At 46.3% G+C, this 115,343-nt stretch carries 121 protein-coding genes, 1 tRNA gene and 1 pseudogene (2 of these 123 only partly in view); 34 read left to right on the forward strand and 89 right to left on the reverse strand.

Annotated elements, in window-relative coordinates; translation table 11 throughout:
* The 3 genes from thiH to RBK99_RS02785 form a co-directional block, all read left to right on the forward strand.
* Positions 1-657, forward strand: the 3' portion of a protein-coding gene (gene thiH, locus RBK99_RS02775) for a 2-iminoacetate synthase ThiH (RefSeq protein WP_317503113.1). The gene continues 486 nt to the left of window position 1, outside the view; 657 of the gene's 1,143 nt are visible here — the last part of the coding sequence; the start codon falls outside the window, past its left edge; its stop codon occupies positions 655-657.
* A 118-nt stretch (positions 658-775) separates the two neighbouring features.
* Positions 776-1,057: an autorepressor SdpR family transcription factor gene (locus RBK99_RS02780; RefSeq protein ID WP_317503114.1), complete on the forward strand. Its 282-nt coding sequence runs from the start codon at positions 776-778 to the stop codon at positions 1,055-1,057.
* Positions 1,047-1,709, forward strand: coding sequence for an SdpI family protein (locus RBK99_RS02785; protein WP_317503115.1), 663 nt, complete (start codon positions 1,047-1,049; stop codon positions 1,707-1,709). Before RBK99_RS02780 ends, RBK99_RS02785 begins: the two co-directional genes overlap by 11 nt.
* Before the next feature lie 35 nt (positions 1,710-1,744).
* On the opposite strand, the gene RBK99_RS02790 is transcribed toward RBK99_RS02785, so the two are convergent.
* From RBK99_RS02790 to pyrG, 3 genes are read right to left on the reverse strand one after another with little or no spacing between them, the layout of a single operon-like run.
* Positions 1,745-2,422 (reverse strand): hypothetical protein, encoded by a 678-nt coding sequence (locus RBK99_RS02790; RefSeq protein WP_317503116.1) that lies wholly within the window; start codon positions 2,420-2,422, stop codon positions 1,745-1,747.
* Positions 2,376-3,668, reverse strand: coding sequence for a phosphopyruvate hydratase (gene eno, locus RBK99_RS02795; protein WP_317503117.1), 1,293 nt, complete (start codon positions 3,666-3,668; stop codon positions 2,376-2,378). Before eno ends, RBK99_RS02790 begins: the two co-directional genes overlap by 47 nt.
* Positions 3,669-3,707: 39 nt before the next feature.
* Positions 3,708-5,345 carry a CTP synthase gene (gene pyrG / locus RBK99_RS02800; protein ID WP_317503118.1) on the reverse strand — a complete coding sequence of 546 codons (1,638 nt, stop codon included), beginning with the start codon at positions 5,343-5,345 and terminating at the stop codon, positions 3,708-3,710.
* A gap of 173 nt (positions 5,346-5,518) precedes the next feature.
* Between pyrG and RBK99_RS02805 the strand changes: the two genes are divergently transcribed.
* The gene (locus tag RBK99_RS02805; RefSeq protein WP_317503119.1) at positions 5,519-6,166 is read left to right on the forward strand and encodes a cation efflux transmembrane domain-containing protein; all 648 of its coding nucleotides are present in this window, start codon (positions 5,519-5,521) and stop codon (positions 6,164-6,166) included.
* On the opposite strand, the gene RBK99_RS02810 is transcribed toward RBK99_RS02805, so the two are convergent.
* From RBK99_RS02810 to rpoE, 41 genes and pseudogenes are all read right to left on the reverse strand, one after another.
* Positions 6,163-6,387, reverse strand: a complete 225-nt coding sequence (locus RBK99_RS02810; protein ID WP_317503120.1) for a helix-turn-helix transcriptional regulator — start codon at positions 6,385-6,387, stop codon at positions 6,163-6,165. The genes RBK99_RS02805 and RBK99_RS02810 overlap by 4 nt on opposite strands.
* Positions 6,387-6,809: a hypothetical protein gene (locus tag RBK99_RS02815; protein ID WP_317503121.1), complete on the reverse strand. Its 423-nt coding sequence runs from the start codon at positions 6,807-6,809 to the stop codon at positions 6,387-6,389. The genes RBK99_RS02810 and RBK99_RS02815 overlap by 1 nt, the downstream gene beginning before the upstream one ends.
* A 196-nt stretch (positions 6,810-7,005) precedes the next feature.
* Complete coding sequence (locus RBK99_RS02820) at positions 7,006-7,227, reverse strand: hypothetical protein (protein ID WP_317503122.1); 222 nt, start codon at positions 7,225-7,227, stop codon at positions 7,006-7,008.
* 111 nt (positions 7,228-7,338) lie between these two features.
* A complete protein-coding gene (locus RBK99_RS02825) occupies positions 7,339-7,713 on the reverse strand; it encodes a DUF6404 family protein (RefSeq protein ID WP_317503123.1) in 375 nt (124 codons plus the stop codon).
* Between the two features lie 23 nt (positions 7,714-7,736).
* Positions 7,737-8,189 carry an RDD family protein gene (locus RBK99_RS02830; RefSeq protein ID WP_317503124.1) on the reverse strand — a complete coding sequence of 151 codons (453 nt, stop codon included), beginning with the start codon at positions 8,187-8,189 and terminating at the stop codon, positions 7,737-7,739.
* A gap of 147 nt (positions 8,190-8,336) precedes the next feature.
* Positions 8,337-11,468 carry an efflux RND transporter permease subunit gene (locus RBK99_RS02835; RefSeq protein ID WP_317503125.1) on the reverse strand — a complete coding sequence of 1,044 codons (3,132 nt, stop codon included), beginning with the start codon at positions 11,466-11,468 and terminating at the stop codon, positions 8,337-8,339.
* A 10-nt stretch (positions 11,469-11,478) separates the two neighbouring features.
* The gene (locus tag RBK99_RS02840; protein ID WP_317503126.1) at positions 11,479-12,390 is read right to left on the reverse strand and encodes an efflux RND transporter periplasmic adaptor subunit; all 912 of its coding nucleotides are present in this window, start codon (positions 12,388-12,390) and stop codon (positions 11,479-11,481) included.
* Entirely contained in the window at positions 12,387-13,634 is a 1,248-nt protein-coding gene (locus tag RBK99_RS02845) for a TolC family protein (RefSeq protein ID WP_317503127.1), read from the reverse strand. Before RBK99_RS02845 ends, RBK99_RS02840 begins: the two co-directional genes overlap by 4 nt.
* Positions 13,635-13,683: 49 nt before the next feature.
* Positions 13,684-14,010, reverse strand: coding sequence for a hypothetical protein (locus RBK99_RS02850; RefSeq protein ID WP_317503128.1), 327 nt, complete (start codon positions 14,008-14,010; stop codon positions 13,684-13,686).
* A gap of 79 nt (positions 14,011-14,089) precedes the next feature.
* Positions 14,090-16,324, reverse strand: a complete 2,235-nt coding sequence (locus tag RBK99_RS02855; protein ID WP_317503129.1) for a CehA/McbA family metallohydrolase — start codon at positions 16,322-16,324, stop codon at positions 14,090-14,092.
* Between the two features lie 178 nt (positions 16,325-16,502).
* A complete protein-coding gene (locus tag RBK99_RS02860; RefSeq protein ID WP_317503130.1) occupies positions 16,503-16,736 on the reverse strand; it encodes a hypothetical protein in 234 nt (77 codons plus the stop codon).
* A gap of 40 nt (positions 16,737-16,776) precedes the next feature.
* Complete coding sequence (locus RBK99_RS02865; protein ID WP_317503131.1) at positions 16,777-17,541, reverse strand: M90 family metallopeptidase; 765 nt, start codon at positions 17,539-17,541, stop codon at positions 16,777-16,779.
* Positions 17,534-17,692: a hypothetical protein gene (locus tag RBK99_RS02870; protein WP_317503132.1), complete on the reverse strand. Its 159-nt coding sequence runs from the start codon at positions 17,690-17,692 to the stop codon at positions 17,534-17,536. The genes RBK99_RS02865 and RBK99_RS02870 overlap by 8 nt, the downstream gene beginning before the upstream one ends.
* The gene (locus RBK99_RS02875) at positions 17,689-18,213 is read right to left on the reverse strand and encodes a hypothetical protein (RefSeq protein WP_317503133.1); all 525 of its coding nucleotides are present in this window, start codon (positions 18,211-18,213) and stop codon (positions 17,689-17,691) included. Before RBK99_RS02875 ends, RBK99_RS02870 begins: the two co-directional genes overlap by 4 nt.
* 87 nt (positions 18,214-18,300) lie before the next feature.
* The gene (locus tag RBK99_RS02880; RefSeq protein WP_317503134.1) at positions 18,301-18,735 is read right to left on the reverse strand and encodes an energy transducer TonB; all 435 of its coding nucleotides are present in this window, start codon (positions 18,733-18,735) and stop codon (positions 18,301-18,303) included.
* A gap of 140 nt (positions 18,736-18,875) precedes the next feature.
* A pseudogene (locus RBK99_RS02885) lies at positions 18,876-19,101 on the reverse strand (DUF2238 domain-containing protein); the annotation flags it as partial.
* Positions 19,102-19,192: 91 nt separating this feature from the next.
* Positions 19,193-19,699: a GNAT family N-acetyltransferase gene (locus RBK99_RS02890; protein ID WP_317503135.1), complete on the reverse strand. Its 507-nt coding sequence runs from the start codon at positions 19,697-19,699 to the stop codon at positions 19,193-19,195.
* A complete protein-coding gene (locus RBK99_RS02895; RefSeq protein WP_317503136.1) occupies positions 19,696-20,058 on the reverse strand; it encodes a DUF488 domain-containing protein in 363 nt (120 codons plus the stop codon). The genes RBK99_RS02890 and RBK99_RS02895 overlap by 4 nt, the downstream gene beginning before the upstream one ends.
* Before the next feature lie 54 nt (positions 20,059-20,112).
* Positions 20,113-20,481, reverse strand: coding sequence for a SpoIIAA family protein (locus RBK99_RS02900; protein WP_317503137.1), 369 nt, complete (start codon positions 20,479-20,481; stop codon positions 20,113-20,115).
* Positions 20,482-20,531: 50 nt separating this feature from the next.
* Complete coding sequence (locus RBK99_RS02905; protein WP_317503138.1) at positions 20,532-21,026, reverse strand: gamma-glutamylcyclotransferase family protein; 495 nt, start codon at positions 21,024-21,026, stop codon at positions 20,532-20,534.
* 187 nt (positions 21,027-21,213) lie between these two features.
* A complete protein-coding gene (locus RBK99_RS02910) occupies positions 21,214-21,678 on the reverse strand; it encodes an energy transducer TonB (protein WP_317503139.1) in 465 nt (154 codons plus the stop codon).
* Positions 21,679-21,864: 186 nt separating this feature from the next.
* Positions 21,865-22,479, reverse strand: coding sequence for a hypothetical protein (locus RBK99_RS02915; protein ID WP_317503140.1), 615 nt, complete (start codon positions 22,477-22,479; stop codon positions 21,865-21,867).
* 208 nt (positions 22,480-22,687) lie between these two features.
* Positions 22,688-23,365 (reverse strand): hypothetical protein, encoded by a 678-nt coding sequence (locus RBK99_RS02920; protein ID WP_317503141.1) that lies wholly within the window; start codon positions 23,363-23,365, stop codon positions 22,688-22,690.
* Between the two features lie 395 nt (positions 23,366-23,760).
* On the reverse strand, positions 23,761-24,093 hold the full coding sequence (locus RBK99_RS02925) for a hypothetical protein (protein ID WP_317503142.1): 333 nt from the start codon (positions 24,091-24,093) through the stop codon (positions 23,761-23,763).
* A gap of 160 nt (positions 24,094-24,253) precedes the next feature.
* Positions 24,254-24,847: an HAD-IB family hydrolase gene (locus RBK99_RS02930; protein ID WP_317503143.1), complete on the reverse strand. Its 594-nt coding sequence runs from the start codon at positions 24,845-24,847 to the stop codon at positions 24,254-24,256.
* 12 nt (positions 24,848-24,859) lie between these two features.
* The gene (locus tag RBK99_RS02935; RefSeq protein ID WP_317503144.1) at positions 24,860-25,375 is read right to left on the reverse strand and encodes a hypothetical protein; all 516 of its coding nucleotides are present in this window, start codon (positions 25,373-25,375) and stop codon (positions 24,860-24,862) included.
* A gap of 307 nt (positions 25,376-25,682) precedes the next feature.
* Positions 25,683-26,078 carry a hypothetical protein gene (locus tag RBK99_RS02940; RefSeq protein WP_317503145.1) on the reverse strand — a complete coding sequence of 132 codons (396 nt, stop codon included), beginning with the start codon at positions 26,076-26,078 and terminating at the stop codon, positions 25,683-25,685.
* Positions 26,079-26,087: 9 nt separating this feature from the next.
* A complete protein-coding gene (gene mazG, locus RBK99_RS02945; protein WP_411161962.1) occupies positions 26,088-26,861 on the reverse strand; it encodes a nucleoside triphosphate pyrophosphohydrolase in 774 nt (257 codons plus the stop codon).
* A gap of 41 nt (positions 26,862-26,902) precedes the next feature.
* On the reverse strand, positions 26,903-29,092 hold the full coding sequence (gene relA / locus RBK99_RS02950) for a GTP diphosphokinase (protein WP_317503146.1): 2,190 nt from the start codon (positions 29,090-29,092) through the stop codon (positions 26,903-26,905).
* Positions 29,093-29,095: 3 nt separating this feature from the next.
* Complete coding sequence (gene rlmD / locus RBK99_RS02955) at positions 29,096-30,436, reverse strand: 23S rRNA (uracil(1939)-C(5))-methyltransferase RlmD (protein WP_317503147.1); 1,341 nt, start codon at positions 30,434-30,436, stop codon at positions 29,096-29,098.
* A gap of 16 nt (positions 30,437-30,452) precedes the next feature.
* Entirely contained in the window at positions 30,453-30,845 is a 393-nt protein-coding gene (gene acpS, locus RBK99_RS02960; RefSeq protein ID WP_317503148.1) for a holo-ACP synthase, read from the reverse strand.
* Positions 30,845-31,573, reverse strand: coding sequence for a pyridoxine 5'-phosphate synthase (gene pdxJ / locus RBK99_RS02965; RefSeq protein WP_317503149.1), 729 nt, complete (start codon positions 31,571-31,573; stop codon positions 30,845-30,847). Before pdxJ ends, acpS begins: the two co-directional genes overlap by 1 nt.
* A complete protein-coding gene (recO, locus tag RBK99_RS02970; protein ID WP_317503150.1) occupies positions 31,573-32,301 on the reverse strand; it encodes a DNA repair protein RecO in 729 nt (242 codons plus the stop codon). Before recO ends, pdxJ begins: the two co-directional genes overlap by 1 nt.
* Before the next feature lie 3 nt (positions 32,302-32,304).
* The gene (gene era, locus RBK99_RS02975) at positions 32,305-33,222 is read right to left on the reverse strand and encodes a GTPase Era (RefSeq protein WP_317503151.1); all 918 of its coding nucleotides are present in this window, start codon (positions 33,220-33,222) and stop codon (positions 32,305-32,307) included.
* Positions 33,219-33,908 carry a ribonuclease III gene (gene rnc, locus RBK99_RS02980; protein WP_317503152.1) on the reverse strand — a complete coding sequence of 230 codons (690 nt, stop codon included), beginning with the start codon at positions 33,906-33,908 and terminating at the stop codon, positions 33,219-33,221. Before rnc ends, era begins: the two co-directional genes overlap by 4 nt.
* Entirely contained in the window at positions 33,905-34,825 is a 921-nt protein-coding gene (gene lepB / locus RBK99_RS02985) for a signal peptidase I (RefSeq protein WP_317503153.1), read from the reverse strand. Before lepB ends, rnc begins: the two co-directional genes overlap by 4 nt.
* Positions 34,826-34,828: 3 nt before the next feature.
* Positions 34,829-36,640 (reverse strand): translation elongation factor 4, encoded by a 1,812-nt coding sequence (gene lepA, locus RBK99_RS02990; RefSeq protein WP_317503154.1) that lies wholly within the window; start codon positions 36,638-36,640, stop codon positions 34,829-34,831.
* Between the two features lie 103 nt (positions 36,641-36,743).
* The gene (locus RBK99_RS02995) at positions 36,744-37,187 is read right to left on the reverse strand and encodes a SoxR reducing system RseC family protein (protein ID WP_317503155.1); all 444 of its coding nucleotides are present in this window, start codon (positions 37,185-37,187) and stop codon (positions 36,744-36,746) included.
* Positions 37,187-38,152 carry a MucB/RseB C-terminal domain-containing protein gene (locus RBK99_RS03000; protein ID WP_317503156.1) on the reverse strand — a complete coding sequence of 322 codons (966 nt, stop codon included), beginning with the start codon at positions 38,150-38,152 and terminating at the stop codon, positions 37,187-37,189. Before RBK99_RS03000 ends, RBK99_RS02995 begins: the two co-directional genes overlap by 1 nt.
* A 4-nt stretch (positions 38,153-38,156) precedes the next feature.
* Positions 38,157-38,744, reverse strand: coding sequence for a sigma-E factor negative regulatory protein (locus tag RBK99_RS03005; protein ID WP_317503157.1), 588 nt, complete (start codon positions 38,742-38,744; stop codon positions 38,157-38,159).
* Between the two features lie 17 nt (positions 38,745-38,761).
* Positions 38,762-39,340, reverse strand: coding sequence for an RNA polymerase sigma factor RpoE (gene rpoE / locus RBK99_RS03010; RefSeq protein WP_317503158.1), 579 nt, complete (start codon positions 39,338-39,340; stop codon positions 38,762-38,764).
* Between the two features lie 145 nt (positions 39,341-39,485).
* Between rpoE and nadB the strand changes: the two genes are divergently transcribed.
* Positions 39,486-41,087: an L-aspartate oxidase gene (gene nadB / locus RBK99_RS03015; RefSeq protein ID WP_317503159.1), complete on the forward strand. Its 1,602-nt coding sequence runs from the start codon at positions 39,486-39,488 to the stop codon at positions 41,085-41,087.
* On the opposite strand, the gene RBK99_RS03020 is transcribed toward nadB, so the two are convergent.
* Together RBK99_RS03020 and RBK99_RS03025 are read right to left on the reverse strand one after the other, a co-directional pair.
* Positions 41,084-41,353, reverse strand: coding sequence for a hypothetical protein (locus tag RBK99_RS03020; protein WP_317503160.1), 270 nt, complete (start codon positions 41,351-41,353; stop codon positions 41,084-41,086). The two genes, nadB and RBK99_RS03020, sit on opposite strands and share 4 nt — an antisense overlap.
* Positions 41,350-41,622, reverse strand: coding sequence for an FAD assembly factor SdhE (locus RBK99_RS03025; protein ID WP_317503161.1), 273 nt, complete (start codon positions 41,620-41,622; stop codon positions 41,350-41,352). Before RBK99_RS03025 ends, RBK99_RS03020 begins: the two co-directional genes overlap by 4 nt.
* 80 nt (positions 41,623-41,702) lie before the next feature.
* Here RBK99_RS03025 and ygfZ point away from each other — a divergent pair, with 80 nt between their 5' ends.
* Positions 41,703-42,596: a CAF17-like 4Fe-4S cluster assembly/insertion protein YgfZ gene (gene ygfZ / locus RBK99_RS03030; RefSeq protein ID WP_317503162.1), complete on the forward strand. Its 894-nt coding sequence runs from the start codon at positions 41,703-41,705 to the stop codon at positions 42,594-42,596.
* A 4-nt stretch (positions 42,597-42,600) separates the two neighbouring features.
* Positions 42,601-43,083 carry an FKBP-type peptidyl-prolyl cis-trans isomerase gene (locus tag RBK99_RS03035; RefSeq protein WP_126781832.1) on the forward strand — a complete coding sequence of 161 codons (483 nt, stop codon included), beginning with the start codon at positions 42,601-42,603 and terminating at the stop codon, positions 43,081-43,083.
* 71 nt (positions 43,084-43,154) lie between these two features.
* On the opposite strand, the gene RBK99_RS03040 is transcribed toward RBK99_RS03035, so the two are convergent.
* From RBK99_RS03040 to RBK99_RS03070, 7 genes are all read right to left on the reverse strand, one after another.
* Positions 43,155-43,637 (reverse strand): methylated-DNA--[protein]-cysteine S-methyltransferase, encoded by a 483-nt coding sequence (locus RBK99_RS03040; protein ID WP_317503163.1) that lies wholly within the window; start codon positions 43,635-43,637, stop codon positions 43,155-43,157.
* 106 nt (positions 43,638-43,743) lie between these two features.
* Positions 43,744-45,255 (reverse strand): lysine--tRNA ligase, encoded by a 1,512-nt coding sequence (lysS, locus tag RBK99_RS03045; protein WP_317503164.1) that lies wholly within the window; start codon positions 45,253-45,255, stop codon positions 43,744-43,746.
* A 36-nt stretch (positions 45,256-45,291) separates the two neighbouring features.
* Positions 45,292-46,390 (reverse strand): peptide chain release factor 2 gene (gene prfB / locus RBK99_RS03050; protein ID WP_317503165.1). Its coding sequence is split into 2 segments (ribosomal slippage): positions 45,292-46,314 and positions 46,316-46,390, totalling 1,098 coding nucleotides; the frame shifts between segments, so codons are not numbered across the junction.
* 39 nt (positions 46,391-46,429) lie between these two features.
* Positions 46,430-48,142, reverse strand: a complete 1,713-nt coding sequence (gene recJ, locus RBK99_RS03055; protein ID WP_317503166.1) for a single-stranded-DNA-specific exonuclease RecJ — start codon at positions 48,140-48,142, stop codon at positions 46,430-46,432.
* Between the two features lie 3 nt (positions 48,143-48,145).
* Complete coding sequence (locus tag RBK99_RS03060) at positions 48,146-48,877, reverse strand: thioredoxin fold domain-containing protein (protein ID WP_317503167.1); 732 nt, start codon at positions 48,875-48,877, stop codon at positions 48,146-48,148.
* Positions 48,878-48,932: 55 nt separating this feature from the next.
* A complete protein-coding gene (gene xerD / locus RBK99_RS03065) occupies positions 48,933-49,835 on the reverse strand; it encodes a site-specific tyrosine recombinase XerD (RefSeq protein ID WP_317503168.1) in 903 nt (300 codons plus the stop codon).
* 87 nt (positions 49,836-49,922) lie between these two features.
* On the reverse strand, positions 49,923-50,393 hold the full coding sequence (locus tag RBK99_RS03070; RefSeq protein WP_317503169.1) for a VC2046/SO_2500 family protein: 471 nt from the start codon (positions 50,391-50,393) through the stop codon (positions 49,923-49,925).
* 111 nt (positions 50,394-50,504) lie between these two features.
* Here RBK99_RS03070 and RBK99_RS03075 point away from each other — a divergent pair.
* Positions 50,505-50,589, forward strand: a tRNA-Tyr gene (locus tag RBK99_RS03075).
* Positions 50,590-50,640: 51 nt separating this feature from the next.
* On the opposite strand, the gene RBK99_RS03080 is transcribed toward RBK99_RS03075, so the two are convergent.
* Positions 50,641-51,609: an NAD(P)H-quinone oxidoreductase gene (locus RBK99_RS03080; protein WP_317503170.1), complete on the reverse strand. Its 969-nt coding sequence runs from the start codon at positions 51,607-51,609 to the stop codon at positions 50,641-50,643.
* Between the two features lie 85 nt (positions 51,610-51,694).
* Between RBK99_RS03080 and RBK99_RS03085 the strand changes: the two genes are divergently transcribed.
* Complete coding sequence (locus tag RBK99_RS03085) at positions 51,695-53,338, forward strand: response regulator (RefSeq protein ID WP_317503171.1); 1,644 nt, start codon at positions 51,695-51,697, stop codon at positions 53,336-53,338.
* Here RBK99_RS03085 and RBK99_RS03090 read toward each other — a convergent pair.
* The 16 genes from RBK99_RS03090 to rpsB all read right to left on the reverse strand — a co-directional run bounded on the left by RBK99_RS03090 (position 53,335) and on the right by rpsB (position 69,040).
* Complete coding sequence (locus RBK99_RS03090; protein ID WP_317503172.1) at positions 53,335-54,171, reverse strand: pirin family protein; 837 nt, start codon at positions 54,169-54,171, stop codon at positions 53,335-53,337. The two genes, RBK99_RS03085 and RBK99_RS03090, sit on opposite strands and share 4 nt — an antisense overlap.
* Entirely contained in the window at positions 54,168-55,121 is a 954-nt protein-coding gene (locus RBK99_RS03095) for a glutathione S-transferase family protein (protein ID WP_317503173.1), read from the reverse strand. Before RBK99_RS03095 ends, RBK99_RS03090 begins: the two co-directional genes overlap by 4 nt.
* A 95-nt stretch (positions 55,122-55,216) precedes the next feature.
* Entirely contained in the window at positions 55,217-56,356 is a 1,140-nt protein-coding gene (lpxB, locus tag RBK99_RS03100) for a lipid-A-disaccharide synthase (RefSeq protein WP_317503174.1), read from the reverse strand.
* Entirely contained in the window at positions 56,356-57,123 is a 768-nt protein-coding gene (gene lpxA / locus RBK99_RS03105) for an acyl-ACP--UDP-N-acetylglucosamine O-acyltransferase (RefSeq protein ID WP_317503175.1), read from the reverse strand. The genes lpxB and lpxA overlap by 1 nt, the downstream gene beginning before the upstream one ends.
* Entirely contained in the window at positions 57,124-57,579 is a 456-nt protein-coding gene (gene fabZ / locus RBK99_RS03110; protein WP_317503176.1) for a 3-hydroxyacyl-ACP dehydratase FabZ, read from the reverse strand.
* A gap of 14 nt (positions 57,580-57,593) precedes the next feature.
* A complete protein-coding gene (gene lpxD, locus RBK99_RS03115; protein ID WP_317503177.1) occupies positions 57,594-58,619 on the reverse strand; it encodes a UDP-3-O-(3-hydroxymyristoyl)glucosamine N-acyltransferase in 1,026 nt (341 codons plus the stop codon).
* Between the two features lie 3 nt (positions 58,620-58,622).
* The gene (locus RBK99_RS03120) at positions 58,623-59,138 is read right to left on the reverse strand and encodes an OmpH family outer membrane protein (RefSeq protein ID WP_317503178.1); all 516 of its coding nucleotides are present in this window, start codon (positions 59,136-59,138) and stop codon (positions 58,623-58,625) included.
* Positions 59,139-59,184: 46 nt separating this feature from the next.
* Complete coding sequence (gene bamA, locus RBK99_RS03125; RefSeq protein WP_317503179.1) at positions 59,185-61,686, reverse strand: outer membrane protein assembly factor BamA; 2,502 nt, start codon at positions 61,684-61,686, stop codon at positions 59,185-59,187.
* 31 nt (positions 61,687-61,717) lie between these two features.
* Entirely contained in the window at positions 61,718-63,073 is a 1,356-nt protein-coding gene (gene rseP / locus RBK99_RS03130; protein ID WP_317503180.1) for a sigma E protease regulator RseP, read from the reverse strand.
* Positions 63,070-64,263: a 1-deoxy-D-xylulose-5-phosphate reductoisomerase gene (ispC, locus tag RBK99_RS03135; RefSeq protein WP_317503181.1), complete on the reverse strand. Its 1,194-nt coding sequence runs from the start codon at positions 64,261-64,263 to the stop codon at positions 63,070-63,072. The genes rseP and ispC overlap by 4 nt, the downstream gene beginning before the upstream one ends.
* Before the next feature lie 4 nt (positions 64,264-64,267).
* Positions 64,268-65,131 (reverse strand): phosphatidate cytidylyltransferase, encoded by an 864-nt coding sequence (locus tag RBK99_RS03140; protein WP_317503182.1) that lies wholly within the window; start codon positions 65,129-65,131, stop codon positions 64,268-64,270.
* A gap of 3 nt (positions 65,132-65,134) precedes the next feature.
* Positions 65,135-65,908 (reverse strand): polyprenyl diphosphate synthase, encoded by a 774-nt coding sequence (uppS, locus tag RBK99_RS03145; RefSeq protein WP_317503183.1) that lies wholly within the window; start codon positions 65,906-65,908, stop codon positions 65,135-65,137.
* A gap of 82 nt (positions 65,909-65,990) precedes the next feature.
* Entirely contained in the window at positions 65,991-66,548 is a 558-nt protein-coding gene (gene frr / locus RBK99_RS03150; RefSeq protein WP_317503184.1) for a ribosome recycling factor, read from the reverse strand.
* A gap of 31 nt (positions 66,549-66,579) precedes the next feature.
* Positions 66,580-67,314, reverse strand: a complete 735-nt coding sequence (gene pyrH, locus RBK99_RS03155) for a UMP kinase (protein ID WP_317503360.1) — start codon at positions 67,312-67,314, stop codon at positions 66,580-66,582.
* Between the two features lie 103 nt (positions 67,315-67,417).
* Positions 67,418-68,296, reverse strand: coding sequence for a translation elongation factor Ts (gene tsf / locus RBK99_RS03160; protein ID WP_317503185.1), 879 nt, complete (start codon positions 68,294-68,296; stop codon positions 67,418-67,420).
* 15 nt (positions 68,297-68,311) lie between these two features.
* Positions 68,312-69,040, reverse strand: coding sequence for a 30S ribosomal protein S2 (gene rpsB / locus RBK99_RS03165; RefSeq protein ID WP_317503186.1), 729 nt, complete (start codon positions 69,038-69,040; stop codon positions 68,312-68,314).
* A gap of 286 nt (positions 69,041-69,326) precedes the next feature.
* On the opposite strand from rpsB, the gene map reads away from it, so the two are divergent.
* From map to dapD, 3 genes are read left to right on the forward strand one after another with little or no spacing between them, the layout of a single operon-like run.
* Complete coding sequence (gene map, locus RBK99_RS03170) at positions 69,327-70,115, forward strand: type I methionyl aminopeptidase (protein ID WP_317503187.1); 789 nt, start codon at positions 69,327-69,329, stop codon at positions 70,113-70,115.
* A gap of 18 nt (positions 70,116-70,133) precedes the next feature.
* Positions 70,134-72,773: a [protein-PII] uridylyltransferase gene (gene glnD / locus RBK99_RS03175; RefSeq protein ID WP_317503188.1), complete on the forward strand. Its 2,640-nt coding sequence runs from the start codon at positions 70,134-70,136 to the stop codon at positions 72,771-72,773.
* Positions 72,774-72,782: 9 nt separating this feature from the next.
* Positions 72,783-73,607, forward strand: coding sequence for a 2,3,4,5-tetrahydropyridine-2,6-dicarboxylate N-succinyltransferase (gene dapD / locus RBK99_RS03180; RefSeq protein ID WP_317503189.1), 825 nt, complete (start codon positions 72,783-72,785; stop codon positions 73,605-73,607).
* A 3-nt stretch (positions 73,608-73,610) separates the two neighbouring features.
* Here dapD and truC read toward each other — a convergent pair whose 3' ends face one another.
* Complete coding sequence (gene truC / locus RBK99_RS03185; RefSeq protein ID WP_317503190.1) at positions 73,611-74,321, reverse strand: tRNA pseudouridine(65) synthase TruC; 711 nt, start codon at positions 74,319-74,321, stop codon at positions 73,611-73,613.
* Positions 74,322-74,323: 2 nt separating this feature from the next.
* Entirely contained in the window at positions 74,324-74,668 is a 345-nt protein-coding gene (locus RBK99_RS03190) for a YqcC family protein (RefSeq protein WP_317503191.1), read from the reverse strand.
* A 93-nt stretch (positions 74,669-74,761) separates the two neighbouring features.
* On the opposite strand from RBK99_RS03190, the gene RBK99_RS03195 reads away from it, so the two are divergent.
* Together RBK99_RS03195 and RBK99_RS03200 are read left to right on the forward strand one after the other, a co-directional pair.
* Entirely contained in the window at positions 74,762-75,793 is a 1,032-nt protein-coding gene (locus RBK99_RS03195) for a DUF3549 family protein (protein WP_317503192.1), read from the forward strand.
* Entirely contained in the window at positions 75,793-76,104 is a 312-nt protein-coding gene (locus RBK99_RS03200) for a DUF3301 domain-containing protein (RefSeq protein WP_317503193.1), read from the forward strand. The genes RBK99_RS03195 and RBK99_RS03200 overlap by 1 nt, the downstream gene beginning before the upstream one ends.
* Here RBK99_RS03200 and RBK99_RS03205 read toward each other — a convergent pair.
* From RBK99_RS03205 to RBK99_RS03220, 4 genes are all read right to left on the reverse strand, one after another.
* Positions 76,075-76,389, reverse strand: a complete 315-nt coding sequence (locus tag RBK99_RS03205; RefSeq protein WP_317503194.1) for an Mpo1-like protein — start codon at positions 76,387-76,389, stop codon at positions 76,075-76,077. The genes RBK99_RS03200 and RBK99_RS03205 overlap by 30 nt on opposite strands.
* Positions 76,386-77,075, reverse strand: coding sequence for a GNAT family N-acetyltransferase (locus RBK99_RS03210; protein ID WP_317503195.1), 690 nt, complete (start codon positions 77,073-77,075; stop codon positions 76,386-76,388). The genes RBK99_RS03205 and RBK99_RS03210 overlap by 4 nt, the downstream gene beginning before the upstream one ends.
* 33 nt (positions 77,076-77,108) lie before the next feature.
* Positions 77,109-77,489 carry a DUF3192 domain-containing protein gene (locus RBK99_RS03215; protein ID WP_317503196.1) on the reverse strand — a complete coding sequence of 127 codons (381 nt, stop codon included), beginning with the start codon at positions 77,487-77,489 and terminating at the stop codon, positions 77,109-77,111.
* 141 nt (positions 77,490-77,630) lie between these two features.
* Positions 77,631-78,179 carry a SecY-interacting protein Syd gene (locus RBK99_RS03220; RefSeq protein ID WP_317503197.1) on the reverse strand — a complete coding sequence of 183 codons (549 nt, stop codon included), beginning with the start codon at positions 78,177-78,179 and terminating at the stop codon, positions 77,631-77,633.
* 59 nt (positions 78,180-78,238) lie between these two features.
* Here RBK99_RS03220 and queF point away from each other — a divergent pair, with 59 nt between their 5' ends.
* A complete protein-coding gene (gene queF, locus RBK99_RS03225; RefSeq protein ID WP_317503198.1) occupies positions 78,239-79,063 on the forward strand; it encodes an NADPH-dependent 7-cyano-7-deazaguanine reductase QueF in 825 nt (274 codons plus the stop codon).
* 4 nt (positions 79,064-79,067) lie between these two features.
* On the opposite strand, the gene RBK99_RS03230 is transcribed toward queF, so the two are convergent.
* Positions 79,068-80,855 (reverse strand): M61 family metallopeptidase, encoded by a 1,788-nt coding sequence (locus RBK99_RS03230; RefSeq protein ID WP_317503199.1) that lies wholly within the window; start codon positions 80,853-80,855, stop codon positions 79,068-79,070.
* A 151-nt stretch (positions 80,856-81,006) separates the two neighbouring features.
* Between RBK99_RS03230 and RBK99_RS03235 the strand changes: the two genes are divergently transcribed.
* From RBK99_RS03235 to RBK99_RS03255, 5 genes are all read left to right on the forward strand, one after another.
* A complete protein-coding gene (locus RBK99_RS03235; protein ID WP_317503200.1) occupies positions 81,007-82,530 on the forward strand; it encodes a sensor domain-containing diguanylate cyclase in 1,524 nt (507 codons plus the stop codon).
* Positions 82,531-82,606: 76 nt separating this feature from the next.
* Positions 82,607-83,962 carry a nucleotide 5'-monophosphate nucleosidase PpnN gene (gene ppnN / locus RBK99_RS03240; RefSeq protein ID WP_317503201.1) on the forward strand — a complete coding sequence of 452 codons (1,356 nt, stop codon included), beginning with the start codon at positions 82,607-82,609 and terminating at the stop codon, positions 83,960-83,962.
* A 7-nt stretch (positions 83,963-83,969) separates the two neighbouring features.
* Complete coding sequence (locus tag RBK99_RS03245) at positions 83,970-84,356, forward strand: DUF3192 domain-containing protein (protein WP_317503202.1); 387 nt, start codon at positions 83,970-83,972, stop codon at positions 84,354-84,356.
* Entirely contained in the window at positions 84,353-85,879 is a 1,527-nt protein-coding gene (locus RBK99_RS03250; protein WP_317503203.1) for a hypothetical protein, read from the forward strand. Before RBK99_RS03245 ends, RBK99_RS03250 begins: the two co-directional genes overlap by 4 nt.
* 106 nt (positions 85,880-85,985) lie before the next feature.
* A complete protein-coding gene (locus tag RBK99_RS03255) occupies positions 85,986-86,990 on the forward strand; it encodes an isocitrate dehydrogenase (RefSeq protein WP_317503204.1) in 1,005 nt (334 codons plus the stop codon).
* 52 nt (positions 86,991-87,042) lie between these two features.
* Here the strand turns inward: RBK99_RS03255 and rlmM are convergent, their stop codons facing one another.
* From rlmM to RBK99_RS03300, 9 genes are all read right to left on the reverse strand, one after another.
* Entirely contained in the window at positions 87,043-88,152 is a 1,110-nt protein-coding gene (gene rlmM, locus RBK99_RS03260; RefSeq protein ID WP_317503205.1) for a 23S rRNA (cytidine(2498)-2'-O)-methyltransferase RlmM, read from the reverse strand.
* On the reverse strand, positions 88,152-88,532 hold the full coding sequence (locus tag RBK99_RS03265) for a DUF423 domain-containing protein (protein WP_317503206.1): 381 nt from the start codon (positions 88,530-88,532) through the stop codon (positions 88,152-88,154). Before RBK99_RS03265 ends, rlmM begins: the two co-directional genes overlap by 1 nt.
* Positions 88,529-89,152, reverse strand: a complete 624-nt coding sequence (locus RBK99_RS03270; RefSeq protein ID WP_317503207.1) for an alpha/beta family hydrolase — start codon at positions 89,150-89,152, stop codon at positions 88,529-88,531. Before RBK99_RS03270 ends, RBK99_RS03265 begins: the two co-directional genes overlap by 4 nt.
* On the reverse strand, positions 89,152-90,051 hold the full coding sequence (locus RBK99_RS03275; RefSeq protein ID WP_317503208.1) for a transcriptional regulator GcvA: 900 nt from the start codon (positions 90,049-90,051) through the stop codon (positions 89,152-89,154). Before RBK99_RS03275 ends, RBK99_RS03270 begins: the two co-directional genes overlap by 1 nt.
* 97 nt (positions 90,052-90,148) lie before the next feature.
* Positions 90,149-90,913 (reverse strand): SDR family oxidoreductase, encoded by a 765-nt coding sequence (locus RBK99_RS03280; protein WP_317503209.1) that lies wholly within the window; start codon positions 90,911-90,913, stop codon positions 90,149-90,151.
* Positions 90,914-90,933: 20 nt separating this feature from the next.
* Positions 90,934-91,830: a 3-hydroxyisobutyrate dehydrogenase gene (gene mmsB / locus RBK99_RS03285; protein WP_317503210.1), complete on the reverse strand. Its 897-nt coding sequence runs from the start codon at positions 91,828-91,830 to the stop codon at positions 90,934-90,936.
* A 27-nt stretch (positions 91,831-91,857) separates the two neighbouring features.
* Complete coding sequence (locus RBK99_RS03290; protein WP_317503211.1) at positions 91,858-92,979, reverse strand: enoyl-CoA hydratase/isomerase family protein; 1,122 nt, start codon at positions 92,977-92,979, stop codon at positions 91,858-91,860.
* A 9-nt stretch (positions 92,980-92,988) separates the two neighbouring features.
* Complete coding sequence (locus RBK99_RS03295; RefSeq protein WP_317503212.1) at positions 92,989-94,146, reverse strand: acyl-CoA dehydrogenase family protein; 1,158 nt, start codon at positions 94,144-94,146, stop codon at positions 92,989-92,991.
* A 12-nt stretch (positions 94,147-94,158) separates the two neighbouring features.
* Positions 94,159-95,658: a CoA-acylating methylmalonate-semialdehyde dehydrogenase gene (locus RBK99_RS03300; RefSeq protein WP_317503213.1), complete on the reverse strand. Its 1,500-nt coding sequence runs from the start codon at positions 95,656-95,658 to the stop codon at positions 94,159-94,161.
* A gap of 69 nt (positions 95,659-95,727) precedes the next feature.
* Between RBK99_RS03300 and RBK99_RS03305 the strand changes: the two genes are divergently transcribed.
* Positions 95,728-96,606 (forward strand): EamA family transporter, encoded by an 879-nt coding sequence (locus RBK99_RS03305; RefSeq protein WP_317503214.1) that lies wholly within the window; start codon positions 95,728-95,730, stop codon positions 96,604-96,606.
* Between the two features lie 9 nt (positions 96,607-96,615).
* On the opposite strand, the gene RBK99_RS03310 is transcribed toward RBK99_RS03305, so the two are convergent.
* The gene (locus RBK99_RS03310; protein WP_317503215.1) at positions 96,616-97,797 is read right to left on the reverse strand and encodes an acetyl-CoA C-acyltransferase; all 1,182 of its coding nucleotides are present in this window, start codon (positions 97,795-97,797) and stop codon (positions 96,616-96,618) included.
* A gap of 78 nt (positions 97,798-97,875) precedes the next feature.
* Between RBK99_RS03310 and RBK99_RS03315 the strand changes: the two genes are divergently transcribed.
* From RBK99_RS03315 to RBK99_RS03365, 11 genes are all read left to right on the forward strand, one after another.
* Complete coding sequence (locus RBK99_RS03315; protein ID WP_317503216.1) at positions 97,876-98,295, forward strand: MerR family transcriptional regulator; 420 nt, start codon at positions 97,876-97,878, stop codon at positions 98,293-98,295.
* The gene (locus RBK99_RS03320; RefSeq protein ID WP_317503217.1) at positions 98,292-99,461 is read left to right on the forward strand and encodes an isovaleryl-CoA dehydrogenase; all 1,170 of its coding nucleotides are present in this window, start codon (positions 98,292-98,294) and stop codon (positions 99,459-99,461) included. The genes RBK99_RS03315 and RBK99_RS03320 overlap by 4 nt, the downstream gene beginning before the upstream one ends.
* Positions 99,462-99,476: 15 nt before the next feature.
* Positions 99,477-101,084: a carboxyl transferase domain-containing protein gene (locus RBK99_RS03325; protein WP_317503218.1), complete on the forward strand. Its 1,608-nt coding sequence runs from the start codon at positions 99,477-99,479 to the stop codon at positions 101,082-101,084.
* A gap of 16 nt (positions 101,085-101,100) precedes the next feature.
* Positions 101,101-101,886: an enoyl-CoA hydratase-related protein gene (locus tag RBK99_RS03330; protein WP_317503219.1), complete on the forward strand. Its 786-nt coding sequence runs from the start codon at positions 101,101-101,103 to the stop codon at positions 101,884-101,886.
* Between the two features lie 14 nt (positions 101,887-101,900).
* The gene (locus tag RBK99_RS03335; RefSeq protein ID WP_317503220.1) at positions 101,901-103,871 is read left to right on the forward strand and encodes an acetyl/propionyl/methylcrotonyl-CoA carboxylase subunit alpha; all 1,971 of its coding nucleotides are present in this window, start codon (positions 101,901-101,903) and stop codon (positions 103,869-103,871) included.
* 2 nt (positions 103,872-103,873) lie between these two features.
* Positions 103,874-104,779 (forward strand): hydroxymethylglutaryl-CoA lyase, encoded by a 906-nt coding sequence (locus RBK99_RS03340; protein ID WP_317503221.1) that lies wholly within the window; start codon positions 103,874-103,876, stop codon positions 104,777-104,779.
* Between the two features lies 1 nt (position 104,780).
* On the forward strand, positions 104,781-106,724 hold the full coding sequence (locus RBK99_RS03345) for an acetoacetate--CoA ligase (RefSeq protein ID WP_317503222.1): 1,944 nt from the start codon (positions 104,781-104,783) through the stop codon (positions 106,722-106,724).
* 3 nt (positions 106,725-106,727) lie between these two features.
* Positions 106,728-108,944: a putative bifunctional diguanylate cyclase/phosphodiesterase gene (locus RBK99_RS03350; RefSeq protein WP_317503223.1), complete on the forward strand. Its 2,217-nt coding sequence runs from the start codon at positions 106,728-106,730 to the stop codon at positions 108,942-108,944.
* 17 nt (positions 108,945-108,961) lie between these two features.
* Positions 108,962-110,611, forward strand: coding sequence for an electron transfer flavoprotein-ubiquinone oxidoreductase (locus RBK99_RS03355; protein ID WP_317503224.1), 1,650 nt, complete (start codon positions 108,962-108,964; stop codon positions 110,609-110,611).
* Positions 110,612-110,874: 263 nt separating this feature from the next.
* Positions 110,875-111,291 (forward strand): H-NS family histone-like protein, encoded by a 417-nt coding sequence (locus RBK99_RS03360; RefSeq protein ID WP_317503225.1) that lies wholly within the window; start codon positions 110,875-110,877, stop codon positions 111,289-111,291.
* A 113-nt stretch (positions 111,292-111,404) separates the two neighbouring features.
* On the forward strand, positions 111,405-111,773 hold the full coding sequence (locus tag RBK99_RS03365) for a hypothetical protein (RefSeq protein ID WP_317503226.1): 369 nt from the start codon (positions 111,405-111,407) through the stop codon (positions 111,771-111,773).
* Here the strand turns inward: RBK99_RS03365 and RBK99_RS03370 are convergent.
* The gene (locus RBK99_RS03370) at positions 111,770-112,414 is read right to left on the reverse strand and encodes a toast rack family protein (protein ID WP_317503227.1); all 645 of its coding nucleotides are present in this window, start codon (positions 112,412-112,414) and stop codon (positions 111,770-111,772) included. The two genes, RBK99_RS03365 and RBK99_RS03370, sit on opposite strands and share 4 nt — an antisense overlap.
* Positions 112,415-112,622: 208 nt before the next feature.
* Here RBK99_RS03370 and tsaA point away from each other — a divergent pair, with 208 nt between their 5' ends.
* Positions 112,623-113,330 (forward strand): tRNA (N6-threonylcarbamoyladenosine(37)-N6)-methyltransferase TrmO, encoded by a 708-nt coding sequence (tsaA, locus tag RBK99_RS03375; protein WP_317503228.1) that lies wholly within the window; start codon positions 112,623-112,625, stop codon positions 113,328-113,330.
* 78 nt (positions 113,331-113,408) lie between these two features.
* Complete coding sequence (locus RBK99_RS03380) at positions 113,409-115,112, forward strand: proline--tRNA ligase (RefSeq protein ID WP_317503229.1); 1,704 nt, start codon at positions 113,409-113,411, stop codon at positions 115,110-115,112.
* A gap of 84 nt (positions 115,113-115,196) precedes the next feature.
* Here the strand turns inward: RBK99_RS03380 and gpt are convergent, their stop codons facing one another.
* On the reverse strand, positions 115,197-115,343 hold the end of the coding sequence (gpt, locus tag RBK99_RS03385; protein WP_317503230.1) for a xanthine phosphoribosyltransferase. It continues 339 nt past the right edge of the window; 147 of the gene's 486 nt are visible here — the last part of the coding sequence; the start codon falls outside the window, past its right edge; the stop codon is at positions 115,197-115,199.

Raw genomic sequence — 115,343 nt, forward strand, 5'->3', positions numbered from 1 at the left:
ACCCAGGAGTACGCTGAACTTCGTCAGTTAGGTCTGGACGCCGTAATGGTGTATCAAGAAACTTATCAGGCCGCCACTTACGCTAAACATCACTTAAAAGGAAAAAAACGCGACTTCCGTTGGCGGCTTGAAACCCCAGACCGTCTGGGTGAATGCGGAATCGATAAAATTGGGCTTGGTTCGCTGATTGGACTGGAAGATTGGCGCATCGACAGCACTTTCACTGCCATTCATCTGGATTATCTGAAGCGGCGATACTGGCGCAGTCGCTATTCGCTTTCTTTTCCACGATTGCGCCCGTGTGCCGGTGGCGTGGATGACATACAAAACATGCCGGACAAGCAATTGGTCCAGTTAATTTTCGCGTATCGGCTGCGGTTCCCAGATGTTGAACTGAGCCTTTCAACCCGAGAGCAGCAAACACTGCGTGACGGCCTTTTCCGTTTGGGTGTAACGTCGGTCAGTGCTGAATCAAAAACGCAGCCTGGCGGTTACGCTAGTGAGCAACAGGAGCTGGAGCAGTTTTCTATAGATGATGACCGATCGGTCAATGAAGTAGCGCAGGCAATAAGAGCGAAAGGATTACAGCCGGTATGGCAGGACTGGCTTAACGAGCTATCCGCAACGCCACCTGGAACTTTTTCCAGTCCAGAATAGCTACCAACAACTGCTATTGCCGATATTACTGACCTCCTGCGGGTATACCGCGAATTGATAACTTGCCAGATTTAGATAGTTAGACTATTGTCTAACTATCTAAATAAAGAGAGTGACCATGCAACAACAATCTGTATTTAAATCACTATCTGATCCCACGCGGCGCAAGATACTGCAACTACTCAAGCAGCGTTCAATGTCAGCCGGTGAGATCGCGGCTCATTTTGACATGAGCAAAGCGTCACTATCGCATCACTTTAACTTACTCAAGCAGGCCGATTTGGTGCGTACTGAACGACAAGGACAGCATATTATTTATTCACTTAACATGACAGTATTTGAGGACGTCGCCGCGCTCATGTTTCAGCTTTTCTCGGGGAATACAAAAAATGAAAAATAATCAACAATCAGCGAAAATACCAGCTAAATATCGTTGGATCACGGCCCTAATGATTGTTTTTATCAGTACTGTTGGGTTGTGGTTCTATCCTGAATTACCAGAAAAAATCCCTACACATTGGAATTTCCAGGGAAAAGTCGACGGCTGGATAAATAAGCCTTGGGGTGTATTCCTGATGCCCCTTGTGATGCTGGCGACTTGGCTGCTCATGGAGGTATTATCATTTATTTCACCGAAGGGTTACAAACTCAATGACTTCATCGGCGTTGTTGGCTTACTTATGGTTATTATCGTCGGCTTCCTTCTTGTCGTCGGTATAGCACAACTTGCATTTGCACTGGGATACCCGGTAGATTTCGCCGAAGTTATAACGGCAGCGGTGGGTCTATTACTGATCTTTACTGGCAACTACCTTGGAAAGGTCAAAAAGAACTTTTTTATTGGCATTAGAACCCCCTGGACGATTGCAAATGAGGAAGTGTGGAACCGCACTCATAGACTGGCAGGTTGGCTCTTTGTTATTGCCGGTGTCACCATTTGCATTGGCGCTTTGTTCGGGGCCGGAGTGCAACTGATGTTGCCGGTAATCTTAGTCGCAGCACTGATACCAGCGGCGTATTCATTATGGCTGTACAAAAAGTTAGAGGGTTAATCCTCAAGCTCTTAGTGCGGCAAATTCAGTCGTGATTAACGCGCAATGGATAACGCCACCTGAAACTTTTTCCAGTCCAGAGTAGCCACCAGTAACAACTCGCGTAGCGTCAGAGTGCGTGGGTTGATTCGACCTTTGTGGTTCCATTGGTGTCCACAACTGGCCGCGGTCATAATGCGCTTATTGGGTTTTAACAGAGTATCCTGTTTGTGTTCGCCCTGCCCGGTAAAATCAAACCAGCCACGGTAATTCAGATGCAGACGTTGTTTATCATGATCAACGCGATCGATACTGTCGAGCATAATGGTGGTAAATTCGGGGGTGTGATAACGAACAGGAACTACCAGACCCAAAGCCGCATGTTTCGTAAACCATTGGTTCTGACCATCGGGTGATATGCCACCAGAAGGAACTTTTGTTGGCTGAGGTGCCTGCCAGCTGGCGTTTTGCACGTCTAGCTTTAATGGCGAATGATGCACGGCATTGAGACAACCGTGCGCTGCATGACGAATATAGTGCGGGAGACTGGCTAAACGGCGTTGCAAAGCCGCAACGGGCATATCATTCACTTGTGCTAGTTGCGGCAGCTCACGTTCATACAGCGCTGAGCACAGCTCGGCGAAATCGCCCTGCTGTGCCAGCGGCTGAAAAATGTCTGCCTGTTGATTAGCCAGCGTTGACTTCCTGTCGTCCGCGGTAAGGCGCTTGGCCATTCAAATCGCCCTCTATACGCAATAATTGGTTGTACTTAGCAACCCGGTCAGAACGACACAATGAACCGGTTTTAATCTGACCCGCTGCAGTGCCTACTGCCAAATCTGCAATAGTCGCGTCTTCAGTTTCACCCGAACGGTGAGAAATAACCGCCGAATAACCCGCTTCACGCGCCATTGCAATAGCTGCTAAGGTTTCTGTCAGGCTACCAATCTGATTAAATTTAATCAAAATTGAATTGGCAATCGACTTATCGATACCTTCTTTTAGAATACGCGTATTGGTTACAAACAGGTCATCACCGACCAACTGTACTTTGCTGCCCAGCTTTTCGGTTAAAACTTTCCAGCCATCCCAGTCGCTTTCGTCAAGGCCGTCTTCAATAGAAATAATTGGATAACGATCGCAAAGCTCTGCCAGGTAGTCAGCGAACTCTTCTGCCGTGAATGATTTACCTTCACCTGACAATTCATATTTGCCGTCCCGGTAGAATTCAGACGCAGCACAATCCAAGGCCAAAGTGATATCACTGCCCATTTTGTAGCCCGCATTTTCAACGGCTTCCACAATCACTTGCAGTGCTTCTTCGTTAGACGCCAGGTTTGGTGCAAAACCACCTTCGTCACCAACAGCTGTACTTAAACCACGCTTCTGCAGAACCTTTTTCAGTGCATGGAAGACTTCAGCCCCCATACGCAGGCCTTCTTTGAAGCTTTCGGCGCCAACCGGCTGAATCATGAACTCCTGAATATCAACGTTGTTATCCGCATGTTCGCCGCCGTTTAAGATGTTCATCATCGGCAGTGGCATGCTGTATTTGCCGCTGCTGTTGTTCAGGTTGGCAATGTGCTCATATAGCTCAATACCCTTGCTCAAAGCCGCCGCTTTAGCCACCGCCAGAGACACGGCAAGAATAGCGTTAGCACCCAGCTTTTCTTTGTTATCGGTACCATCCAACTTCAACATAATGTTGTCGACGGCATCCTGGTTAACCGCATCAATACCGCTTAATGCCTCGGCAATAGCACCATTAATGTTTGCAACCGCTGTTTCAACGCCTTTACCCAAATAGCGAGATTTATCGCCGTCACGCAGTTCTAATGCTTCACGTGAACCGGTGGATGCGCCACTGGGGGCTGCCGCACGGCCCATGTGGCCAGACTCTAGATAAACGTCCGCTTCAACCGTCGGGTTTCCGCGAGAATCCATAATTTCGCGACCAACAACTTTAACAATATTACTCATGCTTCAATCCTGTTTACTATGTGATCATCAGCCAGGCTATTAGCCCAAACGCTTTTTATGAAATTCGCCTGCAGCTTCAATAAAGCCTTTAAATAACGGATGTCCGTCACGCGGGGTTGAGGTAAATTCCGGATGAAACTGAACTGCCACAAACCAAGGATGCTTAGGGTTTTCCAGAATCTCAACCAGCTGCTTGTCGTGCGAGTAACCGGTAATTTTCAGCCCCGCTTTTTCCAGCGCTTCAACGTAATGGTTGTTCACTTCGTAACGATGGCGGTGACGCTCTTCAATCACCTCTTTGCCATACATTTTCAGTGCTTTAGAGCCCTTTTCTAAATGGCACTCTTGTGAACCCAGGCGCATAGTACCGCCAAGGTCAGAATGTTTATCGCGCAGCTCTTTCTGACCACTGGCATCCATCCACTCGGTGATAAGGCCCACCACCGGATCACTGCAGTTTTCATCAAATTCAGTACTGTTCGCGCCACTTAAGCCAGCCACATTACGGGCAAATTCAATCATGGCCACTTGCATACCTAAACAAATGCCCAAGTAGGGAATATTGTTTTCACGTGCGTATTTCGCGGCAATCAGCTTACCTTCAATACCGCGATCACCAAAACCACCCGGAACCAGAATCGCATCCACGTCTTCCAGCTTCGATGTGCCTTTGGTTTCTAAATCCTGCGAATCAATGTAGCGGATATTCACCGTTAAACGATTTTTCAAACCGGCATGGGCTAGTGCTTCGTTAACTGATTTGTAAGCATCTGGCAGTTCCACATACTTACCGACAAAACCAACGGTCACTTCACCATTCGGATTCGACTCCTGATACAGCACTTCTTCCCACTCGTGCAGGTCGGCTTCAGGACAATCCAGACGGAAACGTTTAGTGACAATGTCGTCCAGGCTCTGTGCTTTTAACATCGACGGAATTTTGTAAATACTGTCAACGTCACGCAAGCCAATAACCGCACGTTCTTCTACGTTGGTAAACAAAGCAATTTTTGAACGCTCTGTTGCCGGTAATGAACGGTCTGAACGACACACTAATACGTCAGGCTGGATACCAATAGAACGCAGCTCTTTCACTGAGTGCTGTGTCGGTTTGGTTTTCACTTCACCCGCAGCACCCAAGAATGGCACCAGGGTTAAATGCATAAACAGGGTGTGGTCACGGCCAATTTCTGTACCTAGCTGGCGAATTGCCTCAAGGAAAGGTTGTGACTCGATGTCACCCACCGTGCCGCCAATTTCAATAATAGCGATATCGAAGCCTTTACTACCTTCAATAACACGACGTTTTATTTCGTTGGTAATGTGCGGAATGACCTGGATGGTCGCCCCTAAAAACTCACCTTTACGCTCACGGCGGATAATGTCTTCGTAGACACGCCCGGTAGTAAAGTTGTTACTACTAGTCATACGGGTGCGGATAAAACGCTCGTAATGGCCAAGGTCAAGGTCGGTCTCAGCCCCGTCTACGGTGACGAAAACTTCACCATGCTGAGTTGGGCTCATGGTACCCGGATCTACGTTAATGTAGGGATCCAGCTTCATGATAGTAACGTTAAGGCCCCGTGCTTCAAGAATTGCCGCCAAGGAGGCTGCAGCAATGCCTTTCCCCAGCGAGGATACAACACCGCCGGTTACGAAAATATAGTTTGTCGCCATGTGATACCTAGTTGGTCAGGTCAAATTTGGGATTGCATTCAGACGGGAAAGTAGTATACCGAAAGACGCCCATAACAACAAATAAAAAGCGTGCAACCGAGTCTTCATCAGAGCACTTTTGGTAATATCGGTGTTAGTATGACGCCAGCCAAAACCAATTCCGGAGTTACTTAATGTCATCTTGCTGTGGTAGTTCTTGTGACAGTGCAGCGCAAGCACAAATGGATAAAGCACAAAAACGACTGTTGTGGACAGTATTGGTTCTTAACGGAGTGATGTTCTTTGTTGAATTTATTGCAGGCTGGATCGCCGAATCGAGTGGCCTGATTGCCGACTCGCTCGACATGCTGGCTGATACTCTCGTGTATGCCGTAAGCCTTTATGCGGTGGGCAAAGCAATACATTACAAAGCCAACGCTGCTATTTTTAACGGCACACTACAAAGCGTACTGGCGTTGGCTGTACTGGCAGACGTATTGCAACGGTTGATCTTTGGCAGCCAACCCAACGCGAATATGATGCTTTGGGTTGCCCTGTTAGCCCTTGCCGTTAACGTTTTATGTTTCGCTCTGCTGTACAGTTCGCGTAATGGCGACATTAATATTCGCGCCAGCTGGATATGCTCCCGCAATGATATGCTGATGAACAGCGGCGTGATTATCTCTGCCCTGCTGGTTGCTCAGCTTGATATGGCCTGGCCAGACTTAGTCATCGCAACCGCCATAGCTTTAATTGTGTTGCGTTCGGCAATCCGCATTATTCGCGACGCTAAAGCGGTGAAAGCCGGCGAAAAAACCGATATTTCCGGGTGTTGCGGCTAATTGTCCGCATCATCCCAAACAAACACCTCTTCAATACCAATATTAAACTGACGAGCAATGCGAAACGCGGTTTCCAGCGTGGGCGAATACCTCCGTTGCTCTATTGCAGCGACGGTTTGTCGGGTGACTCCGACAGCCTCGCCCAGCTCCGACTGAGTCATTCCATTATGTTGCTCACGCAGATCACGTACACAATTCGCTATGGGTAACAGTTTAGCCATCAACTTAGTACTCTATGATAAAAATAAATTTGTAAAAAATATTCAGCTAACTGTGCAACGATCAAACTGCCAAAAACAGTGTAAAACAATAAACTTCCATTATAAGTCAACAAGAAAAGAAAAAGTGCCAGAACTGTTCCTGATGCCAAAATAGAGCTTGAAATAGCTCCTGCTTTTTCAAAGATTCTGCGTTCCCGCTCATCAATACGTTTACTCGCATCTTTTATAGAGGTAATCGCAAGAATAATTTGCCCAAGCACTGTAAGCACAACCAAAAAAATAGTGTAAACAATTAAAACAGGAAGAGTTGGCGGTGCAATCCCTCCTTCCGGAGACATGTAAACAATGGCGCCAAAATAGAAAAGACTGGAAACTAATAAAACAAGCGCCATTAACCAGGCAGATTTTTCATGAAATGGCATGTGCGTAATCTCAATGTTAATTATATTTAACATTAAAATTATGCCTAAAATATCAGCATGTCAAATATTTTTAACATCAATATCTTCAAGCCTGTTATTTAGAACACTACAGTCAGCCAAATGATGGCTACCGGTTTATCACTGCGTCAAAACGCTCTCTTATTTGTCGGAGAGTCACTGGAGTTTCTTCATCAATTTAGTCAGGCTTTTCTACTAAAACGCTGAAAGATTTATTACCAATACTAACGCTTGCTTCTTGTCCGAGTTTAGTTACGACGGAAGGCGCTATATGTTCGTCTCCTACTTCATAGCGAGAGCTTATTTCTACCATATTTTCATTAACCTGGCTTATCAAAACACCAAATTCAAAGGTGTTCTCAACAGAGACTGAAGCGTTTCTATCTGCTTCAACAATCATTGTTGGTTCGCCAATAAGCTCTCCATCATTGTATAACTTTAGCGAAACTAGATACTCAGCATTTACTGATGAAGCAAAGACGAGTAAAAATAATAACCCGATAATTTTTTTTCATATTTCATGCTCATTTTCAGTTGTCATTAAATTTTCCCACTTAGGAAGATTATTTTTCCGTGCACTGATACGGTAATAAAGAGCCATAGAAAGACCGAATAATCCACCTGCCAGCAACGAACCCAAAACAGCAATCAGGACCGGCATTCCCGTAGTTCTCCACGCGAGGAGCCACATCACTACCCCCCAGAAAAAACCAAAAAAAACACCGAAACTCAGAGTATTTCGCAGAAAGCTATTATAATGCGGTGGCTTAGCTTCTTTCCTTAACCACCACATAAAAAGTAAGAGCGGTGGTTGATAGTTTGATTGCCAAATTTTAGAGCGTGCAAGCTCATCAAGCGCAGCGCGTTTTCTTTCTTCAAAAGACATGTAGAAAAGCATCCTTATCGTTTTTATTCTGATCGAAATTCGAAAGGCCCTTTTGATTCGCTTCGCACGACAACCGTACCCGCTAAGATATCGTGCCAACCCTGCTTTTTGTCGCTAAAACCTATCCAGAAGAAGCCTAAGAAAACCGGGAGGGTAGATAGGATATAAGCAAAGTAGCGGCCGATGGCTTTGCCTACACTAATACTGTCGCCAGTGGTTTCATCGACGACTCTAAGTTTCAATAGCATTTTGCCCGGCGTGCCTAAAAACTTAACCCAAAAGAAGATCGTCAATACAAGCGGCAGAATATAATTCAGCAGAACATCCCAAAAGCCGTAAATCAGCTTTTCACCTTCCCAATACTGGTGACCATAGATGAATCCGGCAGGTATTGAAAAAAGAATAACCATAATGAGCACATCAATTAGCATTGCTAAAAAACGAATTCTAAACCCCGCGTATTTTGCATATTCCATTGTTTGCCCTTATCTTCCGTGAAACTGTCTTTTTATTGAATTTACATGTTGTAACTATGTTAATTAAATTAACTCTACTTGTTAAGTAAAAGACAAAAAAAGCACACCGTTTTAAGGGCGTGCTTTTCACGCAGTTAATCACTGAGATTAATTTTGCGGTTTTCTGAGCCTATTAACTAAATAGTACAACGCAGGTAGAACAACTAAAGTCAGTAAAGTTGAAGAAACAATACCACCAATAACCACCGTTGCCAGTGGTCGCTGGACTTCTGCCCCGGTACCAGTATTAAATGCCATTGGCACAAAACCTAAACTGGCAACCAGAGCGGTCATTAACACCGGTCGGAGGCGCTGCTGCGCTCCTTCAAATACCGCGTCTTTCAGCGGCAGACCGTCATCAATCAACTGGCGAATAAAAGAGAGCATGACAACACCGTTCAGTACCGCAACTCCGGATAGCGCAATAAAACCAACCGCGGCTGATATCGATAACGGCATATCACGAAGCGCCAGCGCAAAAATCCCTCCGGTTAATGCCAGTGGCACGCCGGTGAAAATCACTAACGCACTGGTTAAGGAATTAAAGGCGCTGTAAAGCAGTCCTAAAATTAGCAATAATGCCAGAGGTACAACAAGGCTCAATCGCTGAGAAGCAGACTGCAACTGCTCAAAAGTACCGCCATAGTCAATCCAGTAACCAGCCGGTAAAGCCAGATCGCTATTCAGGCGTTGCTCAACAGCGGCAACAAAGGATCCTAAGTCTCTGTCCCTGACGTTAGCACTGACAATGACATTACGCTTACCGCTTTCGCGGTTAATTTGATTGGGACCGTTAGACAGCTTCAGCTCAGCCACTTCCCCAAGGGGTACATAGCGTAATTCAGGATTTATCGAATCCGACACATCCATAGGTAACTGTTTAAGAGCCTCAATGCTTTGTCGCCAGCTGCCATCCAGACGTACAACCAACTTAAAGCGTTTATCACCCTCGTAAATAACGCCCGACTGCACACCACTAATTGCCGATTTCAACGTTTGTTGCACATCGGCAACGGTAAGCCCCAGCAACGCCAGGTGATCCCGTTTGGGTATAACCGATAAGGTCGGTAAACCGGTCATTTGTTCAACGCGCACATCGGCAGCGCCAGGCACGGCCCTCATCAAACGAGCGGCGGAATCACCGAGTTGTTTTAACTGCTCCAGGTCGTCACCATAAATACGCACCCCGAGATCGGCGCGTACCCCGGCAATAAGCTCGTTAAAACGCATTTCTATCGGCTGGGTAAACTCATACTTATTACCAGGCAGCTCCTGAACAGCAGCCCGTATTTCATCAATCAACTGTTCTTTTGGCTTATCGGGATTAGGCCAGTTCTCCTTTTCTTTCAGCATAATAAAGGTATCCGCGACACTTGGTGGCATTGGATCAGTTGCCACGTCCGGTGTACCGATTTTAGAGAACACACGTTCCACCTCTGCAAACTCAGACACCACAGCTTCGACATCTTTTTGCATATCGACGGATTGTTGTAGCCCGGTTCCCGGTATGCGCAACGCGTGCATGGCGATATCACCTTCATCTAACTGGGGCAGAAACTCAGTTCCCATACGACTGGCCTGAAACAGCGATACCGCAAATAAGCCAAAACCAATCGCTATCACCATCACAGGTAACTTCAGGGAGCTGCGTAAAACAGGCTGATAGGCTTTACGAGCCGCGCGCATAATACGATTCTCACCATGTTTAATATTGCCTCGAACGAAAATAGCCACAGCCGCCGGCACAAAGGTTACCGAGAAGATTAAAGCCCCCAGTAATGCCGCTACGACAGTAAATGCCATAGGATGGAACATTTTTCCTTCCACACCACTCAGCGCAAAAATGGGTAAATACACCAGCATAATGATCAACACACCGAACACTGCCGGATTAAACACTTCGCGGGTGCTGTTCATTACCTCAATCAGTCGTTCTTGCGTTGTCAGTACCCGACCTAGTCGTTGCTGAGCATTGCCCAGGCGCCGCAATGCATTCTCAACGACAATCACCGCACCATCGACAATAATGCCAAAATCAATTGCACCAAGACTCATCAAGTTTCCGGACACCTTATTAGTCACCATACCGGTTACCGCAAACAACATACTCAATGGAATAACGCAGGCAGTGATAAGAGCCGCACGTACATTGCCTAGGAGAATGAACAACACAACAATAACCAGAACCGCCCCTTCGAACAGGTTTTTCTCTACCGTATCAATGGTTTTATCCACTAATGAGGTACGATTATAGATAGGCTCTGCCACTACTCCGTCGGGTAAACTGTGCTGAACCTGCTTGAGCTTTTCTGCGACTTTTTGTGCGACCACGCGGCTATTTTCACCAATCAGCATCATCGCCGTACCAAGCACCACTTCCTCTTCATTAGAGGTCGCTGCGCCGGTACGAAGTTGCTCACCAAACTTCACGGTTGCAACATCCTCGACCCGAACCGGGGCATCATCGCGTTTGGCGATAACAACATTACCTATTTCATCCAGAGACTTTAACTGCCCGGGGGAACGAATTAGCCACTGTTCACCATTTTTCTCAATATAGCCTGCACCAGCATTGCGGTTATTAAGTTCAAGCGCTTTCAATAGCTCTTGTAGAGTAATTTTATACGCCAGCATGCGACCCGGATCAGGGGCTACCTGGTACTGTTTCTCGTAGCCACCAACACTGTTAATTTCCGTAACGCCCGGAACTTTCACCAGTTGAGGCTTAATAATCCAGTCCTGAATAGTTCTCAGGCTCTGTGGCGTATAAGGATTACCCTCAGCGTCTGTGGCATTCGGCTTAGCTTTCACCACATAGTTAAAAATCTCCCCTAACCCTGAGGCAATAGGACCCATAGAAGGCTCAATACCTTGTGGTAACTCGCCTCGCACTTGCTGAAGACGTTCGCTGATTTGTTGACGCGCCCAGTAAATGTCTGTGCCTTCTTCAAACACAACCGTTACCTGGGACAAGCCATAACGCGAAATTGAGCGGGTATAATCCAGCTTAGGCAGACCCGCCATTGCAGTTTCCACCGGGTAGGTAATTCGCTGCTCCGTTTCCAGCGGCGAATAGCCCGGTGCTTCAGAGTTAATTTGTACCTGAACATTGGTAATATCGGGTACCGCATCAATGGGCAGCTTTAATGTGCTGTACACACCGGCCGCAGCAATCAATAACGTTGCCGCAACCACTAGCCACCGACGCTCAACCGCAAAGCGAATGAGTGCATCAATCATAGTTTTACTCCTAGTGGCTGTGGCCAGCGCCCTGTTTGAGAATGTCGGCTTTAATCAGGTAACTGTTGCCAATCACGTAATCTGCCCCCGAATCAAGACCTGAAATGACTTCTACGTAGTCACCATCTGTGCGTCCTTGCTGTATCTCCTGCGACTCAAAGCGATTGCCATTGCGCACAAACACCACCGTCTTGCCACGCAGAGTCTGTATTGCCTCCGACTTAACCGCAGTATCGGCAGTAAAAGTATCTGTTACGACATCTGCCTTTACATGCATTCCCGGACGCCAGTGCCCCGATTCATTAGAAAGCTCTACCCGGGCTCGAGCAATATGACCACCTGTCATTTGTGGAGCAATATAAGAAACGATACCGCGTACTGTTTTATGATGATGCAGATCGTAAACTTTCGCAGTTTGTCCCTCTTGCATTGCTTCCACGTTTTCAGGAAATGCAGATAATTCAACCCAGACAGAGGCAGGGTTAATAATCTCAAACATCGGTTGTGGACCAGTCAGCTCGCCAACATGAATAAAGCGCTCTGAAACTTCTCCGTTAATGGGGCTAACCACCTTAAATTCAGTGCCGGTGCTGACGTTTTCAACGACAGCGAGGACTTCCCCTTTTTCGACCATGTCACCAATATTCACCTTTAGCTGACGAACCAGACCTTTGTACTTTGCCGAAACATTGGCGATGTTATTGTTATCGGGGGCTATTACACCAAATATCGTTTGGGTTACGGATATATTCTGTGAACCGACCGTCCCCATGGTTAAATCGGCATTTTCAATGGCTTGGTCACTCAGCTCAGTGTACGACTTTGCATGATCATCGTGACCTTCTTCAGACGTCTCTGCTGCATGTGTGTAAAAGCAACCCGCCGAAAACACGACCGCGATAATAAATTGAAGTAGTTTCACAGATCTTCTCCTAAAAATGCTTGTCCTGTCAGACGCTCTAACTGCACGATGTCGCTATAAATTGCGTGCTGCCTGGAAATTTTTTGATACTCAAGTTCAGCCAGTTCACTTTGCGCGTCCAGTACCTGTAATAGAGAATTCGTACCGCGCACGTAGCCCTGATTGACTTGAACAACCAACTGCTGCGCCAATGGCAGTAGAGAGTTCGTCACTTTATGCAAGTAGTTTTGGTGAGTTTGCAAAGCATTCACCAGAGCCAGTGTCAGCGAGCGTAACTGCGCTCGTACCAGCTTCTGTTGCAGTAGATTCGATTGATGCCGGATACGGCGCTCTTTAATAAAACCCATATTCGGGTTCTGCAGTTGCAGAGGCATAGAGGCTTCAACAATAAAACCTGTTTCGTTAAATTGATTGTTGTAACGCACACCGACTCCCAGCGTTAAATCGGAAGTTGAGTCAGCTTCAAGCGCTTTTACTTTCGCCTGCAATAAACGCTCAGAGTCCAGTAAGCGTAAATACTCAGGTGCCCGGTTAACCGCATTCAGAGCCTGCGCTTGGCTGGGTAACTGCAACGGGAAATGAAAATCGCCAGAAACTGACTTAAACTGAGTCCCACCTGCCCACATGGCACTAAGCCGGGCTCGGGCTTGAGCCAGCTTCCCCATGAGCTCTGCAGAACTGGCTTTTTGTCGCTCAAGTTGCAACTTAATACGGGTCACTTCGGACTTTGGTACGGCTCCGGCTTCTTCACGTTCCCGCGCGGTTCTCAGTAAACTTTCGGTGCGGCTTAGCTGTTGCTCGCTTAATTCAACAAATTGTTGCAGTTTTAAAGCTTGATAGAAGTACTGCGTCGTTTGCGCCAGCACATCAATGCGCTGGTATTCATATTCCGCCTGCCGCGCTTTTTCTTCTACCGTAGCCGCTTGAATTCGACGTTGTCGTTTATTACCCAGTTCCAGGATCTGAGAGAACGACAAGGTCATTTGGGCATTGTCCAAACCAGCGCTACGACCTGAACCGGCTATATTTTCCACTTCCAGGCCCACGCGAGGATTTGGCGAAACGCCAGCCTGCAACGTTAACGCTTCAGCCGCCTGACTTTGGAATTCATATTTTTTTAAACTAGGGTTGCTCTTAAGCGTACGCTGCAAGGCTTCGCTTAAGGTTAAATCAAAAGTAGTCGCGCTCACCGGATACATGAATAGAGTACCCAGCAACGCAACCACGAAGCTCAAACGCCTCATGTTTTTCTCCAATTATTTGTTTTTGTGTAAAAATGCTAACTGTTGAAGATTAAGCGTTTGGGGGAGGAACCGGGGGTTGGTGAGCTAAACTTTTATCAAAAGTAACCGGTGTTGGCTGCGCTTCGGTAATGACAGGAGAGGCAGAGACATTAACACCGTATCCTGTGATACAGCTGACGTGTGCGTGAAACTGATGCTCGTGCCCTATATCAGAGTCCGGAAGCAATGACTCAGTACGATGCTCTAAATCATGGTTTGTATCAAACACAATGTCCACGCTACTGTGGCTTGCGTCTTCTACGTGCCCAGCCGCGGTCGCACAGGTGAAAAAACTGTGTATAAGGACAATAGCTATGAGCAACCATGAAACTTTCATGCGCGGTACTCTATCGAATTTAAACCACGAGCGCCAGCATCTAGTTTAAATCCGATAGCCAATATATACCAAGGCCCCGCTATCGTATCCATACGGGGTTTGTCCAGGCCATACTGCCATCCTCGTCTTCCACTTCCAGACTCACCCAACTTTCAGCTTCTTCAGGAATCGACAGTGCCAACTCAAGTTTCTGCGGCGCTTCTGCTGGTGAGATAGTTTTTACTACTTTGCCGCCTTTACTGAGCATACGAACTTCTTTTAGGCCATCAACAGCAACAAACTTTACCGTCCATATGTCGCCCACTTGTACGTGCTCACCAAACATAACCTCTTGCGGGTACAGGAGAGGTCCTTGTGTGGCATAAGCGTGGCCCGCTTTCAACGCCTTGGCAAAGTTAAGCGGTGTCAGTTCTCCCTCTACATGAGCCATCATCCGAATACTGCCCGATAACTGGTTCCATGCATCATGCGTATCTGTGCCGGCAGTAAAATACATAGCTTCACCTTTATCCCACAATTCACGTGCTTTTTTCAAAGTGGGCTCGTTATCAACGGCTATATTCAGCTCTAACAAATCGAAATTATCGGTTGCGCCACCTGGCACATTGTTATTTTCCAGGTTGGTATAGTAACCATAGTCATTAAATGGATGATTCATGGGAATTACTTCAGCGCCCATAGCCTTCATATCTTTAATCAAAGTTTGTACATCGTCTGTGCTCGGATCTGCCGTTAAGGTAGCTCCTGCATCAATAGGAAACGGGTTCATATGCCCCCACGAAGGCGACACCTCAATAGAGGGAATAAAAGGCACTTCGCGTCTGGCAGACAACTCACTGAATACTTCATAGTTAATTGTGGAGTCATGTTCGCTGATAAAAGTCAGATCCAGTGCAGCCGCCAACTGAGAGCGCACCACTGTTTCTGGTGGCGTCACAGCCTCTAAAATATTGCCGTGATGGTGCAAGTCGGCACCATACCAGCCATTCTGGTTTGGATAAGAGATTTGCTCAATCTTCACATCGCGTCTATTAATTTCACCCGACTCCAGTTTCACATTCAGCATTTTCATCTGGCTAATAAAGCCTGCACCTGAGTCTATACTTATTCTGTACTCACCCGGCGCTAGCTCTATTTCTGCCTGACCTACTGGCAATAACTCAGTAAAAAAGGAGCGCTTACCCAGGAATTCAACCGGGGGCTCTTGTCCTTTTACAATACTGATACGCGCGTCTTTAGCGATGCCTGAGCCAGTCTCTTCGACAGTAAGAGAGAGCGTTCCTGGCGCGGCAAGGTCGGTAAAGTTAAACGTTTGCTCGCGGTTGGCCTCAACTTTGATGGTTTCTACTTCACTGTTCGCATGGCCGGTGGCAGTACCGTAAATCTGATACTTTCCTGAAGGCAATACCATGCTGTATTCGCCCCCTTTGGCTAAGGTCCACCCATACAATTCATCTTCTTTTTCGATTATAACAATGGCATCATCCGGGACGTCGCCTTCGTTAGCGCGTAATTGACCGGTAATAGTACCGGTTGGCTCACCGCGACGTTCCGCTTCTGCTTTAACCACAGGCGCGAGATCACCATTTGGCACAACTTGCAGCTCAGCATCGAATGTTCTGCTCTCACCAGCTTTAAGGGTGTGGCCTAGATACATGTCGCGACCGCCGTAGGTATTGCGGTCAAAATAAGGTGCATGCAGCGCAAAAGCCCAGTCTCGGCCATAACCAACGGTTCGGTCAGATAAAGTTTTATCAGTAGATACAGCCCCATCACTTTTCAGGCCTGGTGCCGGAAACATAGTGCCGGCATCAGGCCATAACGTGAACCCCGAAGTTAGCTCGATAGCCTCTTTCCCGTGGTTCGTCATTACCGTCTTTAATTCAATAGCATCAGAGCCGGAAACCAACGTATACCATGTACTAATATCGACTTTACCAAAGTTACGGCTTACCTTAATGACGGCCCTGTCGCTAGTGTCTTCAATAATCTTTAGAGACTTGCGATCATTCGGCCAGGCTGACCAGCTATTGGGTATAAAGTCAGCGAAAGCTATGCGATCAAGATCTACTTGACCGTTTTTCACCGCGGCTAAATCGACTAATGCACCACGAGGAACTCCCCAGGGTGCGCTAGACTCTACTGCCAAAGCAAATGCAAGGTTTTCATTACTTACAGTGATATCTTGGCTATGAGTTGCTTCGCCATCCGGAATTATCGTCTTGCCTGTAGTGATGGTGACATCCGCATGGGCAACGGAGCCTAGCATTGAACCTAACAGGAGTGTTGCCGTTATTTTTTTTGAAATTCGCATGAAATGACTGCCTTTGTACCAAGAGTATTGTTTGGGCTTTGAATAGTATTGTGCTTTAAATTAATTGAACGTTCAATTAACTATTGATAAGGGATTCAGTTCAAAGCAAGGCAGTTAGATTGTCCTTAGCTCTATATATGACGAAAGCTGCTTTAAGGTCAGATGAAAAAGCGCAAGATCAATCCTTACGCTCCCTCGCTTCTTTTTCCTTTCTACATTTAATTTGGTCTTCCGGGTGACCATAGCTACACTCTTCTTTTATCTCACCCATAATAAGGGCTGCTCCGGTATAAATAGCAGCTGTCGAAGGTTTATTCGAAGAGTCTTTTGGGTGCGTTAAATAATAAAGCATATCCGAGCTTGTACACCCCGATAAAAACAAACTAAGCACGAGTATTAAAATCTTATTCATCAGTATTCTCTTTTGTTTGATTGTATGTATATTATCTTAATTATGGCTGTTGGCGGTAAAACTGGCACAACAAACGGTAGACCTCAGGCATATGCTCTTTCATATTTTTGGGATCTTCAAAAAACGTTTCACTGCACACCGCAAAAAATTCGGCGGGACTCGTTAAAGAATAGCCGTCAATAGGCAACGGGTGATGGGCGCGTAAGTCATTTTTCAGCCGGTCCCACGCTGTAGTAAAAATATCGTGCCATTCGCCGGGCTGCATATCCGGGTGCATTGGTGGCGCACCGTTGGCTCCCTCTCGCAGCATATCAAGTTTATGAGCAAACTCATGAATAACAACGTTACTGGCTTTACCGTGGCGAGCATGAGCGCCCGTCTGACATACCGACTGCCAGGACAAAATCAATGGCCCCCGCAGCCAGGCTTCACCGCTTAAACCGGGATTATCATCATGTACGATCCCGTCATCCGTACGGTATGAGCGATTTGGAACGAAGTCGCCTTCATAAAGAATGATGGTGTAAAAGCTATCGTACCAATCTAATCCAAGGTTTAGAATAGGCACGCAGGCCATAGTGGCTATTTTCAGCGACATGCCATCGTTGATTCGAAAGCCACCGCCGGAGGTAATATTTTTGCGCACCAAAAAGCGAAAGGTCATATTCCTCAGAGCATCGCGCTCCGCCCCCTGGTAGCGCTCCATTACAGGCCAGTCGGCGATAGCGGTTTCCCATTCATCTGCAGTAAAGCCCATTTTTTTAATGCGCTTGTTTTCATACCAACGACGTAACTGCTTAAACATTTTTTGCTCTTGTTGTTAAAGGACTGACACAAACGACAGTTTTTAGTTTATTTGGGTGCAGGGCATTTTCCTGTGCCAGAGCAAGTGGTCCCGCCCCCGCAATAACAATCTGGTAATGTTCGGATGTCATTGATACCCACCACTCTCTCATTCTATTTCCAATTCAGCGTCTTCAAACAAGGCTACATAGCCTCTCTCTGCTGACAATTTAAGGTATATTGATAAAACCACTTTTTTCGCTGAGTCCGGAACCTGCTGCAAACCTGAATTAACTGCAAACGTGAATTTTCCACTTTCCTTATTAGACATAATTAACTGTGTACTTTTAAAGTTTTCAACCGCTTTATCAGACAACTCTAAAATGTACTCAGACTTACCGGGGGAACTAAAAAAGAGGCCATCGTCGGGTGGAATATTATTATTGGCAAGTAGGACTAATGGAAATTTCTTTAATACAGTACCTTTCGACGTGTCTAGTTCCAGAGTCATTCTGACTGTATCCGTATTTACCTTTGTTGGATCATTAACCTGAATTTTTGCTCTGATCTCTTCAGGATCTATACTTAAAAAGTCACCTTTATTAAATGAACTAAATTCAAGCATGGTACTTAAGGGAATGCTCGCGCAACTGCAAATAAAAACCGAGAGCGTAATGATTAACACCCTTATCATTCAAGTCGTCCTTTTTTCCGTTTTCCTGAGCAGCGCATAGAGATAAAAGTTGCACTGGAGAGCAAAAATTATCGCTGATTCCTCAGTTCACTGTTGAGATTCGCAGTTTCCTAAGTACGCGGGATCGTCAGGCTTGCCTCTGGTAGTAAAGTCGAGATTAATAGCAGCTAACACCGGTGTGCGGTTTACATTTTCTGCAGTCGCTTCCCACCTCCATTGACGAAGTGCCGAAATAGCGTAGTCATCAAATACTCCTTCCGGAAAGGATGATCGAACGTCAAACATTTTAGCTCGACCGTCAGATCCGATACCTACAACAACTTTGACACAACCTGACACCCCCTTTCTGGCAGCTGAAACTGGATACTGAGGAGGGTAAGACTTGCTGAGAAGCCAATAATTACTGACAAGTTCGGAGTGTTCGGCACCTGATAAATCTAAAAATTGCGTACCCCCCTTTTTATTTGCAAAGCCTGATGAACACGAAATAGCAAATAATGCTGAGAGAATAATAATACTCATTCTTTTTAACGTATTTCCCGAAAGCATGCTTATGTTTCCCAATGGCAAAATAGTTTTTTAATATACATATTTTATACAAGATGCTACGCCGAAATGGAAGTAAAACACGAAATTGGAAGGGTACTCTTATATAGATGTCTCTATTTCGCCGTCTGCAACACTTGCCGCATTGCGCACATCACTTTTTCACTTAGCTGCCTAATATGAATCCGCGACAAAGTCACCAGCGAAAGTACCGCACTTAATAAAGCAAACGCCATGTCAGATTGGGTGTCCCGGGCATAACCCTGTGCTCCTAGAAATGCTTCCGCCAGTCGCCAAAGCAACCCACCACTCCATCAGCTCGTAAAATGCACTAAAAACCAGGTGAATTGATCTTTAGGATTAATCCCCGACCAAATCAATACTGCAAAAAATATCAGTATCCAGAGGTATTTGATGGTGTGTTCCTTCACAGTCAGACACTGTAGTCATAAAGATAGTTTTGAGAATTGTGCAGCTTTATTGTTCCTTTTAAGCTAAACCCCATTTTTTCCAGTAAGCCAATAGAGTTTCTATTATCCTCGAAAGTAACAGCTAATACTTTCGTTAGCGAATAGCTCTTCATTTCTTTTTCTAAAACCGTTACAGCCGCTTCTAAAGCGTAACCTTTGCCGCAGAACTCAGGTAAAAAGGCAAAGCCTAAATCCGGGTGCTTAAACTCATTTCGTTTTATTAAACCACACATACCTATTGGCACTTTGGCTTCTTTTAGCAACACTAAATTCAGGCCATACCCGTTTTCGGTGTAACTCAACAGAGGGCCATCGGTCAGATAGTTAACGGCATCAGCGTTGGTCCGTACTTTTTTATCTGCTATATACCGAATAAAAGACTCTTCATTTAAAAGCCGAATAATAAACTCAGCGTCATCCAGGTTAAATTGCCTGATGACTAACCTTTCGGTTTCACAGACTATTTTCATTCAATCTCACCACCAAGCCGACCCAGATACTCTTTCAAAACGACAGCGTTGTTGTGCTCAGTGTCTTTTGACGAATACAGCAATACCACTCGCTGCTGCTTGCCCATATCCGCATAAGGACGTAGATTTTCTTTATGTTCTTTTAATTCAGAAAGATAACGCTTGCGAAATTCATCCCACTTGGAACGATTATTGTGAAACCACTTTCTCAACTCATCAGATGGAGCAACCGACTTCAACCACTCGTCCAGTTTAGCGTCTTCTTTTGACACACCACGCGGCCACATTTTATCGACCAAAATCCGGTAGCCGTCGTCCGTCGGTGGTTCATCGTAAATGCGCTTCAGTTCAATCGTCATAATTTACGGGCCTCTGTCGCCAAACAACAAATGAGGCGGAACTTAGTAAGCGTTTTAAGAACCGCCGCTAAGCCATTCTCGAGCCTGATCAATATCTGACTGCTTAAACACCTTCATATCAGCTTTAAACAGCGGATTCATCATATTGACCCAAGTAGCAATCCAACCTTGATCAGCAACCACAGCGACATGCGAGATATCGCTGAGGTGCTCAAAACTAAACTTAATATCTTGTATGAATTTCGACCAGGGAATTGGGGGCATATCAAGATCACCGATGACTTCAAGAACTTTTATTGAACCGCGTTCCTTGATAACGTTCTCAAATGTTTTCAGCGCAGCATCAAATTCTTCAGCTGTCGCTTTACCTTCAACAAACATCTCCACGATATTGGTACCTGGAATTTGTTTTACGTCAATCATTATGACCTCCTGTGATAGAGTTATTGTTACTTCACTATCGCCACACAGGTTTAGCGCTGTATGGCCCGCTCTCCAGCCGCTCTCTCTGTGTTACTGTCTTTAACAGCTTCAACGGCTAGAATCTTCTCCTCAATATAGTTTTCCGGTAAACCATTTTCCTCTGCACCTCTCAACACATGATTTAAGTACCAAGAGTATGGCTTCAACGATTCATCAATCATAATAGCAGTATAGGTCACTGCGCTCTCGATGCCACCGGCTAGATCAATGACGTTAATTTCCTTTTCTCTATAACCCTGTCCTAGTCCTTCAGCACGATCCAAAGCTGGCTTTTCGGATTCTTCAATTCGAAACAGAGCGCCATAAACCACATCATTTTTATTATGAGTTATGTACGCATCGCCTTTACCAGAATTGTCTTTGCCAACTTTATGGAACCTTAAGTCATGTTCTTCAAGTTTATAGCAGCCCAGAGGAACAGCACTGGGCACCCGCTTTTGTAAACGGGCTGACGACATATTTGAACCGTAGGCAAAATACAGCATGTAACGAAACAACCTCGCTTCTAATTGAGCTTAAAGAGAATTGCCCTTTTCTTCCACAGTTTCAGCACGGATAAATACGCCACCCGTATATTTCGATGAGAAATTGTAAATCATGCAAAGCATCATCGTAGCGAGTGCTTTGTTCGTTTAACAAGCATCACTAAAAACTTTTATTATTTTTTATCCTCTAGCGCACCCTTGTGCCTCTTGAATGCATCACATCTTCACCCGGACATGAGTATTTCGGTTCTATTGCTGAGCAAGGTTTATTTTCCTTATCGAAGCAAAAGTTAAAACGAGTTTGAGTTTTTACAGGCTCTGAAACAATATTTTTAGGTAACTCACCCCATTTCCAGTTTCCGACGACTGCTTTAGCTGCCATTGAGAAGTACTTATTTGTGGACTCTACAACCGTAACGTCTTTAAGTTTGTTGTCTGGGGTAATTACATATTCAACGGTTGCGCAGCCTTCTAGCGATTTCATTATCGCTTGTTTAGGGTATCTAGCCGGAAATCGCTTTAATTCACTCCATTTAGACTTAGCTAATTCGTTGTCAGTTACCCCTAAGTTAGGGTATTCATTTTGGGTTGTTGACGCACAACCACTAATGGTAAGAATAACGATTAAGGTAAAAATAGATTGTTTTATCATGACACTTCCTATGTGCTTTGAGTTTATCTTGCTCTAGCCGTAGCTTTGAAATTATGCTTAACCGCGTTGAAGAACAACGCTCTATAAAACGCTTAGCTAGTAGTTGTAAAAACGTTAACTACGTTAGAGCGATCAACTTGGAAAAGCAAGTACCGCAGACTGTCATGGCTAAAGTCAACGACGTTTTCATCGAGATGATTGGCTTGGTGCTGTTACACCCCAATATGAAAAACTGATCCAGGCCGCACCTACCCCAAATAGTAACCATTCCAAAATGGGGCCCGACCGAACCAAAATAGCCGTTTTAGTGACCAATGCGAGTAATGCTAATAACAATAAACACAGCACACCTACGCCGGTTAGCACTCGCCTATTATCACGATAAAGCAATACTATTAGCCCAGCCATTCCTAACGTCAAGAACGCTGCCGATATCAATGCCAACAGATCATGCATTGGCGTTGTAACCGCAATTAAGGCATAAACCATGGCTCCAACACCAAAAATTTTTACTGTGCTGCTTGCCACAGACTTCGGGTAGCTTACCGACAACACCCAAAACATAGTCCCCATACCAACTGAATAAAGTAGCATCGCTAAGAAAGCGAAAGGTCTGGCTGTGTTGTCCATGCCGTTTAAAGCCAACGGCTGGAACAATGATGAAACATAGTTGTTCATCAAGCTGAAACCAGGAGACGTAACGTCCCAACTTGTTCCTCCGGGGTAAACCCAAGCCGAAAACCACCAAAACGGGATGGATAATAGTGCTAAAAAGACCGGTAAGCAGCGTTTGTATTTCATTAGTATATACTCCTATAAAACGCCTAAAAATTGTCTCAACGCCTAGTCATGCCAAACGTTTTTCCCTTACCGCCACTTCTTTTGCAAACTCGAGATGATCCGCTAAATAAACCAAATTCATTATCGCCCCCTGTCAAAGTTCGAAATAACATTCATTGTTGTCACTCGCGAAGTTGCGTTAAGTTGATCACACTTCCGTTTAAAATCGTCACTCAACAACCAATCTAGCGTTGTTATAATTCAATAGCACCCTTAACTCTGTCACTCCATGTACTTCTACAGGCTGCATCATGACACTTATCGGGCCGTCAAGATCGTCTATTAATTTTTGCGAAAATCGTTCGGGAAATTTGTTAGCAGAATATTCAAAAACCGCCGCGCAAATTTTATTACTACAACCAAGGCTACGTTGAAAGACTTCAGCGTTGGTTTCGGCTATACCTCTTACTAACGAGCGAAAGTCTCTTTCAAACTGCTGATTGCTCGAAGTGTTTTCAAGTTGATAAATTAATGCGTCAAAGTCTCGTAATCTAAACGCTTTCTCAACCGCCTTTTCCGATAACCCTCCCGCTGCAGACAGCTCATCTATAATTCTATTTACCGAGAGCGAGTTATTCTTTGAATTGGCATCAGGCTCTGATATTGGCGAGTCCATGGAGTATGAGCTGTAACGTGCAGGCTCAACAGAACCCAGTTTGGTGATGCCGGACGGCTTTTCGTCCTCTACCTTTTTAAAATAAGTCTCTTTATTGTCTACTGATGCAACGACTTCTGCTTCGTCTTTGTGAATCTCATCCATTTCGAGCGGAGATACTGTGCGATACAGGATAACTATAAGAAAGACAACCACGCCAAGTAACAAAGCAAGCCGATAAAATTTTCTCATAATGGTTACTCATATCTTTATATCTAATCAGAGCGACGGACCTTTCTTCTTTCGTTTGAAAAAAAGATTATAGTAATTTAAAAACCAATGATGCTGTGTACTTACCAATTCCCAGCCCTTCTGGCCCCGAACTTTGCAAATATCTCTTAATCTTTCGTCTCCGTTCAATACCCAGGAATAATTCACTTTTTCAATTCTATATTCGAACTCATCCATTAATGCAATTTCCTTAATTTAGATTACGCTGCCAGCAATGACAGCGACCCTATGTTCGATATAAATCATCTTGCGATTAAGCTTACCTGTCATATTTGCTTACGCAGTATCGTGCGAAAAACATAGAGTTTTTGGTAATGACCATTTTTGGACTTTGTACTTTTATCGCATCTACGTCTTCATGAACTTGTCCTGTCTCCTGATTTCGTATATTTATATTCACAAGACACAACAGCAGCACATAAACCACTAAAAGCAAGAAGCGAAAAAGCGCTTACTATACTCCAAAGACTTCCGGCGATGGCAACACCACTGCGATCTGGGGTAGTAAACGACATTGTCGCCCCACCTAAATCTTTAGTTATCGATTCGGAGCCAAGAAATGGAATAGCGATGATTAGCAATATCGTAACTAAGAACAACAGGTAACTTGATATACAAATCAGCCGCGTTGCCAACAATAGAGGTTTTAGGTTCTCCGATTTTAAATTTGAGTATGGATAAAATTTCATTAAAACTCCTTTTTAGTTTAAAACTCATAATTTCTCTTACTTTGTTTAAGTCAAAGTATGCATAAGGTATGTTTATATTTTGTTATTAACAATAAGGAGTTTATAAAAAATAGGCAAATGTAAAATGTCTATATGAAGAGATAAAAGTGTGCACTTTCAGTCAGTAAACACGTTGCCAGTTAAGGTACTTCTCATGGGCTAAAGCAAGCATTGGCATATCTTCGACTGTATCGCCGTAGGCATAAATGGTTTTAAAGTCAGACAAATCTACTTTTCGTTTAATGGCACTGACTTTATTCTCCAGGCTGCAGTCACCTGACACATAACGCCCTGTTAATTTACTATTTTTTATTTCCAATTCGCTGCATACCCATTTAATGTCTAGTGAACGGCACCAGCAGGAAAGGTAAGGGTCTAATGAAGCAGACACCACATAAACTTCGTCTCCTTGAGATTTGTGCCATTCAATTTTTGATAGAGCTTCTGCTCTTATAATGCCAGGTAGATATTGCTCGGAGAAACTACGGGCTAATCTTCTAATGTCCGCTGCGGAGCGATTCCAGAACACGATTCTAGATAACACAGGTCGCGTCTTTGACGGTTTAAGTAGCCCAAGTTTATACAGTGCAATAAACGGAGAAGCTACTAGCAACGTAATCATCATCCGGCGTTTGGGCGTAACGTAGAACAGGAACTTAGTATAAGTATCCTGCTCTGTTATTGTTCCGTCAAAATCGAAAAGTGCGAGGTTCATTAAAAGCTATAATTAACTGGCTTTATCGCACTTCGGGATAGCATTAATATTACGCTGAACGTCGGTTTCTAATTTAGTGACATCCATATCCTCAAGAAACAAGAAGAAATTCTCGGCGTCTTGAGTTTTTAAATAGACATTCAGCTCTGAATTACCCCAGGAAAACTCATTATTACGACAGGCAGAAACCAACCTTACATTCATACTTCCAGCGCCCCCTTTCTCATTATTCTTTCGATAGTCTTTTACCGTTTGTTGCCCTTTAGCCATTGTTTGCGCATCTTCTTTGGATAGCTGCATGATCATTATTTTTTCGTTGTCTTGAACATCTTCTTTTAAACTATCAGGAACCGAGTAATCGTCGTTAACTATTACTGGAAAGTGATATTCAAAACTGACATTGGGCTCGTCTGCTCGGAAACTAAAATCTATAACAATATCCCCATCCCGTACATTAACACCGTCCGGAGCTACAACGGCAACAACCAATTGCTGCGGATCGGTCTCTAAAGGATTTAGCTTCATCATCTTAATCATGGTACTGAGTGGAATGTTCGTGCATGAGGCAACTAGGATTAGCGTACTGGCTAATAAAATTATTTTTAATTTATTCACGATGAGTCCTTTATCGGTATAGCTTGTTAAATTAAATTCATTTTTGTTATGAAAATGTATATTTCGCAAGTAGCAGACTGCCAACGTGCGTCAAAGTTCCAAAAGTCGTGAGAAAGGCTCGGGTGAGAACATGTCATGCAGCTGTAAACTAGGGAGCTAGGTTGCGTTTGACATGGACGTCAAACTACACCAGTTCGTAGAATAGGGTTATTTCACTAAACTAAGAGCGACAAATTTTTCCGCCAATAAACCAACCAAGCCAGCAGGTAAATGCGTAAAAAATTGGAAGAGGAATAAGAAGCAGCATACCGAAGCCAATAATGGCACCGCCACCATTGTATGTATAAGTTAGTGATTCGTAGTACAAAGCGCCGTAGGCAAGCACAGTGATGATCAATGCTGCGGTGCTTGCGCCCCAAAGGCTGCCCGCCGCAACCTGATGCCTATACAGAAACCCCACTAGGCTAATTGTAATAAAAGGCAGTCCAGGCATTATGCCCAAGTAGAAAATTGAATTTCTGCCACCAACCCATCCATAAGTCAGCAATGAGAGCGCAACGCCCAACAAGGCGATGACAATTAACAGTCGCTTTATATTTTTAGGGGTCTTGTCCATGTTCTGCTCCTATGCCTCTTTTGCGTTTTGCCAAAGGGCTTCAAGCTCTTCCAAATTGCAATTATTAGGGTGCTTACCCTGCTCGCTAAGGCTTTGCTCTATGTGCTGAAATCTGGTTTTGAATTTCTCGTTAGCACGTTGCAATGCGGCTTCGGGGTTTACTTGTTTGTGGCGGGCTAAGTTCACTACGGCAAACAACAGGTCGCCAATTTCTTCTTCAATGTGGTCTTGCCCGATGGCTTCTTTTACTTCCTGAATTTCTTCATCCACTTTAGCGTAAACAGGTTCAGCTTCCGTCCAGTCAAAGCCAACAGATGCTGCTCGTTTTTGCAATTTAGCAGCTTTTAAAATACTGGGTAGCTGACTAGGAATGTCATCAAACACCGATCCTTTGGCGTCTTTCTTTGTACGCTCCTGCTGTTTTATCTGCTCCCACTGAGCTTTAATTTCAGCGTCAGACAAATTCCGTTCCGCGTCAGTGCCAAACACATGCGGGTGTCGGCTTATCAACTTTTCAGCCGTGTGCGCGGCTATGTCGTCCAACTCAAACTGCTGTTCTTCTTGCGCTAACTGGGCGTAGAACACCACTTGAAACAGCAAGTCACCCAGTTCGTCCTTTATCGACTGCCAGTTTCCCGACTGAATGGCATCCACCACTTCGTAGGTTTCCTCAATGGTGTAAGGAATTAACGAGGTCATGTTCTGCTTTAAATCCCAGGGGCAGCCGCCTTCGGGGTCGCGTAGCCGAGTCATCACCTGTTGCAGTTGTTGCATGCCTTTCACTGAGGTACCTCTACTGTTGTGCTTGCTAATGTTTTAAATGGCTAATGTTTCAACGTAATGCGCTGGATCTGCTCAACCCCGTGTACCTGGCGCAACCGGTCCATAATGCGGTTGAGCGCGTCGCTGTCTTTAACTGTTAAGGTCAACACCACTGTGGCAGACTGAGAGGTAGCGTCGCTTTCGCTATCCATCTGCGCCACTGCCGCCTTCTCGTTCGACAACACACTGGTAATATCATGCAGCAATCCATTGCGGTCTAACGCCGACACTCGCAGGCTGGCACGGTATTCCTGTTTAGAATGCCCCGACCAGGACACGTCAATGCCACGCTCCGGATGCTGATGTAATAAATGCTGTAGCTGATCACAGTCACTGTGGTGCACAGACACCCCTCGCCCTTGAGTAATAAAACCGGTAATAGACTCTCCGGGTAAAGGTTCACAACAATTGGCAAAGTGCATCATCAGGTTGCCTATGCCCTCGACCGTTATATCCGACTTCGGTGTTTTCGGTAGTTGCTTAGCTTTGCGTCGCTTAGTTAAACGCTCAACCTTTTCAACCTCAGTTTCCTGTGGTTTCAGGAAGTTCACCACCTGATGAAGGCGCACGTCACCGGCACCAATGGCGGCTAATAAATCCTCCAGCGTGGGCACATTAAAACGCTCAACCGCTTTGCTAGCGTCCTGCACATGCAGTTGATGCTTCTGCAGTTCATTTTCCAGCAGCTCTTTGCCAGCATGTAGATTTTTATCGCGGTCTTCTTTTTTAAAGTAGGTATGAACCTTCGCCCGTGCCCGTGAGGAATGCAAATATCCCAGTTGTGGGTTTAGCCAATCACGTCGCGGCTGTGCGCTTTTTTGGGTCAATATTTCTACCCTATCACCGTTTTGCAGCTGATAGGTAAAAGGAACAATACGACCGTCAATTTTAGCGCCAATGCACTTATGACCCACCTGACTGTGAATGTAGTAAGCAAAATCCAGCGGTGTGGAGCCCATGGGCAAATCCACCACTTCGCCTTTCGGGGTAAACACATAGACGCGGTCTTCAAACACCTGAGAACGTATTTCGTCCACCAGAGTCTCGCTGCCAGCCATGTCTTCGTGCCAGGCCAGTAGCTTACGTAACCAGGCTATCTTATCTTCAAAGCCGTGCCGTTTACCGGCCGCTGCGCCTTCTTTGTACATCCAGTGTGCGGCAACGCCCAGCTCGGCGTCGTCGTGCATGTCGTGCGAACGTATCTGAATTTCAACATTTTTATGCTCGGGGCCAATAACCACCGTATGAATAGACTGATAACCGTTTGGCTTTGGCGTTGCCACGTAGTCATCAAACTCGGACGCAATATGCCGCCAGCGCGAATGCACCACGCCTAAGGCTGCGTAACAGTCTTTCAGGTTATGCGTCAGAATACGTACAGCGCGAATGTCGAACAACTGATCAAACTGCAGATGCTTTTTCTGCATTTTGCGCCAGATGGAGTAAATATGTTTTGGACGGCCGTATACATCCGCTTCTATTCCCTGCTGCTTCAACGATTCCTGCAGATCGGACACAAAATTATCAATATAATGCTCGCGGTCGGTTCTGCGCTCATGCAAATGCTTAGCAATGGTTTTATAGGTATTGGGATGCAAGTAACGGAAAGAGATATCTTCCAATTCCCACTTTAATTGACCGATACCTAACCGATTGGCCAATGGCGCGTATATTTCTGCGCATTCTTTGGCGGCCAGTACCCGAGTTTCTTCGTCAGCGTTTTTTACTTCACGTAAGTAACAAATACGTTCTGCCAATTTTATCAGCACAGCTCGAACATCTTCCACCATCGATAGCAGCATTCGTCGTACGTTGTCGATTTGACCACCATCGGGCTGACCGTGCTGAAAATGTTGCAAGTCACCAATGCTCTGCATTTGCTGCACATTACGCAGCAACACAATCAAGGTTTTTGACTGCTTGCCTTCCAGTTTGTCTAAATTGAGTTTGCCCGCTTCCAGCAATGGCATGTACAAAGCTGCCAACAAAGATTCAGCATCGAGCTTCAATGGAGCCAGTATCTCCACCATTTCCTGGCCTTTTAACAGCGCTTCAGCTTCCTCAGGAAACTGCTGCTTTAGCTGCTCTAAAGTATTTTCTAATGGTTCAGGATCACTCACAGCGTTCAGCCAATGCTGTTCACTGTCTTTGTATTTGGGATCATCCACGTGGGTACTGCGTACATGGACCATGACTTACGACGCTCGCTCCAGACAAACCATGGTTTCAATGTGATGCGTTTGCGGAAACATGTCAACTGTGCAGAGCTTAGTTATGCGGTAGTCGGAGCTCTTCATGGCCTTTATGTCCCGTGCCAGAGTATCAGGGGCGCAAGAAACGTACAGAATACGTTCAGGCTTATGCTCGGGTTTCAGTTTCTGCAGCAATTTGACGACACCTTCTGCCCCCGGACGGGCAGGATCTAAACACCATAAATCGGCCGGCTCCTCGAGTTCAGATGCTGTTATATGACTTAAGTCGGCACTTAATGACGTCAAGTTATTCAGTCCGTTGCTCTGAGCATTAGTTCGCGTTTGCTCTGCCATTCGATAAACACCTTCCACAGCTAATACAGACTTCGAGCGACGAGCCAACGGTACGCTGAAATTACCAATACCAGCGAAAAAGTCATACACGCGCTGGTTTTCCCCCGGGCTAAGCCAGTCCATGGCTTGCTGCACCATAAGCTGATTCATACCGCTATTAACTTGCAAAAAGTCACCAGGTTGAAAGTACAGTTTGTCACCGTCAATACTGGTATCAAACGGCATAGACGTCTCACCTACAGGCTTTAATTCAGTCTCGTTTTGTAACCAAATATCGGGTTCATTAGTCGCCTGCCAAGCTTCTAACGCCTGCACAGCATCTCGCGTCAAACGTTCTGTCACACGCAGTAAAATAACGGGTTTATTGGTGTTAATAGCCTCTATGTGGCCTAGTTTGCTCGCTACCGAAGCAATATTGAGCAAAGGGTACAAAGCATTCACGGCTTCCAATAAGCGATCATCGGCAACCAGACAATCCTGTATTGCAACAATATTATGACTTTGCGACTCGCGGAAACCAATCAGCAGTTTCTGCTCTTTGCCCAGCCAGCGGGTGGCTAATCTTACCCTGCGACGATAACGGGTGGATTTACTCACTAACGGAGATTGCCATGGCAGGCTTTCTTCAGTTGGTTCAAATACCCCAAACTTCTGGAACAACTCTTCGACAACTTGCTGCTTATGGGCCCGTTGCTTTTGTTCGTCTAAATGCTGGAAGTCGCAGCCACCACAGCGCTCATAGTATGGACAGGGAGCTTCGCGGCGGTCGCTGCTCGGCTCAAGAATTCGCTCTAAAGTCCCGCTGTGTTTACCTACCGTTTTATACTGAATAACTTCGCCCGGCAAAGCGCCCATAATAAAGCGCGTCGCCTGGCCTTTTCCCGTGCCACGGATTACCGCCCGCGCCTGATGGTCCAGCGCCGACACCTCTGCTTTTAGGGTTTTGCTGATCGCTTTATTGCGCTTTTGCGGTTTGAAAAATTGCGCCATGGTTGTTTTGCTTCACCTAATTTTTAATTGACTCAGTTTCTAAAATGACGGTCGCTACAGCGTAATGTTTTTCGTCGCTAATGGATAAGTGGCTACCACTAATCCCCTGTTCTTTCACCCATTGTGCGGCCGTGTCGGTGAAGTGCCACTCGGGTTTGCCATAGCTATCGTGAACAACCTTCATATGTTGAAAGGACAATCCAGCCGAAATACCACGTCCAAACGCTTTAGCACAGGCCTCTTTAGCCGCAAAACGCTTTGCCAGGAACGCTGCCGGATCCGTTGATAAGTCCATTTCCTTTTGTTCGTCCGGTGTCAGAACCCGTTTTATCAGGCTATTACCGCGGGATAACGAATGTTCTATCCGGGCTACTTCAACAATATCCGTCCCTAAGCCCCAGATAGCCATTAACGTGCCTTATCCAAAATATCACGCATATCGCGCACCGCCTTATCCAGACCAACCAATACCGCCCGGGCGATAATTGAATGGCCAATATTAAGTTCACAAATATATGGAATTTGCGCCACCTCGTGCGTGTTATGGTAGTGCAGGCCATGACCTGCGTTTACCTGCAGGCCTATAGAGTGGGCGTACTCCGCGGCTTCCATTAAACGCGCGAGCTCTTCAGTACGATGCTCATCAGTTTCGGCCTCTGCGTATTGACCTGTGTGCAGCTCAATAATGGGGGCGCCTGCGGTTTTGGCGGCATCTATTTGCTGGTGGTTGGCGTCAATAAACAACGACACCTGTATGCCGGCATCACTTAAGCGGCGGGTCGCAGTGGTAATAGCATCTAACTGACCAGCAACATTCAGTCCGCCTTCTGTGGTTAACTCTTCGCGTTTCTCCGGCACCAGACAGCTATAAGCAGGCCGAGTCTTCTCGGCAATATCGAGCATTTCTGAGGTTACAGCCATTTCTAAGTTCATGGGTACATTCAGCGTTTGTTTAAGCATCGCCACATCGCGATCAGTAATGTGACGACGATCCTCACGCAAATGAATAGTAATACCATCGGCTCCAGCCTGCTCAGCAATGGCAGCAGCAGCGACTGGGTCTGGATACCGCACGCCCCGTGCATTACGCAACGTGGCCACGTGGTCAATATTAACGCCAAGGCGCACACTTTTCATTATTCAGCTCCTTTCGTTCTTCGGTTGCCGTGGGTATTGCTTCGAAATAATTCACGACTACGCAGTGGTTTTTCTCCTAAATAAACCGATAAAGCATCGCGCATAATATATTTTAGCTGTCTTAAACGGCTTTCGTCGTCAACGTCCCAGGCGGCTAGTTTATTGATGTCAGCCACCGAATACGCTCGTTGTTGATCGTCTCGGGCTTGTGTGACAAAGCCGTGGTCGGGAATAAAATAACACCATTCAAAATCAGTAAGTGCATCACCGTTATCCGCATCGTAATGCCAATCGAAGGCAGCACCTAAGTGTTGCAATAATTGCCATTCAAATTGACGTAATGCAGGTTCTACGCGCTCGCTGGCAATCATGCTTTGCAATGCTGAAAAGTAGCTTTGAAAAAGCTCGGGGGCTTCAGCTTCTGCGGGGACAACCCGTTGAATGAGTTCGTTAAGGTAGAAACCACTATAGAGTTTCTCGCCTTGTAACAGTAGCTTTTGACTTGTCTGCGCTGGTTCCAGCAACGTTAAGGTCTTTAAATCACCACGCCCCCGAAACTCCGTCAGCAACAGCATAAAGGGCTGAGTCAATCCCCGCCAGGGGCTTTTGGGCCGTTTTGCGCCTTTAGCTATAACTCGAACCCGTCCGTTATCCTCAGTGAACAGATCCAATATCAGACTGGTTTCCTGATAATCCCAACGATGCAACACCAGTGCCCGCTGCGCCACTGATTAGTCCTCGCGATAACCCAGACTTTTCAGTGCCCGTTCGTCGTCTGACCAACCGGATTTAACTTTCACCCAAAGTTTTACCATTACTTTATTGTCCAACAGCTTTTCTATATCGCGACGGGCTTCTGTACCAATAGTTTTCAGTTTACTACCACCTTGCCCAATGACCATACGCTTCTGTGCTTCGCGCTCAACCAGTATCAACGCATGAATATGATGAGTGCCTTTTTCTGACTGCCCAAACTGTTCTATCTCTACGGTAGTTTCATAAGGTAGTTCTTCGCCGGTAAAGCGCATGAGCTTTTCACGAATAATTTCAGCGGCCATAAAACGCACCGAGCGGTCAGTGACGTAGTCTTCCGGATAATAGTGATAACCAGGTTGTAAATGGCTCCGCACAATCTTGCGTAATTCGTCCAGATTATCACCATGAGTTGCAGAGATTGGCAAAATAGCAGCAAATTGATGCTGTTCATTTAGCCACTGTAGGTGCGGCAGCAGCTTTTCTTTGTCTTTTATTTGATCTACTTTGTTAACCAACAACACTACCGGGCCTTTAGTGCGCTGAATTTTTTCCAGCACCATTTTGTCGTCTTCCTGCCACTTAAGACTGTCCACCACAAACAACACCAAGTCGACGTCTTTTAACGCTGAAGATGCAGTCTGGTTCATCACTCGATTAATCGCCCGCGGTTCCTCTTTATGCATACCTGGTGTGTCAACATACACCGCCTGACAGTCGCCATCGGTATCAACACCTAATATGCGGTGGCGGGTCGTTTGAGGTTTATTCGAGGTTATGCTGATTTTCTGACCCAGCAAACGGTTAATCAGTGTCGATTTACCCACGTTTGGACGGCCAACAATGGCAACAAAGCCGCTGTGTTTATTTTCGTCCAGTTCTATATCCAGCGTCATGCGCTCTCCTGCAAATGTTCTAATGCGGCCGTCGCGGCCGCCTGCTCAGCTTTACGCCGGCTGGTACCGGTGCCTTTAAAAGGACTTTCAATACCTTCCACAGAACAGTTCACGGTAAATTGTTGATTATGTGCCTGTCCCTGCGTAGCAATAACGTCGTACTCGGGTAAAGGCTTTTGACGCGATTGCAGTAGTTCCTGCAAACGGGTTTTTGGATCTTTCTGGCTAGTACCAGGTTCAATTTGCGTCAGCTGGGGTTCAAACCAGTTAAGAATAACCTGACGAATGATATCTATATCGCTGTCCAAATAGATGGCACCAATAATGGCCTCAACGGCATCTGCCAGAATAGACTCACGACGGTAACCGCCGCTTTTTAGTTCGCCCTGACCCAATGATAAGAAATCACCAAGCCCCATCTTTTTTCCAAGCTTAGCCAAGGAGCGTCCACAGACAATAGCCGCGCGCATGCGGCTTAAATCGCCTTCAGCCACTGTCGGAAATTTTTGATACAAAGCCTCAGCTATCACCAATCCCAAAATCGAGTCACCTAAAAATTCCAAGCGCTCATTATGAGTTGATGACGCACTGCGATGGGTCATCGCCTGTCGCAGTAGCTCCTTCTTTGCAAAGCTATGACCAACAATTTTTTCTAGTTCTGTTAAAGGTGGTTTGGGTAAACTCACTCAATACTCCCTAGCCTTTCAAATCGAACTCCGGTAGGAACCCATGTCGGCAACCAACTGTCGCGACTGCGGTCCATTTCAAAACTCATCCAGATGAAAACCGCTTCACCAACCAACAAGTCTTCATCAACAAAGCCCCAGTAACGGCTGTCACGCGAATTATCCCGATTGTCACCCATAGCAAAATAATAGCCTTCAGGAACAACCCATTCGTCTTGTCGTGTACCTGGCTGATCAAAGTACATCATGGTACGGGGTGCCACACTAGGATCAATAAGAATATCGTGACTAATGCCGCGTAAATCTTCATTGTAGGTTCGTAACGGCGAGGAACCCGAAAAGTACTTGCCGTCCTCTTTTAATTTGGTAGCCACCACTTTCATTTCTTCGCAGTCTTTTTGACCGATGGCGCACGCAGGCTGAATGTACAAGGATTTATTACGATAAATAATACGATCACCCGGTAAACCCACGATACGCTTAATGTAGTCAATATTTGGCTCTAACGGGTATTTGAATACTGCCACATCGCCACGATCGGGCTTTGATGTCTCGATAATGGTTTCCTGGAAAACGGGATCCTTAATACCATAAGCGTATTTTTCAACCAAAATAAAGTCACCTTTCAACAAGGTTGGCATCATTGAACCGGACGGTATCTGGAAAGGCTCGTACAATACTGTGCGCACTACCAATACCAAAGCGATAACCGGGAAAATGGATTCACTCAGCTCCATTAGTTTAGGCTGAGGTGCCAGTCTTTCAGCTTGTTCGTCCGTTAAAGCACGGGTTGTTTTATTTTCTACCTCTGAAATAACAGCTTTACGTTTTGGCTTTAAAACCATCACATCGTAAAGCCATAACAAACCAGAAGTAATAGTAATAACGGTTAAAATAATTGAAAAATAATTGGCCATTTCCTATTTGCCCACTTTTAAAACCGCAAGGAAGGCTTCCTGAGGTACTTCGACGTTACCCAGGTTCTTCATGCGCTTTTTACCCTCTTTTTGTTTTTGTAAAAGCTTTTTCTTACGACTAATATCGCCGCCATAACACTTAGCCGTTACGTTTTTACGTAGCTGCTTGACTGTTGAGCGCGCAATAACATGGTTGCCAATAGTCGCCTGAATGGCAATATCAAACATTTGTCGTGGAATTAGCTCACGCATTTTATCAACTAGCATACGGCCTCGCCCTTCAGCATGATCCCGGTGTGTGATCATCGCCAGAGCATCGACCCGGTCGCCGTTAATCAATATGTCGACACGAACCATGTCCGCGGGTTCAAATTTTTTGAACTGATAATCTAAAGACGCATAACCACGGCTGGTGGATTTTAAACGGTCAAAAAAGTCCATAACAACTTCGGCCATTGGCAGTTCGTAGGTTACCGCAACTTGTTTTCCGTGGTAAGCCATAGCCGTTTGCACACCGCGCTTATCGACACATAGAGTAATGACATTACCTAAAAACTCCTGCGGCACCAAAATATTGGCTTCCACAATGGGCTCGTAAATAGTTTCAATGTCATTCACCGGTGGTAAATTCACTGGGTTATCCACTTTTACCATACTGCCGTCTGTTTTCTCTACTTCATAAACAACGGTTGGTGCGGTAGTAATCAGGTCGATATCGTACTCACGCTCCAGTCGCTCCTGAATAATTTCCATGTGCAGCATACCCAGAAAGCCGCACCGGAAACCAAAGCCAAGCGCGGCAGAATTTTCAGGTTCATAGAAAAGCGAGGCATCATTTAATGACAATTTACCTAACGCATCACGGAACGACTCGTAATCCTCTGAGCTTATTGGAAACATGCCCGCATAAACCTGAGGTTTTACTTTTTTAAAGCCCGGTACCGGCTCTTTTGCTGGATTCTTTGTATTTGTTAGAGTATCGCCGACTGGAGCACCTAAAATATCTTTAATGCCCGAGATAACATAACCCACCTCGCCAGTATGCAAAATACCAGTTTCGTGCGGCTTCGGGTCAAAGTAACCCACTTTATCGATTTGATAGGACTGGCCGGTGGACATCACTGTCATTTTTTCGCCCGCACGCAATGTGCCATTACGTACGCGAACCAAAGAGACAACCCCCTGATAGTTATCAAACCATGAGTCGATAATCAGTGCTTGTAGCGGCTCTTCTGGCTCACCTTGCGGTGGCGGAATTTGACGAACAATGCGCTCCAGCACATCGTCAATGCCCAAACCGGTTTTCGCTGAGCATTGAACCGCGTCCACGGCTTCAATACCAACAATGTCTTCTATCTCTTGCGCAACACCCATAGCATCGGCTTGTGGCAAGTCAATTTTATTAAGAACAGGAACGACTTCCAAATCCATTTCAATGGCGGTATAGCAATTAGCCAGAGTCTGGGCTTCAACACCCTGCGCAGCATCGACGACCAGCAGCGCACCTTCACAACCAGCCAATGAACGTGACACTTCATATGAGAAGTCAACGTGACCAGGGGTATCAATGAAGTTTAATTGGTAAGTTTCGCCGTCTTTTGCCGTGTAATAAAGCGTCACACTTTGTGCTTTTATCGTAATACCACGCTCGCGCTCCAGGTCCATGGAATCAAGCACCTGCTCCGCCATCTCGCGGTCTGTCAGTCCACCGCAATGCTGGATAAGGCGATCCGACAGGGTGGATTTACCGTGGTCGATGTGAGCTATGATCGAGAAGTTACGAATATTACTTTGCTTGAACGCCCTATTCGGCATTGATGATACCTCTGAAAAACTGAATTCTGGAACTTAAAAAATTAGCCCCGATCATACTCATGTTAGCGGCAAGAACAAAGGACTTTATGCCTGCTCAGAGGTTTCAATGCTGAACGTCGGCTGCCACGGTTTCCAGTTTGACCATCGCATTGACCTGAATATCACGTTTGCGGAACCAGTGTTTAAGGCCCCAGAAGGTAATAGCGAAGCCAGTAAAAGACAGTAAAATAACAACACCTTCAGATAAGGTACCCATGTTTTCCAGAAGCACCGCAACAAGCAACAGCATGAGTATAGGTAAGCCGTATAGCACCAAAGCAAAACGGGTTACAGCCGCTTCAGGCACTTCTAACTGCACCTGATCACCGGGAGCAAACGCTTGCTCAGTCAACACGGTAAATTGGGCATTGCGGTCAGCAAACACTTTGCTCAAAATGCCTGCGCCGCAATTAGATACTTGTGCACACCCGGAACAAGCGGTCTTTAGTTCTGTGGTCACAGTAACGCGGTTACCCTCAACCGCTACGACTTCGGCTATTTCTTTCATTATTTCACTTCTGTTGCTATGCGCTGAGCCATCGCTAACGGCACTTGCCCTACTACAGTGACAAGAAAGCCATTGTGACGCATTGAAAACAAGGTTTGCGAAGAAGACAACGCAAGATCAGTCTCCATATCCGGGGTTAATTCGGCAATATAAACGGAATACTCAGTCAGACCATCGGAGAATAGATAGTGATCCACCGGCGTTGCGTCGACTAATAAGTTATGATTTTCCTGACTGATCAATCTAAAGCCTTGAGGGGCCCATAAGGGCTCAACGGCATAATGAGTTGGTTTCTCTACTCTAAGTTCGTTAAGCAAAGGCGGCATCTCAATATTTTCGATTTCCGCAATAATTTCCGGTTCCGAGCTTCGAACAGACAAACTGGTGAGTTGCATCTGCTCAACAATATTGCCGGATTGGTTCAGAATGATCATTTTTAACGGCATACCATTTTTACGATCAATCCATAACGCGTAGCTGTAGCGTTGGTTGTCTCTGCTTAAAATTCGAATATGCTGAGCGTTGCGACCTAACACTCTTGCTCCGCCGCCAACAGTCACTTGATAACTGTGCTCTAAGCGTTCAAAAGGTTCAGAAAAAGCAGCAGGAAAAATCGCCGTAATGGTATCCGATCTTAGAGAATAGCTGGTTGCAGAACTATTAAAATGAGCAACACGATCATTGACCCTTAAAATTCGAAAGTCCGGGCCATTCATTTGGATCAACAGTTCAGTACTTCCAACTTCCGAATCGTTGCCCTGAAACCATTGATAAGGTTCTATTTGATCACCATGCACATGAACAAGAGACGCCTCAAAATTCAACGTTGTTAAGGCTTCAGCCATACGGTTAAACCAGTCAGCACCATTGTCTGTTTGTTCATTATTTTGCTGGGCACTAACTGTAAACGTTCCTGAAAATAGAATCACGCCACATAAAACAAACCGGCACAACCGAGTTATCATAACCTTAATTACCTTTGTTGAGCTCCTGCTCTGGTCGCTCTACTTTTTCAACGTCTTCAACTTTTTGCTGAAGCATTAATTGTTGCTGATGATCAATAATGTACGACTGAACCTGACGGCGACGTTGCTGATCACTCACTTGTGACATTGGTTCCACACGATTCAAACTTACTGGCTCGCGACCACCACCAATCGGATTAGTCAAAAGCGCCGACTCCATACTGCCACCTTCAGACGTATTTGGCTGCTGATAAGTTTGAACTGTCATTACAGCAACAACGGCAACACTGGCGGCCACAGCAACTTTTGCAAAAGGCTGAAACCAGCGAGATGCTGCTTTATTTTGGCTTTTAGAGCGACCAAAACCAGGCTTTACAACATTCGATTCCTGACTGATGCTCATGCTGACTCGTTCACTAATATCAAGACTGATATCACTGTTTAAGTCATCTTTTATCGCTGCTCGAATGACACTGTAACGATGCCACTCTTGCTTTGCCTGTTCATCATCCAGTAGCGCTTTAATTTCATCAGCATTGATGATCTGGTCATCAAACAGCGCGGATGTTGATTCTGATTTACTTCGAGACATATCTGCCCCTCTTTAGTTTACCCTTCCAGCAACGGTCGGAGTTGATTATCTATTGCTTCCCGAGCGCGAAAGATGCGAGAGCGGACAGTCCCTATGGGGCAATCCATTTCTAGCGCAATTTCCTCGTAACCGAGACCTTCAATTTCCCTTAACGTAATTGCCCGACGTAAATCATCGGGTAATTCATCAATTGTTTTTAACACCACATCTCTGATCTCATCTGACAGCATTTGCCGTTCCGGAGAAGCGCTGTCTCTCAGTGCGCCAGCTCCTTCATAAAACTCTGCGTCTTCTGCATCGATGTCCGATGCCGGCGGCTTTCTACCCTGCGAAACCAAATGGTTTTTCGCTGTGTTAACCGCAATTCGGTACAGCCAAGTATAAAAGGCACTGTCACCACGGAAGTTCGGTAGCGCCCGATACGCCTTTATAAAGGCTTCCTGCGCAATATCCGGTACATCACCCTGTTGTTTGACATAACGTGATATCAAACTCATGACTTTGTGCTGATACTTTTTTACCAGCAGATCAAAAGCCCGGTTATCACCTTGCTGTACTCTTTCGACCAGTTGTTGGTCACTCACCTGTTCGCTCATCCGAGCCTGTTCTCCCTTAAACCAGGAACTGCTGGAACTGGCGGCCCGTCCTGTGTGTTACTGACTGTGACAGAGCCGCATGTAAAAAGTTCGCAAAAATATCGCCAAATGCGTAAAATCATTCAAAATTCACATTGAGTACTTTATGGAACCTGCTGCAAATTATCAATGCGATGTACTGATTATTGGTTCGGGGGCCGCTGGTTTAACTACCGCTTTGCAACTAGCCGATGACTTAAACGTTATAGTGCTAAGTAAAGGCCCGCTGACTGAAGGCTCTACTTTTTATGCACAAGGCGGCATAGCCGCAGTGTTCGATGAAAATGACAGCATCGAAAGCCATATTGAAGACACCTTAGTGGCCGGAGCCGGTCTTTGTGATCCCGAAGCAGTAAAGTTTACCACAGAAAACGCCCGCGCAAGTTTGCAATGGCTGATTGACGCAGGCGTTGGCTTTGACCAGGTAAAGTCTAAAGACGACAGCCCGGCCTACCACCTGAACCGCGAAGGTGGCCACAGCCACCGCAGAATTTTGCACGCGGCCGATGCAACCGGTAAAGCCGTACAAACCACACTTCAGAAAAAAGCACTAGAACATCCCAATATTCACGTGCTGGAACGTTACAACGCAGTCGATCTAATTACCGGATCTCGTATTGGCAAAGCTGACGGTTGTTACGGTGCCTATGTATGGAGCCGCCAAAACGAACGTGTTGAGACGGTAGCAGCCGGTTCGGTTGTTTTAGCAACCGGCGGCGCGAGCAAGGTTTATCAATACACCAGCAACCCGGATATTGCCAGCGGCGATGGTATAGCCATGGCCTGGCGGGCCGGCTGTAGCGTTGCGAATATGGAATTTAATCAGTTTCACCCAACCTGCTTGTTTCATCCTAACGCCCAAAGCTTCCTGCTGACCGAAGCGTTGCGTGGTGAAGGCGCGTTGCTGAAGCGTCCGGATGGCAGTCGCTTTATGCCTAATTTCCACGAGCAGGCCGAACTCGCCCCCCGCGACGTGGTTGCCCGGGCAATAGACTATGAAATGAAGCGTCTTGGTGCAGATTGCATGTATCTGGATATTTCTCATAAATCCAAAGCGTTTATCCAGCAGCACTTCCCGACTATTATGGAAAAATGTCTTTCGCTAGGGATTGATATCAGTAAAGAGCCAATGCCGGTCGTCCCTGCGGCTCATTACACCTGTGGCGGCGTAAAAACCGATATGAATGCAGCTACCGACTTAGCCAACCTTTATGCCGTTGGCGAAGTGGCTTGCACCGGCCTGCACGGCGCTAACCGTATGGCCAGCAATTCCTTATTGGAATGTTTGGTATTTGCCCGTGCTGCGGCCAAGGATATTTTATCGAAACGCCCACATCAAGAAGCCCTGAGCCATTTACCTGGCTGGGATGAAAGTCAGGTAGGTAACTCTGATGAAGAAGTAATTATTCAGCATAACTGGCATGAACTGCGCCTTTTTATGTGGGACTACGTTGGCATAGTACGCACCACTAAACGTTTGGAGCGCGCCTTGCACCGTATTGAATTATTACAGCGTGAAATTCATGAATACTATTCGAATTTTCGGGTCAGCAATAATTTGCTGGAATTGCGTAATTTGGTGCAAGTATCAGAGCTCATTGTAAAAAGTGCCATGAGCCGTAAGGAGAGTCGCGGCTTACACTACACGCTGGACTACCCAGACACCTTAACGGAAACCCAGCCTACGGTGCTCAGTCCAGTACGTTAAGCCCCCGATGTTTGTTGTAGTTGGCGCCGCAGCTTTAATTGTTGCGCCAACGGCAGCTGAAACCACCATACCCACAGCCAATGACGCTTCTCTCTGCCATTTTCGGTTTGTCGCGTTAACGGCAATAAAACCACAATGCTGCGAACAACCAACGCTTTATTAAAAAATTGCCAACGTTGCTGCTGCCACCACCAATAACGCCCACATCCAGAAACAGAAAGTGTCCCCTTAGGTCGCTGCAGGCGAAAGAAAATTTCGGGGTTCACACCTTAACGCGCGACAACATAAACTGAACCATAGCCGCCAATTCTTCGTCTTCGCACTTTTGATGACCCATAAACCAGGCAAAAAGATCCGGATCGTCACAAGTTACCAACCGGCGGAAAACTGCTTTTTGCTCTTCCGTCAGCTCGTCATAAGCCTGATCAACAAAAGGTTCAAACAGTACATCCAACTCCAGCATGCCCCGACGGCAGGCCCAACGTAAACGACGCTTGTCTTTTAATACTTCTTCCGATTGTTTTAACGGCAACATAAAATCTCCGCAGCAACTGCCCTTGTAATTCTATAAAGTGCCCTAATATTACCACGTAAGCCATTTAATAAGGAGTCATTGTGGTTGAGTTAACGCAGCATTTTAGTGACGCAAATTTGGACAGCCTTTCCGTTCAGCTGACGGATTATGGTATCCTGTCGGTATCTGGCGAAGATGCTGACAGTTTTTTGCAGGGTCAACTGACATGTGATTTACGCAAACTCGACCAAAATAATTGGTTATATGGCGCACATTGCGATCAAACCGGAAAGGCTTTTAGCACGTTTTGGCTTTGCCGTGAGTCGGATAGCGTATTTTTAATTATGCATCGCAGCGCGATTCAAGGCTCTTTAGCACAATTAAAAAAATACGGTGTCTTTAGTAAAGTCAGTATTGAAGATGTTAGCGACGACTGGAACATTGCCGGTGTTTTTGGCACCAAAGCAGCCAGCGTGGCAGCAGAATTTGATGGCCGGGTAATACAGGTAGGGAGTCATCCCGACCAATATCTGTTACTCAGCCAACAACCAATTTCTACGGATTATCCGCAACCCTACTGGGATGCGTTGGAAATTGAGCGGGTTCGTCCACAACTAACGTCTGAAAACAGCCAGGCGTTCGTTCCGCAAATGATGAATTTGCAGGCGTGGGATGGAATCAGTTTTGACAAAGGATGTTATATCGGCCAGGAGACTATTGCCCGAATGAAGTATTTGGGCAAACAGAAACGGGCACTCTTTCGTTTATCCGGTGAAGTAACGGCTCAAGTTACTGCGGGTACACAATTAGAGAAAGCCATTGGCGATAACTGGCGTCGTGCAGGTACGGTCATTATGGCAGTGAACCGCACCGACACCCATGTGGACTTATTAGCTGTTTTACCCAGTGACATAGACACTGACACAGCTATACGAGTTCGGGATGACGACGCAAGTCTCTTGGAAATACACTCACTGCCTTATCAATTAGGTTAAATTTATGAGCGAAACCATTGCACCAAACAAAGTCGTGGCTATTAACTATGCCGTTAAAACGGAAGATGGCCAGACCCTGGACGAGTCTAAAGATGGCAGCCCGCTGAACTTCATCCACGGTCGTGGCATGCTGATTCCTGGTCTGGAAAATGCGTTGGAAGGCAAATCAGTTGGCGATAGCTTCACTGCAGAAGTTAAACCAGAAGAAGCTTATGGCGAACGTCATGACGGCTTAATCCAAACTGTACCACGCAACCTGTTCGGCGAAAACGAAGTGCAGCCTGGCATGCAGTTCCGTGCAAGTACTGACCAAGGCGAACAGTCAGTTGTTATCGTTGATGTAAAAGACGAAGAAGTGACTGTTGACGGTAACCACCCATTAGCCGGTGTTAACCTGAACTTTGACGTAGAAGTTCTTGAAGTTCGTGACGCGACTGAGCAAGAGCTTGAACACGGTCACGTGCACACTGAAGGCGAAGATCACTAAGCGCTATAGTGTTACGAAAAGTAAAAGAAACCCGGCTGGTTAGCCGGGTTTTTTGTTTTTAACCCAACACATTAAGCAACAATAACGCCACGCTCTAAATCCAGTAGCTGTTGTTTACGATCAAGCCCAGCCGCAAACCCACGTAATGAACCATCCTGCCCGATAACCCGATGACACGGAATCACAATAATAAGCGGATTTTTAGCAATGGCGGTTGCCACAGCTCGCGTTGCGTCGGGTTGATCCAATTCATCGGCAACCTGTTGATAACTCAACGTAGTACCGACTGGAATTCGTTGCAGCACCGATAATACTTTCTTCTGAAAATCGGTTACCTGGGGCCTCAGTGGTAAATCGAAGTGGTAGTTAGAATTACTGAAATACGCCTGAATTTGATGGGTAACAGCCTGAAGCACGTCGTTTTTTGGGTTGCTCTCGAACAGGCTCATATCAGGGCAATACTTTTGGCCCGAATAGTACAGACCAATAAGGTACTGGTTGTCAGCAACAGCATACATTTTCCCCAACGGGGTCGAAAGTTCAGAATAGTACATACAAACCTCAGCATTGTTGGGGAGCGCCCATAAAAAACGCGCTAACCTTCTATAGAAAATAACTATAGCAGTTAACGCGTTTACTGAACACTTTTTGGCCGGTTATTCAGTCTGCTTTTGGCCGCATATGAGGGAATAATAATACATCACGAATAGAGGCTGAATCGGTTAGCAACATGACCAGGCGATCAATACCAATGCCTTGCCCTGCGGTTGGTGGCATGCCATGTTCTAGCGCAGTCACGTAGTCTTCGTCGTAGAACATCGCTTCGTCATCGCCCGCTTCTTTTTGTTCAACTTGCTCACGGAAACGCTCAGCCTGGTCTTCGGCATCGTTCAACTCAGAGAAACCGTTGGCTAATTCACGCCCCCCTGCGAAAAACTCAAAACGGTCGGTAACGAAAGGATCGTCGTCGTGACGACGCGCCAACGGCGATACTTCTGCCGGATACGCGGTAATAAAAGTGGGCTGGATTAAGCGATGTTCGGCAACCGTCTCAAAAATCTCGATTTGAACTTTACCCAAGCCCCAGGACGGCTTAACGCTAACACCTACTTGTTCAGCTATTTCAGTCGCACTGTTCATGTCATTCAGCTGCTCGGCTTTAACTTCCGGCATGTACTTAATAATCGCTTCCAGAACCGTCATGCGCTCGAATGGCTTGCCGAAATCATAATCGACGCCCTGACTGGTAAACTGGGCAGAACCTAAGACAGATTCCGCCGCCCCGCGCAGCATTTGCTCGGTTAAGTCCATTAAATCGTGATAATCCGCATACGCCCAATAGAACTCCAGCATAGTGAATTCAGGATTATGGCGTGTTGAGAGCCCTTCGTTACGGAAGTTACGGTTAATTTCGAATACTTTCTCAAAGCCGCCGACAACCAAACGCTTCAAATAAAGCTCCGGTGCGATACGCAAAAACAGTTCCATATCCAACGCATTGTGGTGTGTGCTGAACGGACGGGCCGCTGCCCCACCAGGAATCGCCTGCATCATTGGCGTTTCAACTTCCAGGAACTGACGTTCGGTCAAAAAGCGACGAATGTAATCAATAATCTTAGAGCGCGCCATAAAGGTATTGCGAGACTCTTCGTTGGTAATCAGGTCTAAATAACGCTGACGATAACGCATTTCCTGATCGGACAAACCGTGAAATTTATCAGGCAAGGGACGCAGCGCTTTCGTTAGTAAACGCACATCATCAACCTGAACACTTAGCTCACCGGTTCCGGTAATAAATAATGTACCTGAGGCGCCAACGATATCGCCTAGATCCCATTTTTTAAATTCAGTGTTGTAGTAGCCCTCAGGCAGATTATCGCGGGCAACGTAAAGCTGGATTTTTCCGCTCATATCCTGAATGGTGGCAAAGCTTGCCTTACCCATAATGCGGCGGGTCATCATACGACCAGCGACTTTAACGCGAATGCCCTTCTCAGCCAGCTCATCTTTGCTGACGTCGTCGTATTCTGCGTGTAAATCAGCGGCTAAGGAATCCCGACGAAAATCGTTCGGGAATGCGATGCCCTTATCGCGAAGCGCCGACAGTTTCGCCTTTCGTTGCGCGATCTGTTCGTTTACGTCTACTTCAGGTGCTTGCGATTTATCAGTCATTATCGATTTTCCTCTGTCGGGATACTTATATTAAACTTACAGCCCGCTTTTTAAGCTGGCTTCAATAAATGGATCAAGTGCGCCGTCCAGAACGGCCTGGGTGTTACGGTTCTCAACACCCGTACGTAAATCTTTGATGCGAGCATCATCCAGAACGTAAGAACGAATTTGGCTGCCCCAGCCAATATCGGCTTTGGAGTCTTCAAGTGCCTGCTTTTCTTCATTCTGCTTCTGCAATTCAAATTCATACAGTTTCGCTTTCAACTGCTTCATTGCTGAGTCGCGGTTTTTATGCTGCGAACGGTCACTTTGACATTGTACAACAATGCCGGTTGGCTCGTGCGTTAACCGGACCGCTGAATCGGTTCGGTTAACATGCTGACCACCCGCTCCCGATGCTCTATAGGTGTCCACCCGCAAGTCTGACGGATCAATTTCAATATCGATATCGTCGTCCACTTCCGGATAAACAAACACCGATGCAAACGAGGTATGGCGACGATTACCTGAATCAAATGGTGACTTACGCACTAAGCGGTGCACGCCCGTTTCGGTTCGTAACCAACCGTAAGAGTATTCTCCTACCACACGCACTGTCGCCGATTTTATACCAGCCACATCACCTTCTGACAGTTCGGTAATTTCAGCTTTAAAGTCGTGCGCTTCGGCCCAGCGAAGATACATGCGTAATAATATGTTTGCCCAGTCCTGAGCTTCGGTCCCACCGGAACCCGATTGAATATCCAGGTAACAATCGGCTGAGTCGTTGTCTTTTGAAAACATGCGTCGAAACTCTAAACTTTCCAGCTGCTTTAATAAGCCCGACAGTTCTTCCTGAGCTTCGTTGAACGTGTCTTCGTCTTCAGCTTCTACCGCCAAATCGACTAAACCTTCAACGTCGTCTAGCCCTTGCTGCAACTTGTCCAAAGTCTCGACGACTTGCTCCAATGCCGCACGTTCTTTACCTAACGCTTGTGCTTTGGGTGGATCATCCCAAACATTGGGCTGCTCCATTTCCCGGGTGACTTCTTCCAGACGCTCTAACTTAGCATCGTAGTCAAAGATACCCCCTAAGCGCATTGCTACGCTCACGCATATCTTTAATGTTGTTGTAGGTTGCGTTAGTTTCAAACATGCGACTACCTAATTCTGTTAATTCTAAAAGGGGCGTAGTTTAACGTATTGCGCGGATTTGCTCCACCAACAACTGAACGTTTGTGCGTCCGCGGAAGTGATTAAGTTGCGGCTTGTATAAAAGTTCAACAACTGATGCCTGTCGTGTCGGCCATTGTTGTGTATCGACATTAAACGCAATAGCGTCCAGTAACTCACCTTGCGGGTGACGTACCACCAGTTTTAGGTGGCGTTCGCCAACAATACGTTGGTCCACCAACTCAAACTGCCCGTCGAACATTGGCTCAGGGAATTGCTGCCCCCAGGGGCCCGCATTTTGCAGGATATTGACACTGTCCAGTGAAAGCTGCGGTGCGTTTAAATCACCGTCAGACCAAAACACACGTTGCTTTTGCTCTACTGACAACCATTCCGACGCTATTTGCGCAGCAAGTTCTGAAAAACGCGTTAAATTAGCTTTTTTCAGAGTTAAACCAGCTGCCATAGCATGTCCGCCAAATCGTTCCATTATCCCGGGCTCCAGGCTATGAATACGCTCCAGTAAATCTCGCATGTGCAAGCCGCTAACTGAACGCGCAGAACCTTTCAGTATGTCTTCACTGTCATTGGCTAAAGCAATAACCGGCCGGTTCACTTGCTCTTTTACCCGACCCGCAACAATGCCTATAACGCCGGCGTGCCAGTCTGGCTGATACAAAGTGACTAAATCGGGTACCTGCCCCTGATCGAAACGCAGCTTCGCGACAACACTTTCGGCATTCTCACGCATCTCTGCTTCAATGAATTTACGCTGCTGGTTTAAATCGTTGAGCTGCTGCGCTAATTCTTGTGCCCTGGACTCACCAGCTAACAAACATTCAATGCCAAGCCCTATATCGTCTAACCGCCCGGCTGCATTGATTCGGGGGCCAAGCGCAAAACCCAAATCGCTGGCAGCCAGTTGGCTGGCGTCACGGTTTGCTACCGCCAGCAAAGCTCGAATTCCTGGCCTACTCATGCCTTTGCGAATGCGAGCGATGCCTTGCTGCACTAATATCCGATTGTTGTAGTCGAGCGGCACCACATCGGCCACCGTTCCCAACGCAACGAGGTCAAGCCAGTCGGCCAAATTTGGCAAAGACTCAACCCCGTCATCCCGCAGTGCTGAACGCAAAGCCAATAAGACATAAAATGCCACACCGACACCGGCTAAGTGTTTGCTGGGAAAATCACAGCCATTTTGATTTGGATTCACTATCGCATTAGCGGGAGGAAGTTCGGCCGGGGGTAAATGATGGTCGGTGACCAGCACTTTCACTCCCCTGTCACGGGCAACCTTAACTGCCTCGTGCGCGGCAATGCCGTTGTCTACGGTAATAATCAACTCTACATTTTCAGAGGCGAGTTGCTCTACCATAGCCACAGAGAGCCCGTAGCCATCTGTCATTCTGTTGGGCACGCGGTAGCTTACCTGCTGCAAGCCAAAAGCCTTAAGAGCGGATACCATCAGCGCAGAGCTGGTTGCTCCGTCAGCGTCAAAGTCGCCACAAATGCACACTTTTTCTTGATTTTTTAACGCAGATAGAAGCAGATCAACTGCTTTGTTAATATCTTTTAACGACGAAAAATGAACTAAGCCCGACGCTTTTAAACTGAGCTCATCGGCACTGCGCACGCCGCGTCGAGCGTATATTTGCCGCAACAAAGCCGGGATCTGCTGCGGCAAAAAAGTATCGTCTACGACTTGATAACGACGTATTTCATAATCATTCATGAATTACTGCGACTGACCTTTTCTAATTTCCGCAGCGAGCCGTGCTGCAGGCACTGCACCGGGAAGCAAACGGCCGTCAGGTAATACAATAGCGGGAGTACCGGTGACGCCAAACGATTTGCCCAATTGATAATGTTCCGCCACAGGATTCGAACAGCTCGAACTACCACTGTAATTCTCATCTTCTTTAAACGCTGTGATAGCGGCTTTCTTATCATCAGAACACCAAACCGTTTGTAACTGCTGGCCCCCTGTGCTGTTCATGCCGCCACGGGGGAACGCTAAATATTTAATCGTTATCCCCTCAGCATGGTAGCTGTCCATGTTTTCGTGTAAACGCTGACAATAACCACAAGTGGTGTCGGTAAAAACAGTCACTTGATATTTTTCATTTTCAGCCGGGTACACGATCATATCGTCGGTAAAGCCTTTCAGCATTTTCAAACGCACTTTCGCCATTGCGGCTTCGCTTAAGTTTTTAGGCTCACTACCGGTAATATCAAACACATTACCGCTAATCAGTCGTTCACCATCTTTAGACACATAGAACATGCCCTGATTGGTAACCGCTCGAACATAGCCGTCAATTTCTCCAGATTCGGTCGCAAGCACTTCAATGCCTACCTTGTTCAGGTGCCGTGTATCAATTTCACTTTGTCCTGCACTTAAAGCGGAAACACTAAAACTGGCGCTGACCAACCCGACTAAACCAACTACCGACATTAAATTGCGCATAAATACCTCATAAATTAATTGTCCGAACCCTACCCTGTTAACGGTTAAAATGCAATTAGCCGCGGGGGTGATGCTGAGCATGCAAGGCTTGCAGACGCTCGCGTGCAACCTGGGTATAAATCTGTGTCGTGGACAAATCGCTGTGTCCGAGTAATAACTGTAATACGCGTAAATCGGCGCCGTGGTTCAGCAAGTGCGTGGCAAAAGCATGGCGCAAAGTATGCGGTGATAAATGCGCATAAATACCAGCTTCTGCCGCGTAGTGCCGTAACCGGTACCAAAATGCCTGACGCGTTAGTAACGAGCCTCTTTGCGTAACAAATATCCAGGGGCTACTTTTATCCGTTATTGCAGCACGACCGTGCTTCAGGTAATTATCCAGCCATTCAAGCGCTTCTTCACCTAACGGTACCAGGCGTTCTTTATTACCTTTACCCACCACCCTCACTAAGCCTTGTTGGCGGCTTAGCTGATCGTATTGCAAGCGAATGAGCTCCGTTACCCGCAAACCTGTGGCATACAGAACTTCCAGCATGGTTCTGTCGCGCAAGCCAATAGGCGTTTCAGTATCAGGTTGCTGCAGTAAAGCAATGACATCGTCTTCACTTAGCGAATGGGGAATGCTTTGTGGCAACTTAGGGCGTTTTAAACGTGCGGTCGGGTCTACTGTTACCCACTGCTGTTTTAGCGCAAACTGAAAAAATTTCTTGGCTGAGCTTAAGAAGCGCGAGGTACTGCGAGGCGACAACCCTTGAGTCCGGCGCCATAAAAGATAATCCTGAAGCACCAGCTCATCGGTTTCCATTAAGGATTTTTTCAGCGGAACCAAGTACTCACAAAACCGTCTCAAATCGCTGCGATAAGCCGCCTGGGTGTTTTCGCTGGAGCCATGATGCAGCCATAGATGTTCCGTGAACGCATCAATACGGTCTTCGTCCTCTGGGCGCAGTTGCTTCATCGGCTCTTTAAATTAACGAAATGGTATCGGTATTATGCCGCATAGTGACATTACCGGAAACTCTTTACCGCAAAGAAAGCGACAAGCCTAATGAGTAATACCAAGTTTTTGCAGCACGTCATACAACCCAGCCGGACCTTTGTGCTTATACTCGTCTTTTTCTTCCGCTTGTGGCTGTTTTTTCTTATCTAGCCGTTGGCGGACTCGCCAGTCTAAATTTTGAAGCAGTTCCAAAGGCAAGCGCCCTGGCGTCGCATCGGGAATAAGAGGTTGGGGGTGAGTCGCATCTTGTAACTTAAAATCAGACAGTTGACTGATATTGGCATAAACACCACTTGCCAGCACTACTCCGGGTTGAACATCTAACGGTCTTGCTCTGCCTGCACCAATTGCGCGCTGCCAGTTAATATCTGTTGAACGCTCTGAAATAACAGGATCTGCGCCCAATGCCGAAACCCAATAAGCAAATTCACCGGCAAAACCATGGTTAACGGCTTCGCTCGCATGTTGCTCAAAGAAATAAGCAGCATTGTTCTGAACAGCAGCAACTTGACTCATTAAGACTCTGAATAATGGGTGACAGATAACTCTGTATCGGCCAAAGTCTCAAAAGTTTAAGTTTTCTCTTTACAGCTAAGCTAAGACTGTTATTATACGCGCCACTTGAGTGGAGGGGTTCCCGAGTGGCCAAAGGGATCAGACTGTAAATCTGACGGCTCAGCCTTCGCAGGTTCGAATCCTGCCCCCTCCACCATTTTCCTTTATTGTACTACTCATTACTTGACCCATTATTTTCCAGCCTGAATTACTCTTCCGAAAGCGTTAAAATCACCTTACCCTGAGTTTTATTCGCAGCGACATAGTCTAACGCCTGTTGAATGTCATCGGCCGCAAAAACCTGATCGATTACGGGTGCAATCTTGCTGCTTTTAAACTTACCGCCAAAATCGCGCCACAAACCTTTTAAAATCTGCCCTTTCTGTTCAGGTGTCAGTGCACGTAAGGTTGATCCTATTAGCCGCTGACGTTTCATCAGCATACGCCCAAAGTCAACTTCTCCCGTACGTCCTGCCATTAACCCAATCAGAATAATACGACCGTCTTGCGCAAGATACTGCTGATCTTTTTCTATAGATTCCCCGGCAACCGGATTCAATATAACGTCTACGTCGCCCAGAGCCTTAACCTCGTTAACAATACCTTCCAGATAACGATTAATCACATGCTTTGCGCCCAGTTTATAGCAAAATTCTGATTTCTCTTTGCTACCAACCACAGCAATAATGTCATTACCACTTTCTCGGCATAGTTGTATGAGTGACGAACCAACGCCACTGGCGCCGGCATGCGTAAGCACCCGTTCACCCGTTTTTAAATCGCCTAACTGAAAAACATTAAGGTACGCTGTAGCAAAAGTCTCCAGCCAACCAGCAGCGGTTGTATTACTCCAATCTTTTGGGACTTCCAGTATTTGCTCCGCCGAGACATTAACGCGTTCCGCGAAGCCGCCACCGGCCAATAACGCACTCACTCGTTGACCGGGCTGCCACCCGTTCACTGCGGACCCAACCTCCTCAACGACACCACAAACTTCCAGGCCCGGTATATCGGATGCCCCTTTGGGTGGCGGGTATTTGCCCGCTATTTGCATTAAATCGGCGCGGTTGACTCCGGCGCTTAATACCCGTAGCTGGACTTCTTTTGGTTCAGGCGCTGTTATCTTTACACCGTCTTCCCATCGTACTTTTTGATCAGAAATCTGAATTGCTTTCATATCAGTCTCGGTTGCCGCTTAACATTACTGAAATTAGCCAGTATGCTGTCGGTATTGAATATTATCAGGATACTGTCTGACACCAATGGAAAAAACCTTAGAGCTCAATGATAAACGCGTGTTATTGATCGATGACCAGAAACCCTTTCAGGTCATGCTCAAAGGCTTGCTGTTAAACTTGGGGGCAAAAGACGTTCAGGTCAAGACCACCGGCGAAGCCGGTATTGCCGCCTACATCAAAAATCCACACGATATTCTTTTAGTTGATTATAATCTGGGACGCGGCAGAAATGGCCGGCAGGTTTTAGAAGAGCTTCAGGTTCGCGGTTTAATGAAGGAGCATACCTTATTTTTCATTATTACCGGCGATAACACGCGCCCTATGGTGCTGAGCGCGCTTGAACTGCAGCCTGATGATTACCTGATGAAACCGTTTTCTCATCGGGTGTTACGCTCTCGCCTTGTGCGTGCATACAAACGCAGAATGTGGCTAAAAGATGTATTTAAAGCAATGACAGAGCATAATTATGAGGCCTGCATTGCCGCTTGCCGAAAACACATACAGTCAAACAGTCGCTACAGCAATTACTGCCGTAAATTACAAATTGAGCTCTACAACAAAACCGGACAGCTGGATAAAGCGGAAATTGCTATTAAAGAGCTTCTGGAAGAAAATTCTCATAGCTGGGTGTTTTTAAAGCTGGCTGAAACAAGGCTTTTACAAAACTCGCCCGAAGAAGCTCTCAATATTATTAATCATATTATTAAGCGTATGCCAAATGCCATTGAAGCTCATGATTTAAAAACCGAGTGCTATGTTCAACAGCAACAATTAGAAGAAGCACTGGAAAGTGCCCGTGATGCCATCACTATGGCTCCCTTCTCCATTGAAAGACAAACCAAACTGGCTCATATTGCACGCGATAATGGTGACTTCGATATTGCTAAACAGGCAATGAACAATGTTCTGCAGATAGCTCGCAAATCGGTATTTCGCAACGCTCATCACTTATGCAACTATTTACGCAGTATTTTGGATGCCGCGGAAAACAGCGATACACCACAACAAATAAGCAAGTACCAGACTGAAGCAACTATGGAGTTGCAACGTGCTCGCTATGACGAACATTTGCTGCACGCCGATATCTCTTTTGAAGACTTAGAGGCCATTCTGCTGTCTCGTATTGATTCATTTAACGGCCGTCTGCGCGAAGCTCAACATCGCCTAAATGAAGTTGTCGGAGAAGATTTGGCACAGAACCAGTCTATCAATAAAGATTTGCTACCTGATGTTATCGCTATTCTGCTCGATGTCGGAGAATATGAAAAAGCCAATGCTCTTGCGGCTTATAAAGATGATAATTTATTGCTCGACAGTTACACCACGAAAATACTACAGGCTAGAATTGCGGCAGCGCAGAAACAACAAGATAATTTCTTTAAAGTTCATAAAGCTGGAGCAGAGGCCTACCAGCAAGGCCACTACAACCGCGCACTAGAGCTTTTTCGGAACGCGTTGGAAGCGGCACCAATGAACAGTGGCGCGGCTCTTAACTTTATCCAGGCCGCCGTGCGGTTTATTGAAGAAAACCCCAAAGGCGAACGCGTTCATCTAAAAAAAGAATGTGATAGCTGCTTTAAGATTCTGGAAGGACTTCAGTTATCCAGCAGTCACAGTAACCGCTATGAGCGGCTACTGGAGCAAACCGAAGCCCTGCAACTTCGCTAGCTTAGCTTCTGGTTGGCTGCTAGATTTCCGGACTGGTAATCCTTAATCGCTTGTTCAATTTGATCTGACGTATTCATAACGAAAGGACCATATTGAGCTATGGGCTCTTCAATTGGTTTAGCAGCCAGCACAATAAGCCGTGCGTTCTCATCTGCAGATAGCGATAAAGTCTCAGCTGGATCGAGCAAAGCGAGCTCGCCTTCTTCAACCGGTTCACCGTTAACGGTTAAATTACCCTGATACACATAGGCTAGCCGTCGCTTTTGTCCTTGTGACGGCAAATTGAGCGCTTCATTGCCAAGATGTATATCCAGCATTAAAAACTCTCTTCCCGGGGCTTTCACTGGCCCTTCCTGCTGCTCGTATTGACCGGAAATGATCCTGACTAACGCCCCCTCTACTTCGACTTCAGGGATGGTGCTGGCAGGATGATCGTGCCAGTCTGGCTCACTCATTTTTTCATCGGCCGGCAAGTTTACCCAAAGCTGAAAGCCCCACATTAAGCCTTCCACTTGTTTGGGCATTTCGGCATGAATAATACCTTTGGCCGCTTTCATCCACTGCACACCGCCGGCCTCAACAGCTCCAGTGTTACCAACTGAGTCTTTGTGTTCCATCGTGCCCGCCAGCATATAAGTCAGCGTGCAAAAACCTCTATGTGGATGCGGAGGAAACCCGGCTATGTAGTCATTCGGATCATCAGAGCGAAACTCATCCAGCATCAAAAATGGGTCTTGATGCTTCAGACCAGGCTGATTGATAATGCGGGTGAGTTTAACGCCGGCACCGTCTTGAGCAGGCATCCCTCTATGCTTCGATAAAATAACACTCATGACGACTCACCTCCCCTATTATGTGCCTGCCGAAAATGGATTTCTGGTCCTTTCGGAACCACTTGAGTCGGGTTAATCGTGGTGTGACTGGCGTAGTAATGCGTCTTAATGTGGTCCATTACAACAGTTTCCTCCACGCCTGGGTGCTGATAAAGCTCTAACAGGTAGTTCCACATATTTGGGTAGTCGATAATGCGTTTTTTATTGGCTTTAAAATGGCTAAAATAAACTGCATCAAAACGAACCAGCGTCGTAAATAGCCGCCAATCTGCTTCGGTCAGCTCTTCACCCGCTAAATAACGGTTCTCACGAAGAATACCTTCGACCTTATCCAAAGCAGCGAATAACGACTCATAGGCCTCTTCGTAAGCCTCTTGTGTGGTTGCAAAACCACAGCGATAAACGCCATTATTAATATCGTCATAGACCCAATCGTTTATCTCTTCTATGTGTTTCTGTTTGTGCTCCGGGAAAAAATCCAGAGTGTTTCCGGTCAGGTCATTAAAGGCCGAATTAAAAATTCGTATGATATCTGCTGACTCATTGTTAACGATAGTCTCCGTTTTCTTATCCCATAGGATTGGAACCGTCACACGGCCACTATACTCCGGTTGAGTTTTTAAGTAGATTTGATAAAGAAAGTCACTGTCGTAAAGCGGATCATTAAGGGGCGTTTCAGAAAACTCCCATCCATTTTCAAGCATTAGCGGCTGCACAACCGAAACATCAATATGTGCTTCCAGCTCTTTTAGCTTGCGAAAAATAAGTGCTCGATGAGCCCACGGGCAGGCATAAGAAACATAAAGATGATAACGCCCGGATTCTGGTTCAAACTCCGTACCCTTCGCTATCGTATTGCGAAACTGCGACTCACTGCGGACAAAACGACCACCGTGCTTCTTTGTGTCATACCACTTATCGTGCCATTGACCATCGACTAATAATCCCATAATGATCTCCTTTGATTTCTATACCTACTATAATAGAATCAATTTTTTGGAATTATTAGCGCATAATTTGCTATTTTTCGTTCTAAAAAATAGAACTAAAGAAAGGAGTCTACAACGGTCGCCGCTTTATCGCTCGCCGAAACTTTTAATTGATGGTGTATCGCCGTAAATTGCTCTAACAATGCGGTATTGTCCTGTTCAATTAAACTAATCAAAGCGCGTTCTATAGCTTCTTCTGACGCATCAGATTGAGCCAACTCAGGCACAATCTCTTTACCTGCCAAAAGATTAGGCAAAGAAAAGAAAGGTGCGTGAAATAAACGTTTAATAATCTGATAAGACAACCAATGAAAACGGTAAGCAACCACCATTGGGCGTTTAATGAGCATAGCTTCAAGCGCAACCGTTCCAGATGTCAGCAATAAATAGTCAGCGGCGGCCATAACTTTTCGACTTTCGCCAACAGGCGTGCTGATATTGAGCCTGGGACTGTATCGCTCAACCAATTCGTTTAATTGCTGCGCCCGCTCTTTACTTATCATTGGGGCAATGAATTGCAGGTTAGGGTATTTGTCCGCTAATTTATTCGCAACTCGCAAAAACACAGGGGCCATTCGCGCAATCTCGCCCTGGCGACTTCCAGGTAAAATAGCCAGATACAGTGTTTTTAAATCCAGTCCAAGTGCTTCTCTGGCTTGTAACTTATCCCATTGCATAGGAATATCATCCGCCAGGGGGTGGCCAACAAAAGTCGCAGGGAGATCGTGCTTATCGTAGAATTCTTTTTCAAAAGGCAGTAAGCATAGCACGTGGTCCACAGCCTTTTTTATGCCTTTGATTCGGCCTTCCCGCCAAGCCCAGACAGACGGACTAACATAATGAATGGTAGAAATACCGGCTTTTTTCAGGCGGGTTTCAACCGTCAGGTTAAAATCTGGTGCATCAATTCCTATCATCACATCGGGTTTTTGTGAGATAAGGTAGTCTACTAAACTCTTTCTATGCCTCAACAACTTAGGTAATTGCTGAAGCACTTCGGCAATCCCCATAACCGCCAAATCGTCCATAGCAAAATAGGACGCCATGCCCTGTTCTGCCATTAACGGTCCGCCAACACCAATAAAGATTGCCTCTGGGTGGCGTTTTCGAATTGCCTGCATCAGTCCCGCACCAAGTAAATCACCTGAATGCTCGCCGGCGACAAGCGCTATTCTAGGCGGGTGATTGTTGCTCATTACGGACGAATTATGCCTCGTGAACTGTTTTCAACAAATGCAGTGAAGCCGTCCAGAACCGGTTCGTTCAAGGCCACAATACTTTCCAATGCTTCATCTACCGTCATTCCAGAGCGATAGAGTATTTTATACGCGCGCCGAACATTCTGAATTTGTTCGGTGGTATATCCTCGGCGCTTAAGGCCTTCCGCATTAATGGTTCGTGGTTTCGCGTTATGCCCCTGAGCCATGACAAAGGGAGGAATATCCTGAACCACAATAGAGTTCACCGCAGCAAAGCAATGAGAGCCTATATGGCAAAATTGGTGTACTCCAGTCATGCCACCCAAAATCACCCAATCGCCAACATGAACGTGACCAGCCAAAGTAACCTGATTCGCGAAAATATTGTCATTACCAATGATGCAGTCGTGAGCGACATGCACATAAGCCATGAACAAATTATTATCGCCAATTTTAGTTAAGGAGTTGTCTTGTATCGTACCACGGTGGATAGTCACCGACTCTCTGAAAACGTTATTGTCGCCAATAACAAGCTCGGTCGGTTCACCATCGTATTTTTTGTCCTGGCAGTCCTCGCCAACTGAAGCGAATTGGTAAATAGTATTGTTCTTGCCAATGGTTGTCGGACCTTTCAAAACAACATGCGAACGGATATCGCAGTTGTCACCAATAACAACGTCAGGGCCAATAACAGTCCATGGACCAACACTGACATTAGCACCAAGTCTTGCACTGGGATCAATAATTGCGGTTTCGTGAATCACTTAAACTTCTCTTCTTGCACAGATAATTTCAGCAGTACAGGCAACGGCACCATCAACTTCAGCTCGTCCGGTAAACTTCCATATACCGCGACGTTCTTTTTCGAAAGTAACGTAAAAATCGACAGTGTCTCCCGGGATAACCTGCCGCTTGAAACGTGCATTATCAATACCAGCAAACAAGTACAGATCGTTCGCACTTTTTTTACTTTCTGTAATTTTAAAACCCAGTAAACCGCACGCCTGAGCAATAGCCTCCAGAAGCAAAACACCAGGAAAAATAGGTTTTCCCGGAAAGTGGCCATTAAACATCGGTTCGTTGAAACTGACGCTCTTAATAGCATGGAGATAGTCTTTCGAGTTGGTCTCGATAACTCTATCTATTAATAAAAACGGATAACGATGAGGTAATAGATCCAGTACCCCTTGAATATCAAATCCTGATTCCGTAATTTTCAAACCTTTCACCTTACTCAGTTATTATCGTCAGCTTGCTTTTCCAACGTTTTAACACGCTTAAAGAGATCGTCCAGCTGACGGAACCTTGCTCCATTACGTCGCCACTCTCGGTGCCCGCTGGCAGGAATGCCTGACGCATAAACACCGGGCTCAGTGATTTCTTTAATGACCATAGCAAATCCCATAATTTGCACATCGTCGCACACACTAATATGCCCATTAATGGCTGAAGCACCGCCAATCATACAGCGCTTACCAATACTACAACTACCGGCTAGCACCGTACAGCCAGCTATAGCCGTATCCTCATCAATAAACACATTATGGGCTATTTGACATTGATTATCGATAATACAGCCCGATGAGATGATTGTGTCATCTAGCGCCCCACGATCGACCGTCGTACTGGCACCAATTTCAACATTGTCTTTAATTATTACACGACCCAACTGAGGAATTTTAAGCCATTTCCCGTTTTCCGGGGCCCAGCCGAACCCGTCCGCTCCAATAACTGCGCCGGAGTGAAATAAACAATGATTACCAATAACACATCGGTGATAAATTTTTACTCCGGACCAAAGTGTACAGTCGGAGCCAATCTGAGTTTCAGGACCGATATAGCAGTGTGTTCCAATACTGGTGTTGTCGCCAATGACGGCATCATCATCGATAACAGCGTACTCACCAATACTGACGTTATCACCAATTTTAGCCGATGGAGCTATTTTAGCTGTGCCTGCAATACCTCTAGCAGGCTTAGGCGTGGTATCTAATAATTGTGCAATCCGTGCAAAAGCAGCGTAAGGATTATTAACCCGAATCACATTCTTCACAACGTTGCTGTCGTCTTTTTCTGAGACGATGACAGCACCGGCAGATGTCGTTTCCAATTGACCTTTGTAACGACTGTTCGCCAAAAAGGCAATAGCGTCACCTGTAGCAGACTGCAAGGTCGCCACGCGCAAAACGGGGAGCTGCGAATCTCCTCGCACCTCCCCTCCCACATGGTCAGCCAACTGCTGCAATGTGTATTCTGCCATAACTTAGTTACCTGAGGTCATTTTCTCAACAACTGCGCCAGACAAGTCATTATCTGCTTTCATGTAAGTCACTGCATTACTCTCAAGAACCATGTCATAGTCTTTTGATTCTGCTACAGCAGTAATCGCGTCTTGAACTTTTCCAAGCAACTTGTTGCGCTCTTCGTTTTGACGGCGACGAGTATCTTCCTGTAATGCTTTACTCTTAAGCTGTGCTTGAGAGATAGTTTGTTCCAGTTCACGCTCTAACTGAGTTTTCTCGGAAGCTGACATGATAGACGCGTCACGCTCTTGTTTCTGGCGCAGTTCTTGAATTTTTTGTTCAAGTCGACGCATCTCTTCAAAGCGATCCTGAAATTCATTTTGCAATTGCTCAGAGATTTGTTCACGTTGTGGTAACTGCTGGAATACTTCCATCATGTCGACCACACCGATTTTTTGCTGAGCTTGTGCGGCACCTGCAAAAAGTGCGGTTGAAACTGCTACAGCTGCTGCCGTTGATTTAATTAACTTTTTCAAAATAAAACTCCTTCATATAAATTTAAACTGTTTATAATTATTATTATCAGAATGTGGTTCCGATATTAAATGAGAATATTTGCGTTTCATCACCTTCAACCTCTTTCAGAGCCCGGCCTAAAGAGAAGGTTAACGGGCCCATAGGAGAGATCCACTGTACTGATACGCCAGCCGACACCCTAAAGTCACCGGGAGAGCTATAATCAGTTAAAGGTTGAGGACTTGTGTTCTCTATATCCTTATACCTATCGTAGTCGAATTCAGTATCCCAAACCATACCAAAATCTACAAACACACTGGTTCGTATACTATTTCTCATACCTTCATCAACAAAAGGCGTTGGTACTATCAACTCCAAACCACCAGCCACTTTCGCATTACCACCTAACGAATAGTTGTTTTGAACAAATAACTGCTGGTTACCTGTTTCTGAACTATAGTTTGGCGTTGGTAAGCCGGTAAAGTCCGGTATACCTTCGGAGTTAATTGATTCAGGCACAACATAGATCGCTCGCGGACCCACGGTATTTGGTTCAAAACCACGCAAATCCCCTTGACCACCGATACGGAAATATTCCCAAAACGGCAAGAGATAATCATTGCCTGCATCATCTTCCCCGTAACCGTTACCATAACCCAAGCTTAATCGAGTAAGGAATGACCACTGATGGTCACGACTCAACGGGTAATAATGGTTATATTCATAATTGAACCGGAAATATTTTACGTCACTAAAGGGTGCTGAAATTTCAATACCGGCACGTTGCATAGAACCACTTGTTGGGAAAGTTCCACGGTTTAGAGTGACACGTGACCAACCGGCATTCACATCATAAATATTAAAGTTAATCGGCTCTTCCGGGTTGTTATTATCTAAATACGACCGGTAAAACTGTTTAATTTGTTCAATGCTCTGATTTTGCGAATTAACGCTAACTTCCTGATTTTTATAGCCAATACCTAAATTAAGGCGGTTAACTTCATCAATAGGAAAGCTAAGGCTCGATGATAAACCATAGGTTTTTTGATTATAGTTCACCAAGTTTTGAGCATTACCAGCATCAAACTCACTCATGTAAACTTGGCCCGACAGACCGACACCATTCATAGTGAAATAAGGGTCTGAATAAGACAGGCTAATGTTTTTATTAAAGCGACTGGTACTGATATTAAAACCAACCTGGTTACCCGTACCTAAGAAGTTCTTTTGCTGAACACCTGCATTTAACTGCAAACCTGAGTAGTCACCATAACCGATACCCGCATTAAAGGAACCGGAAGGTTGCTCTTTCACTTTATAGACAATATCAACCTGATCTTCGCTGCCTTCAACCCGTTCCGTTGACGTTTCTACCGTTTCAAAGAAGCCCAATCGTTCCAGCCGGACTTTACCTTGCTCAATGTTGCTGTCAGATAACCAGGCACCTTCAAGCTGGCGCATTTCGCGTCTTAAAACTCGATCTTTGGTTACGCCATTACCCTCAAAGCTGATACGCCGAACATAAACACGTTTACCCGGGTTAACCGAGAAGGTTATTTTAACCGTTTTGTCTTCATCGTTGTGTTCCGGAATAGCACGGACTTCTGGGTAAGCATAGCCATAGCGGCCGTAAAAACGACTGATCATATCTTCAATATAGGTCACTTGGGCGGCGCTGTAGAGGGTCCCTTCTTTAATCGTCGCAATCTTCTCGACCAGCTCACCGTGCCCTTTCAAATCACCAATAACATCGGTTCCACTAACATTATATTTGTCACCTTCCTCAACATTAATGGTGATATAAATGCCTTCACGGTCCGGCGTCATAGAGACTTGTACCGATTTAACCTGGAATCGCAAATAACCCCTATCGCGATAAAAAGACTCCAGGGTTTCTAAGTCACCACTGAGCTGCTGCTTCTGATAACGCTTTTCACCGATAATATTCCACCAGGGAAGATCATCCCGCAACTCGAAAGCATTCAGGATTTGTTCGTCAGAAAAAGCCTCGTTACCCACAACGTTGATTTGCGCTATTTCCGCCGCGTCGCCTTCTTCGAAGTTCATTTTCAGCTCAACGCGGTTCCGAGGTAACTCAATAACCTCCACATCAACCGATGCGTTGTACTTACCAACACTATGATAGAAGTCTTCTAAACCTTTCTCTATACCCGAAATTGTCGTTCTGTCGAGCGGCTCGCCGGTAACAATATTATTGTCTTTTAAGCTTCCCTCAAGCTGCTCGTCTTTAATATCGCTATTGCCTTCAAAGGTGATTTCAGCAATTGTCGGACGCTCACTAACCGTGAAGATTAATGTCTTGTCGTCCCGACGTGCATCGATATAGTCAAAGTGAGTGGAAGAATACAATGAACGAATGGCGCTACGTATCTGTAGCTCGCTCACTTCATCGCCAACCCGAACAGGGATATAAGTTAACGCCGCACCTAAAGCGACACGTTGCAATCCTTTAACTTCAATATCCTGAACAACAAATTCGTCTTGTGCGTAGGCTGGTGCAACTGCACCTGCAATCATGGCACTCACTAACAGCTTTTTAAACGTCATTATCACTAGCTACTTATTGTTAATTCGTGACTCAGAATGCGAAACGGGCGATGTCATTTGATATTGCTAACGCCATCAACGCGAATACCAGCACCCCACCAATCCTATAGCAAACGTCTTGCACTCTTTCGGATACCGGCTTACCTCGTACCCACTCAATGCTATAGAACATTAAGTGACCACCATCTAGAACCGGTAAAGGTAATAAATTAATAATCCCTAAATTGACACTCAATAATGCCAAAAAACTTAAAAAGTAAACAAACCCATTACTGGCGCTGACTCCAGCACCTTCAGCGATACTCAACGGTCCCGCCAGGTTCTTTACAGAAACATCTCCGGTCAGCAGTTTACCTATCATTTTCACGCTAACAACCATCAATTCCCAAGTTTTTTCTGCGCCATTCACCAAGCCACTGAAAAAACCGTATTGATGGGTGAAAACATAATTATCAGGTAACGGCTCCGTTACCGGAACAACGCCGAGGTAGCCTATGACAGCGTTTTGAGTTTCTCGTTCCCCTATCTCAACAGAAACTTGCCGTTCACCCCCACTTCTCTGAACCGTAAACACCACTTCCTGCCCTGCTGACTGGGCGATAATTTCGCGTATTTTACCCCAATCATCAACGCTTTTCCCGTCAATATGGGTAATTTTATCGCCCTTTCTCAAGCCACCCACATCGGCCGGTGAGCCACTTTCAATTTGGCTAAGTTCGGTATAAACCTCCGGCTGGTAAACCGCTATACCTAAGCTCCCAAAGGTGGACTCAGTCTCCGGATTAAACTGCCAGCCAGTTAAGTCCAGCGTTCGCTGAACTTCATTTCCTGCCTGGGTTCGTAAGGTTAGAACCGCTTTATCATCCCCAATAGCTGACATTAACCCTAACTGTACTTGTTGCCAGTCATACGCTTCCACGTCGTCGACAGAAAGAATCTCACTGCCGCGTTCTAAGCCAGCTTCGGCCGCTATCGACCCCTGTTCTATCTTACCAATAATCGGCTTTACGGTCGGAACACCAATACCAAACATTAACCATAAAACGCCAACTGCTAATACGAAATTAGCTATTGGCCCTGCTGCTACTATGGCAAATCGTTTATAAACCGACTGTGCGTTAAAGCTCACATCACGATTGTCTTCAGTGACCTCATCGATGCGTTCGTCCAGCATTCGAACATAACCACCAAGAGGAATAATTCCCAGTTGATAGACTGTGCCGTCTTTCCCCTGACGTTTCCATAGAGGTCGACCAAAACCAACAGAGAACGTTAAAACTTTTACCCCACAGCGACGAGCTACCCAAAAATGACCAAACTCGTGAAAAGCAACTAAAATCCCCAGAGTCACAACAAAAGAGAAAAAATACCATACTGCATCTATCACTGTGCGTACTCCTGCAGCCACTTATTTGCGGTTAAGCGCGCCTGCTTATCTACTGTCATCAGGGTCTGCAGGCTATCAGCTTTAGTTGCTGGTAGCGACTGCAATACCGAGTCACAAACTTTTGCGATGTCCGTGAAGCCAACTTGTTTGTGCAAGAACGCAGAAACAGCGATTTCATTAGCTGCATTTAACGCTGTTGTTGCCCATTGACCTTCCCAACACGCTTCTATAGCCAGCTGGAGACATGGATAACGCTTTGGTTCAGGCTGTTTGAACGTTAACTGGCTTATCTGTGTAAAATCGAGCCCCGCAACACCACTCTTTAAACGCTCGGGATAACCAAGGGAATGAGCTATGGGAGTGCGCATATCGGGCTCTCCCATCTGCGCCAGGACTGAGCCATCAGTGTACTGCACCATAGAATGAATAACACTCTGCGGGTGGATGACCACTTTGAGCTGTTCGCGGGAACAATTAAACAACCAACGGGCTTCAATATATTCCAACCCCTTATTCAACATCGTGGCAGAATCGACGGAAATTTTTTGTCCCATTGACCAGTTTGGGTGCTTACAAGCAGCACTTGGCGTTTGTTCAGCCAGTTGATTAATAGGTAAGTCTCTAAATGGTCCACCCGATCCGGTAAGCAACAAATAGTCAATGCCATGTTCGGCTAACGACATGGTACCAACCTGTTGCTGTGCAGCCTGAGGTAAGCACTGGAAAATGGCATTATGTTCACTATCTACAGGCAAAATTCTTGCCCCTGATCGCTGAGCATGATCTATAAAAAGTTGCCCACTCATAACCAACGCTTCTTTATTGGCTAATAAAACATCTTTACCTGCATCAATCGCAGCAAGCGTAGGTGCTAACCCAGCAGCTCCCACAATGGCAGCCATAACCACATCCGATTCATCGGCTAAACTAATATCTGCTAACGCCTGTGGGCCATAGAGAACTTGCGTTGATACTTGCTTTCCCAAGCGATTCTTAAGCTCTGATGCAGCACTCTGCGAGCCCATAACAGCAAATTTCGGGCGATGTTGTAAACAGAGCTCAGCCATGGCATTCGCCTGACTATGCGCAGTTAACGCGAAAACCTGAAAGTCCTCCGGGTGCCGGGCAACAACATCCAGAGTGTTTTGACCAATGGAGCCTGTTGCCCCCAAAACAGTAATTCGCCGCATAGGTTTAATGCAAAAACTCCAGGTAAGCTAACGTAAAAATAGGCACTGCTGCTGTAAGACTGTCAATTCGGTCAAGAATTCCACCGTGCCCCGGTAAAATCGAGCCACTGTCTTTCACTCCGGCGCTACGTTTGAACATACTTTCGTTTAAGTCACCGAACACTGATGCCACCACAGTAAACAAACCAGTCAAATAATAGCCAGTAAATTGTTCAGCAGGAATTTTTGTCCAATGCGAAACCACCATCATGACCACAAAAGCTAATGTAACACCACCGCATAAACCTTCCATGGTTTTCCCCGGACTTACCGCTGGCATCATTTTGTTGCGGCCGTAACGAACACCCGCAAAATAAGCGCCAACATCAGCAGCCCAAACCAACAGCAAGATAAAGAGTACAACCCAACCGCCAAAAAAGCGTGATTCATCAATATCAATAGAGCGAACAGTGACTAGAGCAGCCCAGGTAGGCACGAAAATCAACAAACCGAAAACACCGACAATAGCCCGGGTTCTCGACCACATACGTCGGCTGGATGGGTAGTTTACAATCATAGCCAGTGCCACGACCCACCAAACACCACCCGCTAATATAGTGTAGTAAATGATGCTTGAAAGCTCGCCATCACGCCACAAATGTTCATAAGGAGCCAACCAGGACAATACACCAATAATGGCTCCAACAAATAAGGTATAAGCAATACGCGCTGATATACGACGGACACCCATCAGTGGAGACCACTCCCACGCACCCAGCATTAAAACGGCTTGGATGAACAAAGAAAAGCCCCATAACGGCAACATAAAAACACCGTACAATGCCACGGGTACCAGCACTAATGCTGTAATAATGCGTTGTTTTAGCAAGTGTTATTCCTCAATCCGAGTTTCTATGCCTTGCATGAGCACGGTCAATTGATCGCTCGTCAGTCCGAAGCGACGTTCCCGTTGAGCAAAATCAGTAATGGCCCGGGCAAAAACAGTATCATCAAAGTCAGGCCACAGTACTGACGTAAAGTACAACTCCGCATAGGCTAACTGCCACAACAGAAAGTTACTAATACGTCGCTCACCGCCAGTGCGAATGAGTAAATCCGGCAGCGGTTGGTCAGCCATCATTAACTCAGCTGCCAGGGCCTGTTCAGTTATATCTGAAGGCTCCATTTCCCCGCCTTTAACTTTATCAGCCAATTTACGACTGGCTTGCGTGATATCCCACTGACCACCATAGTTTGCCGCAATATTCAGGGTTAATCCGCTATTGCTTTGCGTTTTTTCTTCCGCTTCATTCATTCGTTTCTGCAGACGCTTTGAAAACGCCTCTTTATCACCAATAATACGCAAGCGAATATCGTTATCATCTAATTTCTTAATTTCGCTTTTTAGTACCGACATGAATAACTCCATCAATACTGAGACTTCAGTGGCCGGGCGATTCCAGTTTTCGCTACTAAAGGCGAACAGAGTCAGTGACTCTATACCATTGCGTCGGGCAAAGGCTACGGCTCTACGAACAGCCTCAGCTCCCGCTTTATGGCCAAAGGTTCGTATTTTACCGCGTTGTTTCGCCCACCGCCCATTGCCATCCATAATAATGGCAACGTGTTTGGGTACTAACTGCTCTATTGACGGTAATTCTTTCATTCAATCTGCCGTAAACATTAAAAAACGCCGTGCGAGTATACCTGACACGGCGTCATAGACCAACGCAGAGGGGCTTTGATGGTTAAATTTCCATCAAATCCTCTTCTTTTGCTTTCAGTGAATCATCAATTTGCTTGACGAATTTATCTGTCAGCTTTTGAATCTCATCTTCAGCACTACGTTCGTCATCTTCCGTAATCTCTTTTTCTTTAAGCAAGTCTTTAAGATCGCCATTAGCATCACGACGAATATTACGTACTGCTATTCTGCCCTGTTCTGCTTCTGCACGCACAATTTTAACCAAATCGCGGCGGCGCTCTTCAGTCAGTGGTGGCAATGGAATACGTATAACCGCCCCTGCTGAAGCCGGATTTAGCCCCAGATCAGAGTTAATAATCGCCTTTTCTACCGCTGCAGAAGCCGACTTATCAAATACAGTCAACGCCAGAGTTCTCGAGTCCTCGGTAGTAATGTTCGCCAGTTGCTTCAGCGGTGTGTCGGTGCCGTAATAGTTCACCATAACGCTATCGAGGATACTCGGATGAGCACGGCCCGTGCGTACTTTTGACATTTGACTACGCAATGATTCCACACTTTTTTCCATGCGATCTTTAGCGTCTTCTATAATTTCTTTTATCACTGTCTTATACCCTTATATTCAGTAACGGCAATTACTCAGCATCTTTACTGATTAGTGTACCTTCTTCTTCACCCATAATCACGGCTCGTAAAGCACCCGGCTTATTCATATTGAACACCCGGATTGGCAGAGCGTGATCACGTGCCAAAGTAAATGCCGCTAAATCCATAACTTTTAGCTGTTTTTCTAGTATATCATCGTAATTGATGTGCTTATACAAAGTCGCTTCCGGATTGCTGACCGGATCATCTGAGTAGACGCCGTCTACCTTCGTTCCCTTAAGTACAACCTCGGCTTCAATTTCGATACCACGTAAGCACGCGGCTGAATCTGTGGTAAAGAATGGGTTACCTGTTCCTGCAGAAAATATCACAACACGACCTGATTTTAGCAAACTAATGGCCTCTGCCCAGTTGTAACTGTCGCAGACACCAGTTAATTCAATAGCCGACATTAAACGTGCATTAACAAAAGCACGGTGTAAGGCATCGCGCATCGCCAAGCCGTTCATTACCGTTGCCAGCATCCCCATGTGGTCACCCACAACACGGTTCATACCGGCTTTTGCTAAGCCTTCTCCACGGAATAAGTTTCCGCCGCCAATGACCAGGCCTACCTGAACCCCAAGTTCAACCAACTCTTTAATTTCTTGCGCCATACGATCAAGCACTTTGGCGTCAATACCAAATGGCTCGTCGCCCATAAGGGCTTCGCCACTGAGTTTTAACAATATGCGTCGATAACTGGGTTTCGGATGGGTGCTCATCATTGCCTCTACTCTTTCCTTTAGTTTAAAAAAAACCGCGTCCTGAACGCTCAAGACGCGGTTTATCATTTTTTATATCATGGGGCTGGTCGAGACCACGCTATTAGCCTTTGCTCGCTGCCGCCACTTGTGCCTGAACTTCAGAAGCAAAATCTTCTTCTTTACGCTCAATACCTTCACCCACTTCAAAGCGAACGAAAGTAACAACATCAGCACCAGCTTTTTTCAATAACTCACCAACAGTCATTGATGGGTCTTTCACGAAAGGCTGACCTGTCAGGCTGATTTCGCCGGTAAACTTACGCATACGGCCTTCAACCATTTTCTCAGCGATTTCTTTCGGCTTACCGCTCTGCATTGCGATATCAACCTGAATTGCGCGTTCTTTCTCTACAACTTCAGCTTCCACGTCTTCAGGTTTAACGAATTGTGGGCTGCTTGCTGCAACGTGCATACATAAATCACGAGCTAAGTCTTCGTCGCCACCAGTAAGTGCAACGGCAACACCGATGCGGGCACCGTGTGTATAAGTTGCAACAACATCGCCAGCTTCAAGCGTGTGAACACGACGAACGTTCATGTTCTCACCAATTTTAGCCACTAAGTCTTCACGAGTTTTTTCAACCGTCTGACCATCGATGTCCGTTGCTTTTAATGCTTCAACGTCATTTTCTTTGTTAGCGAACGCAGCGTTAATGATTTTGTCGCCGAAAGCCAGGAAGCTGTCATCACGGGCAACAAAGTCAGTTTCACAGTTCAATTCAACCAACGTTGCCTGGTTACCTTCAGATTTAACCAGAATAACGCCTTCGGCTGCTACACGGCCTGCTTTCTTAGCTGCTTTTGCCTGACCGCTTTTACGCATCAGGTCAATTGCCGCTTCCATATCACCATCGACTTCCTGCAATGCTTTTTTGCAGTCCATCATGCCAGCGCCTGTGCGCTCGCGCAGTTCTTTTACTAGAGCTGCTGTAATTGCCATGATTCTATTCCTCGATTATTCAGTTGCTTCGACGAAATCGTCAGCGTCTTTCGCTTCAACTTGCGCAGTACGTGCTTCTTTTACCGCTTCAGCAGCAGTATTCAAGTATAATTGAACCGCACGAATTGCATCATCGTTACCTGGAACAATGTAATCAACACCGTCTGGGTTAGAGTTTGTATCCACTACAGAAACAACTGGAATGCCCAGGTTGTTCGCTTCTTTAATAGAGATGTGCTCGTGATCAGCGTCAATTACAAACAGAACGTCTGGTAAGCCGCCCATGTTTTTAATACCGCCTAAGCCTTTCTCTAATTTTTCCATTTCGCGAGTGTTTACCAAGGCTTCTTTCTTGGTCAGTTTCTCGAAGGTGCCGTCTTGGCTCATGGTTTCAAGATCTTTCAGACGCTTGATTGATTGACGAACCGTTTTCCAGTTAGTCAACATACCACCTAACCAACGGTGGTTCACATAGTATTGACCACAGTTAATTGCTGCTTCTTTAACCGCTTCTGCCGCTGCACGCTTGGTACCAACAAACAGGATTTTTCCTTTGTTTGAAGCAACATGCTGCATGTAGCTCAACGCATCGTTGAACATAGGCACAGTTTTTTCGAGGTTAATGATATGAATCTTGTTACGTGCACCAAAAATGTAAGGTTTCATTTTTGGATTCCAGAAACGAGTTTGGTGACCGAAATGGACACCTGCTTTGAGCATGTCACGCATTGACACGTTAGCCATAATATTTTCCTTTTTAGGGGGTTAAGCCTCCATACATCCCATAAGCCGACTTGTTCTTAGACAAGCACCCCGCCTTATGTGTCGATGTATGTGTGGATTATAATTTACATACAAGTTTACTTTGTTGGCATTAAGGCCAAAAAAGCGTGCGTTTTATACCATAAAGCTAGGCGCCACACAACAAAAACCGTTAGATAAGTTACGCTTTGACCCTCCTCAAAGATAGCGAATTTTATCAGTCACTGTTAAACTGTCGGCTTTTCCAGCAGTCATGGACAGGAAGAGAATGACCATCTCAATAAAGACACCCGAAGAAATCGAAAAAATGCGCGCTGCGGGTAAGCTTGCCGCCAGTGTGCTTGAAATGATTGGTGAATATGTGAAGCCCGGTGTAACCACCGAAGAGCTTGATGATATCTGTCATAAATACATCACGGATCATAACGCCTACCCGGCGCCTTTAAATTATCACGGTTTTCCCAAGTCTATCTGCACTTCAGTTAACCACTGTGTCTGTCATGGCATTCCTGGACCCAAAAAACTGAAAGATGGCGACATTATGAATATTGATGTCACCGTAAAGCTGGATGGTTACCACGGCGACACATCAAAAATGTTTGTTGTGGGTAAACCATCAATTATGGCTGAACGCTTAATTAGTGTGACGCAGGAGTCGCTTTATAAAGCAATAGAAATGGTTAAGCCCGGCATTAAGTTAGGTGACTTTGCCGAGGTCATTCAAAAGCACGCTGAAAGCCACGGTTACTCAATAGTCCGCGAGTATTGTGGTCACGGTATCGGCTCTGTCTTCCACGAAGATCCGCAAATTCTCCATTATGGTGAAGCTGGCACTGGCGAAGAGCTTAAGCCCGGCATGTGCTTTACCATTGAACCTATGGTTAATGTCGGTAAGCGTCATACCAAGTTAATGAAAGACGGTTGGACCGTATTAACCAAAGACCGTAGTCTAAGCGCGCAATGGGAACATACGCTATTGGTAACCGAAAACGGTGTCGAAGTACTGACATTGCGCAGTGATGAGTCTAATTTAGCGCGCGTTATCGAGCATAACTAAACTACAGCAAGGGGCATTATGGCAAACCTTCATCAGGATAAAGATTTTCACGGCCGGTGGCCTGATAAAAAACGTGCCCCCTGTATTAAAGACTACAAAGCCCTTTTAGAGAGTTACCAAAACTGGTCTGCGGCGCGTTTTGTTACAGCCGATATCGACGAATTAGTGCATCACCGCGCGACGTTCTTTGATCAGCTCATCTGCCAGTTGTGGTTTCAATTTAAACTGGAGAACGAACCCGCCAGCATCTTAGCTGTCGGCGGTTATGGCCGTGAAACGTTGCACCCCGGGTCAGATATCGACTTACTAATTTTAATTGGCCCCGAAAGCTCTGAAGCCGAAGCTAAACTATCGGAAAAACTCGGGCAACTGATTACCTTTTTATGGGATCTTCATCTGGACATTGGCCACTCTGTCAGGACCGTGGATGATTGCTTCAACCAATCGGAAAACGATATCACGATTGCCACCAACCTTATTGAAAGTCGTTACTTAGCGGGCTCAGAAACACTTTATAATGAGTTTCACCAGCAGCTTTTAAACGACTTCCCCTGGTCAAGCAGAGACTTCTATCAGGCCAAGCTTAACGAGCAAAAGCAGCGGCATCAGCAATACCATAGTACGTCCTATAATCTTGAGCCCAATATCAAATCTAGCCCCGGCGGTTTACGCGACATTCAAACGGTAGGCTGGATTGCCAAACGGCATTTTCGTACTCATTCCGATGAAAACCTCGTTGAGTACGGTTACATGACTGCAGACGAATTCGTTGAGCTTCGTGACTGTATGAACTGGCTTTGGCGTATTCGCTTTGCCCTGCACCTCGAAGCAGGCAAACGAGAAGACCGCCTACTCTTCGACTTTCAACCCGGTGTTGCTGTCCGGTTAGGCTACGGTAACGACGGTAAAGCATCAGTAGAAACCATGATGAAGGATTACTTCAAAGTGGTTTTGCGCGTTAGCGAACTTAACCAGATGTTATTGCAATTTTTCCATCAGGCCATATTGGGAACTCAGGACTTACAACACGCCGAACATATTAGTGATGACTTCTCTGTGGCAAATGAATTATTAACCGCTCGTCACGACAAAGTATTTGAAGACCACTGTAATATTATCCGGGCGTTTGTGTGCATCGCAGAACACCCTCAAATTAAGGGTATCCATTCAAATACCATTCGCTTGCTCAGAAATGCCCGAGCTCAGTTAAGCGAGCCTCTGAGTCATGACGCCGAATGCCGGGATTTGTTCAATCAGCTCATTCAACACCCCAGAGGCTGTGGATTGGCCTTTGCGCTTATGCATCATCACAGCGTATTAGCCAGTTACTTATCTCAGTGGCAACAGATTGTCGGACAGATGCAATTTGACCTCTTCCATGCCTATACAGTAGACGAGCATACCTTTCGTTTAGTCAGAAACTTATACCGCTTTAGCGACGAGGAATTTGAAGACCAGTTCCCTTTATGCGAAAAGTTAGTGGCGCAAATGGATAGACGCTACTGCTTGTATTTGGCAGGTATTTTCCATGATATAGCGAAAGGTCGCGGTGGCGATCATTCAGAATTAGGAGAGATGGATGCCCGCAACTTCTGTCATCAACACGGTTACGACGAAGAAGATGCAGAACTGGTGGCCTGGTTGGTAAGGCATCATTTAACCATGTCTGTGACCGCGCAAAAAAGGGACATTCATGATCCCGAGGTGATACAGGACTTTGCAAACCAAGTGTCGACGCTAGAACGACTCGATTATCTTTACTGTCTGACCGTGGCTGATATTCGCGCGACTAACCAGTCGCTATGGAATAACTGGAAAGCTACCCTGCTGGAAGAGCTGTATAACGCTACCTCCTATTTGTTGCAGCAAGACAGTAATAAGCCGACATTAGATATTCGGCAAAAAATTCATGAAACTAAAGCCAGCGCGATGGCACTGCTGTTAAGTGCTGGGTTTGAAAAGGCTGAAATTCAGGCTTTATGGGGCCGTTTTACTGTCGATTACTTTTTCCGTCATACTGCGGAGCAAATCAGCTGGCACTCGCAACATATTTTAAACTTGCCCACCGACCAGCTGCCACTCATTCTGATTGGCGATGAGAACAACTACGGCACAACCGAGCTGTTCATTTATCATCACGAAGAGAGTCATTTATTTGCCTCTGTGGCGGGAGTTCTGGATAGTCAGCAACTCAATATTCTGGATGCACAAATTCTTGCTACCCGCGATGGCTTTGTCATGGATACTTTTGTCGTTTTACAACGAGACGGTAAACCGTTAACAGAGCCTCTACGCATTGAAGAAGTAAAACAGCAACTGCTGGACGTTTTGCATAAACGGATCCCGGTTCCAAGTACAAAACGTCCGTTGTCACGCCGCATGAAGAACTTTTCGGTGGCAACCGAAGTGGCTTTTATCCCCAGCAAACATCACGGTCGTACAACTTTTGAATTGGTTACACTGGACAGGCCCGGGCTTATTGCTAAACTTGCGGCTATTTTGCAGCAGCAAAACGTAACATTACTCGCGGCTAAAATTACTACCATCGGCGAGCAGGCAGAAGATTTATTTATTGTCACAACAGAGCAGCAAACTGCTTTGAACGAAGAACAGAAAAAGACATTAAAAACACAAATTATTAGAGACCTGGAGTTTTAAATTCTTATCATGGATAACATAAAACAGCGCATTATTAATGCTTTTGAACAGCGTGACCAAATTAACGCTCGGACAGACGACGACGATTTACGTGAAGCCGTCCGCTATGTCATAGACGAAATTGACCGCGGAGAATTGCGCGTTGCAGAAAAAGTTTCCGGGGAATGGATAGTTCATCAATGGCTCAAAAAAGCCGTTCTGTTGTCATTCCGTTTAAACGATAATGATTTAATCGAAGGCGGTGAAACTCGTTTCTGGGATAAAGTTCCGGCCAAATTTGCAGATTACGATAGTGCTCGTTTTCGCGCGGAAGGCATGCGCGTTGTGCCGCCGGCCATGGTACGCAAAGGAGCATTTATTGGTCGCAACGTGGTGGTCATGCCCTCATACGTTAATATCGGTGCTTATGTTGGCGAAGGAACTATGGTCGATACATGGGCCACTGTTGGGTCCTGCGCCCAAATTGGTAAAAATGTACATTTATCCGGCGGCGTCGGTATCGGTGGTGTGTTAGAGCCGCTGCAGGCCAACCCAACCATCATTGAAGACAACTGCTTTATTGGCGCGCGTTCAGAGATTGTCGAAGGCGTTATTATTGAAGAAGGTGCCGTTATCTCGATGGGCGTTTACATCGGCCAAAGCACACGCATTTACGATCGCGAAAACGACCGTATCCTCTATGGTCGAGTGCCTTCCGGCTCTGTTGTCGTACCCGGCTCATTACCTTCTGCAGATGGCACTCACAGCTTGTACGCCGCTATTATTGTGAAACGAGTTGATGCTAAAACCCGCGCAAAAGTAGGTATCAACGCCTTGCTACGCAGCGCTGAATAGCACTTATTTAATGAAAGGCTGTTGAAATTCATCCGGCAGTGGTACTTCCAAGTTCATTGGTTCACCACTGACCGGATGGTTAAAACCAACCCCAGTTGCCGCTAACAACAGACGATGGCAGTTAAAGTGAGAACGGAAGAAGTTATTATGTCGCCCGTCGCCATGGTTGGTATCGCCAACAATAGGATGTCTGATATGCGCCATATGTCGGCGTAATTGATGTTTACGCCCAGTTTCCGGCTGCAGTTGCACCAAAGAGTAGCGAGTTGTCTCATGCTTCTTACTGACTTTATAAGGCAATTCAACTTGCTTTAAGCAGGTAAACCGCGTTACTGCGGGCTGTCTTTCTTTATCGGGATCGGCGTCTGCGTCAGCTAGCTTATCCAGTTCTTCTTTTAACGCGTAGTCAATGATACCACTGACAGGCGCATAACCCCTTACAACAGCATGATAGGTTTTGTTTACCTTGCGTTCAGTCAGCTGCTCGGTCATTACACGGGCAACGTCACTGTTCAAAGCAAAGATTAATAAGCCGGACGTCGGCCTGTCCAAACGGTGAACCGGATAAACATGGCAGCCAATCTGATTACGCAGCATTTGCATCGCAAATTCCCGCGCACCACTGGCAATACGACTTCTATGAACTAATAAACCGCTGGGTTTGTTGATGATGGCAAGGTGTTCATCTTGATAAACAATTTCTAGCTCACTCACCGTTATACGTCTTCCTGAAAAGGGTCAGTTCCACTTAATAAAACATCGAATTCGCGTATTAAGGCAATAAGCTGTTCATACTGTTCTAATTCACAACGATACGTATGCGCTGCCATCGGGCTTACCGCTATTCCTTCAGGTAAAGGTCGTTGACTGTCCACCAGAGCCCACATCCGTGGCAACATAATAAATTGCAACCATTGATGAAATTCCAGCGTATCAACAGCAAAAGGCTGTTGGCTTTCCAGCGCCTGCACCGGTGGCTGATGAGACTGCCATAAACCAAGACTGTTCAATTCACGCTCTATTCTATCCAGCAATCGAGCGGCTTTCTGATACTGCTCCATATCAGACTCCGTTACCACATCATTGTATAAACCGATATAATGGCGTCATAGTGATTTAATACGCCATAAAATTCAAGAAAAAAGGGAGCGCCTGTGTCAGTACCGACCATCACCACCTTGGGTGAATTTTTGCAAGCCGGCCAAACAGAATATAAGATTTTTGATATTGGCAGATGTCTGACTGAACTGTCTCGGGATGAGTTTGCAGCCATTGAACAACAACAACGCCCCTACCCTTACCCAATTGCCCGGCAGGCTCAACTGGCGATATTGTTCCAGCATAAGCAGCATGATCAACAACCCTTTATTTGGTTTTTACAGTTTCCTCTGGACGAGCGCGGCCTGCTGAATTTAGCGGCCCGTAACCAATACCTGGAATACGTTGTGAGTGCATTAGGTCACGAAATAACCGGGGCAATGACCGAGGAACAACAAAAGCAGCTGCAGCAAAATCCTTATCTGCTCACTCCAAATGAACAGCAGCGTGCAGCATTACATGCGCGTGTTCAGCGTCAACAAAAGCTATCACCTTCTATTCATTTTGAAACAGCGGAAGCCTATTTAAAACAGCCTTACGCAGGTATTGAGTGGCAGCAAATTGGCTTACAAGGCCTACATGACTGTGCGGCCAGACTAGAGCAGTTGCCAGAGTTAAGCCAAGCCATTGCAACCGAATTCGCGAACTATCCTGAGGCCGTCAGGCAGCGACTTGCGGTCGCGCTTGAACAGCAGAAGATTACTCCGCCAATACAAAACTCACTCCTCCAAAACCTGGAGAGCAGTGATGCTCAACTTTGCACTGACAGTTTAAGGGCCCTGGCGTCCGCCACGGATCACCCTCGGGTACGTAAATTGATAAACGATTTAGTACCCAAAGCGACAGCTGATCAATTGGTTGTTATCGCTGCCAGGCTGTGGCCAGTACTTAGCGAAGAGCGCAGCCTACTATGTTATTTAGACGCAATAGCCGCCCTGGATAAAGCGCTTTTTGATGCCTTATTTCAGGATATTATTGCGTTACCCGACATACGGCCACTGCTGCTCTCTATTTTGGCACAACAAAAACAATCAGAGGCCGTTGGCCAGGCCCTCAATAGATTAAAACAACAAACTCAAGGCGCCTAATGAACTTACTGAATGTCATTATTTTTCTGGTTTTAGCAACCGCAATATGGGTTTTCTGGCAGCACCGTCAACAATCGGAAAGCGCGCAAAAGCACGCATTGTTTTACTGTAAGCAGCAAGGATTGCAATTTTTGGACATTCGCCGTGAGGATACCCGGTGGTCGTTTAAGGGAGCTCAGCCCGGTTGGCGAAGTACGTTTAAAATGGGCTTTAGCAGCGACGGTGAAACCCGCTACGAGGGTGACCTGACCCTTCATAACCAACGTTTGGTTGGCGTCCAGTTACCGCCTTTTCGCGTTCCCGGTCAATAACTTCACCCAGGCATCTTTATACATAACCCAGTCACCCAGTAAACTGTACAAAGGATACTGAAAGGTGGCTGGTTTATTCTTTTCAAAGAGAAAATGACCGAGCCAGGCAAAGCCGTAACCGATAAGAGGCAACGCCAGTAACCACCAGTAATTCGCGCTCAATAACGCATATGCTAAAACGGCTAAAACCAGCGTGCTGCCAATGTAGTGCAACACCCTGCAGCGTTTGTCCGAATGCTCTTGCAAGTAATAAGGGTAAAATTCTTTAAAACTCGAGTAACTCATTGCTGCTGGCCTTGCTGACGTTGATAAAAAAGCACCTCACCCGGAAGCTTTTCAACTTCTATTTGAGCTTGTATACGATACCCTCTTTTTTTGAAAAACGCCTGATAATCAGAGCGAGTCACATAGACTGCTATTCCTTGTGATTCCGGATCTTCTTCGAAAACAGTTTTTGCTGCCTGAACAAGTAAGTGCCCTACTCCTTGCGACTGATACTGCGGCGCAACCGCAATAAACGCTAACATATGATAAGGCACGTCTGGCATGGCCTGTTGAATCAACCGTTCTTTTTCTAACACCTGGCGGGTACTTAAAAAGCCTGCCGTCAGCAGCATACTGATTCGCCAGTGCCAGAAACGTCCCGGCCCGAAACTTTTACCCGGGCGAGTAAGACAGGCGACACCGAGTAGCGTGCCGCCATCTCTAATACCAATAATCGGCTGTCCGCTTTCCCAAAAGGCATTCAGATCTTCCCGTATCGCAGCGCGTAAGCGCTTTTCGTAGTCGGGCTTATCTGCCCTAAAAATCTTTTGCAGCAACTCATCATCATAATAAGTTTGAAACAAAAGCGATGCCGCCAGTTTAAGATCCTCTGCTACAAGATAGACCAGTTGGCCCTGGACGTTCTCGCTGCTGTGCTCGCTAGCGTGATCTATTTCACTTTCTGTTTTTTCTGTCAGGCCCTGCATAACAACCACTGGTTAGTTTTTCATAGCACCAACTTAACTATTTTTCGGGATCCTGTCGAGCGCCATTTCTCCGGTTCCTGCCAAGGTGTTATCAATAAACACAACAGCGGTGCATTCATCACGAGTTGTCATACCATCAGCGTGTTTCCTTTGCGTGCGATAATACAAAACCTGATAATTATGCTGTTCGTTTTTCCATGAATCACTAAAGGCGGGCGTACCCAAGCGACTTAACGCTTCGTTGACAGAAAGTGATGGTGGTAATGCCGCAATAGCAGCTCTGTTTCGTTGTTCTGCCTGCTGACCTTCGTATTTTTCATTATCGCTGTCATAACTAGACTCTTTTACTACAATACAGCCTGATAACGTCAACGAACCAAGCAATGCAACGGCTAATAATGATTTTTTCAACATGTTACCTGTTCTCCTGAATAGTTTTATTAAATGAATACGCTTTATTATTTTTAGCAGTCCATTTAAAGCAAACTTCAGGCCAAAACTTAACCTATTGTTTTTTATGGGAATAGTATTTATTGGCTGTTTGTAACTTACTAATTAATCGCTATTTTCACTAACTTTAGGCCGGCAATCATCAAGCCAGTCTGATAGTGAACCCCCCAAAACTTCATGCTGATCCTTACCGACCCACTCAAGCCCGACCACGCCGCTTTGATTATCTATCGACAACAATAAATCATCGTTATCCGCAGCTAAGCCAATAAATACCGTTTCGGATTGCTTTAACTGGCGCTTCATCAGAATATGAGCCGCAATATTCTCTAATAACCGGTCACCGTCTTCAGCACTTTGAACTTGCAGCAAGTTAATTAAGTGATCTTGATAGGTCAATGCCAGATCCCCCGCATACCATCGACTAAACAGTGCTTTAACGCTGTCATGAAAGGTTAATTCTAAAGCGCTTTCCAGCTTACCGAACTGCAGCGGTTCTGGTTGCAGGCAGGGTGTCCATTCAACCGTATCTTCATCAATAACCGCGCCATAAATTGGGCTTTTCCACTCTTCAATATATTCCGTATAACGAACGGGGATCTCGTTTTCATAACGCGTCATTAAGGCATCAATTGATTCTTCAAACGTCTTCATCTGGTACTTACACCCAAGAAAATTTACAATAACCGCATTGTACTTGCGGAGCGACTCAAATGCCAAAGAAGGACTCACTCGACCATTTATCTTTAGGTCAAAGCACAGATTACCCGAATGAATACGATCCAAAGCAATTGCAGCCGGTACCTCGTTCACTAAATCGTGAACCTATCGGTATTACCGGAGAACTTCCTTTTTCCGGCGTGGACTTCTGGACTGGTTATGAAATTTCCTGGCTAAACACCAAAGGACTCCCCCAAGTTGCAATCGGTTACTTCGAAGTGCCGGCAGCAAGCCCGAACCTGGTAGAGTCAAAGTCTTTCAAACTTTACCTAAACAGTTTCAATGACTCTCATTTTGACTCGTGGGAGCATGTTCAACAGCTTATGGAAGCAGACTTGTCAGCCTGTGCCGGAGCATCTGTTAGAGCCACCCTAAAGCCTTTATCTGAGGTAAAGGATGCCTCCATTTCAACCTTTCCGGGCCAGTGCATCGATAATCAAGATATTGCAATCTCACATTATGATTATCAGCCTTCATTGCTCGCCATAGAAAAGGGTGAAACTGAAGAGAAAGTTCACAGCCATCTCCTGAAGTCTAATTGCTTAATCACCAACCAGCCGGACTGGGGATCGGTCTATATTCATTACCAAGGGCCGAAATTGGATCATGCAGCGCTGCTAGCCTACCTTGTCTCTTTTCGACGCCATAACGAGTTTCACGAACAATGCGTCGAACGTATCTATCAGGACATAAAAGCGCTAGGTATGGAAAAGCTGACGGTTTATGCTCGTTATACACGTCGGGGGGGATTGGATATTAATCCATTTCGTTCCGATTTTGAGCCAGCGCTGCAAATGCAGCGCATGGCCCGACAATAAACGATTAAGCGTTAGGGTGGGGTATTTGTAACCATTGCAGGAAACGAGCCTTCTGCTTAGCGGTTGGCTCTTCCACCGGCTCAATTTTCGCATCAGTCGCGGGTTGCGCCTGCACCTTCATCGTTTTCTTGTGCAATTGATCACGACGGAAAAAAGTCACTTCAATGGATTCGCCCGGCTCATATTCTTTGAAAGCCTCGTTAAAACGCCCATCAACAACTCGGTGTCCGTCATAGGCTACAATGACGTCACCCGGGGTGAAACCGGCTTCCCAGGCAGGCCCACCTCGGCTGACCCGGGTAAGTTCCATTCCACCACTGGCTTCATTAGCTTCCCAGCCAGCCCAGACTTTATCGACCTCGTCGTCGCCTTGCTCATAAACTAGCTCTAAACCAGCCTGTTCAAGCATGGTTTCAAACGGGATGCTGGCAATCGGGCTTTCAACGTTTTCCTGCCACCATCCTTGCCAGGACTGGCCAGTTAACTCTTTCAATATGGTCAATACATCGGCGGCAGTATAACCTTGCTTGTCAGCGTCAAAACGTTGATATAACTCATCGTGAACGTCGCGGTAACTAACTTCCCCGTCGGTCATTTCCAGCAGCCTACTGTCCAGCAGCCAGGACACCATAGCGCCTTCTGAATATATGTTCACTGAATCGTTGTGCGCACGGTCACCGTACTGATCAATCCACGCTTCAAATGATGCCTCTGCAACCGACATGACTTTGCGACCCGGTTTTGCTTTGTAGCGATCGATACCGCTTGCTACGCGTTCAAAGTACTCTTTGGGTTCCATAATACCGGCTTGCAGTAACAAGTGATTCTGAAAATAACTGGTTGACCCTTCAGCCATCCAGAATAAGTCGGTGTAATTCTCTTCCTGATAGTCGTAGGGAACCAGAGCCGCAGGACGATAGGCTTTCACATTCCAGGTGTGAACAAATTCATGCGACGCAGTCGACATAAAGGACAGGTAATCATCACGACTGGCAAAACTGTATCGTGGTCGCTGAATAATCGTAGAATTTTTATGTTCGGTGGCACCACCCGCTCCGGTGGTTGCATGAAACATAAAAACATAACGTTCAAATGGGTAACTACTCCAGATTGAATCCCCTTGGGCGACCAGTTTTTCTAAATCAGCAACTGTTTTTTCGGCGTCATAATTACCTTCGCCCCAAAAAACGACCTCATAATCTCTGCCACCCTGAGTAAATTCATAATGGGTGTTAATACCCGTTTCGATAGGAGAGTCGACCAGTACATCCCAGTTTTCAGCGGAAAACTTGTGTTCGCCTTCTCGTTCCATACCTGAATAACTTTTCCATTCACCGGGAACTTCCAGAGATACAGAAACAGGATCGTCGCGCCATTTATCAGCATACATAAACACCGCTGATGCATCTAAATACGCATGACTATCATCAATATGACGACTGCGGCGGCCTAGCTGGTCGGCATAAATTTCGTAATCTACGGTAACTTCTTCACTGTTTTCCGATAAATAAATACGCCAAGTGCTTTTATCAATCTTCTCCCAGCGCAGCGATTCCCCATTGCTTTTGGCATCAAAATCACGAACGCCATTCGCTAGGTTCAAGATACGATAATAACCGGTTCTCCAGGCTGGCATCTTCACATCAAGGAATTCAGCATCACTTTCTGGAAAAGTAATGGTCACATCTCCCCGTTGATGCTCTGGTTGAGTCAGATCAATTTTATAGTCTGTATCTGCTACGGCAATTGAAGGAGCCAACATGATACCAATCGTTAGTAAGCTTTTACGCACAGTCCATCTCCGTTAATTTCGTTTTTTTTGTTAGTTAACTTGTGCAAAGACTACCACAATTCACCAATAGTAATTAAATCCAAATAGGTTAGACTTTATAACAGTATCTTTCGTATTATGTGACTTGGATTCAGTATTTGGTAGGTGAGCATTGGCAATACCTGAAACACCACAAGAGAAAATTCAACATCTCAGTAAAAAGTTGCAACAAAGTATCCAGTCTCGTAAGCAGTTAGAAGATGACTACTTACGTGACTCACAACGATACTCCAACTTTGTAAATGACCTTTGTTTGGCATTGAGTGGTGTCGATAGCGAATTAGACAGCTTGTTGCACAAGTTGCGGGGGCATCTGCAACAGAATGCATCTGCCGCAGTTCTTGAACCTATTATGCAGCGACTAAGCGATGCCATATCGCAGCATACTATCCGCCTTCAAACTCAGCTAAAGCAAACGAACGAAAGTATTCGGCAGGCGCTTACTTCCATTAAGCCGTCGGATAACGACAGTCGCGCGCAATTGCAGCGAGTGGCTAGCGAGTTTGAGCAGCCGACAATGACGGTTTCTCATTATCTACCCCTGGTCAACCAATTACTGGCCGTCTCTTATCGACAACATGCAGCTCAAACCGAAACCCAAGTTGTTCATTATCAGAGCCAACTGTTGGATTTGCTGAGCGAAGTCGAGTTTTCCGGAAGTGCTGCTGACATCCTGCAGCAGGTGAAAGTCGCCCTGCAGAAGCCACAAACCAGCGACACCTTATTAGCCATAAGCCTAAAAGTGATGCGGCTGGTTTTCAGTAACATTAACGACGAGCGCAAAGCAGCCCAACATTTTTTACAGCAATTAAATACCTCCCTTGAATCGGTTCAAAACGTGCTGGGAATAACCATAACCCGTTCTGCCGATTTTGCTGATCAACGTATTCACCTGAATCAAAAATTGCAAACTGGGGTGTCGGAAATTAAGGCCTGCGTGTCTAGCGCCTGTGAACTACAGGATTTAAAAGAGTCCGTCGGTTTGCAGTTACAGACACTGAGCGAAGCACTCAATCAGCATTTAAAGTTGCATGAGGAAGAGCGACAGACGTTTAGTAATAATACCCAGGTAATGGAACAAAAGCTCAAAGAAACGGAGTCCCAAGTTGCACATTATAAAAAGGAATTGGCAAAGCAAAAATTCCGCAGTTTACAGGACAACCTGACAAAGCTACCAAATCGTTCCGCGTTCGAAGAGCGTCTGAATCTTGAGTTTCAGCGCTGGCAACAGAATGAAACTGAGCTTACTGTTGCCATAATCGACGTGGACCATTTTAAAGGTATTAATGATAACTTCGGCCACATTGCCGGTGACAAGACCTTACAAGTTATTGCCGGGACGCTCAGCAAATCCCTGAAAGAAATGGCTTTTGTTTGTCGCTATGGTGGTGAAGAGTTTGCTATTATATTCTGTTCGGATGAGCAAAGTACTTATCAACACATAGAGAACACACGGGATAAAGTAGCCAATATTCCGTTTAAATTTAAAAGTGAAGACATCCGTATTACTATTTCCGCGGGAATAGCGAAGTTTAAATATAACGAAGATACGCCAATGGCGGTTTTCGAAAGGGCCGATAAGGCACTTTACAACGCAAAAAATAGCGGGCGCAACCGAGTCATGACGGCAAAATAATACACGCAAAAATCCATGACCACGCCGGCACAAGGATGACGCCGAGTCATCGTTATTACAGGAGTATGAGAAAATAATGAGAGCAAGCATTTCTCCAAGAGGCACCATGTCTCTTTTATCACAGTTAGAAATTGAACGTTTAAAGCAATCCTCAAATAGCCAGCTCTACAAACTGTTCCGTAACTGCTGTCTTGCGGTATTAAATGCGGGCAGTAATACCGACAGTAGCGCAGAAATCTACGACAAATACAAAGACTTTGCCGTCAATATTATTCGTAAAGAGCGCGGCATTAAAATTGAGCTTATTGAGCCGCCAGAAGAAGCTTTCGTTGATGGTGAACTGATCGTTGGTATTCGTGAGTTACTTGAGTCGGTACTGCGCGACATTCTGTTTACTGGCGAGAGATATTCTGAAGAAGAACTAAAAGATGCAGACAGCGCCACACTCACGCATGTTGTTTTTGATATTTTAAGAAATGCCCGCACTATCCAGGCAATGCAAGAACCTGACATGGTCGTTTGCTGGGGTGGTCATTCCATCAACGAAAACGAATACAAGTACACCAAAGAAGTAGGCTACCAGCTAGGTTTACGCGGCCTCAATATTTGTACCGGCTGTGGTCCGGGCGCTATGAAAGGTCCAATGAAGGGCGCTACTATAGGGCACGCAAAACAACGTATTAATAATGGTCGTTATTTAGGATTGACCGAGCCGGGTATTATTGCTGCCGAACCGCCCAATCCTATCGTTAATGAACTGGTTATTTTACCGGATATCGAGAAACGCCTTGAAGCCTTTATTCGTTGTGCACACGGCATCGTTATTTTCCCAGGAGGCGCTGGTACCGCAGAAGAACTTTTGTATCTTCTGGGTATTCTAATGCACCCCAAAAACCAACAGCAAAGCTTACCAGTAATCCTAACCGGTCCGGCCATTGCAAAAGATTACTTTGATGCTCTGGATACTTTCATTGTTGATACGCTAGGCGAAGAAGCACGTGGCTTCTATCGTATTATTATTGGCGATCCGGCAGGCGTTGCACAACATATGCACGCGGGTATGGCCGCAGTTAAGCAGTACCGCCGTGATTCAGGCGATGCTTACTACTTTAACTGGACACTGTTTATTGATGAAAACTTCCAACGTCCTTTTTATCCGACTCATGAAAATGTCGCATCGCTAAACTTACATCCTGAACAGCCTAAAGAAGAGCTCGCCGCTGATTTACGACGTGCCTTCTCAGCCATTGTTGCTGGTAATGTAAAAGACGACGGTATCCGCCAAATTAGGGAGCATGGGGTCTTTACTATCCACGGCGAGAAGCAGCTAATGAAGCGACTAGACGTATTGTTAAGAGCGTTCGTCGAACAAGGCCGTATGAAGTTGCCGGGTTCGGTGTATCATCCTTGCTATAAGGTTGTTACTGACTGAAGGATTTATGAGAAATAAAGTCTTTGTCATACTTGCTATAGGTGCTGTCAGTTATCTGGCAATTGTAGGGGCAGTACTGATGCTTTATCAGGCTGACCCTGCCGATTTGCAATGGCAGGAAAGAGAGACATATAACGCCAGACAAATTGGCCAACTTGATCTTGGCATGTCCAAAGACAGCGTTATTCGCATTTTGGGTTCTCCCGATATTACAGAGGCAAAAGTATCACCTAAAGGCAATATGCAAGTACTCTTCTACCGCACCCATCACATGACTTCTGATGGAATTACAACAAAAGATGAGTGCACTCCCCTGGTGTTTCGGAACAATGAGCTTATCGCCTGGGGCAACGATTCTTACCTAGACTACCAGGCCAATCAGAGGCGAGAATGAACAAGCTGACTGAATGTTGTGAAAAAGCAGAGAATTTACTGAAACAACACGACGTTCGCCAGCTTTATCGTTTGGTTCAGTTCATCGACGAAGAGTACCAGCAAAGTCGATGGCCTGAACTGCTTCCTGTTTACGCCTCTCGAAATCTGTCCTCTGACATCAATGAAAAAGTCAGTGAACTCTTGGCTGTTTGTGTTAACGCCCTGCATTGCAGTTATCAATGGTCTTTGCATACGCATTATCGCCGTATTCTGGCAGCGGCCTGCATTAGCGAAAGGCTTAATCCTGCTCCCAAATACTGGAGACAACGTCAGTTAAGACAACCATTATGGCTCTCCGCTCTAGATACCCTAGAGTTGAAGTCACCGGATATTGTTGTTTTCCGATACTGGGTTAATGCACTGACCCAGGTCCAGCTGCAACGAAGCGCACCGGAAAAAGCGTTTTTCCCATTATTAAACGGTAACTTTCGTTATCGCTTTTGGACGCTGCTCAACCAGCAGGATACGCTTCCAGTAAGGCTCATCGGTCAAAAGTTGTCGCACCAAAGCAACCAACAGACAGCAGTACTTTTAGGTTACGAAAACAAACATCAAATCTTAGCCTTAATACATAAGCTAGACAGTCCGTTTTACGTAAGCTCGGATGAAACTCAAAATTGGGAATTAAACGATAAACCATTAACGCAAGAACAAACGAATGCCTTAGTTCATCATCGGCTATTTCAACATGAACAGGTAAGCTCTATTCAGCAAACCCCTCGGCAACTCTTAAAAGCCATTAATCGCTATGCAAACGCAAACGGCGCATTAAGTGCGGTTATCCGTCAAATTACCCAACTGCCCTATCTGGCAAACAGCTTGCACGCAGCGGTCCAACAAACTGAACGTATTGGCTACAGTGAAGCCAGTCGTATGGATTTAAAGCAAGCGTATTTATGGTTGGGTTCAAAACGCGCCTCGGTTATTCTTGCCACCGCTTTTCTACAGCATCAGTTTTCTTTAAATACGATTCCGCTGCATCGAACCCTGATGCAAAAGCTAGGCTTACTGACCGCCATGCTACAACACCTGTCGAACAGAACAGGTGTTAGCTTACCAACCCCCGCTCCGCTGCTTGCATTGCTCTCGGGGTCCGATCTTTTTCGTCATCCCGAGCTGTTAAAATCCGCACAATGGCCTCGGTTGAGGCAGATAGAACACTGCTACAGTACCAGCTGGGTCGGTTCAGCTTTGGATATTAGCGAGTTTCGCCGCAGCCGGCAGTTAGTTAAGCGTTGGCAATTACCCGCTGCGACAGAAAGCTTATTGGATCCGGACAAAAGTGGGGGCAATAAACTCAGCGCTTTGTTTTTCTTAGCCAACTATTTGACTATAAGCACTTATTACCCCGACGTACTATTAAGCAGTTCTGTTAAATCACTGCTAAAATCGTATTGTCAGCAATTGGATATAAAAGGTGAGCAACTGGCTGAAATTAAAAAACAAGCCGCTTTTGATAGTCATTGTTACTCACCGTTATAACCTATATTCACTAGCTGAATAGAGCATTTCTAGTCAGTATTAGCGAGGCGATGGTAGAATTACCATTCCTGTTTTTTGTAGTAACACGGTTTAAAGGAATCAATTCATGAGCAGAACTATCACAGTTATTCCAGGTGACGGCATCGGCCCGGATATCGTCAAGTCAGCAATCGCTATTTTAGACAAAGCCGGTTGTGACTTTGAGTATGAGTACGTTGAGGCCGGTCTGACTGCTTTGGAAGAGACCGGGGAGTTATTGCCTCAGAACACTCTTGATGCCATTGAACGTAACGGTGTTACTCTAAAAGGACCATTAACTACTCCGGTCGGTGAAGGCTTTACCTCTATCAATGTCAGCCTGCGCAAGCACTTTTCTCTGTACGCCAACGTACGCCCTGTTTTATCTTTTAAGGGTACGCAGGCTCGCTACGAAAACATCGACATTATTACTATTCGTGAAAATACCGAAGGTATGTACTCGGGGTTGGGACAAAAAGTTTCTGAAGATGGTAATGAAGCCGAAGCCGTAAGCAAAATCACCCGAGAAGGCGCTGAACGCATTGTTCGCTTTGCTTACGAAACTGCACGCCGCGAGGGCCGTAAAAAAGTTACCGCAGTTCATAAAGCCAATATTTTAAAGTCAACTTCCGGATTATTTCTAAAAGTAGCCCGTGAAATCGCGGAAGAATACCCCGATATCGAATCAACAGAGATGATCGTCGATGCAGCCTGCATGCGTCTGGTTATGAACCCTGAGGAATTTGACGTCATTGTTACCACTAACCTATTTGGCGATATTTTATCTGACCTGTGTGCCGGTTTAGTCGGCGGTTTGGGCATGGCGCCCGGCGCTAACATTGGTAAAGACTGCGCCATTTTTGAGGCCGTACACGGCTCTGCCCCGGATATTGCCGGCAAAAATTTGGCAAATCCAACGTCAGTCATTCTTGCATCAATTCAAATGCTGGAATATTTAGGTATGCAAGAGCAGGCCACTAAAATCACCAAAGCATTAGAAGACGTGATTTCCAGCGGCGACCGCACCACTCGTGACTTAGGTGGTTCGCACGGGACAACTGACTTCACCCAGGCAGTCATCGAACGGCTTTAATACGTTTTAGGGCATTGCTATGTAACACTCCGCAATGCCCTAAACGCGGAACCTAGCTGCGCGGCAACCAACGCAAATGCACGGTGATTTCCTCGCGATCGTGGTAAAGGTGCTTCGCCTGAATTTCAAACGGCTTAGTACCTTCGGTTTGCAGCTTGTCAGTAATCTGACTTAAATACTCTTTCACCGCTGCATAACGCTGTCGCATTGGTAACTTTAAGTTAAATATTGCTTCTTCACAGTCACCATCAAGCAACCAACTCACCATCAGCTCGCCAACGCGAGCCGGCTTCTCAACCATATCGCACACGAGCCAGGTGATATTTTTACGCTTCGGGCGAAACTTAAAGCCATCTTCCTGAATGTGTTTAACCTGACCGGTTTCCATTAAAGACTCTGCCATTGGACCGTTATCAACCGCCTGCACCATCATACCGCGGCGTACCAGTTGATAGGTCCAGCCTCCCGGCGCAGCACCAAGGTCAACGGCTTTCATGCCTGAATGAACCCGTTTTTCTTGTTCATTTTCAGGTACGAAGACCTGAAACGCTTCGTCTAACTTCAATGTTGAGCGGCTAGGGGCCTCTTTAGGCATACGCAAACGCACAATACCACCGTCATGTATGGTTTGGTTATAACTATAAGAATAACCTACCAGCGCATGCGCAGAGTTAACAAATAGGACATGCAACATTGGCCGTTTAGCTAACGGCTTGTTACTTAACAGCCCTTCTTTGCGTAATGCCTGACGCAATGGAACACTGAACTTACGACAAAATTTCGAAAGCTGGTTTGCTTCATTAGTATCGGGGGTTTCAACCCGCAATTCACCGGCCAGACCGAAGGTTTCCTGATGAGGTGTCAGTACCTTGATGACTTCGCTGGCACGATCCTCAATTCCGGCAAGTTTAACAGCAGATAAAACCGCAAACATTTCGCGGGCAAAAACCAGTTCTTTCAGAACCAGTTTTCGTGCAATATGCTCAGCCTCTTCGTGTTGGCAATGATAAGTCACATACGCCTGGTCGGGCTGTGTCTGGCAATAGCCATAAATGCCCAGCTCAGCGGTTTTATCTTGAATTTCAGCTGCGCAATCCCCTTCAAAACCCGCTCGACAAAGCAATACAATGCCACTACCTTTGCCGCTAACAATCTCACTCATTAACTCACTGCTCCTAACTTCACTGCGCCAACAAGCAAACTTATCCAGCCGGCTATAAACAACACCCCACCTATGGGAGTGATGGGACCAAACCATTTCAGCCCGGTAAACGCTAACGCATATAAACTGCCCGAAAACAAAATGACACCTGCCAACCACAAATAACCACTGGCAATAAACCAGACAGAATCCGATTGTTTTAACCAAAGTGCGAGGACTAATAAGGCAATAGCATGATAAAACTGGTAAGTGACACCGGTTTCAAACGCGCTTAACAAACTATCGCTTAACTTAGATTTCAAACCATGCGCAGCAAACGCACCGAGCATAACAGCGGTGCCACCTAAAATGGCTGCCACAATTAAAAATATCTGACTCATTGAATAAACTCCTTAATTGCATCCACAGCCTGTTGCCATAGCTTAGGCGTATTTGCGGCTTTGGCCTTAGTCGCGGTAAAACCGTGATCTGCTCCCTCGAGCCATTGTAGCTGCCAGTTGTCCGGCAGCTCCACCCTTTGCCCCTGCTCTGCTCTTTTTAGAAAAGGCTTACTAAATGGGTCCCGGGTACCCTGCAAAATTAAGCCTGTTGCCTGCGTCAGCTGCAATTCTTCAAGGCGTGACTTCTCCGGTTTTTGCGGCGGGTGAAAGGGGAAACCTAAGGCAATCACCGCCTTTACACTGTACTTATCGGCTAATCGCAACATGACCCGACTGCCCAGCGACTTTCCCATCAGAATTAACGTCTTATTATCCCGTTGCAGTTCCGCCAGTAATTCATCGACAGCCTCCACCAACACAGGCATTTTATTTGGCGGCCTTGGTTTACCGGTTTCACGAACTTTTTCCCAATAAGGAAAATCGGGACGAACAACCTCAGCGCCGAACGCCATGCTCTGCTCAGCAAAAAAATTCATAAACTCGGTGTCGGGACCACCACCGGAACCGTGTAAAAACACGATGCGGAACGCTCCCTCTGGATTCTGGCGTTGATAGTTCATTATTGATTAAACTCTTGCTCTTCCTTTTGAACCAAACTTAACAGCCACTGACGAAAGGTCGCGATTTTACCTATCTCGGCCTGATTGTCACGACAAACTAGATAAAACGCCTTATTCCGCTGCAGAGCCTGAGGGAAAATGCGCACCAAATGGCCACTGTCAATTTCGGACTTAACCAGTACATTATTGGCTAAAGCAATACCTTGCCCATGAACCGCGGCCTGTAAAGCTAAACTGGAGTGACTGAATACCGGTCCGTTGTCGCCTTTATAGTTCGGTAACCCAACAAGCTGGAACCAGTCCTTCCAGGCGTTACGGGTCTCGTCATGCAGCAACGTCTGCTTAAACAAGTCTGCAGGCTCTTTAATATCGGCTTTATTGAGCAATAAAGGAGAGCAAACTGGCCATAAATACTCTTCATGCAACTGGTACGACTTTACTCCTGGCCAGCGACCATCACCGTAGTAAATCGCAACATCCACATCGTCAGTTAACGAGCCGCTGATCTCATCTACCGCTTTAATGCGAATATCCATATCGGGGTGTTCTTCACGAAAACTGCTGAGCCTGGGCACGAACCACAAAATAGCAAAGCTGGGAGGAACCGACACGGTCAAAGCACCACGTTCAGATACTAACCGAAGTTTATCCGTCGCCTGCGCTAACTGTTCAAAAATATCGCGTAATTCTAAATAGTATTCCTGACCTTCTTCAGTCAGTAACAATGAACGATTACGACGAATAAAAAGCTTAAGTTCCAGAAAATCTTCTAACGCTTTAACCTGATGGCTCACCGCAGCTTGAGTGACAAATAGCTCTTCGGCTGCTTTGGTAAAGCTTAAATGGCGCGCTGCCACTTCAAAGGATTTTAATGCGTTTAAGGGGGGTAATTTCCGCATGCCATTAACTAAAAAGCGTCTCTGTTCAGTAGATAACCACTACTATAACAGAGACGCCCTTCTTTCGGCTATTTATCATTACTTTATCTAATGTGACTTACAGGCGAACGCCACCGTCAATCTCAACGACTCGCCCACTGAAAAAGTCGTTTTCAATGATATAGCGTGCACTGTGAGCAATTTCATTGGGTTGGCCCCAGCGCTTCAGTGGCACCATAGCTAATGCGCGATCTACCGCTTCCGGTTTCATCTGTGCTGTCATTGGCGTTTCAATAAAGCCCGGTGCGATAGCGCCACAACGAATACCATAACGACCCAGTTCGCGAGCCCAGGTTACCGTCATCGCAACAACACCAGCTTTGGTTGCCGAGTAATTGGTTTGGCCCATGTTGCCAGCTCGGGCAACACTCGAAATATTAATAATAACGCCTTTCTTGTCCGCTTTAACCATCTGTGCAGCTGCTTCACGACCACACAGGAAAGTACCGGTCAGATTTACGTCCAATACCGATTGGAATTGCTGCAGCGGCATTTTGCTTTTCAGTTCACCGTCTTTAAACTTAATTAGCAAGCCGTCACGTAACAGCCCAGCGTTATTCACCAGCACATCAATGCCGTCGAACTCTTGCTGAATCTGCTCGAATACTGTTTCTACCGATTCTTCATCGGTAATATCCACTTCATAACCAACCACTTTAGCGGCACCGAGTTTTTCGCACTGCTCCTGAGCATCACCCAATACGTCGCCATTAATATCGATAAGCGCTAATTTCGCACCTTGTTTGGCGAAATCTTCAGCCATCGACAAACCCAGCCCCTGGGCGCCACCAGTAATAACAATAACACTGTCTTTAATTTGCATGTGCTTCCTCTATTCTTTGTTTACTTCTGTGACTTAGGAGCCACATAGTTGAAAATACTGGAAAAGTCCTGGCGACCATGGCCTTGCTCAGACCAGCTGTGATAAAGGTTACGCGTCAATGAACCCATTGGCGTGGCGGCACCACTTTCTAATGCCGTTTGTTGTGCCAGACCTAAATCTTTAGCCATTAAGTCGACCAAAAAGCCGCCCTGGTAATCATTGCTTGAAGGCACGCCATCCATTACGCCCGGGCATGGGTTATAAACCTGCAAGGTCCAGTTACTGCCGGAGCTTGCCAACATAATCTCAGACAACACTTTCGGATCAAGTCCATTCGCCTTGCCCAACTGTAAAGCCTCAGATGTACCAACCATTAACACGGATAACAACATGTTGTTGCAGATCTTAGCAATCTGTCCGGCACCGACATCGCCTGCACGGAAAACATTTTTGCCCATGTCATTAAGTACGGTACGAGCCCTGTCAACATTGGCTTCAGTACCACCGCAAATAAAGGTCAGGGTGCCGGCTTTCGCTCCTCCAACACCACCTGAAACCGGAGCATCGATAAAGGCTATACCAGCCTTTTCCAACTGTTCACCAACATACATTGCGGTTTCTGAAGAAATTGTGCTGCAATCAATAACCAACTGGTCTTTAGTCAACTTATTAATCAAGCCGCTCTCGCCTAGGTAAACTCCCTTAACATGACGATCAGCAGGCAACATAGACACGACAAACTCGACGCCGTCGATGGCTTCATCGGCCGTCTTCGCGGCCTGTGCACCGTCTGCAACTATCGCTTTCAGCGCCTCTTCTGATAAATCAAAAGCTTTAACCTGATGGCCGGCTTTAGCCAGATTACTGGCCATCGGGCCGCCCATATTACCCAGTCCAATAAATCCTACGGTTGCCATAGTGGCACTCCTTCTTGTTAATTCGTTTTACTTATCTAGATCGGCTAATGGATGCGTCCGGTCGCCCCAAGGCGGTAAAAAGAAGGCATCAACCTCTTCCGCTGGCACTTCTGCTACTGAGCTATGCTGCCATTGTGGTTTTTTATCTTTATCGATCAGCAATGCCCGGATACCTTCGGCAAAGTCACCGCGAACGGCACAGTTACACGAGAGGGTTAATTCCAGTCTAAAGCAGTCAGCCAACGACAGATCGGAGCCTTGCTGAAGCTGGTTCCAAACTAGGTGTGAAGTGAACGGACAACCATTCTCCAGGTTCTTACGAGCCCGTGCCAGCCATTTGTCATCAGTTTCATCATTGACAATACGTTCAACAATTTCACCAATATCATTACCTGTGGTTAACTTGGTAATCAACGATTGATGTGGCTCAACCTGTGGATTTGGCAAAGCAGTCGTGTCACTACTGGCAACCGAGCTTAGTAAATCTGTCACTTTTTGCTTATTCAGTGCTTCAGTGTTACCCCAATCCATCTCTCGTAATTGAGTCAAAATAGTGTCTTTGCTCTCTTGCCCAACGAAATGATCGGCCAGATTCAGATACAGCGCATCGTTTGCATTCATCGTTGCCCCCGTAATTCCGAGGAACAAACCACACCCTTCTGGCATACGGTTCAGAAAGTAGGTTGCACCAACATCAGGATACAAGCCAATAGTCACTTCCGGCATAGCCAACAACGAACGCTCCGTTACAATACGGTGGCTAGCGCCGTTCATTAAGCCCATGCCACCGCCCATGACAATACCGTCACCCCAGCAAATCAGCGGTTTCGGGAACGTCTGGATAAAATAGTCCAGTTGGTATTCTTGTGTGAAGAAATTTTCAACTTCGCTCACCAGCTTGCCCGGCTCGGCTTGCATGGCTTTGTACATCGCAACAATATCACCACCAGCGCAAAAGGCTTTTTCGCCCGCACCCTGCAACCAGACACAAGCGACTTTATCGTCCTCAGCCCATTTTTTCAGTTGTGGTAACAGCTTTTCAGCCATTGCCAGGCTCAAAGCATTTAATGATTTTTCAGAATTTAATGTAGCAACGCCGATGACTTTGTCACCGGCGTTCAGCTCTTCAAAAAGTACAACGTCTTGCATGGAATCTCCTTACAAGATTTCGCGGTCGTTATCCGCTAATAGTCGACGACCAATAATCATACGCATGACTTCGTTCGTGCCTTCCAGGATTTGGTGAACACGAACATCCCGCACATGGCGTTCTAACGGATACTCTTTAATGTAGCCGTAGCCACCATGCAACTGCAATGCATCGTTACACACCTTAAAACCAACATCGGTTGCAAATTGCTTCGCCATTGCACAGTAGGTGGTTTTGTCAGCGTCGTTGTTATCAACTTTACTGGCTGCCAGCCTCACCATTTGCCGTGCGGCAACCAATTCAGTCGCCATATCAGCCAGCTTAAATTGTAACGCTTGAAAGGCTGCCAGAGGCTTACCAAATTGCGTACGTTCCTGCATATAAGCTTTAGCCGTATTCAAAGCCGATTGCGCTGTACCTATAGAACAAACCGCAATGTTGATACGTCCGCCGTCTAAGCCCATCATGGCGAACTTAAAACCTTCGCCTTCTTTACCCAGCAAATTTTCAGCTGGAATGCGAACGTCTTCAAAGGTAACTAAGCGAGTCGGCTGAGCATTCCAGCCCATTTTCTCTTCGGCCTTACCGTAAATAACACCTTTAGCGTCGGCTGGCACAGCAAAAGCAGAAATACCTTTAGGTCCATCTTCACCCGTACGAGCCATCACCACCAGCACGTCGGTTTCCCCGGCACCGGAGATAAACATTTTAGAGCCGTTCAGAACGTATTCGTCACCCTCTTTTTTCGCACTGGTGCGCAAGCTGGCTGCATCAGAACCAGAACCTGGCTCAGTCAGGCAATAAGAGCCCAACTTTTCACCGGTAACCAACTCTGGCACCCACTGGTCAATAACCGACTGCTGACCGAAGGAGCCAATCATCCAGGTCACCATGTTGTGAATGGTCATCATAGCCGTTGTCGCAGTACAGCCCCCTGCCAGCTGCTCAAAAATAAGCGCTGAATCTAAGCGACTCATTCCGAAGCCGCCAGCTTCTTCCGGGGTATACATGCCCATAAAGCCCATTTCACCGGCCTTACGAAACACCTCAATAGGAAAATAATGTTCTTCATCCCATTTAGCTGCGTTAGGCGCTAGCTCTTTGTCAGCAAAAGCCTTAGCGGTATCCACAAAGGCCTGTTGGTCTTCTGTCAATTCGAAATTCATCGTTATCCCCTATTATCTCAGGTTAATTGACATGTTTGGACCAGAAACTTCTTCTAGGTCACTTTCGAACCAACGCGCTGTTACTGTCTTAGTTTCGCTGTAAAAACGCACGCCCTGCTTACCATACGCATGAAGATCGCCGAAGAATGAACGCTTCCAGCCAGTAAAGGAGAAGAATGGCAATGGCACCGGAATTGGAATGTTAATTCCAACCTGACCTACTTCAACTTCGTGTTGATATTTACGCGCTGCCGCGCCGCTTGCCGTAAAGATAGAAGTACCATTCCCGTAAGGGTTGTTGTTAACTAACTCCAGGGCGTCTTCTAAGCTATCCACTTCAGTGGTGCACAATACCGGACCAAAAATTTCCGTTTTATACACTTCCATATCCGGTGTTACCTTAGAGAATACTGTAGGACCAACCCAGTTCCCGTCTGGCAGGCCATCCACTTTACAACCTCGACCATCAACCAGAAGTTTAGCGCCTTCTTTCTCACCCTGAGTGATAAGAGCTTCAACACGTTCTTTAGCTTGTGGGCTAATCACTGGACCATAGGCTGCATTTTCATCATTCCATGCACCCGGACGAACCTTAGCAATGGCTTCCGCTATTTCAGGTATCCACTCTTTCGCCGCGCCAACAAATACGGCAACAGAAATGGCCATACAACGTTGACCTGCAGCACCAACAGAAGAGCCAACCATGTTATTAATCACTTGCTGTTTATTCGCATCAGGCATAATAACGCAGTGGTTTTTCGCGCCGGCAAAGGCCTGAACGCGCTTACCATTTTCAGTACCACGACGATAGATGTATTCAGCCACAGGTACTGAGCCTACAAACGATAAAGCCCGAACCGCTGGATGATCCAGCAAGAAATCCACCTGCTCTTTATTGCCATGCAATACTTGTAACACGCCTTTTGGCGCGCCTGCTTGTTCAAACAATTCCACCAAGCGAGTTGGTGTTAATGGGTCTTGTTCTGAAGGTTTAAGAATAAAGGTGTTACCACAGGCAATGGCCAGCGGGAACATCCATAGTGGGATCATGGCCGGAAAGTTAAACGGCGTAATACCTGCACATACACCTAACGGCTGAGTATAGCTGTACGAGTCAATTTTACGGGCGACGTTTTCAACGGTTTCGCCCATTAATAATGAAGGAATGTTCGCGGCGTGTTCAACCACTTCAATGCCGCGCCAGACATCACCTTTTGCATCTTCAAAGGTTTTCCCGGTTTCTTGCGCCAAAGTTTCCGCAATTTCTTCCTGGTGTTCTTTTAACAACGCCTGATAACGCATCATGACTCGAGCGCGCTCTGAAACAGGCACCTCTTTCCAGGTTTTAAAGGCTTCGCGTGCGCTATTCACTGCGGCTTCCATTTCGCTTTGCGTGGCGACCGGAACTTCAGCTATGACTTCCTGAGTTGCGGGGTTGGTCACAGGAATCCACTGTTCCGACTTCGAGGCGACAAATTCACCATCTATGTACAGAGGCACTTTCTTAGACATAATTCACCTTCTTATTGTGTTATTTTGTCATCTATTGATGAGCTAAATTTAGTTAAGTGAGCCTTTTACGTGACCCTCTTAATTCTGATTACTTTACTTTGGGCCGCCAGCTTTTCGCTAATCGGCGTTTACCTTGCCGGTCAGGTTGACGGCTATCTGGTTGTCTTTATTCGCATGATTTTAGCACTGATAACGGTATTACCGTTATTTCGTTGGCGACATCTGTCGCCCAAAAGCGGGCAATTACCTCAATTGGCTAAACTTGCTGCTATAGGCGCCATACAAATTGGTGCCATGTACCTGTTTCTTTACCATGCGTTTTTGTATTTGAGCGTTGCCGAAGTGCTTTTGTTCACTATTTTTACACCGCTCTATATCACGCTCATTGATGAGCTCATATTGAACCGCAAGCATTTACCGTTGTTATGGTGGCTGGCCGCAGCCGTATCGGTAGGCGGAGCCGCCATTATCCGCTATCAACCGCTTTCCGATGACTTTATCACCGGTTTCTTTTTAATTCAGGCAGCGAACCTGTGCTTTGCTTTAGGTCAAGTTGCTTATAAACGCCTGCCAACAGGACCTGCTTTAGCACAGAGCCAACAGTTTGCCGCCTTTTTCTTCGGCGCCAGCCTTATTGCCGGCCTCGGCGTTCTGCTGTTTGCCGACATAACCATGATGCCTTCCACCAGTCTGCAATGGGGGATTCTGCTATGGCTCGGTATTGTTGCCTCCGGGCTTGGTTACCTTGGCTGGAACCTTGCCAGTAAATGGGTCAATACCGGACAACTGGCGACTATGAATAATGCCTTAATCCCCGCCGGAATTTTGGTCAATGTCTTATTCTGGGAACAGTCATTTGACTATGTCCGTTTAAGTCTCGGCGCGATAATAATCGTACTTGCCGTTTGGCTAGCAGGACGAGCTCAAAAATTGAAGCCCGCCCGTTAGCCTGCAGTCTTAGATCATTTCTACAGCCAGGGCCACAGCTTCACCACCGCCAATACACAACGAGGTGATACCGCGCTTCTGGCCTTTCTGCTTCAACGCATGCAGCAAAGTCACCAATAAACGAGCACCGCTAGCGCCTATTGGGTGTCCTAAGGCACACGCACCACCATGCACATTCACTTTAGCCGGATCCAGTTTCATTTCCTGAATCGCCAGCATGGTCACCATGGCAAAAGCCTCGTTGATTTCCCATAAATCAACGTCGTCTTTCGTCCATTCCAGCTTACTCAGCAAAGAGTTCATCGCCCCAATAGGCGCTATGGTAAATTCCGCAGGCGCCTGGGAGTGGGTTGAATGACCCATAACGCGAGCCAACGGAGTTAACCCTTTCGCTTTAGCGTCGCTCTCACGCATTAAGATAAGAGCGGCACCACCATCAGAAATCGAGCTAGAGTTAGCGGCAGTAATGGTTCCGTCTTTCTTAAAAGCTGCCCGCAATTGAGGAATTTTATCCAAACGCGCTTTGCCTGGCTGCTCGTCAGTGTCTACCGTCACCTCTCCTTTGCGATTTGAGTAGGTGACCGGCGCAATTTCATCTTTAAACAGGCCATCTTTAATTGCCGTCTGCGCCTTAGTTAAAGAGTGAATCGCAAATTCATCCATTGCTTCGCGGTCAATACCGTATTCGTCGGCAGTACTCTGAGCGTAGCTTCCCATAGCTTTATTTTCATAGGCGTCTTCAAGACCGTCCAGCATCATGTGGTCCAGCACCTGCCCGTGACCCATCCGATAACCGTTCCGGCCTTTAGGCAGTAAATATGGTGCGTTAGACATGCTTTCCATACCACCAGCTAACACGACATCGGCAGATCCGGCTTTGATCAAGTCATGCGCCATCATTGCCGCTTTCAAACCAGAACCACACACTTTATTAATAGTCGTTGCACCAGTTGAACGCGGTAAGTCAGCGTACAGCATCGCCTGACGAGCCGGCGCTTGACCTAAGCCAGCTGGCAACACATTACCCATGATAACTTCTGAAATATCATCGGCTTTTAAACCGCTGTTACTCAATGCAGCCTTGATAGCTGTCGCTCCCAGGTTAGGTGCTGAGACTTCACTCAAACAGCCCTGAAAACCGCCCATTGGCGTGCGGTTTGCCGCCACAATAACGATGGAATCGCTTGACATCTTTCCTCCAAATGCACTTTACGTTAACGTAAACTTCCTCTAAGCTTAGATCCCAGAGCAACCAAAAAGCAAGTACCGATGGACAATAAAGTAACTTATAGTATTGGTGAACTGGCAAAACAATTTGACATTACCACCCGCAGCATTCGTTTCTACGAGGACGAAGGCCTGCTCTCCCCGAGACGCCAGGGCCAGCAACGTATCTACACCAATAAAGACAGAGTTCGCTTAAAGCTTATTTTACGCGGTAAGCGGCTGGGCTTTTCCCTGGCCGAAACCGGTCGGCTATTTGAGTTGTACGATGCGGACAATAGCAGCGCCGCGCAGTTACAAAAGGTACTTGAGCTCATTAGCGAGAAGAAGCTCTCGCTCAAACAGCAAATGGAAGACATTAATGTGTTACTGACCGAGTTAAGTGGTCTTGAGCAACGTTGTCAGGACGAGCTTAAAACCATCCCTTCGTCAGTTCCAGAAGTTCATTCTCAGGAGTCGTTATGATCAGTCAATACACCACCTTTAACTTTGGGCTCGGCGAAACTGCCGACATGATCCGTGAGCAAGTTAATGCCTTTGCGCGTGATGAAATCGCACCACGTGCTGCCGAAATTGATGAAAAAAATGAATTCCCAAGTGATTTATGGCGCAAACTTGGTGACATGGGTCTGCTCGGTTTAACCGTTGCTGAAGAGTACGGTGGTTCTGGCATGGGCTACCTTGAACATGTTATCGCGATGGAAGAAATCAGCCGCGCTTCTGCGTCCGTTGGCTTAAGCTATGGTGCGCACTCCAACCTGTGCGTTAACCAAATTCATCGCAACGGTAACGAAGAACAAAAGCAGAAGTACCTGCCTAAATTATGTAGCGGTGAGCATGTTGGTGCACTGGCAATGAGCGAACCTAACGCCGGTTCTGACGTTGTCAGTATGAAACTGCGCGCTGAGAAAAAAGGTGATAACTACCTTCTTAACGGCAATAAAATGTGGATCACGAACGGCCCGGAAGCTAACGTATTCGTTATTTACGCGAAAACCGAACCGGAGAAAAACTCGCGCGGCATCACTGCCTTTATCGTTGAAAAAGACACCCCAGGATTCAGTCAGGCGCAAAAGCTCGACAAACTGGGCATGCGCGGTTCAAACACCTGTGAGTTGGTTTTTGAAGACGTAGAAGTGCCTGCAGAAAACATTCTGGGCGAACTTAACGAAGGTGTTAAAGTCCTTATGAGCGGCCTTGATTACGAGCGTGCCGTGCTAGCAGCGGGCCCGCTAGGCATTATGCAGGCTTGCCTTGATACTTGCGTTCCTTACATTCACGATCGTAAACAATTCGGTAAAGAAATTGGCGAGTTCCAGCTAATTCAGGGTAAAGTTGCTGATATGTACACTCGTACCAACGCCGCACGCGCCTATGTTTATGCCGTGGCACAGTCCTGTGACCGTGGTGAAACTACGCGTAAAGATGCCGCCGGAGCAATTCTTTATGCAGCGGAACTAGCGACTCAGCTTGCGTTGGACGCGATTCAGCTATTAGGCGGTAACGGTTACATTAATGAGTACCCGACAGGCCGTTTGCTGCGTGATGCCAAACTGTATGAAATCGGTGCGGGCACGTCGGAAATTCGTCGAATGCTAATTGGCCGCGAACTCTTCACTGAATCAAAATAATAAGGAGGCAACGCCGTGGCGATTTTATCCAGTAAAATCAATACCCGCGATGCGCAATTTGCGGCAAACAGTGAGTCTATGCAGGCTGTGGTTGACGACCTGCAGGAGAAAGCCGCAAAGATCCATCAGGGGGGCGGTCCTAAATATCAGGAACGCCATTTATCCCGTGGTAAATTGCTGCCTCGCGACCGAATAAATAAGCTGTTAGACGCAGGCTCACCCTTTTTAGAAGTAGGTCAGTTTGCGGCCTGGGAATGCTACGAAGATTACGTACCCTCCGCTGGTGTGGTTGCCGGAATTGGCCAGGTTGAAGGTACTGAGTGCATGATCATTGCCAACGATGCGACGGTTAAGGGTGGCACCTACTACCCTCTAACCGTTAAAAAGCATCTACGCGCTCAGGAAATTGCTGAGCGTTGTCACTTACCCTGTATTTACCTGGTGGACTCTGGCGGCGCTAACCTGCCGCGCCAGGACGAAGTATTCCCCGACAAAGAGCATTTTGGTCGCATCTTTTTTAATCAGGCCAATATGTCAGCCAAAGGAATTCCACAAATTGCTGTGGTTATGGGCCTGTGTACCGCAGGTGGCGCTTACGTTCCGGCCATGGCCGACGAGAGCGTGATAGTAAAAGAGCAAGGCACTATTTTCCTTGCTGGCCCCCCCTTAGTGAAAGCCGCAACGGGTGAAGAAGTTTCAGCCGAAGAGCTGGGCGGCGCCGATGTGCATACCCGCATTTCAGGTGTTGCTGATCATTTTGCTCACAACGACGAACACGCCCTGGCACTAGCCCGTCGCTCGGTAGCACGCCTTAACCGTGGTGAGCCAACTCAGTTGGATCGTCAGCCGGCTAAGCCGCCACGTTATGACGCAAAAGAATTGTACGGCATTGTCGGCACCGACCTGCGTAAGCCGTATGATGTGCACGAAGTCATTGCCCGCATTGTCGATGACTCAGATTTTGACGAGTTTAAAGCTAACTACGGCAATACGCTGGTCACCGGATTTGCCCGCATTGACGGTTATCCGGTTGGTATTGTGGCAAACAACGGCATTCTCTTTTCTGAGTCGGCGCAAAAAGGCGCCCACTTTATTGAGCTTTGTGCCCAGCGCAAAATTCCATTAGTTTTCTTGCAAAACATCACCGGCTTTATGGTCGGTAAAAAATACGAAGCGGAAGGTATTGCTAAGCACGGCGCGAAGATGGTTATGGCCGTTTCTTGTGCCAAGGTGCCTAAATTTACCGTATTAATTGGTGGTAGCTACGGCGCCGGTAATTACGGCATGTGTGGCCGCGCTTATGACCCTACCATGATGTTCATGTGGCCGAATGCGCGTATCTCAGTTATGGGTGGCGAGCAAGCCGCCGGCGTTATGGCTCAAGTAACCAAAGACAATTTAGCGCGCAAAGGCGAAAGCTTAAGCGACGAAAAAGAACAAGCGCTGAAAAAGCCAATTGTTGAACAGTATGATAAACAAGGCCACCCTTACTATGCGTCAGCCCGTCTATGGGACGATGGTATTATCGACCCGGCACAAACGCGCGAAGTTCTGGCTTTAAGCCTTGCCGCTTCCTTAAATGCACCGATTGAAGACAGCCGCTTCGGCGTTTTCCGCATGTAATCGGAGGTTATTGACCATGGCAAAATACACAGAACTCGATATTAACAGCCAAGGCGTTGCTACGCTGACCTTAAACCGTCCTGACGTTCACAACGCGTTTGACGATGTAATGATTGCAGAACTACTGCAGGCATTAAAAGACGTTGAACAAAGCACAGCCGCAAAAGTCCTGGTACTGCGTTCGGAAGGTAAAAACTTCTCAGCCGGAGCGGATCTGAACTGGATGCGCTCCATGGCCGATAAAAACTACGAGCAAAACGTCAATGACGCCGGCGAGCTTGGCTTGCTAATGGAGCGTCTGGACTTGCTCAGCAAGCCGAGTATTGCGTTAGTACAAGGCGCCGCTTTTGGTGGGGCTGTCGGCCTTGCCGCCTGCTGTGACATCGTACTGGCACAGCCACGCAGCAGCTTTTGTTTAAGCGAAGTCAAAATTGGGCTTATTCCTGCGGTCATCAGTCCTTATGTGGTTCGCACTATTGGCGAACGTCAATCGCGTCGCTACATGCTTACCGCAGAACGATTCTTTGCCGACAAAGCGCAGGAACTGGGACTGGTTAATGAGGTTGTAGAGGAATTTGAGGAGCCTTTAAATAAGCTATTAGAAGCGCTATTAGCCAATAGTCCACAGGCCGTAAACGCCTGTAAGCAACTTATCCGCAATGTTGGTTCACGTCCTATCGATAAAAGTGTTCGTGAACATACCATTGAAGCCATTGCCGAAATTCGCGTGTCGGACGAAGGTCAGGAAGGACTCAGTGCGTTTCTTGAAAAACGCCCCGCCGCCTGGCTTAAACAGAGTTAACAACAGGTCTCATTATGATCAAAACATTATTGATTGCGAACCGTGGTGAAATTGCCTGTCGTATTATTGCCACAGCCAAAAAAATGGGCATTAGCACCGTAGCGGTGTTTTCTGATGCCGATCGCAACTCACGCCACGTTAAACTGGCTGACCAAGCGGTACACATTGGTCCTGCAGCCAGCACAGAAAGCTACCTGCGTGGCGACAAAATTATTGCGGCGGCAAAGCAGACCGGCGCCGAAGCCATTCACCCCGGGTATGGTTTTCTTTCTGAAAACGAAGACTTCGCTGACCAGTGTCAGGCAAATGACATTATTTTTGTGGGTCCTCCGGTATCCTCAATTGCAGCTATGGGCTCTAAGAGCGCAGCCAAGTCGATTATGCAGGACGCTGGTGTACCATTAGTTCCAGGTTACCACGGCAGTGAGCAAGATATTGAAACACTAAAAGCCGAAGCCGAAAAGGTGGGCTTCCCATTACTGCTGAAAGCAGCATACGGTGGCGGTGGTAAGGGCATGCGTGTAGTTGAAAACATGGGCGAGTTCAATGAAGCTCTGCATTCTGCTAAACGCGAAGCTAAATCCTCCTTCGGCAACGATAAAATGCTGATGGAGCGTTTTATTCGCAACCCTCGCCACGTAGAAATTCAAGTTTTTACTGACGAACACGGCAACGCCGTTTATCTGGCAGAGCGCGATTGCTCTGTTCAGCGTCGTCACCAGAAAGTACTTGAAGAAGCGCCCGCTCCGGCATTAACCGAAAAAACCCGGACTGAAATGGGCGAAGCGGCTATTCGTGCCGCTCAGGCCATAGATTACGTCGGTGCCGGTACCGTCGAGTTTCTGTTCGATCAAAGTGGCGAGTTCTATTTCATGGAAATGAACACCCGTCTACAGGTTGAGCATCCGGTCACTGAAATGATTACCGGTCAAGACTTGGTTGAGTGGCAGTTATTGGTCGCTTCTGGTCAGCCATTACCTCTGGCACAAAATGACATTCAGGTTAATGGTCATGCGTTTGAAGCCAGAATCTATGCTGAAGACCCGGACAATGACTTTTTGCCCTGCACAGGTACCATCAAGCACTTACGCACACCAGCCGAAGAAAATGGCGTGCGGATTGATACGGGCATTGAACAAGGTGACGAGATTTCGGCTTTCTATGACCCAATGATAGCCAAGCTTATTGTTTGGGACACCGATCGCACCCGTGCTCTGCTTCGTTTACAAAAAGCGTTGCGTGAGTACCGTCTGACCGGGCTCACCACTAATGTCGACTTTTTGCATCGTCTGGCATCGCACCCGGAGTTCGTGAAGACCAACTTGACGACGGAATTCATTCAACAGTATCAACAAGACCTCTTGCCAGATAGTTCCGTTAATTATCAACAAATTGCGACGGAAGCTGCCCTGTTCGACATTACTCAACGTCAACAGCAACGCGGCAGTTCACCCTGGCAAAGTGGTAATGCGTTCAGAATGAACTCCGCCGCTACACACAGAGTTCCACTCCAGTTTGGCGACGAAACCTATGCTATTTCACTGATTGAAACCGCCACGGGTGAATTCTTGCAGAAAGTTGACGATGAAGGCATCCGCTGGCAGGCGTCTTTAACCGACGACAAACTCACGTTGACCGCTGGTAGTATGCGCTATACCCGCTATGTCAGCGCTGATGACCAACAGATCACGGTGTTCACTGATAACGGCCCAATGACTTTTCATCGCCACCGTGTGGCTGATACGCTGTCAGACGATACGGCTCATGGTGGCCACGTTGCGCCAATGAACGGTACCATCATGGAAGTACTGGTCGAAAAAGGTGATACTGTTGAAAAGGATCAGCCGTTAGTCATTATGGAAGCGATGAAAATGGAGTACACCATTCGAGCCGGACATGAAGGTGAAGTCACAGACATCTTTTTCGCTGCCGGCGACCTGGTCAGTGACGGCGATGAGCTTATTGCAGTAAATGAAGCGGAGTAATTATGGCTATTGCGGAAAAGATAAAGATTGTCGAAGTCGGACCGCGTGACGGCTTGCAAAATGAAACGTCCGTTTCTGTCGACGCAAAAGTTACTTTGATTGAAGCGCTGGCTGATGCTGGCGTTTCCTACATTGAAAGTGCCAGCTTTGTCAGCCCTAAATGGGTACCGCAAATGGCTGATAGCCGCGCTGTTATGGAACAAGTCACGCGTCGGGCCGGCATTACCTACGCGGGACTTACACCAAACTTAAAAGGCTTTGAAGCAGCCGTTGAAGCCAATATGGACGAAGTTGCCGTATTCGGTGCCGCATCCGAAGCTTTTACACAAAAAAACATAAACTGCAGTATTGATGAGTCACTGGAGCGTTTTAAGCCCGTTATTGCCGCAGCTAAAGAAAAAAACATTCCGGTAAGAGGCTATGTTTCCTGTGTTTTAGGTTGTCCTTACCAGGGAGAAGTTCCTTTAGAGAGTGTAGTCAAAGTTGCTAAGGCACTTTATGACATGGGCTGCTACGAGGTTTCACTAGGCGATACCATTGGCGTCGGAACACCGTTAAAAGCACAAGAGATGCTTGCGGCTGTCGCGGAAGAAGTCCCTGTCGATAAGCTGGCGTTGCATTTCCATAACACCTACGGGCAGGCTTTGGCTAATATAGTGGCCTGCCTGCCACTGGGCGTTGCCACTATCGATACGGCCGTTGCCGGCCTGGGTGGATGCCCATACGCTAAAGGCGCCAGTGGCAATGTTGCCACCGAAGATGTGGTTTACATGCTCAGTGGCATGGGTATTAAAACGGGCATCGACCTGACTCAATTGATCGCCGCAGGGGCCGGTATTTGTAAACATTTATCACACGGCCCGCGTTCACAAGTCGCAATAGCTGAATTGGCAAAACAAGGGGATTAAAATGACTTCAGAAGCGTTATGGCAACCGTCCGCAGACACCATTGCCAATGCCCGCATGACGGATTTCCTACAACAGGTTAATACAGAGAAAGGCGTAGCGCTGGCCAACTATCACGACCTTTACGAGTGGTCTGTTGAAAACGACGAAAGCTTCTGGTCTATGCTATGGGATTACTTTGATGTCATTGGTGAAAAAGGCGATACCGTCGTTACCGGCAAAGAAAAAATGCCCGGAGCCAAATGGTTTCCTGACGCGAAACTAAACTTTGCTGAAAATCTGCTACGCCACAAAGATGACCACGTCGCCCTTATTTTTCGCGGCGAAAACGGGGCAAGACAACAACTCACATACGCCGAACTGAATCAGCAGGTAGCGGCTTTTGCTGCCGGGTTACGCCAACGCGGTATTGAAGCAGGCGACCGTGTCGCGGCCATGATGCCCAACTGTATAGAAACCATTATTGGAATGCTGGCAACCACCAGCATTGGTGCTATCTGGTCGTCCTGCTCTCCTGATTTTGGCGTACAAGGTGTACTTGACCGTTTTGGGCAAATTGAGCCGAAGATATTGATTACCGTTGACGGTTACTTTTATAACGGCAAAAACCTCAATATCAAAAGCAAAACAGCGGATATTATTAAACAAATACCGAACATTGAAGCCACTGTTATCGTTAATTTCAGCCAGCAGAACGATCGCCTTGAAGGAGAAAATGTTGTTGCATGGAATGATTTTGGAGATACGGACCAAACACACATCGAATTTGTGCCACGCAACTTCAATGATCCGCTTTATATTATGTTTTCGTCGGGAACCACCGGTGTCCCCAAATGCATCGTGCATGGTACCGGTGGTACCTTACTACAACACCTAAAAGAGCATGGTCTGCATACCGACTTAGGTCGAGAGGACAATCTCTTTTATTTCACCACCTGTGGCTGGATGATGTGGAACTGGTTGGCGAGTGGTCTGGCGGTAGGGGCAACCCTCACCTTATTTGATGGCTCTCCTTTTGCGCCGGAGCCTGAGTTTTTATGGGATGTCGCTGACGAGGAAGACATTACCGTATTTGGTACCAGTGCTAAGTACCTGGCCGCACTTGAAAAGGCAGATGTTAAACCCCGTGAAAGCCATAACCTGGAAAATTTACGCAGTATTTTGACTACGGGCTCGGTATTACCACCAGAAAGCTTCGATTACGTTTACCGCGACATTAAAAAGGATATTTGTCTTTCGTCTATATCAGGCGGTACCGACATTGTGTCGTGCTTTGCCCTTGGCTGCCCTATTCTGCCAGTTTACCGGGGCGAACTTCAGTGTCGAGGCCTGGGTCTGGCCGTTAACGTATACGACGACAGCGGCAAACCCGTCCGCGGTGAAAAAGGTGAACTCGTGTGCGAAAACTCGTTTCCTTGTATGCCAGTCGGCTTCTGGGGCGATGACAATGGTGAACGCTATTTCAATGCCTATTTTGCCCGGTTTGAAAATACCTGGGCGCATGGCGATTTCGCTGAATTAACACAGCACGACGGCGTGATTATTTACGGGCGCTCTGATGCAGTTCTTAACCCGGGCGGCGTACGTATCGGCACGGCTGAAATTTACCGCCAGGTTGAGAAAGTAGATGACGTGTTAGAAAGCATTGCCATAGGGCAACAGTACCAGGACGATGAGCGGGTGGTTCTCTTTGTCAAACTGAGAGAAAATTGTGAGCTTGATGACGAACTAAGACAAACCATCACCAAGACCATTCGTGCGAACGCGACTCCTCGTCACGTTCCTGCTGTAATTTTGCAGGTTGACGACATTCCCCGTACTATTAGCGGCAAGATAGTCGAGTTAGCGGTTCGTAATGTTGTTCATGGTGAGCCCGTGAAGAACACCGATGCTCTGGCAAACCCAGAGGCACTGGATTACTTCCGTGATAGAGAGGAGTTGCGTTAATCCATGATGTTCCTGCACGGGTCACGACAGGCGGTCGTAGCAGCCATTGTTGGCTTGGTTGTTACGGTTACCGCTTTTAGTTATTTGCGTTACCAAGAAAATCAGGTAGTCCACGATGCTCTGGAAGCTGAAACTTACAGCTTGCAGCGTGATATTCGACAAAACCTGGTCTCTCATTTGTTTGTCGCTGAGCTATTAGCGCGAGAATGGGAACGCAGTGACTTGAACATTAAGGAACGGTGGAGTGAAAACGCCGACATTGTCACCTTGTACTATCAAAACGTACAAGGTATAGCCTGGCTCGACCACGATCTTGACATTCAATTAGTTTACCCAAAAAGTGAGCAACCCGGGCTACTCGGAACGCCTTTCACCCAAACCTCGTTGGTTGATAAGTTAGAAACGTCTGAAGGCAACCGCCATGCCATGATGGGTGCAGCCGGAAACTTGGGGCGTATCAGTAGCGACATTGCAATTTTTGTTCGGGTAGAACAAGAAAAAGACCACGGTTTTTTAGGTTTTGTTATCAGCCTACAAAGGCTCTTTAATAATGTGGTCCGAAGCAATATTAGCGAAGGCTTCCAGGTCAGTATTCGCAATGGTGACGAAGTTCTGTACCAGTTTGCCGGTGATACCTCGCTACGCAAAGAATGGGCTCACTTCCATTCTCTGCAGTTAGTCGGCAATAGCTGGGAATTATCCGTTTGGCCAACCACTGATCACTTGGAACAGTTGCGAGGCGGTATTTCGCTTGCGGCGTTAATTGCCGGTCTACTGGTTACCAGCATGCTAACTTTTGTGCTTTATATTTTAGGCCAGAGTCGATTTAAAGCACAGCAACTAGCAGACTCCAATATTGAGCTTTACAGTGAAATTGACGAGCGTGAGCGCATAGAAAAGAAAATGGCTTATCTTGCCGAGCATGACTCGCTCACCGGACTGGTTAACCGTAACGCGCTGAAGCGGATCCTTGGCGAGTGGTTAGAGACCGAGTCACCACAAAAGAAAGCCGCCCTTCTCTTTATTGATCTGGACCGATTTAAAGAAGTCAACGATGCACTCGGCCATACTGTAGGCGACGAACTTCTGCGCCGGGTTGCACGCCGAATTACTAAGTTAGCTCCTAAATCCAGCGTACTGGCCCGCGCCGGTGGTGATGAATTTTTATTAGCTATTGCAGAGCCAGACAGTCGCGACAGTATGATTAAGCTGGCAGAGCAATTATTGCAAGCTCTGGACACGCACTTCTTTGTTGATGTTTATGAGCTTTTCATTAGTGCATCAATTGGTATTACTTTTGCGGACGACGCTGACTTTAACGCTGAATACTTTATACGTAATGCAGACACCGCCTTATATCAGGCAAAAGAGCATGGCCGTAATACCTATAAAGTCTACGATAAAGCCATTCATCGCGACCTGACCAAGAAGCTTGAACTCGTCAAACGCTTGCGGCATGCGGTGTCTAAGCAGCAACTTACAGTCTACTATCAGCCGAAAGTAGAACTGAGTAGTCGTCGTATCAGTGGTTTAGAAGCATTGGTACGTTGGGTTGATGACGACGGAACCATTATTCCTCCCGACGAGTTTATCCCACTGGCAGAAGACACTGGTTTGATTATCCCCATTTCTGAATACGTTATGGAAGAAGCCTTTTCGCAGTTGAAACAATGGCACGACCTTGGCTTTGAAGAACTCAGCATTGCCATCAATATTTCCGGAAAGCAGCTACACTTACCTGATTTGGTCGACGATATTATGGAGCGGGTTAACGAAGCTCAGATACCACCCAATAAAGTGGAGCTTGAATTGACCGAGCAAGTCTTCATAGAAAATATTCAATCCCACACCCGGTTTATGCACTCAGTTCGGGATTATGGAATGTCGCTGGCTATAGACGACTTTGGTGTTGGTTATTCATCACTGTCGTATTTAAAGAATTTCCCAGTCACGTCTTTAAAAGTGGATCGCTCCTTTGTTAAGGATTTACCACATAATGAAGACGATGCAACTATTACCCAGGCCATTATAAGCCTGGCACGTAATTTAAATATTCAATTGGTTGCTGAAGGTATTGAAACAGAAGAGCAAGTCGAGTTTTTATTGCAACGTGAATGTAGTACCGGACAAGGGTTCCTTTTCAGTCGACCTGTGCCGGCACGACAAATCACTCAATTGTTACAGCAGTATAAAGGGCTTATCCCTATCCAGATTGCCTGAATATAGCGGAGGTTAACGTGGAACGCGAAAGCATGGAGTTTGATGTCGTAATTGTTGGTGCCGGCCCATCGGGCCTTGCAACAGCCTGCCGACTCGGTCAACTAGCAAAAGAGAATGAGCAAGAGCTCATGATATGCGTCGTTGAGAAAGGCGCTGATATTGGCGCTCATATTTTATCGGGCGCGGTTTTCGAACCCCGTGCGTTAAATGAACTTTTCCCCGATTGGAAAGATCGCGGCGCTCCACTAAACACTGAAGTGACAGGTGACGATATTCTGCTCCTAAAGGATGAGAAAAGTCACACTCGGCTGCCCGACTTTAGCGTACCCAAGACTTTCCATAACAAAGGCAATTACATTGCCAGTATGGGTAACCTTTGCCGCTGGATGGCGGAACAAGCTGAACAGCTGGGTATCGAGATATTCCCAGGCTTTGCAGCCGCTGAAATACTCTATAACGAGGATGGCAGCGTTGCAGGTATTCAAACCGGTGATATGGGTGTTGCCAAAGATGGCAGTGAGAAAGACGGCTATATGCCCGGCATGGAACTTAAAGCTAAATACACCCTATTTGCAGAAGGATGCCGTGGTCACTTAGGCAAAGAGCTGATAAACAAATTTGAACTGGATAAAGACAGTACACCCCAGCATTACGGTTTAGGTTTTAAAGAAATCTGGGATATCCCTTCAGAATTGCACGAACCCGGTAAAGTGGTTCATACAGCGGGTTGGCCACTCACTGATACTAACGCCAGTGGCGGTGGTTACCTTTATCATGCTGAGGACGGACAAGTATATTTAGGTTTAATTGTAGACTTAAACTACGAAAACCCATACCTGAATCCATTTCAGGAGTTCCAGCGGTTTAAAACGCACCCGGCTATAAAGCAATTGATTGAAAACGGTAAACGCGTTTCCTACGGAGCTCGTGCAATAACGAAAGGCGGATATTACTCCTTACCCAAAATGACTTTCCCGGGCGGCTTGCTGGTAGGTTGTAACGCCGGCACTTTAAACTTTGCCAAAATTAAAGGAAATCATACCGCAATGAAATCCGGTATGGTGGCCGCTGAGTGCGTATTCGAACAGCTCAAAAACGGTAAAGCCAACGATGATGTTGTCAGTTTTAAAGATGCCTTTGAAAAGTCATGGGTATTTGATGAGTTGTATCGGTCCCGTAATTTTGGTGGTGCAGTTCATAAACTCGGAACTGTGCTCGGCGGCGCTTACAATATGGTCGATCAAAACTGGTTTGCTGGCAAACTTCCTTTTAAATTTAAAGAGTGGACGCCAGATTATAAAGCTACGGGTAAAGCAGAAGACTTTAAGCCAATTGATTACCCTAAGGCCGATAATATAATAACTTTTGATCGCTTATCATCCGTCTTTTTGTCCAATACAAACCATGCGGAGAATCAGCCCTGTCATTTAAAACTCAGCGACGCTGATATTCCGTTGGATGTTAATTTACCAAAATACGCAGAGCCAGCGCAGCGCTACTGCCCTGCCGGGGTTTATGAGGTCGTTGAGGAAGACGGTAAACAAGTGTTCCAAATTAATGCCCAAAACTGCGTTCACTGTAAAACCTGTGATATTAAAGACCCCAGTCAGAATATTACCTGGGTTGCTCCTGAAGGTGGTGGCGGACCCACCTACCCTAATATGTAAACACTACGTAAAGTTCATAACAAAAAACACCAAAGCATGATAAATGTTTTGGTGTTTTTTTCGTTTTAAACACTTATAAAACGTAATAAGGAAATAATTTAGAATTAAGTACAGCATTAGCCAATGATAAAATTGGAACGTTGATTCCCTGATTCTATTTTCCAGCCGTCTATTTAATAACAAAGAAACTTCAATTAAAATCTTAACTATCGCTATAATAAACAGTAAGCATTCAATTACGTTAACGAGACAAGGTAGGCAATATGAGTGATTTCATTAATATTATTCGTCATGAGCGTCGTTTAAAAGCAGCACTGAAAGAATTGGATTTAAATGAACTAGAAAGCGTTAAAGAAAAATTTGACTCAGTTATTGCACAACGCCGTGAAGAAGAAACTGAAAAACAACGCCAGCAAGAAGCAAAGCAGAAAAAAATAGAAGAGTTTAAAAGTGCAATGGCAGATGCAGGCATTGAGCTTTCAGATATATTAGAACAAGAACTTGGTGGTGAACCTATTGTGAAAACAACTCGCAAGAAAAGAGCACCTAAACCACCTAAATATGAATACACAGATGAAAATGGCGAAAAACACACCTGGACGGGTCAGGGGCGTATGCCAAAAGCGATGAAAACGGCCGTTGATAACGGCAAGCCACTGGAATCATTCCTAATTAAATAGCAATAAATTAAAGCGTAGCCGAACACGAATAACAAAGTCAGGCTACGCTTTTTGTTGAACAATAGGCTCAGCTTGATTAGGCTATAGAAAATTCAAACTGGCAAGGACCGACATTGCGCTATCGTTTCATTGCATTCGTATTAACGCCATTACTCGCTCTTCCGGCCTGTAGTATTTTACCTCAGATGGCTGGAGGCTTTAATAAAATAGACTCTGGTGATATCGGTATTTACCGTGAAGGTAATCAACCTTCCCGAGCTTATGAACTTATAAGCATTGTCAATGGCGAGAGCTGCCAACGAAAATTTGAGGGGCCTAAAGCTTCAGACGAAGAAGCTATTAAGGCACTTAAAATAGATGCGATGCAGTTTGAAGCCCATGCTATTGTCGCGGCTCAGTGTTTTTCACTAAAACCGCAAGCTGACTCCATTTGTTATACAGAAGTCAGCTGCGTTGGTCGGGCTATTCAGTGGCGTGATTAATTGTTCTTGCTCAATGTCACGTCACCGACACCCACTTCAACCTGAACACTGACCGAACCATTACCTTGATAGCTTGATTCAGACGTAACGACCATTCTGTTTTCCTGAGTGTTTCCGAAGTTTCTCAGTTTGGTATCACCAACACCAACGGATGCTTCAACTGACTGGTACTTACCATTTGCCAGGTTCAACGAAACATCGCCAACACCTAAGTCCACATCAACATCCGTTAATGGCAATTCGCCTTTTATTTCACCTACGCCCAAGTTAATGCTAAGCGATTGAGTTTTTGGTACAGAGATTTTCCAATGTTGCGACATATCTTCGTTTGGCGTTGCTGACAGTGTCAGCCTGTTACCATTTCGTTCGTCTTTTATCAGAACCTTTCCTATGTCGCCGCCGCTGGCAAACCATCCATCCTCATCCGACTCTACAAGTAATTCAACTTCAACCACCTCACCGTCAGTGACACTAATATCAACAGTCCCTACGGTTGCATCCAGATGAATCTCGGTGTCACTACTAACGATATAGCTACCCGTTAACGTGCGCTCACTGTCAGTCGCTGCAAAAGCGGCCGTACTTAGCGTCACTAAACCAATAAAACCTAAAGTTAAAGGCCAGATTTTATGTTTCATCATTTTTCTTTTCCTGTTGTTATTAAAACGATTCATGCCAAAGCCTATAGCATGTGAAATTACTTACTATGCACTCTGCAACGCTTGTGCCAAAGTTTAAAACTATTTAAAATCAACAAGTTAACCAAAACCAATTTGGTTCAATTAGCGAAATTACAAACTATGTGGTCAAATTGGCTAGTACAATTTCAGAATTCGCTAACGGAGCAGAATGAAAAGCCAGCAACAACTGACCCCTATCGCTGTTATTCGTACGCCGTTTCCTGAGAAGTTCAGTGTTCCGAGGCAACCGGGACTGGTTCCGGCTGCGCTGGCTGAAGTCGAACTCATCGGTGACTATCAGCACGCACAAGCCGTGCAAGGTATAGAGCAGTTTTCTCATCTTTGGTTAACTTTTGAGTTTCATCAGCATCGTTCGTGGCAGGAGCGCGTTCGCCCACCTCGGCTTGGTGGCAATGAGCAACTCGGCGTGTTTGCCACGCGCTCTCCGTTTCGGCCTAACCAGCTCGGCTTATCAGTGGTTGAACTTGTTTCAGTGCAAATTGAACCTCAGGTTATATTAACCGTGCGTGGGGCTGACTTAGTCGACCAGACACCCATCGTCGATATAAAGCCCTATATTCCTTACGTTGACTCTATTGCCGACGCTCGCGCCGGGTATGCACAACACAGGCCAGAGCTATGTCTGGATGTCCAGTTTTCGACGGGCGCAGAATCAACTCTTCAGACGGAAAGGGCCAAATACCCTGAATTAAAAATATTGATTGTCGAAGTACTCAGACAAGATCCCAGACCCGCTTATCACAAATCCCAAACAACACCGAGAAGTTACGGTACTGCACTCTTAAACTATAATATTCGGTGGTCTGTACGAGAAAACTCCGTTTTTGTTGAAGAAATCTCGTTAAAACAGCCGTAAAAGGCTTTTGAGCTGAGTCAGACACTGCTAAACTTCGCTCTAATTTTTGACCACTATAATTTGCAGAGATGCCGGACTATGCGCAGCAGCCAATATTTATTATCAACGCTTAAAGAAACACCTTCTGATGCTGAGATCGTGAGTCACCAGCTGATGTTGCGGGCAGGCATGATCCGTAAAGTCGCTGCAGGACTGTATACCTGGACACCGACCGGTTTGCGTGTACTGCGCAAAGTGGAAAACGTTGTTAGGGAAGAGATGGAAGCCATAAACGCACTAGAAATTTTAATGCCTATGGTGCAACCAGCTGATCTTTGGCAGGAGTCCGGCCGCTGGGATGATTACGGCCCTGAATTACTACGTCTGAAAGATCGCAATCAACGCGACTTCTTATTGGGTCCAACACACGAAGAAATTATCAGTCAGTTGGTGCGTAAAGAAGTTAGCAGCTATAAGCAGCTGCCTTTAACCTTATTCCAAATTCAGACTAAATTCCGCGACGAAATTCGTCCCCGTTTCGGCGTTATGCGGGCCCGCGAATTTACAATGAAAGACGCTTATTCGTTCCACCTAACTGACGAATCGCTGCAGAAAACATACGACGACATGTACCAAGCGTACAGTCGCATTTTTGAGCGTTTGGGCTTAGATTTCCGCCCCGTTATTGCCGATACCGGATCAATTGGCGGAAGTCATTCTCACGAATTCCATGTACTGGCAAGTTCCGGCGAAGACGCGATTGCGTTTTCTGACTCATCAGATTATGCCGCCAATGTTGAAATGGCAGAAGCCTTGGCTCCAAACGAGGAACGCCCTGCTGCAACTCAAAAAATGGAAAAGCATGCGGTACACGGAGATGAACTAGCCGCTGTATTACAACCTTTATCCGTTGAAAGTCAGCAAGCAACTAAGTCAATTATTGTTAAAGCGTCAGATGACATAGACGCTGAGTACGTTCAATTGGTGCTTAGAGCCGATCATGAACTGAATACAGTAAAAGCAGAGAAGTTGCCTCAGGTGGCTGCGCCACTAGAACTGCTGACTCAAACTGAAAAAGCGACCGGTGTAGAGGCTGCTTACATCGGTGTTGTGAACACCAAGTTGCCTCTATTGGTCGACCGCAGTGCTGCACATCTTGCTGATTTTGCCTGCGGCGCAAACGAAAACGGCCAATGGCTAACGGGCGTCAACTGGGAACGTGATACAGGCGACTATAACGTTGTCGATATTCGTAATGTCGTTGCCGGTGACCCGAGTCCTTGTGGCCAGGGCAAGGTGAGAATTGCACGCGGCATTGAAGTCGGACATATATTCCAGTTAGGTAAAAAATACAGTGAAGCGATGAAGGTTGGCGTTCTGTCTGAAACGGGCAAACACGAAACCTTAACCATGGGCTGCTATGGCATAGGTGTTTCACGCATAGTGGCTGCCGCTATTGAGCAGAATAATGATGAACGCGGTATTTGCTGGCCAGACGCTTTAGCGCCTTTCCAGGTTGTTATTGTACCAATGAATATGCACAAGTCTGCACGCGTACAGGCAGCTGCAGAAAAGCTTTATGATGACTTAAAAGCCCAAGGGATTGATGTGCTTTTTGATGATCGTAAAGAGCGCCCGGGCGTTATGTTTACCGATATGGAGCTAATAGGCATTCCGCATCAAGTTGTCGTAGGTGAGCGGAATCTTGACGAAAACCAAGTTGAGTACCAAAGCCGTAAAGGCGGTGATAAGCAAAAAATCAGTTTAGATGACTGTATTAGCTTCATTCAGCAGAAGCTTTAACTCAAAACAACAATAAAAAGGGCCTGATAGCAAAACTATCAGGCCCTTTTTTTGTCTATTTTTGAGACCTTCAGGCAAAGCGCGTTAAGATTCCTGCCCAGCCAAAGGCTCAATATAATGTAGATGCATATCCCAGGGAAAGTGGATCCAGGTGTCTTGTGCTAAATCTGCAACAAAGTCGTCCACCAGATCCATACCAGCGGGTTTTGCATAGACGGTCACGAACTTTGC

Source organism: Idiomarina solivarensis, from assembly GCF_033052755.1.
Taxonomy (GTDB): Bacteria; Pseudomonadota; Gammaproteobacteria; order Enterobacterales; family Alteromonadaceae; genus Idiomarina.

What these genes read in the sequence shown, in the direction of transcription:
- RBK99_RS02825 (WP_317503123.1), bottom strand. Translation starts at nt 7,713, where the DNA reads ATGTCTTTTGAAGAAAGAAAACGCGCTGCGCTTGATGAGCTTGCACGC.
- RBK99_RS02870 (WP_317503132.1), bottom strand. Translation starts at nt 17,692, where the DNA reads ATGAGAGAGTGGTGGGTATCAATGACATCCGAACATTACCAGATTGTT.
- RBK99_RS03000 (WP_317503156.1), bottom strand. Translation starts at nt 38,152, where the DNA reads ATGATAACTCGGTTGTGCCGGTTTGTTTTATGTGGCGTGATTCTATTT.
- lepB (WP_317503153.1), bottom strand. Translation starts at nt 34,825, where the DNA reads ATGGCCAATTATTTTTCAATTATTTTAACCGTTATTACTATTACTTCT.
- RBK99_RS02895 (WP_317503136.1), bottom strand. Translation starts at nt 20,058, where the DNA reads ATGACGATTGAACTGAAGCGCATTTACGATGAACCACCGACGGACGAC.
- ppnN (WP_317503201.1), top strand. Translation starts at nt 82,607, where the DNA reads ATGAGAGCAAGCATTTCTCCAAGAGGCACCATGTCTCTTTTATCACAG.
- RBK99_RS03220 (WP_317503197.1), bottom strand. Translation starts at nt 78,179, where the DNA reads ATGAAGACGTTTGAAGAATCAATTGATGCCTTAATGACGCGTTATGAA.
- RBK99_RS03190 (WP_317503191.1), bottom strand. Translation starts at nt 74,668, where the DNA reads ATGGAGCAGTATCAGAAAGCCGCTCGATTGCTGGATAGAATAGAGCGT.
- RBK99_RS02855 (WP_317503129.1), bottom strand. Translation starts at nt 16,324, where the DNA reads ATGCGAATTTCAAAAAAAATAACGGCAACACTCCTGTTAGGTTCAATG.
- RBK99_RS03080 (WP_317503170.1), bottom strand. Translation starts at nt 51,609, where the DNA reads ATGAAAGCAATTCAGATTTCTGATCAAAAAGTACGATGGGAAGACGGT.
- RBK99_RS02860 (WP_317503130.1), bottom strand. Translation starts at nt 16,736, where the DNA reads ATGAATAAGATTTTAATACTCGTGCTTAGTTTGTTTTTATCGGGGTGT.
- RBK99_RS03035 (WP_126781832.1), top strand. Translation starts at nt 42,601, where the DNA reads ATGAGCGAAACCATTGCACCAAACAAAGTCGTGGCTATTAACTATGCC.
- RBK99_RS02905 (WP_317503138.1), bottom strand. Translation starts at nt 21,026, where the DNA reads ATGCTGTATTTTGCCTACGGTTCAAATATGTCGTCAGCCCGTTTACAA.
- RBK99_RS02820 (WP_317503122.1), bottom strand. Translation starts at nt 7,227, where the DNA reads ATGATTGTTGAAGCAGATAGAAACGCTTCAGTCTCTGTTGAGAACACC.
- RBK99_RS02940 (WP_317503145.1), bottom strand. Translation starts at nt 26,078, where the DNA reads ATGGACAAGACCCCTAAAAATATAAAGCGACTGTTAATTGTCATCGCC.
- RBK99_RS02925 (WP_317503142.1), bottom strand. Translation starts at nt 24,093, where the DNA reads ATGAAATTTTATCCATACTCAAATTTAAAATCGGAGAACCTAAAACCT.
- rpsB (WP_317503186.1), bottom strand. Translation starts at nt 69,040, where the DNA reads ATGGCTAACGTGTCAATGCGTGACATGCTCAAAGCAGGTGTCCATTTC.
- ispC (WP_317503181.1), bottom strand. Translation starts at nt 64,263, where the DNA reads ATGCGGCGAATTACTGTTTTGGGGGCAACAGGCTCCATTGGTCAAAAC.
- RBK99_RS02880 (WP_317503134.1), bottom strand. Translation starts at nt 18,735, where the DNA reads ATGAGTATTATTATTCTCTCAGCATTATTTGCTATTTCGTGTTCATCA.
- RBK99_RS02875 (WP_317503133.1), bottom strand. Translation starts at nt 18,213, where the DNA reads ATGATAAGGGTGTTAATCATTACGCTCTCGGTTTTTATTTGCAGTTGC.
- bamA (WP_317503179.1), bottom strand. Translation starts at nt 61,686, where the DNA reads ATGACGTTTAAAAAGCTGTTAGTGAGTGCCATGATTGCAGGTGCAGTT.
- RBK99_RS02830 (WP_317503124.1), bottom strand. Translation starts at nt 8,189, where the DNA reads ATGGAATATGCAAAATACGCGGGGTTTAGAATTCGTTTTTTAGCAATG.
- nadB (WP_317503159.1), top strand. Translation starts at nt 39,486, where the DNA reads ATGGAACCTGCTGCAAATTATCAATGCGATGTACTGATTATTGGTTCG.
- pyrG (WP_317503118.1), bottom strand. Translation starts at nt 5,345, where the DNA reads ATGGCGACAAACTATATTTTCGTAACCGGCGGTGTTGTATCCTCGCTG.
- RBK99_RS03300 (WP_317503213.1), bottom strand. Translation starts at nt 95,658, where the DNA reads ATGTCTAAGAAAGTGCCTCTGTACATAGATGGTGAATTTGTCGCCTCG.
- RBK99_RS03335 (WP_317503220.1), top strand. Translation starts at nt 101,901, where the DNA reads ATGATCAAAACATTATTGATTGCGAACCGTGGTGAAATTGCCTGTCGT.
- RBK99_RS02865 (WP_317503131.1), bottom strand. Translation starts at nt 17,541, where the DNA reads ATGTTTAAGCAGTTACGTCGTTGGTATGAAAACAAGCGCATTAAAAAA.
- RBK99_RS03005 (WP_317503157.1), bottom strand. Translation starts at nt 38,744, where the DNA reads ATGTCTCGAAGTAAATCAGAATCAACATCCGCGCTGTTTGATGACCAG.
- RBK99_RS02835 (WP_317503125.1), bottom strand. Translation starts at nt 11,468, where the DNA reads ATGATTGATGCACTCATTCGCTTTGCGGTTGAGCGTCGGTGGCTAGTG.
- RBK99_RS03360 (WP_317503225.1), top strand. Translation starts at nt 110,875, where the DNA reads ATGAGTGATTTCATTAATATTATTCGTCATGAGCGTCGTTTAAAAGCA.
- RBK99_RS02815 (WP_317503121.1), bottom strand. Translation starts at nt 6,809, where the DNA reads ATGCCATTTCATGAAAAATCTGCCTGGTTAATGGCGCTTGTTTTATTA.
- RBK99_RS03340 (WP_317503221.1), top strand. Translation starts at nt 103,874, where the DNA reads ATGGCTATTGCGGAAAAGATAAAGATTGTCGAAGTCGGACCGCGTGAC.
- RBK99_RS03205 (WP_317503194.1), bottom strand. Translation starts at nt 76,389, where the DNA reads ATGAGTTACTCGAGTTTTAAAGAATTTTACCCTTATTACTTGCAAGAG.
- RBK99_RS02920 (WP_317503141.1), bottom strand. Translation starts at nt 23,365, where the DNA reads ATGAGAAAATTTTATCGGCTTGCTTTGTTACTTGGCGTGGTTGTCTTT.
- uppS (WP_317503183.1), bottom strand. Translation starts at nt 65,908, where the DNA reads ATGAAAGAATTACCGTCAATAGAGCAGTTAGTACCCAAACACGTTGCC.
- RBK99_RS03060 (WP_317503167.1), bottom strand. Translation starts at nt 48,877, where the DNA reads ATGCGCAATTTAATGTCGGTAGTTGGTTTAGTCGGGTTGGTCAGCGCC.
- RBK99_RS03025 (WP_317503161.1), bottom strand. Translation starts at nt 41,622, where the DNA reads ATGTTGCCGTTAAAACAATCGGAAGAAGTATTAAAAGACAAGCGTCGT.
- RBK99_RS03280 (WP_317503209.1), bottom strand. Translation starts at nt 90,913, where the DNA reads ATGCAAATTAAAGACAGTGTTATTGTTATTACTGGTGGCGCCCAGGGG.
- RBK99_RS03295 (WP_317503212.1), bottom strand. Translation starts at nt 94,146, where the DNA reads ATGAATTTCGAATTGACAGAAGACCAACAGGCCTTTGTGGATACCGCT.
- RBK99_RS03370 (WP_317503227.1), bottom strand. Translation starts at nt 112,414, where the DNA reads ATGATGAAACATAAAATCTGGCCTTTAACTTTAGGTTTTATTGGTTTA.
- RBK99_RS02900 (WP_317503137.1), bottom strand. Translation starts at nt 20,481, where the DNA reads ATGATTGACGTAAAACAAATTCCAGGTACCAATATCGTGGAGATGTTT.
- lpxB (WP_317503174.1), bottom strand. Translation starts at nt 56,356, where the DNA reads ATGAGCAACAATCACCCGCCTAGAATAGCGCTTGTCGCCGGCGAGCAT.
- glnD (WP_317503188.1), top strand. Translation starts at nt 70,134, where the DNA reads ATGGCAAACCTTCATCAGGATAAAGATTTTCACGGCCGGTGGCCTGAT.
- pyrH (WP_317503360.1), bottom strand. Translation starts at nt 67,314, where the DNA reads ATGAGCACCCATCCGAAACCCAGTTATCGACGCATATTGTTAAAACTC.
- RBK99_RS02780 (WP_317503114.1), top strand. Translation starts at nt 776, where the DNA reads ATGCAACAACAATCTGTATTTAAATCACTATCTGATCCCACGCGGCGC.
- era (WP_317503151.1), bottom strand. Translation starts at nt 33,222, where the DNA reads ATGACGCTGGATATAGAACTGGACGAAAATAAACACAGCGGCTTTGTT.
- RBK99_RS02850 (WP_317503128.1), bottom strand. Translation starts at nt 14,010, where the DNA reads ATGAAAGTTTCATGGTTGCTCATAGCTATTGTCCTTATACACAGTTTT.
- RBK99_RS03245 (WP_317503202.1), top strand. Translation starts at nt 83,970, where the DNA reads ATGAGAAATAAAGTCTTTGTCATACTTGCTATAGGTGCTGTCAGTTAT.
- RBK99_RS03095 (WP_317503173.1), bottom strand. Translation starts at nt 55,121, where the DNA reads ATGGGATTATTAGTCGATGGTCAATGGCACGATAAGTGGTATGACACA.
- queF (WP_317503198.1), top strand. Translation starts at nt 78,239, where the DNA reads ATGCCAAAGAAGGACTCACTCGACCATTTATCTTTAGGTCAAAGCACA.
- mmsB (WP_317503210.1), bottom strand. Translation starts at nt 91,830, where the DNA reads ATGGCAACCGTAGGATTTATTGGACTGGGTAATATGGGCGGCCCGATG.
- RBK99_RS03265 (WP_317503206.1), bottom strand. Translation starts at nt 88,532, where the DNA reads ATGAGTCAGATATTTTTAATTGTGGCAGCCATTTTAGGTGGCACCGCT.
- RBK99_RS02790 (WP_317503116.1), bottom strand. Translation starts at nt 2,422, where the DNA reads ATGGCCAAGCGCCTTACCGCGGACGACAGGAAGTCAACGCTGGCTAAT.
- RBK99_RS03250 (WP_317503203.1), top strand. Translation starts at nt 84,353, where the DNA reads ATGAACAAGCTGACTGAATGTTGTGAAAAAGCAGAGAATTTACTGAAA.
- lysS (WP_317503164.1), bottom strand. Translation starts at nt 45,255, where the DNA reads ATGACTGATAAATCGCAAGCACCTGAAGTAGACGTAAACGAACAGATC.
- RBK99_RS02995 (WP_317503155.1), bottom strand. Translation starts at nt 37,187, where the DNA reads ATGAAAGAAATAGCCGAAGTCGTAGCGGTTGAGGGTAACCGCGTTACT.
- eno (WP_317503117.1), bottom strand. Translation starts at nt 3,668, where the DNA reads ATGAGTAATATTGTTAAAGTTGTTGGTCGCGAAATTATGGATTCTCGC.
- RBK99_RS02805 (WP_317503119.1), top strand. Translation starts at nt 5,519, where the DNA reads ATGTCATCTTGCTGTGGTAGTTCTTGTGACAGTGCAGCGCAAGCACAA.
- RBK99_RS02935 (WP_317503144.1), bottom strand. Translation starts at nt 25,375, where the DNA reads ATGATGAAGCTAAATCCTTTAGAGACCGATCCGCAGCAATTGGTTGTT.
- lpxD (WP_317503177.1), bottom strand. Translation starts at nt 58,619, where the DNA reads ATGGCAGAATACACATTGCAGCAGTTGGCTGACCATGTGGGAGGGGAG.
- RBK99_RS03090 (WP_317503172.1), bottom strand. Translation starts at nt 54,171, where the DNA reads ATGAGTGTTATTTTATCGAAGCATAGAGGGATGCCTGCTCAAGACGGT.
- RBK99_RS03380 (WP_317503229.1), top strand. Translation starts at nt 113,409, where the DNA reads ATGCGCAGCAGCCAATATTTATTATCAACGCTTAAAGAAACACCTTCT.
- RBK99_RS03330 (WP_317503219.1), top strand. Translation starts at nt 101,101, where the DNA reads ATGGCAAAATACACAGAACTCGATATTAACAGCCAAGGCGTTGCTACG.
- RBK99_RS03315 (WP_317503216.1), top strand. Translation starts at nt 97,876, where the DNA reads ATGGACAATAAAGTAACTTATAGTATTGGTGAACTGGCAAAACAATTT.
- RBK99_RS03070 (WP_317503169.1), bottom strand. Translation starts at nt 50,393, where the DNA reads ATGAGTCAAGTTGCTGCTGTTCAGAACAATGCTGCTTATTTCTTTGAG.
- RBK99_RS02930 (WP_317503143.1), bottom strand. Translation starts at nt 24,847, where the DNA reads ATGAACCTCGCACTTTTCGATTTTGACGGAACAATAACAGAGCAGGAT.
- RBK99_RS02915 (WP_317503140.1), bottom strand. Translation starts at nt 22,479, where the DNA reads ATGAAATACAAACGCTGCTTACCGGTCTTTTTAGCACTATTATCCATC.
- RBK99_RS03040 (WP_317503163.1), bottom strand. Translation starts at nt 43,637, where the DNA reads ATGTACTATTCTGAACTTTCGACCCCGTTGGGGAAAATGTATGCTGTT.
- RBK99_RS02890 (WP_317503135.1), bottom strand. Translation starts at nt 19,699, where the DNA reads ATGAAAATAGTCTGTGAAACCGAAAGGTTAGTCATCAGGCAATTTAAC.
- rpoE (WP_317503158.1), bottom strand. Translation starts at nt 39,340, where the DNA reads ATGAGCGAACAGGTGAGTGACCAACAACTGGTCGAAAGAGTACAGCAA.
- RBK99_RS03345 (WP_317503222.1), top strand. Translation starts at nt 104,781, where the DNA reads ATGACTTCAGAAGCGTTATGGCAACCGTCCGCAGACACCATTGCCAAT.
- RBK99_RS02785 (WP_317503115.1), top strand. Translation starts at nt 1,047, where the DNA reads ATGAAAAATAATCAACAATCAGCGAAAATACCAGCTAAATATCGTTGG.
- RBK99_RS02810 (WP_317503120.1), bottom strand. Translation starts at nt 6,387, where the DNA reads ATGGCTAAACTGTTACCCATAGCGAATTGTGTACGTGATCTGCGTGAG.
- dapD (WP_317503189.1), top strand. Translation starts at nt 72,783, where the DNA reads ATGGATAACATAAAACAGCGCATTATTAATGCTTTTGAACAGCGTGAC.
- map (WP_317503187.1), top strand. Translation starts at nt 69,327, where the DNA reads ATGACCATCTCAATAAAGACACCCGAAGAAATCGAAAAAATGCGCGCT.
- pdxJ (WP_317503149.1), bottom strand. Translation starts at nt 31,573, where the DNA reads ATGAAAAGTGTGCGCCTTGGCGTTAATATTGACCACGTGGCCACGTTG.
- RBK99_RS03350 (WP_317503223.1), top strand. Translation starts at nt 106,728, where the DNA reads ATGATGTTCCTGCACGGGTCACGACAGGCGGTCGTAGCAGCCATTGTT.
- rlmM (WP_317503205.1), bottom strand. Translation starts at nt 88,152, where the DNA reads ATGAGTGAGATTGTTAGCGGCAAAGGTAGTGGCATTGTATTGCTTTGT.
- RBK99_RS03275 (WP_317503208.1), bottom strand. Translation starts at nt 90,051, where the DNA reads ATGCGGAAATTACCCCCCTTAAACGCATTAAAATCCTTTGAAGTGGCA.
- RBK99_RS03290 (WP_317503211.1), bottom strand. Translation starts at nt 92,979, where the DNA reads ATGCAAGACGTTGTACTTTTTGAAGAGCTGAACGCCGGTGACAAAGTC.
- tsaA (WP_317503228.1), top strand. Translation starts at nt 112,623, where the DNA reads ATGAAAAGCCAGCAACAACTGACCCCTATCGCTGTTATTCGTACGCCG.
- RBK99_RS03210 (WP_317503195.1), bottom strand. Translation starts at nt 77,075, where the DNA reads ATGCAGGGCCTGACAGAAAAAACAGAAAGTGAAATAGATCACGCTAGC.
- RBK99_RS03270 (WP_317503207.1), bottom strand. Translation starts at nt 89,152, where the DNA reads ATGAACTATCAACGCCAGAATCCAGAGGGAGCGTTCCGCATCGTGTTT.
- RBK99_RS03085 (WP_317503171.1), top strand. Translation starts at nt 51,695, where the DNA reads ATGGAAAAAACCTTAGAGCTCAATGATAAACGCGTGTTATTGATCGAT.
- xerD (WP_317503168.1), bottom strand. Translation starts at nt 49,835, where the DNA reads ATGAAGCAACTGCGCCCAGAGGACGAAGACCGTATTGATGCGTTCACG.
- RBK99_RS02845 (WP_317503127.1), bottom strand. Translation starts at nt 13,634, where the DNA reads ATGAGGCGTTTGAGCTTCGTGGTTGCGTTGCTGGGTACTCTATTCATG.
- RBK99_RS03320 (WP_317503217.1), top strand. Translation starts at nt 98,292, where the DNA reads ATGATCAGTCAATACACCACCTTTAACTTTGGGCTCGGCGAAACTGCC.
- RBK99_RS02910 (WP_317503139.1), bottom strand. Translation starts at nt 21,678, where the DNA reads ATGATAAAACAATCTATTTTTACCTTAATCGTTATTCTTACCATTAGT.
- rlmD (WP_317503147.1), bottom strand. Translation starts at nt 30,436, where the DNA reads ATGGCGCAATTTTTCAAACCGCAAAAGCGCAATAAAGCGATCAGCAAA.
- acpS (WP_317503148.1), bottom strand. Translation starts at nt 30,845, where the DNA reads ATGGCTATCTGGGGCTTAGGGACGGATATTGTTGAAGTAGCCCGGATA.
- RBK99_RS03255 (WP_317503204.1), top strand. Translation starts at nt 85,986, where the DNA reads ATGAGCAGAACTATCACAGTTATTCCAGGTGACGGCATCGGCCCGGAT.
- RBK99_RS03310 (WP_317503215.1), bottom strand. Translation starts at nt 97,797, where the DNA reads ATGTCAAGCGATTCCATCGTTATTGTGGCGGCAAACCGCACGCCAATG.
- recJ (WP_317503166.1), bottom strand. Translation starts at nt 48,142, where the DNA reads ATGAATGATTATGAAATACGTCGTTATCAAGTCGTAGACGATACTTTT.
- relA (WP_317503146.1), bottom strand. Translation starts at nt 29,092, where the DNA reads ATGGTCCATGTACGCAGTACCCACGTGGATGATCCCAAATACAAAGAC.
- tsf (WP_317503185.1), bottom strand. Translation starts at nt 68,296, where the DNA reads ATGGCAATTACAGCAGCTCTAGTAAAAGAACTGCGCGAGCGCACAGGC.
- lepA (WP_317503154.1), bottom strand. Translation starts at nt 36,640, where the DNA reads ATGCCGAATAGGGCGTTCAAGCAAAGTAATATTCGTAACTTCTCGATC.
- RBK99_RS03215 (WP_317503196.1), bottom strand. Translation starts at nt 77,489, where the DNA reads ATGTTGAAAAAATCATTATTAGCCGTTGCATTGCTTGGTTCGTTGACG.
- RBK99_RS03200 (WP_317503193.1), top strand. Translation starts at nt 75,793, where the DNA reads ATGAACTTACTGAATGTCATTATTTTTCTGGTTTTAGCAACCGCAATA.